The 115,343-nt window shown below is 52.0% G+C and carries 97 protein-coding genes, 2 pseudogenes and 1 other annotated feature (2 of these 100 running past the window's edge); of the genes and pseudogenes, 19 read left to right on the plus strand and 80 right to left on the minus strand.

What is annotated here, in order from left to right; all coding sequences use genetic code 11:
* The 10 genes from PCH05_RS07395 to PCH05_RS07440 all read right to left on the minus strand — a co-directional run.
* Positions 1–907 carry the 5' portion of an NfeD family protein gene (locus tag PCH05_RS07395; RefSeq protein WP_127601726.1) on the minus strand. The gene continues 443 nt to the left of window position 1, outside the view, so only the first 907 of its 1,350 coding nucleotides appear in the window; it begins with the start codon at positions 905–907; the stop codon falls past the left edge of the window.
* A gap of 128 nt (positions 908–1,035) precedes the next feature.
* Entirely contained in the window at positions 1,036–1,479 is a 444-nt protein-coding gene (locus PCH05_RS07400) for a GatB/YqeY domain-containing protein (protein WP_127601727.1), read from the minus strand.
* 16 nt (positions 1,480–1,495) lie between these two features.
* The gene (rpsU, locus tag PCH05_RS07405; RefSeq protein ID WP_036712328.1) at positions 1,496–1,669 is read right to left on the minus strand and encodes a 30S ribosomal protein S21; all 174 of its coding nucleotides are present in this window, start codon (positions 1,667–1,669) and stop codon (positions 1,496–1,498) included.
* 138 nt (positions 1,670–1,807) lie between these two features.
* On the minus strand, positions 1,808–2,167 hold the full coding sequence (locus PCH05_RS07410) for a histidine triad nucleotide-binding protein (protein WP_127601728.1): 360 nt from the start codon (positions 2,165–2,167) through the stop codon (positions 1,808–1,810).
* A 174-nt stretch (positions 2,168–2,341) separates the two neighbouring features.
* Positions 2,342–2,713, minus strand: a complete 372-nt coding sequence (locus PCH05_RS07415) for a hypothetical protein (RefSeq protein WP_127601729.1) — start codon at positions 2,711–2,713, stop codon at positions 2,342–2,344.
* Between the two features lie 267 nt (positions 2,714–2,980).
* Entirely contained in the window at positions 2,981–6,391 is a 3,411-nt protein-coding gene (locus PCH05_RS07420) for an AAA family ATPase (protein WP_127601730.1), read from the minus strand.
* Positions 6,388–7,566, minus strand: a complete 1,179-nt coding sequence (locus PCH05_RS07425) for an exonuclease SbcCD subunit D (protein WP_127601731.1) — start codon at positions 7,564–7,566, stop codon at positions 6,388–6,390. Before PCH05_RS07425 ends, PCH05_RS07420 begins: the two co-directional genes overlap by 4 nt.
* 66 nt (positions 7,567–7,632) lie before the next feature.
* Complete coding sequence (addA, locus tag PCH05_RS07430; protein ID WP_127601935.1) at positions 7,633–11,697, minus strand: helicase-exonuclease AddAB subunit AddA; 4,065 nt, start codon at positions 11,695–11,697, stop codon at positions 7,633–7,635.
* On the minus strand, positions 11,691–15,206 hold the full coding sequence (gene addB / locus PCH05_RS07435) for a helicase-exonuclease AddAB subunit AddB (RefSeq protein WP_127601732.1): 3,516 nt from the start codon (positions 15,204–15,206) through the stop codon (positions 11,691–11,693). Before addB ends, addA begins: the two co-directional genes overlap by 7 nt.
* A gap of 378 nt (positions 15,207–15,584) precedes the next feature.
* Complete coding sequence (locus tag PCH05_RS07440; protein ID WP_127601733.1) at positions 15,585–16,958, minus strand: class I SAM-dependent rRNA methyltransferase; 1,374 nt, start codon at positions 16,956–16,958, stop codon at positions 15,585–15,587.
* Between the two features lie 165 nt (positions 16,959–17,123).
* Between PCH05_RS07440 and PCH05_RS07445 the strand changes: the two genes are divergently transcribed.
* The gene (locus PCH05_RS07445) at positions 17,124–18,092 is read left to right on the plus strand and encodes a Na/Pi cotransporter family protein (protein WP_127601734.1); all 969 of its coding nucleotides are present in this window, start codon (positions 17,124–17,126) and stop codon (positions 18,090–18,092) included.
* 14 nt (positions 18,093–18,106) lie between these two features.
* On the opposite strand, the gene PCH05_RS07450 is transcribed toward PCH05_RS07445, so the two are convergent.
* The 22 genes from PCH05_RS07450 to gpr form a co-directional block, all read right to left on the minus strand.
* Entirely contained in the window at positions 18,107–18,538 is a 432-nt protein-coding gene (locus PCH05_RS07450; protein WP_127601735.1) for an NUDIX hydrolase, read from the minus strand.
* A 191-nt stretch (positions 18,539–18,729) separates the two neighbouring features.
* Positions 18,730–20,070 carry a tRNA (N(6)-L-threonylcarbamoyladenosine(37)-C(2))-methylthiotransferase MtaB gene (gene mtaB / locus PCH05_RS07455; RefSeq protein WP_127601736.1) on the minus strand — a complete coding sequence of 447 codons (1,341 nt, stop codon included), beginning with the start codon at positions 20,068–20,070 and terminating at the stop codon, positions 18,730–18,732.
* A 2-nt stretch (positions 20,071–20,072) separates the two neighbouring features.
* Complete coding sequence (locus PCH05_RS07460) at positions 20,073–20,837, minus strand: 16S rRNA (uracil(1498)-N(3))-methyltransferase (RefSeq protein WP_127601737.1); 765 nt, start codon at positions 20,835–20,837, stop codon at positions 20,073–20,075.
* 95 nt (positions 20,838–20,932) lie between these two features.
* Positions 20,933–21,613: a site-2 protease family protein gene (locus tag PCH05_RS07465; RefSeq protein ID WP_127601738.1), complete on the minus strand. Its 681-nt coding sequence runs from the start codon at positions 21,611–21,613 to the stop codon at positions 20,933–20,935.
* Complete coding sequence (gene prmA / locus PCH05_RS07470) at positions 21,613–22,584, minus strand: 50S ribosomal protein L11 methyltransferase (RefSeq protein ID WP_127601739.1); 972 nt, start codon at positions 22,582–22,584, stop codon at positions 21,613–21,615. The genes PCH05_RS07465 and prmA overlap by 1 nt, the downstream gene beginning before the upstream one ends.
* Before the next feature lie 189 nt (positions 22,585–22,773).
* Entirely contained in the window at positions 22,774–22,974 is a 201-nt protein-coding gene (locus PCH05_RS07475) for a YfhD family protein (protein ID WP_127601740.1), read from the minus strand.
* Between the two features lie 59 nt (positions 22,975–23,033).
* On the minus strand, positions 23,034–23,402 hold the full coding sequence (locus PCH05_RS07480; protein ID WP_127601741.1) for a hypothetical protein: 369 nt from the start codon (positions 23,400–23,402) through the stop codon (positions 23,034–23,036).
* A 210-nt stretch (positions 23,403–23,612) separates the two neighbouring features.
* Positions 23,613–24,734, minus strand: coding sequence for a molecular chaperone DnaJ (gene dnaJ / locus PCH05_RS07485; protein WP_127601742.1), 1,122 nt, complete (start codon positions 24,732–24,734; stop codon positions 23,613–23,615).
* A gap of 112 nt (positions 24,735–24,846) precedes the next feature.
* A complete protein-coding gene (gene dnaK / locus PCH05_RS07490; protein WP_127601743.1) occupies positions 24,847–26,694 on the minus strand; it encodes a molecular chaperone DnaK in 1,848 nt (615 codons plus the stop codon).
* A 61-nt stretch (positions 26,695–26,755) separates the two neighbouring features.
* The gene (grpE, locus tag PCH05_RS07495; protein WP_127601744.1) at positions 26,756–27,361 is read right to left on the minus strand and encodes a nucleotide exchange factor GrpE; all 606 of its coding nucleotides are present in this window, start codon (positions 27,359–27,361) and stop codon (positions 26,756–26,758) included.
* A gap of 69 nt (positions 27,362–27,430) precedes the next feature.
* Positions 27,431–28,981: a TCP-1/cpn60 chaperonin family protein gene (locus PCH05_RS07500; protein ID WP_127601745.1), complete on the minus strand. Its 1,551-nt coding sequence runs from the start codon at positions 28,979–28,981 to the stop codon at positions 27,431–27,433.
* Between the two features lie 16 nt (positions 28,982–28,997).
* Positions 28,998–30,032 (minus strand): heat-inducible transcriptional repressor HrcA, encoded by a 1,035-nt coding sequence (hrcA, locus tag PCH05_RS07505; protein ID WP_127601746.1) that lies wholly within the window; start codon positions 30,030–30,032, stop codon positions 28,998–29,000.
* Positions 30,033–30,199: 167 nt separating this feature from the next.
* Positions 30,200–31,840, minus strand: coding sequence for a DUF4179 domain-containing protein (locus PCH05_RS07510; RefSeq protein ID WP_127601747.1), 1,641 nt, complete (start codon positions 31,838–31,840; stop codon positions 30,200–30,202).
* Positions 31,824–32,342 carry an RNA polymerase sigma factor gene (locus PCH05_RS07515; protein WP_127601936.1) on the minus strand — a complete coding sequence of 173 codons (519 nt, stop codon included), beginning with the start codon at positions 32,340–32,342 and terminating at the stop codon, positions 31,824–31,826. Before PCH05_RS07515 ends, PCH05_RS07510 begins: the two co-directional genes overlap by 17 nt.
* Positions 32,343–32,501: 159 nt before the next feature.
* On the minus strand, positions 32,502–32,690 hold the full coding sequence (locus PCH05_RS27625; RefSeq protein WP_246049398.1) for a hypothetical protein: 189 nt from the start codon (positions 32,688–32,690) through the stop codon (positions 32,502–32,504).
* Positions 32,677–33,525: an NAD-dependent epimerase/dehydratase family protein gene (locus PCH05_RS07520; protein WP_246049399.1), complete on the minus strand. Its 849-nt coding sequence runs from the start codon at positions 33,523–33,525 to the stop codon at positions 32,677–32,679. The genes PCH05_RS27625 and PCH05_RS07520 overlap by 14 nt, the downstream gene beginning before the upstream one ends.
* Before the next feature lie 183 nt (positions 33,526–33,708).
* The gene (locus PCH05_RS07525) at positions 33,709–34,176 is read right to left on the minus strand and encodes an N-acetyltransferase (protein WP_127601748.1); all 468 of its coding nucleotides are present in this window, start codon (positions 34,174–34,176) and stop codon (positions 33,709–33,711) included.
* A gap of 126 nt (positions 34,177–34,302) precedes the next feature.
* The gene (hemW, locus tag PCH05_RS07530) at positions 34,303–35,508 is read right to left on the minus strand and encodes a radical SAM family heme chaperone HemW (RefSeq protein ID WP_127601749.1); all 1,206 of its coding nucleotides are present in this window, start codon (positions 35,506–35,508) and stop codon (positions 34,303–34,305) included.
* Between the two features lie 136 nt (positions 35,509–35,644).
* On the minus strand, positions 35,645–37,462 hold the full coding sequence (gene lepA, locus PCH05_RS07535; protein ID WP_127601750.1) for a translation elongation factor 4: 1,818 nt from the start codon (positions 37,460–37,462) through the stop codon (positions 35,645–35,647).
* 83 nt (positions 37,463–37,545) lie between these two features.
* Positions 37,546–37,929 (minus strand): hypothetical protein, encoded by a 384-nt coding sequence (locus PCH05_RS07540; protein WP_127601751.1) that lies wholly within the window; start codon positions 37,927–37,929, stop codon positions 37,546–37,548.
* Between the two features lie 30 nt (positions 37,930–37,959).
* Positions 37,960–39,318, minus strand: coding sequence for a stage II sporulation protein P (locus PCH05_RS07545; RefSeq protein ID WP_127601752.1), 1,359 nt, complete (start codon positions 39,316–39,318; stop codon positions 37,960–37,962).
* 135 nt (positions 39,319–39,453) lie between these two features.
* Positions 39,454–40,455, minus strand: coding sequence for a GPR endopeptidase (gene gpr / locus PCH05_RS07550; RefSeq protein WP_127601753.1), 1,002 nt, complete (start codon positions 40,453–40,455; stop codon positions 39,454–39,456).
* Positions 40,456–40,616: 161 nt separating this feature from the next.
* On the opposite strand from gpr, the gene rpsT reads away from it, so the two are divergent.
* The 4 genes and pseudogenes from rpsT to PCH05_RS28175 all read left to right on the plus strand — a co-directional run.
* Positions 40,617–40,889, plus strand: coding sequence for a 30S ribosomal protein S20 (gene rpsT / locus PCH05_RS07555; RefSeq protein ID WP_127601754.1), 273 nt, complete (start codon positions 40,617–40,619; stop codon positions 40,887–40,889).
* 106 nt (positions 40,890–40,995) lie between these two features.
* Positions 40,996–42,216 carry an MFS transporter gene (locus PCH05_RS07560; protein WP_127601755.1) on the plus strand — a complete coding sequence of 407 codons (1,221 nt, stop codon included), beginning with the start codon at positions 40,996–40,998 and terminating at the stop codon, positions 42,214–42,216.
* 72 nt (positions 42,217–42,288) lie between these two features.
* Positions 42,289–43,293 carry a hypothetical protein gene (locus PCH05_RS28170; RefSeq protein ID WP_127601756.1) on the plus strand — a complete coding sequence of 335 codons (1,005 nt, stop codon included), beginning with the start codon at positions 42,289–42,291 and terminating at the stop codon, positions 43,291–43,293.
* Positions 43,206–43,988 (plus strand): annotated as a pseudogene (locus PCH05_RS28175) (glycoside hydrolase); the annotation flags it as partial. The gene PCH05_RS28170 and the pseudogene PCH05_RS28175, both read left to right, overlap by 88 nt.
* Before the next feature lie 69 nt (positions 43,989–44,057).
* Here PCH05_RS28175 and PCH05_RS07575 read toward each other — a convergent pair.
* A complete protein-coding gene (locus PCH05_RS07575) occupies positions 44,058–45,449 on the minus strand; it encodes a sensor histidine kinase (RefSeq protein WP_127601758.1) in 1,392 nt (463 codons plus the stop codon).
* Positions 45,442–46,089, minus strand: a pseudogene (locus PCH05_RS07580) (response regulator transcription factor). Before PCH05_RS07580 ends, PCH05_RS07575 begins: the two are co-directional and overlap by 8 nt.
* 86 nt (positions 46,090–46,175) lie before the next feature.
* On the opposite strand from PCH05_RS07580, the gene PCH05_RS07585 reads away from it, so the two are divergent.
* Positions 46,176–47,048, plus strand: a complete 873-nt coding sequence (locus PCH05_RS07585; RefSeq protein ID WP_127601759.1) for a metallophosphoesterase — start codon at positions 46,176–46,178, stop codon at positions 47,046–47,048.
* Between the two features lie 98 nt (positions 47,049–47,146).
* Here the strand turns inward: PCH05_RS07585 and holA are convergent, their stop codons facing one another.
* The 6 genes from holA to PCH05_RS07615 all read right to left on the minus strand — a co-directional run bounded on the left by holA (position 47,147) and on the right by PCH05_RS07615 (position 54,435).
* Positions 47,147–48,166 (minus strand): DNA polymerase III subunit delta, encoded by a 1,020-nt coding sequence (holA, locus tag PCH05_RS07590; RefSeq protein ID WP_127601760.1) that lies wholly within the window; start codon positions 48,164–48,166, stop codon positions 47,147–47,149.
* Between the two features lie 289 nt (positions 48,167–48,455).
* A complete protein-coding gene (locus PCH05_RS07595; RefSeq protein WP_127601761.1) occupies positions 48,456–49,658 on the minus strand; it encodes a zf-HC2 domain-containing protein in 1,203 nt (400 codons plus the stop codon).
* Positions 49,655–50,203, minus strand: a complete 549-nt coding sequence (locus PCH05_RS07600; RefSeq protein WP_127601762.1) for an RNA polymerase sigma factor — start codon at positions 50,201–50,203, stop codon at positions 49,655–49,657. The genes PCH05_RS07595 and PCH05_RS07600 overlap by 4 nt, the downstream gene beginning before the upstream one ends.
* A 293-nt stretch (positions 50,204–50,496) precedes the next feature.
* Entirely contained in the window at positions 50,497–53,139 is a 2,643-nt protein-coding gene (locus PCH05_RS07605) for a ComEC/Rec2 family competence protein (protein WP_127601763.1), read from the minus strand.
* Between the two features lie 147 nt (positions 53,140–53,286).
* The gene (locus tag PCH05_RS07610; RefSeq protein WP_127601764.1) at positions 53,287–53,805 is read right to left on the minus strand and encodes a deoxycytidylate deaminase; all 519 of its coding nucleotides are present in this window, start codon (positions 53,803–53,805) and stop codon (positions 53,287–53,289) included.
* Between the two features lie 54 nt (positions 53,806–53,859).
* Positions 53,860–54,435, minus strand: coding sequence for a ComEA family DNA-binding protein (locus tag PCH05_RS07615; protein WP_127601765.1), 576 nt, complete (start codon positions 54,433–54,435; stop codon positions 53,860–53,862).
* Between the two features lie 176 nt (positions 54,436–54,611).
* On the opposite strand from PCH05_RS07615, the gene comER reads away from it, so the two are divergent.
* Positions 54,612–55,442 carry a late competence protein ComER gene (gene comER, locus PCH05_RS07620; RefSeq protein WP_127601766.1) on the plus strand — a complete coding sequence of 277 codons (831 nt, stop codon included), beginning with the start codon at positions 54,612–54,614 and terminating at the stop codon, positions 55,440–55,442.
* A gap of 90 nt (positions 55,443–55,532) precedes the next feature.
* Here comER and leuS read toward each other — a convergent pair whose 3' ends face one another.
* Together leuS and PCH05_RS07630 are read right to left on the minus strand one after the other, a co-directional pair.
* On the minus strand, positions 55,533–57,980 hold the full coding sequence (gene leuS / locus PCH05_RS07625) for a leucine--tRNA ligase (RefSeq protein WP_127601767.1): 2,448 nt from the start codon (positions 57,978–57,980) through the stop codon (positions 55,533–55,535).
* Positions 57,981–58,088: 108 nt separating this feature from the next.
* Positions 58,089–58,327, minus strand: a binding site (T-box leader).
* A gap of 174 nt (positions 58,328–58,501) precedes the next feature.
* Positions 58,502–60,109, minus strand: coding sequence for a type 2 periplasmic-binding domain-containing protein (locus tag PCH05_RS07630; protein WP_127601768.1), 1,608 nt, complete (start codon positions 60,107–60,109; stop codon positions 58,502–58,504).
* A 424-nt stretch (positions 60,110–60,533) separates the two neighbouring features.
* On the opposite strand from PCH05_RS07630, the gene PCH05_RS07635 reads away from it, so the two are divergent.
* The gene (locus PCH05_RS07635) at positions 60,534–60,692 is read left to right on the plus strand and encodes an asparagine synthase (RefSeq protein ID WP_127601769.1); all 159 of its coding nucleotides are present in this window, start codon (positions 60,534–60,536) and stop codon (positions 60,690–60,692) included.
* Between the two features lie 360 nt (positions 60,693–61,052).
* Here the strand turns inward: PCH05_RS07635 and PCH05_RS07640 are convergent, their stop codons facing one another.
* From PCH05_RS07640 to spoVAC, 16 genes are all read right to left on the minus strand, one after another.
* Positions 61,053–61,781, minus strand: a complete 729-nt coding sequence (locus PCH05_RS07640) for a 3-ketoacyl-ACP reductase (protein ID WP_127601770.1) — start codon at positions 61,779–61,781, stop codon at positions 61,053–61,055.
* A gap of 135 nt (positions 61,782–61,916) precedes the next feature.
* Positions 61,917–62,687, minus strand: coding sequence for a class I SAM-dependent DNA methyltransferase (locus tag PCH05_RS07645; RefSeq protein WP_127601771.1), 771 nt, complete (start codon positions 62,685–62,687; stop codon positions 61,917–61,919).
* Positions 62,688–62,718: 31 nt separating this feature from the next.
* Positions 62,719–63,618: a CvfB family protein gene (locus PCH05_RS07650; protein ID WP_127601772.1), complete on the minus strand. Its 900-nt coding sequence runs from the start codon at positions 63,616–63,618 to the stop codon at positions 62,719–62,721.
* A complete protein-coding gene (gene rsfS / locus PCH05_RS07655; RefSeq protein ID WP_127601773.1) occupies positions 63,615–63,962 on the minus strand; it encodes a ribosome silencing factor in 348 nt (115 codons plus the stop codon). The genes PCH05_RS07650 and rsfS overlap by 4 nt, the downstream gene beginning before the upstream one ends.
* Entirely contained in the window at positions 63,959–64,537 is a 579-nt protein-coding gene (gene yqeK / locus PCH05_RS07660; RefSeq protein ID WP_127601774.1) for a bis(5'-nucleosyl)-tetraphosphatase (symmetrical) YqeK, read from the minus strand. Before yqeK ends, rsfS begins: the two co-directional genes overlap by 4 nt.
* Complete coding sequence (gene nadD, locus PCH05_RS07665; RefSeq protein WP_127601775.1) at positions 64,509–65,111, minus strand: nicotinate-nucleotide adenylyltransferase; 603 nt, start codon at positions 65,109–65,111, stop codon at positions 64,509–64,511. Before nadD ends, yqeK begins: the two co-directional genes overlap by 29 nt.
* Before the next feature lie 17 nt (positions 65,112–65,128).
* Complete coding sequence (yhbY, locus tag PCH05_RS07670) at positions 65,129–65,419, minus strand: ribosome assembly RNA-binding protein YhbY (RefSeq protein WP_127601776.1); 291 nt, start codon at positions 65,417–65,419, stop codon at positions 65,129–65,131.
* A 51-nt stretch (positions 65,420–65,470) separates the two neighbouring features.
* The gene (locus tag PCH05_RS07675; protein WP_127601777.1) at positions 65,471–66,337 is read right to left on the minus strand and encodes a shikimate dehydrogenase; all 867 of its coding nucleotides are present in this window, start codon (positions 66,335–66,337) and stop codon (positions 65,471–65,473) included.
* Between the two features lie 29 nt (positions 66,338–66,366).
* A complete protein-coding gene (gene yqeH, locus PCH05_RS07680; protein WP_127601778.1) occupies positions 66,367–67,494 on the minus strand; it encodes a ribosome biogenesis GTPase YqeH in 1,128 nt (375 codons plus the stop codon).
* The gene (locus PCH05_RS07685; RefSeq protein WP_127601779.1) at positions 67,491–68,018 is read right to left on the minus strand and encodes a YqeG family HAD IIIA-type phosphatase; all 528 of its coding nucleotides are present in this window, start codon (positions 68,016–68,018) and stop codon (positions 67,491–67,493) included. Before PCH05_RS07685 ends, yqeH begins: the two co-directional genes overlap by 4 nt.
* A 96-nt stretch (positions 68,019–68,114) precedes the next feature.
* Positions 68,115–70,349, minus strand: a complete 2,235-nt coding sequence (locus PCH05_RS07690) for a DUF4129 domain-containing transglutaminase family protein (RefSeq protein ID WP_127601780.1) — start codon at positions 70,347–70,349, stop codon at positions 68,115–68,117.
* Complete coding sequence (locus PCH05_RS07695; RefSeq protein ID WP_127601937.1) at positions 70,346–71,584, minus strand: DUF58 domain-containing protein; 1,239 nt, start codon at positions 71,582–71,584, stop codon at positions 70,346–70,348. The genes PCH05_RS07690 and PCH05_RS07695 overlap by 4 nt, the downstream gene beginning before the upstream one ends.
* Before the next feature lie 7 nt (positions 71,585–71,591).
* The gene (locus tag PCH05_RS07700; RefSeq protein WP_127601781.1) at positions 71,592–72,548 is read right to left on the minus strand and encodes an AAA family ATPase; all 957 of its coding nucleotides are present in this window, start codon (positions 72,546–72,548) and stop codon (positions 71,592–71,594) included.
* 246 nt (positions 72,549–72,794) lie between these two features.
* Positions 72,795–73,145: a stage V sporulation protein AE gene (spoVAE, locus tag PCH05_RS07705; protein WP_127601782.1), complete on the minus strand. Its 351-nt coding sequence runs from the start codon at positions 73,143–73,145 to the stop codon at positions 72,795–72,797.
* 2 nt (positions 73,146–73,147) lie between these two features.
* A complete protein-coding gene (gene spoVAD, locus PCH05_RS07710) occupies positions 73,148–74,161 on the minus strand; it encodes a stage V sporulation protein AD (RefSeq protein WP_127601783.1) in 1,014 nt (337 codons plus the stop codon).
* The gene (gene spoVAC / locus PCH05_RS07715; protein WP_371860528.1) at positions 74,158–74,622 is read right to left on the minus strand and encodes a stage V sporulation protein AC; all 465 of its coding nucleotides are present in this window, start codon (positions 74,620–74,622) and stop codon (positions 74,158–74,160) included. Before spoVAC ends, spoVAD begins: the two co-directional genes overlap by 4 nt.
* A gap of 477 nt (positions 74,623–75,099) precedes the next feature.
* On the opposite strand from spoVAC, the gene PCH05_RS07720 reads away from it, so the two are divergent.
* Both PCH05_RS07720 and PCH05_RS07725 read left to right on the plus strand, forming a co-directional pair.
* Entirely contained in the window at positions 75,100–76,173 is a 1,074-nt protein-coding gene (locus PCH05_RS07720) for a M42 family metallopeptidase (protein WP_127601785.1), read from the plus strand.
* A 230-nt stretch (positions 76,174–76,403) separates the two neighbouring features.
* The gene (locus PCH05_RS07725) at positions 76,404–76,763 is read left to right on the plus strand and encodes a LytTR family transcriptional regulator DNA-binding domain-containing protein (RefSeq protein WP_127601786.1); all 360 of its coding nucleotides are present in this window, start codon (positions 76,404–76,406) and stop codon (positions 76,761–76,763) included.
* A 71-nt stretch (positions 76,764–76,834) separates the two neighbouring features.
* Here PCH05_RS07725 and PCH05_RS07730 read toward each other — a convergent pair whose 3' ends face one another.
* From PCH05_RS07730 to PCH05_RS07755, 6 genes are all read right to left on the minus strand, one after another.
* Entirely contained in the window at positions 76,835–77,656 is an 822-nt protein-coding gene (locus tag PCH05_RS07730; RefSeq protein WP_127601787.1) for an SDR family NAD(P)-dependent oxidoreductase, read from the minus strand.
* Positions 77,657–77,788: 132 nt separating this feature from the next.
* Positions 77,789–78,760: an ABC transporter permease gene (locus PCH05_RS07735; RefSeq protein WP_127601788.1), complete on the minus strand. Its 972-nt coding sequence runs from the start codon at positions 78,758–78,760 to the stop codon at positions 77,789–77,791.
* An 80-nt stretch (positions 78,761–78,840) separates the two neighbouring features.
* The gene (locus PCH05_RS07740) at positions 78,841–79,806 is read right to left on the minus strand and encodes an ABC transporter permease (protein WP_127601789.1); all 966 of its coding nucleotides are present in this window, start codon (positions 79,804–79,806) and stop codon (positions 78,841–78,843) included.
* Positions 79,807–80,326: 520 nt separating this feature from the next.
* Positions 80,327–80,869, minus strand: a complete 543-nt coding sequence (sigK, locus tag PCH05_RS07745; RefSeq protein ID WP_127601790.1) for an RNA polymerase sporulation sigma factor SigK — start codon at positions 80,867–80,869, stop codon at positions 80,327–80,329.
* 7 nt (positions 80,870–80,876) lie between these two features.
* Positions 80,877–81,605 (minus strand): ThuA domain-containing protein, encoded by a 729-nt coding sequence (locus tag PCH05_RS07750; protein ID WP_090717006.1) that lies wholly within the window; start codon positions 81,603–81,605, stop codon positions 80,877–80,879.
* Positions 81,606–81,620: 15 nt separating this feature from the next.
* Positions 81,621–82,670: a Gfo/Idh/MocA family protein gene (locus tag PCH05_RS07755; protein ID WP_246049401.1), complete on the minus strand. Its 1,050-nt coding sequence runs from the start codon at positions 82,668–82,670 to the stop codon at positions 81,621–81,623.
* A gap of 129 nt (positions 82,671–82,799) precedes the next feature.
* Here PCH05_RS07755 and PCH05_RS07760 point away from each other — a divergent pair, with 129 nt between their 5' ends.
* A complete protein-coding gene (locus PCH05_RS07760) occupies positions 82,800–83,699 on the plus strand; it encodes an AraC family transcriptional regulator (protein ID WP_127601792.1) in 900 nt (299 codons plus the stop codon).
* 58 nt (positions 83,700–83,757) lie between these two features.
* On the opposite strand, the gene PCH05_RS07765 is transcribed toward PCH05_RS07760, so the two are convergent.
* From PCH05_RS07765 to PCH05_RS07795, 7 genes are all read right to left on the minus strand, one after another.
* Positions 83,758–85,389: a glycoside hydrolase family 13 protein gene (locus PCH05_RS07765; protein ID WP_127601793.1), complete on the minus strand. Its 1,632-nt coding sequence runs from the start codon at positions 85,387–85,389 to the stop codon at positions 83,758–83,760.
* Between the two features lie 129 nt (positions 85,390–85,518).
* Positions 85,519–87,150 carry an ABC transporter substrate-binding protein gene (locus tag PCH05_RS07770; RefSeq protein WP_246049402.1) on the minus strand — a complete coding sequence of 544 codons (1,632 nt, stop codon included), beginning with the start codon at positions 87,148–87,150 and terminating at the stop codon, positions 85,519–85,521.
* 25 nt (positions 87,151–87,175) lie between these two features.
* Positions 87,176–88,054: a carbohydrate ABC transporter permease gene (locus tag PCH05_RS07775; RefSeq protein WP_127601794.1), complete on the minus strand. Its 879-nt coding sequence runs from the start codon at positions 88,052–88,054 to the stop codon at positions 87,176–87,178.
* 12 nt (positions 88,055–88,066) lie between these two features.
* Positions 88,067–88,996 carry an ABC transporter permease gene (locus PCH05_RS07780; protein ID WP_127601795.1) on the minus strand — a complete coding sequence of 310 codons (930 nt, stop codon included), beginning with the start codon at positions 88,994–88,996 and terminating at the stop codon, positions 88,067–88,069.
* A gap of 75 nt (positions 88,997–89,071) precedes the next feature.
* On the minus strand, positions 89,072–90,682 hold the full coding sequence (locus tag PCH05_RS07785; protein ID WP_127601796.1) for a response regulator: 1,611 nt from the start codon (positions 90,680–90,682) through the stop codon (positions 89,072–89,074).
* Between the two features lie 3 nt (positions 90,683–90,685).
* A complete protein-coding gene (locus PCH05_RS07790) occupies positions 90,686–92,437 on the minus strand; it encodes a cache domain-containing sensor histidine kinase (protein WP_127601797.1) in 1,752 nt (583 codons plus the stop codon).
* A gap of 119 nt (positions 92,438–92,556) precedes the next feature.
* Complete coding sequence (locus PCH05_RS07795) at positions 92,557–97,668, minus strand: glycoside hydrolase family 66 protein (protein WP_127601798.1); 5,112 nt, start codon at positions 97,666–97,668, stop codon at positions 92,557–92,559.
* A 409-nt stretch (positions 97,669–98,077) separates the two neighbouring features.
* On the opposite strand from PCH05_RS07795, the gene PCH05_RS07800 reads away from it, so the two are divergent.
* Positions 98,078–99,082: a LacI family DNA-binding transcriptional regulator gene (locus PCH05_RS07800; protein WP_127601799.1), complete on the plus strand. Its 1,005-nt coding sequence runs from the start codon at positions 98,078–98,080 to the stop codon at positions 99,080–99,082.
* Positions 99,083–99,856: 774 nt separating this feature from the next.
* On the opposite strand, the gene sigK (PCH05_RS07805) is transcribed toward PCH05_RS07800, so the two are convergent.
* The 3 genes from sigK (PCH05_RS07805) to PCH05_RS07815 form a co-directional block, all read right to left on the minus strand.
* Positions 99,857–100,558 carry an RNA polymerase sporulation sigma factor SigK gene (gene sigK / locus PCH05_RS07805; protein ID WP_127601800.1) on the minus strand — a complete coding sequence of 234 codons (702 nt, stop codon included), beginning with the start codon at positions 100,556–100,558 and terminating at the stop codon, positions 99,857–99,859.
* 245 nt (positions 100,559–100,803) lie between these two features.
* A complete protein-coding gene (locus PCH05_RS07810) occupies positions 100,804–101,439 on the minus strand; it encodes a VOC family protein (protein ID WP_127601801.1) in 636 nt (211 codons plus the stop codon).
* Positions 101,440–101,495: 56 nt separating this feature from the next.
* Entirely contained in the window at positions 101,496–103,337 is a 1,842-nt protein-coding gene (locus tag PCH05_RS07815; protein ID WP_127601802.1) for an ABC transporter substrate-binding protein, read from the minus strand.
* A 157-nt stretch (positions 103,338–103,494) separates the two neighbouring features.
* Here PCH05_RS07815 and PCH05_RS07820 point away from each other — a divergent pair, with 157 nt between their 5' ends.
* Entirely contained in the window at positions 103,495–104,790 is a 1,296-nt protein-coding gene (locus tag PCH05_RS07820) for an MDR family MFS transporter (protein WP_127601803.1), read from the plus strand.
* Between the two features lie 134 nt (positions 104,791–104,924).
* On the opposite strand, the gene PCH05_RS07825 is transcribed toward PCH05_RS07820, so the two are convergent.
* Positions 104,925–105,995, minus strand: coding sequence for a lactonase family protein (locus tag PCH05_RS07825; RefSeq protein WP_127601804.1), 1,071 nt, complete (start codon positions 105,993–105,995; stop codon positions 104,925–104,927).
* A 162-nt stretch (positions 105,996–106,157) separates the two neighbouring features.
* Between PCH05_RS07825 and PCH05_RS07830 the strand changes: the two genes are divergently transcribed.
* Positions 106,158–106,805 (plus strand): 3'-5' exonuclease, encoded by a 648-nt coding sequence (locus PCH05_RS07830; RefSeq protein WP_127601805.1) that lies wholly within the window; start codon positions 106,158–106,160, stop codon positions 106,803–106,805.
* Positions 106,806–106,904: 99 nt separating this feature from the next.
* On the opposite strand, the gene PCH05_RS07835 is transcribed toward PCH05_RS07830, so the two are convergent.
* Together PCH05_RS07835 and PCH05_RS07840 are read right to left on the minus strand one after the other, a co-directional pair.
* A complete protein-coding gene (locus PCH05_RS07835; protein WP_127601806.1) occupies positions 106,905–108,620 on the minus strand; it encodes a GMC family oxidoreductase in 1,716 nt (571 codons plus the stop codon).
* Between the two features lie 20 nt (positions 108,621–108,640).
* A complete protein-coding gene (locus PCH05_RS07840) occupies positions 108,641–109,438 on the minus strand; it encodes a gluconate 2-dehydrogenase subunit 3 family protein (RefSeq protein ID WP_127601807.1) in 798 nt (265 codons plus the stop codon).
* A 153-nt stretch (positions 109,439–109,591) separates the two neighbouring features.
* On the opposite strand from PCH05_RS07840, the gene PCH05_RS07845 reads away from it, so the two are divergent.
* Positions 109,592–110,314 (plus strand): hypothetical protein, encoded by a 723-nt coding sequence (locus PCH05_RS07845; protein WP_127601808.1) that lies wholly within the window; start codon positions 109,592–109,594, stop codon positions 110,312–110,314.
* A 72-nt stretch (positions 110,315–110,386) separates the two neighbouring features.
* Here PCH05_RS07845 and PCH05_RS07850 read toward each other — a convergent pair whose 3' ends face one another.
* Positions 110,387–110,587 carry a twin-arginine translocase TatA/TatE family subunit gene (locus PCH05_RS07850; RefSeq protein ID WP_127601809.1) on the minus strand — a complete coding sequence of 67 codons (201 nt, stop codon included), beginning with the start codon at positions 110,585–110,587 and terminating at the stop codon, positions 110,387–110,389.
* Positions 110,580–111,338 (minus strand): twin-arginine translocase subunit TatC, encoded by a 759-nt coding sequence (gene tatC, locus PCH05_RS07855; RefSeq protein ID WP_127601810.1) that lies wholly within the window; start codon positions 111,336–111,338, stop codon positions 110,580–110,582. The genes PCH05_RS07850 and tatC overlap by 8 nt, the downstream gene beginning before the upstream one ends.
* Before the next feature lie 245 nt (positions 111,339–111,583).
* On the opposite strand from tatC, the gene PCH05_RS07860 reads away from it, so the two are divergent.
* Both PCH05_RS07860 and PCH05_RS07865 read left to right on the plus strand, forming a co-directional pair.
* Positions 111,584–112,333, plus strand: a complete 750-nt coding sequence (locus PCH05_RS07860) for an SDR family NAD(P)-dependent oxidoreductase (RefSeq protein ID WP_127601811.1) — start codon at positions 111,584–111,586, stop codon at positions 112,331–112,333.
* A 130-nt stretch (positions 112,334–112,463) separates the two neighbouring features.
* Positions 112,464–112,877, plus strand: a complete 414-nt coding sequence (locus PCH05_RS07865; protein ID WP_127601812.1) for a GNAT family N-acetyltransferase — start codon at positions 112,464–112,466, stop codon at positions 112,875–112,877.
* On the opposite strand, the gene PCH05_RS07870 is transcribed toward PCH05_RS07865, so the two are convergent.
* On the minus strand, positions 112,874–113,479 hold the full coding sequence (locus tag PCH05_RS07870; protein ID WP_127601813.1) for a pentapeptide repeat-containing protein: 606 nt from the start codon (positions 113,477–113,479) through the stop codon (positions 112,874–112,876). The two genes, PCH05_RS07865 and PCH05_RS07870, sit on opposite strands and share 4 nt — an antisense overlap.
* Positions 113,480–113,761: 282 nt before the next feature.
* Between PCH05_RS07870 and PCH05_RS07875 the strand changes: the two genes are divergently transcribed.
* Entirely contained in the window at positions 113,762–114,733 is a 972-nt protein-coding gene (locus PCH05_RS07875) for an ABC transporter permease (RefSeq protein ID WP_127601814.1), read from the plus strand.
* A 21-nt stretch (positions 114,734–114,754) separates the two neighbouring features.
* Positions 114,755–115,343, plus strand: partial view of a carbohydrate ABC transporter permease gene (locus tag PCH05_RS07880; protein ID WP_127601815.1) — the 5' portion only. The gene runs 299 nt beyond the window's last position; 589 of the gene's 888 nt are visible here — the first part of the coding sequence; its start codon is at positions 114,755–114,757; its stop codon lies off the right edge, out of view.

Here is a 115,343-nt window from a genome sequence, read left to right on the forward strand (position 1 = left end):
TAAAGAGCAGCCATGTCTCATTGCCTGCGAATCCCGCGACATAATTGCCGAAGAAATACAGCACAAATGCTGTAACGCCGATAATTCCCGGAACGCCAAAGCCCGGTACGATCAGCTCAATCACGATGCCGGCGATGCCGAGAAACAGCAGGATCGTCATCACGATCGGATTCGTCAGGAATGAGGCAACCTTCTCCGCGCCGGTATGCTGCATCATAAACATATTATCCGTTGAATAGCCCATCCAGGCTGCAACCTCTTCCGGTGAAGATGCAATCGTATCGGCATACCCCACCTTGAGCGCCTGCTCGGTGGATAACGCGATAATTTCGCCTTTTTCTTTCTTTTGACCAATTTCCGGCAAATCCACGACGGTGTTGATATCAGCCATGCCTGCCGCAATATCCGCGTTTCTTCCGCTTGATTCTGCAGCAGCCGACATTTCCGCCTTCCATGCAGCCACGAGCTTGGGATCCTCCACGCGCTGTCCCGTGCTGTCCACCATCGCGGCTGCGCCGATCATGCTTCCCGGCGACATGGCGATCTTATCCGCGTTCAGCGCGATATAGCTGCCGGCCGATGCGGCATTGCCGCGTATGTACGCAACCGTTGTTATGTTGCTTTCCCGAATCATTTTGCCGATATTCTGGGCCGTGTTTACCAATCCCCCCGGCGTATCGACTTCCAGAATAATCAGTCCGGCATTCATTTTCCCGGCTTCCTTGAAGCCTCGCTTCATAAATTTCTCAAGACCGGTCTCAATTTTCTGCTCCACCGGTATTACATATACCGGGTCCGTTTTTGTCGCTTCCGCTTGGGCCGTACCGGGTATCGACGCTGTCCAGCCTACCACGAAAAGAAGTATGAAGCCTATTGCAAGCCATTTGGTATATTTGGAAAAACCCATTCCTTTTCCCTCCTTTCCTCATGATTATAATATAATGTCCAGCATATGCTAGTTATTACGCAAGAAAAGGCTTACCGTTTCATAAAATGAAAAAACACCCCTTATAAAGGGGTGTTTCACGTTATGTTTTATTGCAGAAATTGCTGAACCACTTGGTTCACAAGTTTTCCGTCAGAGCGACCTTTGACTTTCGGCATCAGCGCGCTCATCACTTTACCCATGTCGGCTTTCGAAGAAGCACCGGTTTCCTGGATGGTCTGCTGTACAATAACTTTTATTTCTTCTTCGGAAAGCTGTTCGGGAAGATACTGACCGATAATCTCAATTTCTGCTTCGACATTTGCCGCAAGATCGTCACGATCCGCTTTTTTAAATTCTTGGAGGGCATCTTTGCGCTGTTTAATTTCACGACTGAGGATATCAAGCACTTCGTTGTCATCCAAAGTTCTTTTCAAATCTATTTCAAGATTCTTGATCGTTGAACGAACCATTCGAATTGTGGAGAGCTTGAATTTCTCCTTGCTCTTCATCGCTTGTATCATATCTTCGTTCAATCGTTCGCTAAGATTCATGATAGTTCAGATCCTCCTAAAACTTTCTCTTACGAGCAGCCTCGGACTTTTTCTTGCGCTTCACGCTTGGCTTCTCATAATGCTTGCGTTTCTTCACCTCAGCCAATACACCATCCTTTGCGATGGAGCGCTTAAAGCGGCGAAGTGCAGCATCAATAGACTCGTTTTTGCGAACTTTAGTTTCAGACACCAGTTTTCCCTCCCTCCGACCAGACCGTCCAAGAGCAATAACACGGTTCATCAAATTTAATTATAGGTGAAAGAGAAATAGGGTGTCAACCTTGACGCCTATTTTTTCGAAAAGCGCCTGAATTTTCAGGACAATCTGCTATGCATGCGAATCCGAAATGCCTGTCAGTGCGCCAAGTTTGGCACCGCCGATCAGATGATAGTGGATATGGTGTACAGCTTGTCCGCTGTCCGGTCCGCAGTTGTTAATGAGACGGTATCCGGTTTCTGCCACGCCAAGCTCCTTGGCCACCTGCTGGGCTACCTGATGCATTTCCGCGATCAGCGGCAAATCCTGCTCTTCTACTTCATTCATGGAAGCAATATGCTTTTTCGGAATAATCAGCACATGCACGGGAGCTGCAGGCTGAATGTCCTTGAACACCAATATTCTTTCATTTTCATATACCTTTTGGGAAGGTATGCTGCCTTCTGTAATTTTGCAAAAGAGACAGTCCATTATTGTTCGCCTCCGATATGTAATTTGGTTTTCACTTGCTATTATCATACCGGATTTCAGGGGAACCCGTCCAATTTTCGATGCAAAAAAAGAACCTTCTTTAGCAGAAAGTTCTTTTTCCTCCAAGGGATTTATCCCTTCAGAAATGGAATGTTTTACATACAGGCTCGATGATTAATAGAACGGCAGAAGCGACAATGCTGTCAGACCGAAAAGCGGGAGCGCGAGTCTGTTAAACCGGCGGCGTCCATAAGGAAAACCAAAGGGATACCCGAAACCGTATCCGAATGGTACCGGAAAAAACGCTCTGGTATCCTGCACAGGCCCGCGATAGCAGGGATCCCAGCAGCCGCCCTGTTGGTGATACGGACTCACCTGGCCATGATGATAAGGCATATTCTCATGGCCTACGGGAATCGCCATATAGACTTTCTCCTCATCCACATGCTCAATAAAGCCGTCATGGACGCTACCGTCCGACATGGTCGCTCTGACATAACGATACATATGTTTTTTACATACCTCTTTGGCCTCTAACTTCTCCATACCTTGAATCCTCCCCAGTCAGCAAATTACATGATCATCATATTCAGAACTGGGCGAATGGCTACTGGGCCGGAGCAAAAAAAAAGGCAAAAAAAAGAAGCACCCTCCAAAGCTGAAACAGCATGGATGCGCACGGACGTATGTTAAGGAGGTAGGTCCCAGCCATACGTCCGCCGGGGTGCTTCTTGTAAGATGTCGGCTATAACTGTATTATAACAGCGGCTTGCAGCTGTCACTGTGAGCTACATCACGCTATATCTGTTCACGCTACATCTGTTCGACTGTTATTTTCGATCCGCCGCCGGCTTGCTCCGCAGGTATTACCACCAGCTTGCGCGGCAGGCGCGCCCGAAGCTCCGGAACGTGGCTGATGACGCCCACCGACAAATGATCGCTATGCAGCTTTTCCAGTGATGTAATGACCGTTTCGAGCAGCTCTGGATCCAGCGTACCGAATCCTTCGTCCAGGAAAAAGAACTGCAGCGGATACTGTCCCCGGAGCTGGATTTGCGCGGACAGAGCCAGCGCCAGCGAAAGGGACGTCAGGAAGGTTTCGCCCCCTGAGAGCGTAGATACGGGCCTGCGCACGCCGCCGTTGGCATCGTCCCGGATCAGGAAGCCACCTCCGGAGTCCACCTCCAGCGCGTAACGCTGCTTGGTCAAATATCCAAGCCGCTGGGACGCGGACTGGCTGACCTGCATCAGCTGCTCCTCCGCGATATACTCGACGAAAGCATTTCCCCGCAGGCAGGACTGCAGCTTGAACAGCTTCTCCGCTTCGCGCTGACGCACCAATCGAAGCTTCTCCAGCTCCGTCCAACGGGCATGACGCTTCCTGATATCCTCCAGATCGCGTTCGGACCGTGCCTTGGCCTGCAGCGCTTCCTCGTCGGCCAGCCTGGCTTCGGACAGCTCCCGCGTCACGTTCATCCACTCTTCTTCGGTCAGCGAGCAGCCGAGCAGCTGCTCCTCAATATGCCGGATCGCGGACAGCAGATCCCGTTCTCCATCGCGATGCGTCCGAACCCTGGCCGCGAGCTGTTCAGCCTGCTCAGGCGTGATATACGCTTCTTCCACGTCCGCCTCGCCGGCAAAAGTCGAATCCGCAAGCAGCTTCTCCCAGCGCTTGCCCGCCGCCTCCTGATGCGCTGACGCAGAATCCGCAGCCTGGCATGCCATAGCATAGGCCTTGGCGCTTTCATGCTTCTCTTGTTCTGCGGACTGCCGCAGCGCCTTCTGTCTTGCTGCCGTTTCCCGGAGCGTCTTCAGCTCCTTAATGCAGGCCTCCAGCAGGATTTCCGCCCGCTGGTCGCCGATCCAGGCCTGCAGGCGCTGCTGCTTCTCGTTCAGAAGCTCCTGTTTGCCTTGAAGCTGGACTTCCAGCTGAACCAGCTGCTTCTCCGCGTCCGTTAAGCTTCGTTCCATCGCTTGGACGGTACTTTTCTTCTCCTCCAGAAACGGCACGCTCCGGCGGAGTCGTTCTTTGATTTCCTCTGCCTCGCGATCCTTCTGCGACATCTCGGCCCACCGGGTTTCGACCTCGCCTTGCGGAAGCTCCGGCAGTTCCTCGGACCACTTGCCTCTCAGGAGAGTCATTTCTTCATTGATCTGCTCCAGCTTCGTCCGAAGCTGTTCTAATACACCGCTGCCGGCCTCGATCTCTGCCGTCAGCTTAAGCGTCTGCTGCCGCACCGTTTCATACTTCTCCCGAAGCTCTGAGGATTCTCTTTTCAGTATTGACAGCTCTTCCGACAGCTGGTCCCGCGAAGCCTCAAGCGCGTCAATCCGCTGCTCCCAGACCGCTGCCGAGAATGGCGCAGCATCCGCAAGCTCCGCGCTCGCAGCCGCATAATCCATCGCTTCGCCGGCGGCTTTCGGCGCGTCAATGAGCTCGCCATCCCCAAGGGCCGAGCATTCATGAATGATCTGCCGCTGGGCATATTTGAAATCCTGGACCCTTGCCCTGATTTCTTGGAGCTTCCGAAGCGTCTCTTCGTAGATGCCCGTCTCATCCGCTTCAGCATGGGCGGGGACCGGATGATCCAAAGAGCCGCATACCGGACATGGCTGCCCGTCATGAAGCTCCGAAGCGAGTGCGCGCGAAAGGCTCCGAAGCTGATGCTGCTTCAGCACCTCGTTAAGCTCATGATCATCCCGCTCCAGACTCACGAGGGCACGGTCTGCCTGCCCGGCCTGCTTCTCGGCTTGAGCAAGCAATGCTGCGCCTTTATAGGCAAGCTCCTTCTCCTGTTCCTGAAGCAGGCGAAGCTGCCCGCTGCTCAGTTCGTGCTTCCTTTGCACCGAAGAGAGCTTCTCCTGCTGCAATTCCATCTCCGCCTGCGCCTTAGCCCGGCGCTCTTCTCCCGAAACCAGCAATTGGCGCAGCTGCAGTGCCTTCTGAAGCATATCCCGCTCTTTGGAGCTAACTTCAAGCCCGTTCAGCTTCTCCTGCAGCTCCGACTGCTTTTGCGATCCCCGGTTCAATAGTTCCTGCTCCTTGGCAAGAGACTGCTGCAGCTCTTTCAGGTTTACAGACGCCGCTTGATGCTGAACCATCAGCTGCTCGAAAAGGGATTGAGTAGCATCCCGCTCCTTCTGCAGCACAACCGCCTGCTCTAGCTGTTCCTGCCGCTGCAATAGCTTCGGCTCGCTGGAAGCCAAAGCTTCTTGCGCCGCTTCATCGATAGCAGCAGCCTTGACCGCCGCTTCTTCGGCCTGCTGAGCAGAGGTCTGAAGCACGGCTCTCTCCGCGTCCTTCTGCTTCCACTCCTGTCTGCTTTCCCTCCATTGAACGAGGGATGGCAAAATGGCGGACGCGGCTGCAGACTTGTCAAGCCGCTGCTCAAGTCCCCGCATCTCGTCTTCCAGCATGCGCAGCTGGTCCAGCTGGCTCTGCTTCCGATGCTTCTCCAGCTGGCGCTCCCGGATTTTGCCCTTCTCCTCCGCATCCTTCGTCAATGCGTTCAGCTTCGCGCGGATCGCCTCAGCTTGGGCAGCCGCATCTTTCAGCTGCTGCTCCGCCAGCTTCAAAGCATCCTCGCCTGCCTCGCCCAGTCCCTGCTGCTCCGCTTCGATGGCTCGCAGCGTGCCGTCATTCTCCTTGACCCTTCGGCTGAGCTTGATGCCGAGCTGATCACCGTATTTCTCAAGATGAAATAAGCGCTGCAACATCTGCCTGCGCTCGCTGCCCTTCAGAGAGAGAAATTCGGCGAACTTGCCCTGCGGAAGAACGACGGCCCGGGTGAAGTCGTCCATTTTCAGGCCGATCTTATCTTCCACGCATCGCGTCACTTCGGCCAGCTTGTCGGCAACGACGTTCTCGCCTTCATCCGTGATCTCGATGAACCGGCTGACCGTGTTGCTGACAGACAGCTCGCTGGTGCGCTTGAATCTCCGCTCCACGCGGTATCGGTGCTTGCCTTCCTCGGAAGCCAGCTCAAAGCTGAAGGAAACGAACAGGCTGTCCTCCGAATGGTTCATGATCCCTTGCGTCCCGTTGACGGCCCGTTCGACTTTGCCGTACAAAGCGAGGGTCATCGCATCCAGCAAGGTCGATTTGCCGCTGCCCGTAGGCCCGAATATGCCGAACAGCCCCATATCGCATAAATCCTCGAAATCGATCTGCTGCATTTCCCTGTAGCTTTGCAGACCGGATAGTTTAAGCGTAATTGGCTTCATTCCGCTTCCTCCTCCTTAGCCTGTTCCTCTTCCTCGACAAGCTCGAGAAACAGCTGCGTCAGCTCCTCTTCCGGTTCGGCTCCGCCGGTCTGACGCTGATAGAACTTGCGGAACAGCTCCGAGACCGGGAGCCCTGAACGTTCATACTGCAGCTCCGCCTGCTCCATTTCGGGATAAACCGGACGGATATGTACGAAGCCTTCCCGGCTTTTGCGCAGGCGCTGGATCTCGCCGATCGACATGGATTCGGTCAAGGACACCTCCAAATCGATAAAAGCATCCGCATGCCTTCCTTCATCCAGCCAGCGGTAGACCTCCTCCAGGCCGCCTTTTGCTTTCCAGCGGACCAACGGACGGCCGCAAGACAGATGAATTTCTTCCAGCACTGGAGCTCCGCCAGGGGCGATATCCAGCATCATGACCGATTTAGCCTGTCCGGCTTCCGAAAAGCTGTAGGCCAGCGGCGAGCCGCTGTAGCGTATAACACCATCGCCCTTCACGGCCTGCGGACGATGCAGATGTCCAAGCGCCGTATACTGCGCCCCGACCGACAGCGCCGATGGATCAACCGTATAGGCGCCACCGACCTGGATCGGGCGTTCCGAATCGCTTTCCACGCCGCCCAGAACATAAATATGGCTCATCGCCAGATTGACCGTTTCCGGCTTGAACTCCCGCGCGAGCTTGTTCATCAGCATGCCTACACGGGCACTGTATGCCCTGCGCAGCTCTTCTTCCTGGCCTTCTGCGGACAGCAGCTCATTAAGCCGGGATTCCGAGGGATACGGAAGCGCAGCGATTTTGGCGATTTCTCCCGTCCGGGAAGCCCCTACCGTTACCGTTTCAGCTATGGGAAGGCCGATCAGCGTAATTCCCTGCCGCGCAACCAGCGGCGAAACCGAGGATACGCGTTCGGGCTGATCATGGTTGCCGGAGATGACAACGAGCGGCCGCCCATTCTCCGTCAATCTTGCACAAGCCTCGTAAAAGAGCTGTTCCGCTGCCGCAGGCGGATTAACCGAGTCGTAAACATCACCCGCCATCAGCACCAGATCAGCCTGCTGCTCATTCGCGATGCGGACAAGCTCATCCACAAAATCCTCCTGTTCCCTCAGCCTGCCGCGGCCTTCAAGCGTTTTTCCTAAATGCCAATCCCCGGTGTGCAGTATCCTCATGCCGCCTCTCCTTTCCATATGCAAAAATTAGTATTAAAGCATTGCGCCGTCGGCGCATCGATCCGATTACAGACGTACGGCTTGGCCTCCGTCAAAAAAGTACAGCCATTTCTCGCTGATATCCTCGTGAAGGATGTCTTTCAGCGCTTTCGCATACAGCTCCAGCTGGAACCTGTACTGATCCGCAAGAGCCTCCACGCCACCGCGGTGCTCCAGCACCCTGTCCGTTTTATAGTCCACCAGCACGAGCCGTCCATCCTGACGGAACAGGCAATCGACCACGCCCTGGATCAGCACCGTTTCCCCGCCGAGTACCGACATCCCGATCAGATCCAAAGCTTCGCCGGCGAAGCCGGCCTGCTCCGACAACAAGCCGCGATGCGCCTCTTCGGCGGGCATGCCGTAGCTAAAGGGCATCTCGCGGGCGATCCACTCCGCATTCCGCAGCCTCTCACCGACCTCAGTCCGGAAAAATGCTCCCGCTTCCTCCGGCCGGATGACCTCGGCCTGCTCACGCGTCAACAGCTCACGCTCGACCAGCATGCCCAAGGTTTCCTCCACGACCGCGTCATCTACCCCGCCCCGGTCCAGCGGAATGTGCTGCATCAGGGTATGATACGCCGTACCGCGCTCCGTAGGCGTCAAGGATTGCTGCTCCATGAATTTCGGACGCTGCAGGGGCAGAGTAAAGGCGCCACTGCCGGGCCGCCCCGCCAATTCCTGGCGGAGCTGCTTTTCCTCCATCCAGTTTTCGGACGGCTGATCCTGCATCATCAGCAGCTTCTTCATCTCCGATACGGAGGTTTTGGCTGCCAGGCGCGTCGTTGTTTCAAAAGGGTACTGCCAGTTTAGCCGCGAGCCGATCGAGGCTTCGACCAGCGAATTCGCATCCTTCAGCGCATCCACAGGCTTTCGTTTCATCAAGGCTTGAAGACGGCTTTTCCGTTCAGGAGTCGAGTCCTCCTCTTCCTCCCATCCCCCAAGGGAAGCCAGAGAAAGCTCTTCCGCATGCAGAACCGACACGCTCCATACCGACGGGTCTGAGAACAAGACTGATGACACTTCCGGACCGAGGTCCGCCATTTCCCTCAGCTTTGCTGCTCCGGGATGGCGGATCAGCGCCGGTCCGACCCAATCCAGATAGCTCCGTCCCCTGGCAAGAACATAGTCCGGAAGCATATATTCCATCTCCTCTTGGACCTGAGCCCAGGAGGATACCTTTTTCTGAAGATCCTTGACCGTCCCGATCAGGAACAATTTTTCCTTGGGACGCGTCAGTCCCACGTAAAGCACCCGCATCTCCTCCGCCAGCAGCTCCAGCTGCCCTCTGCGCCGGATGGCCAGGTTAGGGAGCGTAGGGAAGCTGACCCGCTTCTCCTCGTCCACAAATTTCGGCCCGAATCCGAGCTCCTTATGCATCAGGAACGAGGCGTTCAAATCCTGTTGATTGAAGCTTTTGGACATCCCCGCCAAAAATACGACCGGGAATTCGAGCCCTTTGCTCTTATGGATCGTCATGATGCGAACCGCGTTGTCCCGGTGCTCTGCGGCAGTGGCTCCGCCAAGATCCCCTCCCCGGTCGCGTAATCGCGAAACGAAGGTCAAGAAGCGGAAAAGCCCTCTCGAGGCCGTCGTCTGTTCGAACTGAACGGCCCTGTCGTACAAAGCTTTCAGGTTGTTCTGGCGGTCAGCGCCTCCCGGAAGTCCGCCGATCCAGTCGAGATAGCCGGTTTCCCTGTACACGCGCCAGATCAGATCGCCAAGGCTCCCTTGACGTGAAGCATCGCGCCAGTGCTGCAGCTGATTCAGGAAACCGGATATTTTATCCTTCAGCTCCGCGGAGATTTCCGCATCTGAAGCTGGCCCCGAATTCGCGGCTAGCTCACGCATGCTCGGGCGAGTGTCCGGCTGCTCCGGAAATAAGACTTCCACAGCCGCCGCCGCTTCCGCACGGGCCTGATCCAGCTCCTTCGTCGCATCGCGCTCTTCATCGCTGCCCTGCTGCAGCGAAGCGGCTAAGGCATCATAGAAGGAACCGCTTTGGACTAAGCGGATCTGCGCCAGCTCCTCCTCCGTCAAACCGACGATCGGAGAGCGCAGCACGCCTGCAAGCGGGATATCCTGCTGCGGATTGTCTATGACCTGGAGCAGGGACAGCATAATTTCCACTTCGGTAGCTTGAAAATAACCCCGGCTTTGCTCTCCGTCCGCGGGAATGCCCAGCTGCTTCAATTCCTCCATGATCAGCGGCCCCCAGATGTAGGCCGAACGAAGAAGGATGACCATATCCCCATACTGAACCGGACGCATCCCTTTCAGCCCTTTGTCATAAACCAGCAGCGGCTTGGGGGAGGTGTCGCCCATCATGCTCCGGATTTTTTTAGCGATGGCTCTGGCTTCCAGCTGCGCTGTTTCCATTTCTTGCATTTCACTTTCCTGCAGGAGACCGTCTCCGTCTCCTTCCTGGGCATCTTCTTCGGCGGACGGACCATGGCCCGCCCGGTCAATCAAAAGAAGCTCCGGCGTGTATGGGTTCAGCCCCGATCCTTCCGACTGCTCCGCTGCGGGGAACGACGCTCCGTACACAAGCTCGGCCCGTTCGTCGTAGCTGATCTCGGCCACCGTTTCATTCATGATCTGGCGGAAAATCACGTTGACCGCATTCACCACTTCCATCCGGCTGCGGAAATTCCGCGCCAGGTCGATGCGGATGCCGTTGCCGCCGCCACGGTCGTATCTGCGATATTTATCCAGGAAAAGCCCCGGCTCCGCGAGACGGAACCGGTAAATGCTCTGCTTCACATCACCTACCATAAAGCGATTGCCCGGCATATCCCGCGAAATCAGATTGACGATCGTTTCCTGGACGCTGTTCGTATCCTGGTACTCGTCCAGCAGCACCTCATCAAATTGCTCCTGATATTCAATCGCAGCATCCGAAGGCATCGGATGCTCCGGTGTCGAATCCGAATGCAACAAAATCCGCAGGCAGTAATGCTCCAAATCACTGAAATCGACCGCTCCGCGCCTGCGCTTTTCCAGTTCATAGCGCTCTCCGAATTGAATGACCAGCCCGGCCAGCTCCTTCATAAGCGGAGCCGCCTCGTTCAGCTCCTTCAAAAAAGACTCGGCGGAGCGCCCGAACAAAGCACCGCGCAGATCGGCCGCCGTTTTTTTCACGGCCTCCCGCAGTTCCTTGACGCGTTCCTGCAGCACCGGATCCGTCTCGTCCTTGCGCACGCTCTTCAGCTTGCCGAAGGATATTCCTTGGAAGACTTCGTACAGCTCTTCCCAGGGCCGATGAGACATCGCTTCCCGAAGCGACTGAATCATCTCCATATCCGCGGTCAGGTTGTCCGCATAGGCAGCAGGACCGCCCGGAGCCAACGCGAGCGCATGTGCCTGTTTCAGAAGCCCTTCTGCTCCTGCCAAGGCAAGGCGGGCATCCTGCAGGATGCTCTGTACCCAGGCGGTCTGTCCGAGAGTTCCAACGTCCTCGACCGCAAAGGCTTCCGCCGTGCTGGTGAGCCATTCATCCGGCCAGGCATGGCTTCGGGAGAAATCGTACAGCTTCTGCACCAGCGCATGCATGGCGTCATCGGTGCGCTCGCCGCTGAACCAGTCCACAAGGCGGATGAAATCACTGCCTTCGGCTTCGAGTCCGTATTTTTCCTCGAACAGCTCTTCCAGGATTTCCTGACGCAGCAGTTCCGCTTCATTTTCGTTAATGATCCGGAAATTCGGATCCAGTGGAATCATCTGATAATAACGCCGTATGACTTCCAGGCAAAAGGAGTGCAGCGTCGTGATCGATGCGCGGCCCAATAGCGAAAGCTGCCTGCGTAAATGGACGTTGTCCGGGTCCTTTTCCAGCTCCTGGTCCAGCGCTTCGCGGATCCGTTCCCGCATTTCCGCCGCAGCCGCCTTGGTGAAGGTCGCAACGAGCAAACGGTCCACGCTGAACCCCTGCTCGGTATCGATGATTTTACGGATGATCCGTTCCACAAGCACGGCCGTTTTGCCGGAGCCGGCAGCGGCGGCGACGAGAATGTGGTCTCCCGTTTCGGAGATCGCCCTCCACTGGTCATCGCTCCATTTGCTGCCTTCGGGTTTCGGTATTAGGCTCAAGATGTTTCTCCTCCTTTGCTCTGGGACAGCAGCTCCCACACCTGCGATTTATCCGGCTTGCCCAGCGTATTGTAATGGTTTCCCTCCACCGCCTCGTCAAACTGGCATACCGGCTTGAAGGGGCAGAACGTGCAGGCCGTCTCCTGCTGAATCCGGTACGGTTCGATCCGCACGTCGCCTTCCGTAATTCGGGTGCCGATCGTCTCGATGCTGTTTCGGACGGAATGCAGCAGATGATCCCACTGCTCCGGACTTGCCACCGAAGCGCTGCTGTAGAAGCTGCCGTCTGATTTGACCGCCACAGGCAGAATAGACGAATGGCCCTTATCCAGCGTCGTATCCATTTTAGAAACAACGTCGCGGTCGGCCATGATCAGCCCTTTCATTTTGAAGCGTTTGAGAAGCTCATCTGCAGCCTGATCCATAGTCATGCCATTCGCAGACTGCAATATCGGGTCATGCACGTGAAAATACAGCGTGCCTGCAGGCAAAGCCTTGCTTCCAAGCCATTCCTCCGAATAGGTCAGAAGCACGTCCAGGTAGGTCAACATCTGAAGTGCCAATCCGTAATATACTTCATGGAGCCTCAGATCCTTTTGTCCGGATTTGTAGTCGATTACCCGCAGCAGCAGCCCGTCTTCTCCCTGTGCCATATCCACGCGGTCGATCCGGCCGACAACCTCCATCACCGATCCGTTCTCCAGCTCGAAGGTCAGGGGCGGCAGGGGTTTGCCCGGACCGAAGTCCAGCTCAAGCCCGACCGGCTCAAAGCTTCCCCGGCGCGCATGTTCTCCCAGGATGACGGATGCTCTTCCGACGATATTTTTGAGCTTGCGGGAAATGTAGCCGTAGCGCTTGGAGCTGAGCAAAATTTCCCCCTGCAGCATCGGCGCCAGACGCTCGACCGTCATTTCCGCCTCCCGCCGGCATTCGTCCGCGGACAAGCTGGCCCAGCTGCGCTGCTGCTCCTTCAGCCTAACGGCCATTTCGCTCAGCGCAGCATGGAAAAGCTGCCCGATATCCGGCGCCTGCAGCCGGTATAACTGGCGCTCCTTGAGCTTCAGGCCGTGGGACGCGAAATGGGAAAATGGACATGCCACGAAGCGCTCCATTCTGGATACGCTTGTGCGCACCTTGCTTCCGTACAACCTGCGGCTCGTATCGGCATTCAGCTTCAGCGTCTCGTTCCGGTAAAACAGGGAACGCAGCAGCATGTCAATCGGCCCCCTCCACTGCGGATCCTGCAAGTACCAATTGTACGTATTCCACCACAGCTCCGGTATTTTCGCGCCCTGTCTCCATCTTCTCAGCTGCACGATCAAATGGCTGAGCGTCTGCCTCGGATGTTCGATGTAAGCCTCATGCTCGGCGTCTGTCCGGTCGCTCCCGGGCTGCCCCGATATCGGCTGTTCCTGAAGTCCCGGAAACATTCTTGTCAGATGGCGCAGCACCTCTGAGGGGAGCAGCTCCTTGCCCTCGTCGTCCGCCGCGGGATAGCTGATCCACACATGGCGGCTCGCGGAAGTAAGCGCGTTGTAAATCAGGAAGCGTTCGTCCAGCAGCTTGCGCGATATACCCGGAGCCAGCTCCATGCCTGAATCCGCCAGCACGGAACGCTCCTGTTCGGTTATGATGCCGTCCTCTTGGTAAACCGCGGGAATGACCCCGTCGTTAACGCCCAGCAAGAATGCATGCTTGACCCCGCTCGTTCGGGTACGGTCCATCGTACCGACAAGCACCTGATCCAGCGAGGGCGGCACCAGGCCCAGCTTCATTTCGCTGAGTCCGGTTTCTAAAATGCCGGCAAACAATTCAAACGTCATTTTCTCCTGTCCCATCATTTCGACGATCTGATCCAGCAGGTTCAGAACCTCTCCCCACAGCTGCCGATGCTCTCTGGCCGCCTGTGGACGCCCGCTCTGCAATGCTTCGCGGTTCCAGTGGTCCAGCTTCTCGGGGATCCCCGCATCCTCCAGCAGCCCGAATACCGCGGTGCTCATATCCCGGGCCGTCTTGGCTTTCTTGATGCGCTTTTCAAATGCTGATAACGGCCCTGTAATGGCATCCCGGCAGCGCTCCATGAGCGTCAGCAGCGCTTCGCCCGTTCTCCCGTGCGCCGAGCCCCCTTCTTCCAAAGACAGGCTCGGAATGCCTTTCCAAGGGCGGCCGTCCGTCCAGCGATAGCCCTGAATGCCGCTGGCAAGCGCATAGTTTTCCAGCCGGTCCATATCCTCGCGCGTCAGCGAACCGTCCAGCGGCAGCAGCAGCTCGCTTTTTACGCAGCGGAATACGTCTTCATGCCGCCAGTAGCGCCGGATCACATCGAGCGCCGCACGGACGAATTCCACCAGCGGATGGTGCAGCTCGCTTCTCTTTTGGTCCAGGAACAGCGGCACGCCATAATCCTGAAACAACGGCATCACAAGATGCTCGTAATCGGCAAGATTACGGACGAACACCGCCATCTCCCGATATCGAACCCCCTCCTCACGCGCCAAACGAAGAATTTCTCTCAGCGTGCCTTCAACTTCGGCGCGCCGGCTGGAAGCGGGATGAATGGAAATTCCGTCTTGGACCGCTTGACCATCCACCGGCTGATAGCGCAATCTCCGGTCATACCCCCGCTCCAGATGCGCAAGCGCGCTGCTCTCCCGGAAGCGCGGCAGCATGTCAGGGTCCAGCACTGTGTTGCCGAAATCCAGACCGAGTTCCTCCGCCATGCCTCTGAGTTTGACATACGTGGTCGCTGTCGGATGAAACAGCTCCAGTTCATGCGGCGTTCGCGATCCTTCATACGGCTTGTCAAGCGTGAGCGAAATGGTCACGGATGCTGCGTGATGCATCAATTGACCGACGACCTGAAGCTCCTGCGGCGTGAAGCCATGGAAACCGTCGATCCAGATTTCGGCGCCCTGCAGATAGGAGGAATCCTTCACAGCCTCGGTCAGCCGGACCAAATGGTCTTCCTCATCGATGTAGAGCGGTGACATTTCCTGCTCAAAATCCCTATACACCGTCCAGAGATCCTCAAGCTTGCTGCGCAGCATCGGTGTGGCCCGGTGTGCTGCCTGCATCTGCTCCAGCACCTGCTTGACGGCAGACGAATCGATGCAGTATCTTTTCATCTCGGTATATACGTCTCCCAGACGGCCGACAAAGCCAAGCTGTTCTCCCGATGCTCCAAACAGCTTCAACTCGTCCTTGCGGCGTTGAATGATTTTGTACAACAGCATCTTTTTGCCTTCGTCGCTGATGGCAACTCGTGCGGCTCCCCCTGTTTCCTGCATGACTCGATAGGCCAGCCGGCGGAAGCTGAGCACCTGCGCCCGTACGCTGCCTTGTATGCCGCCCGTCGTCACCAGACCATGCTCCGCTTGAAACGATCCCTGCTCAGGAACCAGCAGTATCATGGCTTTCCCTTGCGGAGAGGTTTTGAGCTTGGCGGCGATTTGTTCTAGAATAGCCGTCGTTTTTCCGCTCCCTGAGCGTCCGATAAGAAATTGAACCGGCATGCTGCTCCTCCTTCAACCTATGTAATCTATATCATCGCATCATCATTTCAATTGAACACTCTATTAAATATATCATTCAGTATATCATATTAGCGAAAGAATAGAACGTATGTTTGACTTCGCGAACGCTCCGAAACTCTGTTTAACCCTACTATTCTATCACTAAATGTACAGGGCGTGTTTTTCAGGCAATCATTGGTTTACCCGCGTTTGGAAGGAATGTTATATTTTGCATGCTGACCGCAAATATATCGAAAAATGGTATTCTTCCGGTCGTGAGGCAAAGTTTTGCATAACTACGAAGTACGCAAACCCGGGGGACGCCAAAGCAAAAAAAGACATGGGAAGCTCTTCCCATGCCTTTTTCTTATTCTAATGCTAAAACGTTCTGCTTCTCACTTCAAAAATCGCGAATTTCAGGTAATGTCCCTCGTCAACGCCGAGAATTTGCGGATGGTCCTTGCCGGCGGCGCGCCATTCGATCAATCGCAGGATTTTGCCGGCATCGGCCGCCGCCTCCTGGATCGTCGCAAGGAACAGATCCGGGCGCATATGATATGAACAGCTGGCCGTAACCAGATATCCGCCTTCGTTCACCAGCTTCATGCCGTGAAGGTTGATATCCTTATAGCCCCGGCAGGCGCCTTTTACGGCACCTTTGGTCTTGGCAAACGCTGGCGGGTCCAGAATAACCACATCCCAGGTTCTGCCCCCGCCTGCGGTCATTTTCTGCGAAGTGTCCACCTTGTCCGCAGAGCTGGAAGCACGCTTTTGTCTTTCCTCCAGCCCTTTGACTTGGGTACGCAAATATTGAAACGCATCGTCCACCACGAACTCCACCCGGTCGGCGAAGCCGTTCAGCTCCACGTTTTCACGGGCGCTGTCGATCGCATGCTGCGAAATATCGAGGCAGGTTACTTTTTTGGCGCCGTATTGGCAGGCATGAAGGGTAAAGCTGCCCGTATGGGAAAAGCACTCCAGGACGGTCGCACCGTCCCAGTAAGGAAACGTAACGACTTTGCCGCTCTTGTTCACGGGATGCATCACAGCTCGTCCGTCCTCTTCAACCTCCTGCAGCGCGATGCCGCTGCGTTCCCCCCAGCCTGTCATGAGCGGTTCGATTGAAGCTCGGTTCTCCCTCTGATCGAAGAAGTAGCCGGTTTTCTGCCCTTCCTCGATGTCGACGCGAATCAAAAGGCCGTTCTCCCGAACCGTGACGTATCTGGGACATTCTCCGTACACCGGTCCCTTCGTCTGCTCCAGCCCCTCCAGCTCCCGCACCGGAACGTCGCTCCGCTCGTAAATCCCCCTTGGGTTCATGACCTCTACCAGAGCGTCCACGATGTCTTGACGGCGGATATCCATGCCCAGCGTCAGGAGCTGTACCACCAGCACGTCATCGAACCGGTCCACGATCAGTCCGGGAAGGAAATCCGCTTCGCCGTATACGAGACGATACGCGTTCCCTTCCTTCAGGAAACGTTCCCGATGCTTAAGACAGCTCCGGAAGCGTTCCGCGAAAAACGCCCGGTCCATGCGTTCGATTTCGCGGTAAGACACCGCGCGCACCGTAATCTGCGAAGCCGGATTGTAGTATCCGGTCGCCAGATAACGCCCCTGATGGCTTTTCACATGCACCAGATCTCCTGGCTGGGGATCTCCCTCGGTCGTCTCGATTTCGTTGCTATATATCCAGGGATGACCCTGTTCAAGCCGTTTCTTGCGGTTTTTCTGAAGAACTACAGATGCCAACATGTCCACTCCTACTCATTTGCAATTTTTGCTCATATCAAGCGATGGTTCCATCCTGCCGAATCTTCATTCAGGATTCCGTGCACGGGCACCATGTCATGGTTGTCCCGGCGAGTGCATATACGTAATACATGGACAAGAACCCGTCAAAGGAGAGCCTTTCCCATGTTTAACACGATCATTTTCCCTGTCATCTATGGACTCGTTATATTTCTGGCAGGCATGAAGGTGATGGAAGCGGCCCTTGGCAGCTGGGCCGGTCCAATGCTGTCATCCTTCCTTAAAAAAGCAACCTCTTCCCCGCTCAAAGGCATGCTGTTCAGTACAGGCATTACAGCCGTGCTCCAAAGCAGCACGGCCGTCACCGTATTGACGATGGGACTCGTAAATGCAGGACTCCTCACCTATGAGCGTACCCTCGGTATCATCCTGGGCAGCAATATCGGAACCTGCATCACCACGGAGCTGATCGGACTGCAGATCGGACAGATCGCCTTCCCCCTGCTGGGAGCCTCTATCCTTGTATGGGGAATATCGGTGATCGCCGAGGAATACAAGCTCTTCAGCCATGCCAAAGCGAACCCGTTTCGATCCGCCCAGCTGCTGGCCCTGGCTGCCGCCGGATTTGCCATGGTGATGCTCGGCATCCGTGTCATGCAGTCGATCGGCCCGGCTTTGGAGCATGCCGGATTATTCGGCTGGTTTATCGAACGAGCCGCGCATAACGTATGGTGGGGCATTGCCGCCGGCGCGGTGTTGACCGCCTTGATGCACAGTAGCGCCGCGGTCATTGGGCTTGCGATCGCGCTGGCCGCTGCCGGCACGCTCCCCGTTGGCATCGGCATCGGCATCGTCCTCGGCTCCAACGTCGGCACCTGCGTGACCGCGGTCATCGCCGCAATCGGCAGCACGACATCCGGCAAATTCGTCGCCTGGACCCATGTCGTCCTCAATGTCGGAGGCGCGCTCCTGTTTATGCCGTTCCTCCCGCTGCTGCAGTGGATGGCAGCCGCTATATCCGCGGACAGCGGTGCCCAGATCGCTCATGCACAAACGCTGTTCAATATCATTAGCTCGCTTGCCGCACTCCCGCTTTGTTACCTGCCGGTATGGAAAAAAGCGAGTCCACGATAGATTATCGCGCGGCCTCAGACATGAATGCCTAGCAACGCCAGGGCTTTACGGACAATGATATCGTTGTTGTCGTAACCGCCCTGCTCCTGCTTCAGCCATGCCTCGGCCGGATCATACCAGGAGACCCCGCTGATCTCTTCCACCTGGGGACGGAGCAAGCCGCCTTTGGCTTCTACCAAATAATAATGAACCTCTTTATCCACTTCACCGTGGACCGGATTGATATATTTATATTTAATAATATCTACCGGAGCGATAATCTCCCCGACGATTCCCGTTTCCTCTTCAATTTCACGCAGCGCCGTTTCTTCTACGGTTTCACCCGGCTCCATTTTGCCTTTGGCAAGCGATATTTTTCCGTAACGGTCCATAATCAGCTGTACTTCAAGGCGGTCTTCCACCTTGCGATATACAACGCCGCCTGCGGATATCTCTGTTCTGGCCATGATGATTCCTCCTCTTATCTCCAAGTACAACAAGGATTCCACCTCCTCTTTTGCTCATGGAAATGAAATCCTTGTTCGGTCAGAATTCTGCAAAAGCCCCTCCGGCAGGAGCCGGAGGAATTTAGCATGATCTTCAGATTATTAACCGGTTATATGAAAGTGAAGCAGCCGCAGAACCTTTCCGGTGAAGGTTATACCGCAGCGTCAGCAGCACCGTCCAGCACGCGGACAAGTTGTCCCTCGCACTCGTTGGTACCGGCCTTGGTCAATTTCACTCGGCAGAGCTGTCCCTGAAGGTCTTCGGAACCTTCGAATACAAGCTGCAGATAATTGTCGCTGAAGCCGTGCATTTTGCCCGGGCCATGGGTTCCTTTGGAGGTTCCTTCCGGAATGACGTCCAGCACTTGCCCGACGAATTTCTCGGCATAAGCCAGCTGCATCTGTTCGGACAGGCTGATCAGCTCACGCACGCGGGCATGCTTGATCTCTTCATCGACCTGATCCACCATCCGCGAAGCAGGCGTACCGTTCCGCTGGGAATACGGGAAAACGTGCATTTCGGAAAAATTGATCGCCTTCATCAGCTCATAGCCGTTGCGGAACATCTCATCGGTTTCACCCGGGAAGCCGACAATAATGTCCGTCGTAATTCCGACATCCGGCATCGCTTGGCGGATGAGCTGCATTTTGTGGTAGAATTCCTCGGTCGTATATTTGCGGCGCATCCGCTTCAGAACCGTGTCGTCTCCCGCTTGCAGCGGAATATGCAGATGACGGCACATTTTGGAGGAGCGGTTAAGCACGTCCAGCATTTTCTCATCGATTTGGCTGGCTTCGATCGAGCTGATGCGAATTCGTTCGAGCCCGTCCACTTTATCCAAATCCCAGAGCAGGTCGGATAAACGGTAATTCTCGAGATCATCTCCATAGCCGCCGGTATGGATGCCGGTCAGCACGATTTCCTTGTAGCCCGCTTCCACCAGCTGATGTGCCTGGGTAACGATGCTTTTCGGATCACGGCTGCGGGACAAGCCGCGGGACCACGGAATGATGCAGAAGGTGCAGAAGTTATTGCAGCCGTCCTGGATTTTCAGGAATGCGCGGGTGCGGTCCGCAAAATCCGGCACGTCCATTTCCTCGAACACGCGATTTTTCATGATGTTGCGTACGGCGTTAATCGGCTCGCGCTTCTCCCGAATTTCATTTACAAACGGAAGAATTTTATCGCGGTCCTGATTCCCGATGACAAGATCCACGCCGGGAATGTCCATAATTTCTGCCGGAGATGTCTGCGCATAGCAGCCGGTAACCGCGATAATCGCTTCCGGATTGCGGCGCACGGCGCGCCGGATCACTTGCCGGCTTTTCTTGTCTCCTGTGTTCGTTACCGTACATGTATTGATCAAGTACACATCCGCGGTCTGTTCGAAATCCACCTGCTCGTAGCCTTCCTTTTTGAACAGCTGCCAGATCGCTTCGGTATCATAAAAATTAACTTTACAGCCTAGTGTGTAAAATGCAACGGATGGCATTTTCAAACTCCCCCCATTTCTCCGGATTCATAAAGTATGCAGGCAAGGGCAACCATTCCCGCCGTCTCGCAGCGCAAAATCCGTCTGCCGAGCCCGACGCTCGCTGCTCCGGCTTCCTCGGCCTGCCGGCATTCTTCTTCAGTGAATCCGCCTTCCGGACCCACGAGGAGCAGAACGCCCGGCGCATGGTCAGTCGGCAAAGCCTGCATAAACGGTCTCAGCGCGTCGCGCAGCTGCAGACCCTCTTCTTTCTCGTAACAAAAATAAACGGCGTCGTAACGGTCGAACGTGGACAGGAGCTGCTTCCAGCCAAGGGGCTGAGCGACTTCCGGAACGGTATTCCGGTGGCTTTGCTCGGCGGCCTCCTTGGCGATTTTATTCCAGCGTTCCAGCCGTTTGGATTCCTTTTTGGCATCGTATTGAACGATCGTGCGCTCCGAGATGAACGGCACGAAAGATACCGCGCCGATTTCAGTGCACTTCTGGATCACCGTCTCCATCTTGTCGCCTTTGGGCAGACTCTGGGCAACGGTTACTTTAAATGCGGGCTCATGCGTCATTTCGAGCTGCTCCAGGACAGCTGCGGTGACCGCCCCTGCTTCGATGTCCGTAATCTCCACCAGCGCTTCGCGGGATAGCCCGTCGCTGACGATCAGCTTATCCCCGGTTTTGCCGCGCATCACCTTCGAAATATGACGGGCATCCTCGCCTGAAATGACGACCTTATTCTCATTCAATTGCTCAGGCGATACAAAATATCGCTGCATCCTCATCAACTTCCTATTTTAAAAATCACAAGCTACATCATACAACATTTGCCCCGGCCGTGACCAGTAATGTTTATCCTTTATATGTCCCGGGACTATGACAAAATATGCAAAAAGACGCCAATGAAATGATAGAAAAGATCATTTGCCAAAATGTACAGCGGTCTGATCGTGTAATTTTGCAGCGTCGGAATGAACAGGATCAGCAGGAAAATAAACAGCGACCACTGCTCGATCTGCTGCAGCTTGCCCCTCACGCGGTGAGGCACCAGATCCTCCACGATCCGGTATCCGTCCAGAGGCGGCAGCGGGATCAGGTTGAACAGGAACAGGAAGAAGTTCATCATGCCGAACAGCCGGAAGAACATCAAGATGGCCTGCAGCAGCTTTTCGTTCGAAATCGAAGCCAAGACTCCGGTAGACATCAGCACCGAAAAAATAAAGGTACCGATCACCGCAAGGAAAAAGTTGCTCAGCGGCCCGGCTGCGGATACCACCACGCCCATCAGGCGCGGGTTTTTGAAATTGTCCCGGTTGACCGGAACCGGTCTGGCCCAGCCAAAGCCCGCAATCAAGAGCAGAATGATCCCGATCAGGTCAAAGTGCACGGCGGGATTCAGCGTAACCCGTCCCAGCAGCTTCGCTGTCGGATCGCCGAACTTGTTGGCAAAATAGGCGTGCGAAAACTCATGCACCGTAAAAGCAATGATCAGCACGAGCAAATAAAAAGGAAGCTGATCGAGCGGCACGCTGAGTATTTTATTTAAAAAATCCATTATGACCTCTTTCTAGCTACAAATGCGACCCAGTCCTCATCACGGCATATATCCTCTATGTCAAAACCGGAATCCTCAAGTGCCTGCTGTACGATTTCCACTTTATTTTTGTAAATGCCTGACGCGATGTAGACGCCGCCCGGTTCCAAAGCCTGATAAACATCGTCAATGAACATCAAAATGATTTCGGCCAAAATGTTGGCCACGATGATGTTGACCGGAAGCTTGACCCCCAGCTCTTCATCTCCGCTGCCGTTCAGAAGGCCGAGCAGATCGCTTTCCTTCACGGTAATCTGCGATTGCATCTGATTCAAGTCAGCATTTTCGCGGGCGCTGGATACCGCTACGGGGTCCAGGTCGAGCGCCAGCACATGCTTCGCTCCAAGCAGCACCGCGCCGATAGCCAAAATTCCGGAGCCTGTGCCTACGTCAATAATCTCCTCGCCGCCTTTGACGACCTTCTCCAGCGTGCGCAGGCAAAGCGCCGTGGTCGGATGGGTTCCGGTCCCGAAAGCCATGCCCGGATCCAGCTCAATAATCTTCTCCGACTCATGCTCCGGCGTGTAATCTTCCCATGTCGGTTTGATGGTCAACTTGTCGGACACGCGGAGCGGCTTGAAATATTGCTTCCATGCCGTCGCCCATTCATCCTCGTTCACCGTCTTGAATTCATAACGAACTTCGCCCGGATCGATATCATAATCGCGAAGCTCTTCAATTCTATGCTTTACTTCCTTCAGAATATCCTCCACCGGAGCTTCCTCGGAAAAGTATCCTTTAATTTCAGCTTGCCCTTCAGGTATATCGTTTAGCGGCAGCTCGTACCACTGGCCGTAGGACGTGTCGCGTTGCTTGTTCAGCGTCCCGGATTCCTCAATGGATACGCCGCCCGCGCCTGCTTCATGAAGAAAATTGGAAATCATCTCCACGGCTTCCTCTGTCGTATGTATCGTAATTTCATGCCATAACATCGTTTCTCATCTTCCTCCTCAACATCGTGCATAGGTTTTATTGTACTATACATAAGCAGCGGAGTACAAAATTTTAAGTGAATTTGCGTTTCGAAGCGGTTTGACAAGACGAGATGAGGAGGACAGGTTCCAAAAGAAAAAAAACGCGGAGACCCGATGGTCTGCCGCGGTTTAATTTGCTTGTAACGCCTATTCCGTAATATTCCAGGTATCTTCTTCCATCTTGCGAAGCTGGCGATCATCTGCGGCCTCGCTGCGGCGCAGCGCTTCCACATCTTCATGGTCAGCCAAGGCGCCCGAAAACTCCACATCCTCGTTTTTCATGGACATCAGCTTGATCGTCTTTTCCGTCTTGGTCATGATCCGACCCTTTTTGTCGCGACTAGCCATATTTTCAGCATCCTCTCTCGTATTTATTGAAGCCTAGAAGCCTACGCCAAAAAAACCCATTAAACCATGCCGCCAGCATCTTCGACGATTCTCATGGCCCGGTCAAACGAGTCCTCCTCCACGACGACGGTCAGCAAAATATCCCTGCCTGTCGGTCCGCCTTGACCGCCGTCACTCATGCCGCTGGCTGATGGATCCGACGCCGCCAGTATGGCTGAGGTTTCTCCGTTGAACGAAGTGCCGTATGCCGCTGAAGACAAGCTGACCATGTCTCCGGCAAATAAATTCGCGCCGTACATCCGTGTTCCGGGATAGAGGCTGAAGCGGTCAATGGACATGTCGACTACGCGCAGCACCTTCAGTTTTTTCGCCGCGCCTTCCGCCTCTTCCGGGCTTTTAAAGTAAGCCAGAATATTTTTTTCACTCACATGCATTCACCTGCTCGTATCGATAATCTGGTTATCCAGTCAGTTCCTAGGCTCTGCTGCCTGACGTTAGGTTCTGCCCAATCCGGAATGAATATGCGCATCCAGGCTTAAATAGAAACATTTGCTTTACGTCATCCGCGGCAGGCTTGTCTAACGCAAAAAACCGACCCCTACGGGTCGGTTCATGCCATATTCACCAATTCGTTTCACTCAGTCGCCGCGAAAGGCACGCTTCATGCGGTCGAAAAAGGACTGCTCATGCTCATGCGTCTGTTCCCCGTCCATCGAGGCGAACTGACGTAGCAATTCCTTCTGCTCTTCGCTCAGCTTGCTTGGCGTCACGACCACGACCTTCACATGCTGGTCGCCCTGTCCAATGCCCCGCAGGCGTGGAACACCCTTGCCCTTCAGGCGGAAATACGTCCCCGTTTGGGTTCCCGCAGGAATTTTAAGCTTCACTTTCTCCGTCAGTGTCGGGATCTCGATCTCATCGCCGAGAGCCGCCTGTGCAAAGGTCAGCGGAATTTCGCAATAAATATCGTCGCCTTCGCGCTCGAAGAAATCATGCGATTTGACACGGATCACGATATACAAATCGCCTGAAGGACCGCCGCGGAGTCCGCCTTCGCCTTCGCCGGTCATTCGGAGCTGAGCTCCGTCATCCACACCGGCCGGTATTTTGACGTGAATTTTGCGCTGCTTCTTCACCTTGCCGTTGCCGCCACAGGTCGAGCACTTGTCCTTGATAATTTGCCCCGTGCCGTTACAGTTCGAACAGCTGCGGCGGTTCACCATACGGCCAAACGGCGTATTCTGAACCACTTCCTGCTGGCCGGAGCCGTGGCACACGGAGCAGGTCTGCGGCTTCGTGCCGGGCTTGGCGCCGGTGCCGTGACAGGTGTCGCAGTTTTCGGTGCGCGGAATCGTAATATCCGTTTCCTTGCCGAATACCGCTTCCTTGAACTCAATGGTCATCGTATACTGCAGGTCATTTCCCCGCTGCGGTGCATTCGGATCCCGACGGTTGCCGCCGCCTCCGAAAAACATATCGAAAATATCCCCAAAGCCTCCAAAATCGGCTCCCTGGAATCCTCCGCCCATGCCCTGGTTCGGATCGATGTGTCCGTATTGGTCATAAGTGGAGCGTTTCTGGCCGTCGCTGAGCACGTCGTATGCTTCCTTGACTTCCTTGAACTTGGTTTCCGCGTCAGCCGCTTTGTTTACGTCCGGATGATATTGCCGGGCAAGCTTGCGGTATGCTTTTTTAATGTCATCGTCGGAAGCATCCTTGCCTACGCCCAGCACCTCATAGTAATCACGCTTATCAGCCACTCTTCCACCCCCGTTGTATCCTTTAAAGTATGCCGCTCATGGAAAAAAGAAAGCCAAAGCATCGGGATGCCCCGGCTTTGACCTTCCCTTCCTGAACATAACTTTCTATAGGTTAACCTTGATTTTTATCCTCGTCAACAACCTCATAGTCCGCATCGACGACGTTGTCTCTCTTCGCTGCGCCTTCCTGGCCGCCTTGAGCTGCTTCGGCGCCTTGCTGGGCTTGAGCCGCTTGCTCATACAGTTTAACGGACAGCTGTTGAACGATTTCAGTCAGCTCTTCGGTTGCTTTCTGGATTTGTTCCAGATCGTCGGTTTCGAGGGCAGCTTTCACTTTATCTTTTGCTGCATTCGCTTTTTCGACTTCACCCGCATCGACCTTGTCGCCAAGATCTTTAATCGTTTTGTCCGTGGAGTACACGAGCTGATCAGCGTTGTTTTTCGCTTCAACCAGGTCTTTACGCTTGCGGTCTTCCTCGGCATGCGCTTCGGCATCCTTCATCATGCGTTCCACTTCGTCGTCGCTCAGGCCGCTGGAGGAAGTGATTGTGATTTTTTGCGTTTTGTTCGTGCCTTTATCTGTAGCCGATACATTGACGATACCGTTGGCATCGATGTCAAACGTAACTTCGATTTGCGGTACGCCGCGCGGTGCCGGAGGGATGTCTCCCAGCATAAAGCGTCCAAGCGTTTTGTTGCCCGCCGCCATTTGGCGTTCGCCTTGAAGCACGTGGATTTCTACGCTTGGCTGGTTATCAGCGTAAGTCGAGAAGACTTGCGATTTGCTGGTTGGGATCGTCGTGTTGCGCTCGATCATTTTCGTGAATACGCCGCCTGCGGTTTCAATACCGAGGGACAGCGGAGTTACGTCCAGCAGGACTACGTCTTTAACGTCGCCAGTCAATACGCCGGCTTGAACCGCTGCACCTAGGGCAACCACTTCATCCGGGTTAACACCTTTATGAGGCTCTTTACCTGTCAGCTTTTTGATCGCTTCCTGAACGGCTGGAATACGCGTGGAACCGCCGACCAGAACGATTTTATGGATATCGTTCGGAGTCATGCCAGCATCGCTAAGCGCTTGACGAGTTGGTCCGAGTGTACGTTCTACCAGATCAGCAGAAATTTCCTCGAACTTAGCACGAGTCAAGTTAACCTCCAAGTGCTGAGGCACGCCGTCTGCTACAGTGATAAATGGCAGAGAGATTGTCGTTGTCAGGACGCCGGAAAGCTCTTTCTTCGCTTTTTCGGCCGCGTCTTTCAAACGCTGTACTGCTGCTTTATCTTTGCTCAGGTCAATGCCCTGATCCTTTTTAAATTCGCTCACGAGGTAATCGATGATCACTTGGTCGAAGTCGTCGCCGCCGAGGTGGTTGTCACCACTGGTTGCTTTTACTTCGAAGAAGCCGTCGCCCAGTTCAAGAATGGATACGTCGAAGGTACCGCCGCCCAGGTCATATACCAGGATCGTTTGGTCTTCGGACTTTTCCAGGCCGTAAGCCAGAGCTGCCGCCGTTGGCTCGTTGACGATACGAAGAACTTCAAGGCCTGCGATTTTACCTGCATCTTTGGTTGCTTGACGCTGGCTGTCATTGAAATAAGCCGGTACGGTAATAACCGCTTGAGTAACCGGTTGGCCCAGGTATGCTTCAGCATCGGATTTCAGCTTTTGCAGAATCATGGCCGAAATCTCTTGCGGCGTATAGTCTTTTCCTTCGATAGTTTCTTTATGGTTTGTACCCATGTGACGTTTAATGGAATGGATGGTACGGTCCGGGTTGGTGATCGCCTGGCGTTTTGCTGTTTCGCCGACGATGCGCTCGCCGTCTTTTTTGAAGCCTACAACCGAAGGGGTTGTACGCGCGCCTTCCGGGTTAGGAATAACAACAGCCTCGCCGCCTTCCATAACGGCTACGCAGGAGTTGGTGGTTCCAAGGTCAATACCGATAACTTTGCTCATGAAAAATATCCTCCTTCAGAATAATGAATGTGATTGTTTTTATATTGAAACAGCCATCAAATTACATGCTGACTTTAACCATGGCGGGACGAAGCACTCGGTCCTTAAGCATGTAGCCCTTCTGCACTTCCTCAACCACGATGCCTTCCTCATGCTCATCGCTTTCGACCTGCATGATCGCCTGGTGGAATTCCGGATTAAACGGCTGTCCCACGGCTTCCATCGGCTCCAGGCCTTCGGCTTTGAGCACGCCTTCCAGCTGGCGGAAAATCATGCCCACGCCTTTGGCGAAGGAATCATTGTCGGCAATGTCGCCTGCGGCACTGATGGCACGCTCGAAATTATCAATGATCGGAAGCAGCTCGGTAATCAGCTTGGACGACGCATACTTCGCGAAATCCTCCTTCTCCTTCTGCGTCCGCTTGCGGAAGTTATCAAAATCCGCCTGGGTGCGCAGGGAACGCTGCTGATAATCATCGGCCAGCGTTTGCAGGCGCTGAACCTCGCTTTTCAGATGGGACGCGTCCAATACCTCCACATTTCCCTCTTCCGTAGAAGAAGCATCCGTGTCGGCCTGTGCGGCTGTATTTTCATTGTCCGTTTCCGCATGTTCGCGGTTTTCATTCAATTCATTGTCCAACTCTTGAGATGGATCGTTTTGTTTCAAGATGTCTTCACCTCCTTAATATGCTCTATATCTTTTTGTGGCAACCTTACGCCTTGCGTTCGCGCCGAATCAATCCTCAGATCGGTGGGCGCTTCTCATTTTAATTACATTATGAATGCGCAGCACTGCCGCAGCAACCTCGCCGGCTGTCTGCAGGCCGTGGATCTTCACCCATGCCGGATCCACGATGCCCCGGTCCTCGTAATGGATCACGAAGCCGGTATCGCAGTCCACCCCCATGTCGTCGCAGCCCTCCGAGAGCTGTGCGGCACGCGCTTCTTCCATTTTCTCAAGCGGATTATAGCCTGCATTCAAAAGAATTTGCGACATCGGCTTGCGCAGGGCGGCGGCAACGGCAGCGATGCCGAATGCCTCCATCCCTTTCACGGCCTCACGGCTTCGTTCAAGCTCGTAGGAAACGGCCAGCTCGGCCGTGCCTCCGCCGGGCAGGATCCCTCCTGCAATGGCCGCTTGAAGCGCGGAGGCCGCATCCGCGGCGATCCGTGCGGATTCGCCGACCACCTCGGCCGTGCTGGCTCCGACGATAAGCGTCACAAACGGGTCTTCCTTTTGTGCGCCGCTGCTGATCCGGACACGTTCGAGCGTCTCATCGTAACATGCCCGCGGAGTGAAGCCGAGCAGTCGGCGCAGCGGCTCCCGCTCCTTATGTAAGGCCGTCCGCCTGAGCGGCACGGCTCCGGTCATCGCGCTGACGCGGGCCAGATCACTCCGGCTTACCCGTGGAATGACCATCATTCCGTGATCCATGCAAAATTGTTCGGCATCGGGATGAATGCCTTTCTCCAGCAGTACCAGGCCCACGCCCAGCTCCGCCAAGCCCTGCAAATCACGGGCAAAGCGTTCGCGCAGATCCATGTAGCGGGCGAAGCCTGCTTCGGTCGTCAGCACTTCCTCATCCAGGCTTTCCGGCTCGAGCGCATCGTGCAAAATAAGAATGCGGGTATCTTCCAGTACTGGAGCATCATGAGGATACAGAGGCATCTGCCTGAGCAAAAGGCCTTCGAACACCTCATGATTCCCCTTCTCGTGCGCTGTCACCGCATCGGCCAGCAAATAGGACGGATCCTGCAGTTTGCGGATGCCGATAATCGCGGCCGCTTCCATCACCAGGGACACGATTTCTTCCCGTTCTCGGCCGGCGACATACACGGCTTTGGCGAGCAGCGGATCGTTCAAGTCCCGGATATCCTTCGCTCGGCTCCGCAAGGAATCGCAAGCCATCTTGATGCCCTGCTGCATGCCAGCCACCACTTTGGAAGCCGGCACACCGCGCACGATCTGGGAGACTCCTTCCTGGACCAGCGCCCCTGCAAGCACGGTGGCGGTGGTGGTTCCATCCCCCACTTTTTTCTGCTGGGAGCGTGCCACCTGAATCAGCAGCCTCGCTGCCGGGTGGCTGACATCCATTTTATCGAGAATGGTGACCCCGTCGTTCGTAATAATCACTTCTCCGCGGTCGCCAACCAGCATAACATCCAGCCCTTTAGGGCCTAAGGTTCCTTCGACCGCCGAGGTGATGGCACGGACGGCATTGCTGTTGTTAAGCAGCGCCGCGTACCGCTCCTCGCCTTCGCGCACCGGCTGTTGGCCTTGACTCATCCGTCCTCATGCCTCCTTATTTATAATGCTTCGACAGCATTGTAGTGAGGTCTTTGGACAAAATACCGAGCAAATTCATGACCCTCGCATATTCCATCCGGGTAGGTCCGAGAATTCCGATCGTTCCGAGTGCCGTACCGTCCAATGAATAGGTAGCTGTAATCAGGCTGCAGTTGGCAAAGGCCTCATGATCATTTTCGGTACCGATTCGTACTTGAATACCCGATCCATTCTGCGTCGCCGCCATCATCTTCATCAGCGTCGGCGTTTCCTCAAGAAGATCCAGAATATCCTTGACCTTCTCCACATCCTTGAACTCCGGCTGCCTCAGCATATTGGTTGCACCACTCAAGTACACACGCTGATCGGTCTCATCGTCCACGAATATGTTATCCAGAATACCCATGATTTCTTCAAAATTAGTCAAGTGACGCTGCATTTCCTGGCCCAGCTCCCGGTAGAGCCGGGTTTTCAGCTTATAAAGCGGCACATTGACCAGCTTGCTGTTAAGCAGATTTACCACCTTTTCCATTTCTGAAACAGAAATACCGGGCGGTATGGCCACCGTCTTACTCTCAACCTGGCCCGTGCTGGTCACGATAATGGCCACCGCCGTCGTCTCATTCAGCGGCAAAAGCTGGAAATGGCGCAAACACGTATGAAAAACTTCCGGCCCTAGCAGGATGGAAGTGTAGTTGGTCATATGGGAAAGGATCATCGCGGCGTGCTGGATGACCTGTTCCGTCGCGTTCAGCTTCTCCGCGAAGAAGGCACGCAGTGTGCGCAGCTCCGCCGGGAGCGCTTCATGGATCGGTTCCAGATGATCCACATAATACCGGTAACCTTTGTGAGAAGGGATGCGTCCGGCCGACGTATGGGGCTGCTCCAAAAATCCAAGCTCCTCCAAATCAGCCATTTCATTGCGTATGGTCGCAGGACTGTATCCGACATCTCCCCGTTTCGATATGCTGCGCGAGCCGACAGGTTCCGCAGAACGGATATAATCGTCAACAATGGCATTCAATATCAATTTTTGGCGTTCGGTAAGCATGTCTTCCCCTCCCTTTGGTCCATAAATTTCGCAATCGTTAGCACTCGACTTCAATGAGTGCTAAGCACTAATACAAAAATACCAAACTGACCTGAGCATTGTCAAGTCAGTTCGGTATCTGTTCAGATTCCATGTAAAATCACAGCGACGGGTCGGATTTTTCAATATTAACGAAGCATAAATTCCATGTCCCGGCCGGCATCATAGTAGATATAAAATCCCGGATTCAGCTCAACCGTATGCTTCATTGCAAAATCCGGATATCGATCGATATGCTTGCTCTGCGACCCTGGTCCCCTCGGCGTCATCTTCGGAAAGAGCGTCTTCCCGTCTACCTTGAGCGTCGTTTGGCTGATTCCCCTGAAGATATCGGATTCCGAATCGGATTCCACCACCAAATCCTTGCCATCCATATAATAGGTGAAATGAACGATGAAGGACTCCAGCTTGATATCTACCGACTGCTTCAAGGCCGAAGGCTGCTTCAAGGTCATCCAGTTTCGTGTAACATCCCGCATCGTTACGTTGGCATTCTTCAGCAGCAGCTTCATCGGAACCTTGGACCAATCCTTGTACCACTCCGGTGACTCGAAGGCAAACACATGCGTATAGTGGCTCGGATCATCTCCTTTAATGGTATAGGAGCCAGTTATCTCCTGTCCGCCTACCTGCAGACGGACGTCCTTGAACATGACATCGGCTTGCGTGCTGCGTTCCTCCATGGATCTGTCATCCTTAATGGAGATCACGATTTCCAGCGGCGTGATGATTAACTGATCCAGCTGGACTCCTGTTTTTTGTTTGAACTCTTCGACCCCTTGCAGAGATTGCGTATACACAGCTTCGCTTGCTTTCTTGCCGTCCGCTTGGAAATGGAAAGACCAGGCCCCCGGAATCCGAACGGTTTCCTTCATATAATTGAAGCTCGGCTTGGACGCTTCCCAGTCTTTCAAGGTCATATTGCTGAAAAGCTGCTCGATCAGAACCCCATCATCTTCCGGCGGGAGCTGCGTCAGCATTCCGCGGCTGCCGTTATCGAGCGTCAAATGCGGATCGCCCCGCCCCTCGACTTTATGATCGGTTACGGCAACGTTATAACGGACGGCCAGACTGTTCTTAGACTCGGTCACCGACTTTACGCCGATTTCGGGATACAAAGCTTCCCCGGTCGCAATCGTATCCCCGGTGTTTGGCACCTTGTTCAGCCGCTTTTCGACCGGCTTGTAGGTGACGAGGTTGTCGGCCTCAAGCGTCAAGCTTTTTTGGCCCTGCTTCAAAATGTCATTGGCTTCATAAATCCCGAGCAGCTTTCCGCTAGCCTCGTCGTATCGCAAATATCCGTTCACGGGCTCTTCCGCACCCGACTCGTCCTTGATCACCACATGCTCCAGCTCCACGGCGTCCTGGGCTTCAAGCTTCGCATCCGTATCGATCGAAACGAGTATTTTCATTCTCTCTCCATCGGTGACGACCCCCTTCAAGCTCATCGTCACGCCTTTGCTGGTTACATTCATATCGTAGCGCTGGCCGATCCCGTTATTAAGCGCATTGCTTACGGTACGTCCTCCATACAGGCTGCTCCAGTTCAGCGATACTCCCGCAAACACGGGAACGGCGGCAGCCATAAAGCAGGCAAAAACGATGGCAGCTGGAATCCATTTTTTCCTCGCGCCTGCGGATTTCACCGAAGACGCATTCAATCTGCGCGCCGATACCTCCCGCTCAATGTTCTCCCACATCCGGTCATAGTCCGGGTGGGGAGGAGCCTGAAGCTTTTCCTGAACCCGTTCCTTATAAAACCGACTCATTTCGGATCATCTCCTTTTCATGAAATGCAGACATTCGCCCCAGCAGCTTGGTCCCCCGGTTCAATCTCGATTTCACCGTGCCTTCGGGGATGCCGAGCATCTCCGCAATTTCCGGCACCGTCAGATCATTGACATATCGCAGGATGACTGTCATCCGGATTTTATCCGGAAGCTTGCCGTACAGCTGCTGAAACTCCATTCGCACTTCCCGTTGGTCCACAATCTCCTCTACTGAATGGGAAGCACGGGGGCGGGTCAGCAGGTAGGCCCTAAGTTCCTTAGCCCAGCCGTTCTTTCGCCTTCTAAGCACGCTGCTGCACTCATTCGACGCAATTCTAAGCAGCCAGGGCTTCAGCTCACGGACTTGCGACCTGTCGGCCAGCATCGCTTTGACGAACACCTCCTGGCAAAGATCCTCGGCGTCAGCGCGGTTCTGCATCATGTAATAGCAGAGATGATAGACTTGTTCCTTGTAAGCCTCGAAAAGCTCGCGGTCATTCAATGGATTGGCACCTCCCTCATTTGGCGTCTCGATAATATGACCCATAACTTCGGGCAATCGTTCATTTTTTTATGTATAAAAAAACCATTTCCCCTTCAGCCATCATACATGACTCGAACAGGAAATGGTTTATATGGTTTTTTATCGCCTCTTGCTTACTTAGCCCTCAATGCATTTTTTCAGCGTTTCGATCATTTCAGCTCTGACGTCAGCTTCTTTGTATCCCAGAACCGGCATCGTATCCTGCGGGTCAAGATATGCATCTCTGTTCTGCGTTTCGGCTGTGTCTGCGATATGAATGCCATGCTCTTTGCCATGGGCCAAAGTTTCGGCATCAATTTTTTCCATTGCCGGCTTCATCTGCTCCAGCGGCATGACGACCACCTTGGTGTCCGTCTGCCCGAGCAGGTCCGCAATAATCTGATGAAACTCGCTGTGCTTCATGTTGATTCCGCCGATCGCGTAACCCGTCCGATGCTTGCCGTTCTCGATCGCCCCGACGGCAGCTTCCGCAACCTGCTGAACCGGTTACCATTGCGGTTCCGCCGCCCAGTACCGGCACAATCTCTTGACCCTTAACCCGATCCACGAACATGGTCCAAAGCGGCTGGCGTCCAGGCATCATTCCAAATATATAAGGCAGGCGGAGCGTCATGACGTCCATGCCTCCCTCGCCCTCCATATAGGCAACTTCTTCCTGCAGCAGGCGCGTGCGGGGATAAGCGTTATGTTCCTTGAGCTTCAGATCCGTCCAAACCTCGGTAAAATGCGCGAAATACGAACCGAACAGCACGAACTTTTGGACCCCGGCTTGTCTTGCGATACGGGCCAGACGCTGGGTTGGAAGCACGTTTGCTTCATAGAAAAATTTCATCGCAGGCGCATCCGGTACGACGCGTTCATCCGCTCCGGCGGCATATACAAAGGCGTATTTCCCTTTTAACAGCTCCAATACCTCTTCATCGCTCATTTGGTTAATGTCTCCGAGCCTGCAATCAACTTCTTTCGGTAGTAACTCCTCGGCCGGCATTGGAGGCAGCGAGATCGTCGATACCTTGTAATCGCGCCGCAGCAATTCTTTTACGGTGTAATATCCGAGAAAACCCGTTCCGCCAAGCACAAATACCTCTTTCATGAAGCTCATCCCCTCTGGAATCGTCGTTGTCGTTCGGCTGTGTATCATGTTGTTGTTTTCCTAAATTTAGGATAGAATGAATTTGAACCATCGCACGCCGCATATATGATTAATTTGTGAAATTTTTCTCATGGTTAACAATAAATAAAACCACTCCCTTCAAAGCGTACCCGCTCATCAGGAAGTGGCTCGAGATGTTCCGTCGAAGGCCATGCTTGAATCAAGCTCTGGCTAGGGCAGCATTTTCAGTACCGCGATTTCGTCGCAGCAGGCCTGCTTGCTGCAGTTCACGCAATCCGTCCATACCTTTTCAGGGAAGATTTCCTTTTCCACAACGGAAAAACCGTTTTTCAGGAAAAAGGATACCTCGTACGTTAACGCCATAATTTTAGGTATGCCTTGACGAATGGCTTCCTCTGTCAGCTTATTGACCAGCTTGGAGCCGATTCCCATGCCCTTATGTCCGTCCATAATGCCCAGGGAGCGAATCTCGACCAGATCGTTGCCCAGGCGGCAGAGCGATCCGCAGCCGATCACGGAGCCGTCGATTTCCGCGACGACGAATTGGTCCAGCTGCTTCTCCAGCACCTTGCGGGAGCGGGGCAGCATGATTCCTTTCTGCGCATATCCATCTATCATTTGAAAGAGCGGCTCAACATCCTCCGGGACCGCCATTCTGCAAGTGACTACAGCCGGCATCTTACTTCTCCTCCTATGGTAAGGATGATGCAAAACAGGCTATTGCCCGGAGCTTTTTTGCGCATCCTTAATACGTGCTGTTTTATAATATGAATAAATATACAACATCACGCATAGAAGTTCAAGCTATTCTTTCAGCGTCAACGACCCGATAAACGTGCCGAACACGTCATTGCCAAACAGAAGCCCCTGTTCGCTGAGACGGTAGCCTTCGCCCGTTTTTTCCATCAGACCTGCACTCAGCATCTTCTGAAGCGGCTCTGCGAACACCTCTTCGATCGTCAGCCCGAACTGGTCCTCGAAATGCTGATTGGAAACGCCTTTCAGCACGCGCAGTCCAACCATCATGAAATCCTCCATCGCTTCCTCTTTTGGAACGGTAAACGTCTCCAGCCGCGGCAGGCCTTCCTTCGTAGCTTCCGTATAAGGATTCACGCCTTTGATATTCATGTGGCGCTGATGCGAGACGTAACCGTGAGCCCCGGCGCCGAGTCCGTAATAATCTTCATTGAGCCAATAAGCCATGTTATGGCGGCTGTGATAGCCCGGCTTGGCAAAATTGCTGATCTCGTACTGCCCGTATCCGGCCTTCTTCATGCGATCCATCAGCAGCAGATACATTTGCAGCTCGTCATCTTCGCTGGGAAGCGGGAGCTGGTTCTTTTTGTACATCGTATGGAAAAGCGTATTCTCCTCCACCTTCAAGCTGTAAATGGAGTAATGCGGCAGGTCGAGCGCCAGAGCCTTGTCTACGCTCTCCGCCAGCATCTCGACGGTTTGATTCGGCAGGCCGAACATCAGGTCGATCGACATATTCTCAAAGCCGGCTTTCCGGGCATTTTCCAGGCTTTGATAGACGTCATCCGCATCATGGATCCGCCCGATGCCTTGGAGCAGCTCATTCTGGAAGGACTGCACGCCGAAGCTGACGCGGTTGACGCCGCCCTCGCGCATCACCGACAATTTTTCCAGATCCGTGGTACCCGGATTCGCTTCCATGGAAAACTCGATATCCTCGGACCAATCCGGAAAATATGTGCGCACTGTTTTCAGGAAATACGCCATTTCATCCGGCTTTAAAACGGTCGGCGTCCCGCCCCCTACGAATATGCTCTTGATTTCGCCGGGAGGCACCTGTTTGACGGTATGCTCCATTTCGCGCTCCAGGCCCTGCAAATATTCCATTACAGGCTGGTTCTTCAGCACATACGAGTTGAAATCGCAGTAAAAGCACTTGTTGGTGCAAAAGGGAATGTGAAGATATACCGCCTGCGGCTTCCGGTTCCCCTGGGATATCGCGGCTTCCGCGGCATGCGGTTTAATAACTGTCATGGTTCAATTCCCTCCTTAATATGTTAAAAACCCCACACAGAGTGGGGCTGCTGTCGTGTAAAGCTCATTAGCCGGCCTGTGCAGGCCGGACTGCGGAAGGGACACCGTCAAAGGCCCCCCTCCCAAAAAATCCATCCTAATTGTCGTCGATTTTGAGAACGGCCATAAACGCTTCCTGCGGCACCTCGACGCTGCCGACCTGCTTCATGCGCTTTTTGCCTTCCTTCTGCTTCTCGAGCAGCTTCCGCTTACGCGAAATGTCACCGCCGTAACACTTGGCAAGGACGTTTTTCCGCATGGCCTTAACGGTTTCACGCGCAACGACCTTCGTTCCGACGGATGCCTGGATCGGCACCTCGAACATTTGGCGCGGAATGAGCTCGCGCAGCTTTTCGCAAATGATGCGTCCGCGATGGTATGCCCGGTCGCGGTGCACGATGAACGACAAGGCATCCACCTGTTCGCCGTTCAGCAAAATGTCCATCTTTACGAGATTCGATTTGCGGTACCCGGAAATCTCGTAATCGAACGAAGCGTACCCTTTGGTGCCGGATTTCAGCTGGTCGAAGAAATCGTATACGATTTCCGACAGCGGAATCTCGTAGGTGATCGTCACACGGGTCGTATCCATGTATTCCATATTCACGAATTCGCCGCGTTTGTTCTGGCAGAGCTCCATGACGGTACCGACAAAATCATTCGGTACGATGATGCCTGCCTTGACGTAAGGCTCTTCTACCGCTTCAATCTTACCGACCTCCGGATAGTTGGACGGATTATCGATCTGGATCGTTTCGCCGTTCGTCAGCTCGATGCGGTAAATAACGCTTGGTGCGGTCGTAATGAGCGGAATGTTGAATTCGCGTTCGATCCGCTCCTGAATGATCTCCATGTGGAGGAGGCCGAGGAATCCGCAGCGGAAGCCGAAGCCCAGTGCGCTGGACGTTTCCGGCTCGAAGCTCAAGGACGCGTCATTCAGCTGCAGCTTCTCAAGCGCTTCGCGCAAATCGTTGTATTCCGACGTTTCGATCGGATACAGGCCGCAGTAGACCATCGGGTTGATTTTGCGGTAACCCGGCAGCGGCTGCAGTGTCGGATTCTTCGCATCGGTGACGGTATCGCCGACGCGCGTATCGCCGACATGCTTGATGCCTGCCACGATAAAGCCTACATCGCCGACCTTCAGCTCGTCCACGATCGTCATCCGCGGTTTGAAGGCCCCTACCTCAATGACCTCAAAGGTTTTGTCGGTCGCCATCATTTTGATCTTCGATCCGGTTTTGATGCTGCCGTTCACGACACGGACGTAAACGATGACGCCTTTGTAAGGATCATAATGCGAGTCGAAAATGAGCGCCTTCAGCGGTTCTTCCGATTCTCCGGTAGGAGGCGGAACCTGCTTGACGATCTGTTCGAGAATTTCCTTGATGCCGATGCCTGCCTTGGCCGAAGCAAGGACCGCTTCGCTGGCATCCAGACCTATGACGTCTTCAATTTCCTGTTTGACCCGTTCCGGATCGGCACTCGGCAGGTCGATCTTGTTGATGACCGGAATGATCTCCAGGTTATTATCCAGTGCCAGGTACACGTTCGCCAGCGTTTGAGCTTCAATGCCCTGCGCCGCATCCACGACCAGCAGCGCGCCTTCGCATGCCGCAAGGCTTCGCGATACCTCATAGGTAAAGTCAACATGCCCAGGGGTATCAATCAAATTGATTAAATACTCTTGACCGTCGTCCGCCTTGTATGTAAGGTTCACGGCCTGCAGCTTGATTGTGATTCCGCGTTCGCGTTCGAGATCCATTTGATCCAGCACCTGCTCCTGCATCTCCCGGGAAGTCAATGCGCCTGTATACTCCAAGATCCGGTCGGCAAGTGTCGATTTGCCGTGGTCTATATGTGCAATGATACAGAAATTACGAATATTTTTTTGCCTAGCTTGTACGTCTGTCATGCCCTACCCCCAAAACAGCCTGATGTGTCAATCAATTCATTATAGCAGTTGAAATAAAGGCGGGCAATCCCACAGGCAAAGGATTAATCGGTAATGGAATCGAAGAGGGAGACAACCATGCGGATTCCTTTCTGGGACAAGTCTTGCAGCAGACCGGCTGTCTTGTCGGCCAGCACGTCTACCGTCGGCTTGTTCGCATTCGTGGACAGAATCTGCTCCGGCGTCTTGGGACTGAGATCCTGCGCTTCCACCTGTTCCGGCTGCTCCTCAACCTTGAAATGGTTCGAGCTTTGGCGTGGCGCGGGAGTCTGTTTCGTACCGACCGTTTGTACTGTTGACAGATCTGCATAAGCCGGCGTTTTGCCGGTATCCGGCGAACCGCCGGAGCCGGCCAGCTGCATGCCGATCAGTACGCCGATTCCCGCCCAAATTCCCACCATCCATATCCGCTTTCCCCATCTCGACATCGCCGTTTCCTCCTCTAACCTATGTCTTAATCAGCTTTTCGCGCCTGCTTTGGCCGCGGATACCGAGGTGTCCGCATTTGCTTTTTCAGCCTTCTGATCTTTATAGTACAAATCCGCTATAATCTGGCCCAGAAGCTCCGCGGTTCGCTTCAGCTCTTCATTCGTGCTGTCAATGCCGCCGACCTCGATCAGGATGCTGTTGTCCGCCAGGGATTGGTTATATTCACCGTTGCCTTGTGCCGAAGTTTTCCCCCAAATTCCGCGGGATATACCCGGATACGATTTTTCCAGCTGCTCGTGAATGGCGCTTGCGAACGCTTCGTTTTTACGCCAGTTTTTGTTTTCGTGGCCGACGATGAAGAATACCTGTGCATAGCCGGCTCCGCCGATGACCGTTGTCGTCTTGTCATGCCGCTGCGAGTCGCGGTGGATGTCGATCAGATAATCCAGGCCGTTGTTCTGGGAGAGCGCTTCTTTTACCGTCTGGCGGGAGTATTTATATGAAAAGTTATAGTTATAGTCGTTCACTGTCGTCGCGTAATCCTTTTCCGAATGAAGGGTTCCTACGCCCAGCGACTCCAGCTTATCCGCCACATATTTGCCGACCAGCATCACATTTTGCGACGGGGATTTGGAGCTTGGGTTCGAGCTCGCTTTGCTCAGCAGCGGGTTATAGGCCTCCCGTGGATGCGAGTGGTAGATCATGACCACCTTTTTGCCGGTTGCATTGGCCGGAGGGGCTGGTGTTTGGTTCGGATTTTTTTTGCCTTCTCCTGCATTTCCTGCATTTCCCGCATTCCCCGGATTTCCCGGCTCTTTCTTGCCGCCCGGTTCCGGCTCCTTCACCGGGGGATGATCCGTCGTAGAGACAGGCGCTTTCGAGGGTGCCTGCGGCTGATCCGTTTTCGCCGATTGTTCGCCCTTGTCATCTGTTTCCGGCGGAAGGTGGAAGTCTTCCGGCGGGTCAAGATTCTGGTTGCCGGCAGCACTTCTCAGCAGCACCGGATCATTGGCGCTCATGCCCGGCATCTCCTTGGCAAGCAGGCTTTTGGGATCCCGCGGGTTCACGCTCGTCAGCATTTGGAATACAAAAGTGGTCATCTTCTCGCCCGAGAAGGTTGAGCCCCCTTTTTCCTTATCCAGATGAGGGAGCTCCATGCCCAGCATATCCATAAAAAACTTGCTGGAAAGCGATCCGGCGAACCCCTTCATGGAAGAGACGGTTGAAGAATTCAGCTTATGTTCCATCATTCCGCCCAGACCGAGCAGCAAGAAAAAAACAAACGAACTTAGCATCAGCAGCAAAAATGTTCTTCCCATGGACAACATTCGCAGTAGTTTGGCTCTCCATTTGCCGATATTCCATAGTTGAAACCCATTCCTCTTCATCACGTCGTCCTCCTGATCTCATCTCTTGTATACTTCAAAACTATGAGAGTAAGAGAATCGATAGAACCGAAAATGATATATTCGCAAAAAAAAAGAAGCCTTGCTAGATTCGCGAGGCTTCTTTCATTTTTATGATTAATGCGTATATGCGCCGGAGTTGCCTGTATCGACCGCATCATGCAGGGATGCGTTCAGTCCGCTCGCCACGATGTTGGCGATATCCTCGATGAACTCGTCAATTTCCTTGGGCGTTACGATCAGATCATGCCCCAGCGGCTCCAGCACTTCCTTGACGAGCGCGAGCCGCTCATTTTCGGAGATGTCGTCGAGGAGGCCCATAATTTGCTTCGTTTGATCCGTCTCCTGGCCGAAATGCTTTTTCATCATTTCCATGACATTGTTTACAATCGTGGATGCATAACAGACGGTTGGCACGCCGATGGCAATGCAGGGTACCCCAAGCACATCTTTGGTCAGGCCGCGGCGTTTGTTGCCGATGCCGGAACCGGGATGGATGCCGATGTCCGCGATTTGAATCGTTGTATTGACCCGTTCCAGCGATCGCGATGCCAACGCATCGATGGCAATAATCAAATCCGGGTTGGTCCGTTCCACGATACCCTGGACGATTTCGCTGGATTCGATTCCGGTGATTCCGAGCACGCCTGGCGCGATGGCGCTAATCTGACGGTAGCCCGGCGCTACCTGATCCGGCATCAGCTCGAAATACTGGCGGGTGACGAGCACATTCTCCACGACCAGCGGGCCCAGCGAGTCCGGTGTTACGTTCCAGTTGCCGAGCCCCACGATCAATACGGAATCTTTTTTCTGAATGCCGATCAGCGTCAGGAAATCCTCGAACTCCCTTGCAAACGCCTCGGTCACGCGCTCCTGCAGCCCGGTATCACCATTGCGGAGCCCGGGCACCTCCAAAGTAACATAATGCCCTTTCACGCGCCCGATAGCCTGTGACCCCTCATCCGTGAGTACATTCAAACGCGTAATTTTGACGCCGTCCTTGTCGGATACCTCCTCATCCACTCCAGGGATCGAGCCGGGATACTGCTTTGCCGCCATTTCACGGGCGTCCACCGCCAGATCCGTACGCACGGAATACCGCTGTAAATCCAGTTCCATGTGAAAACCATCCTCCTTTGCCTTTTCCTTATAGTGTGCGGGAGGAAGCCAATGATTATGCAAAGCCTATTAAGTATTGCTTTTTATGGTACCCCATGCTAAACTATTTTAAGTTGTGAATCATTTCGAGTTATTCGAATGCCTTACAGGAGGTGAATGCAATGCCAAACATTAAATCCGCCGTAAAACGCGTAAAAACAAATGACAAACGCCGTGCGCTTAACGCTTCCCAAAAATCCGCGCTTCGTACAGCTGTTAAAGCTGCCGACGCTGCGCTGACAGGTACAGAAGTTGAAGCTGCAAAAGCTGCAGTTCAAGCCGCTTCCCAAAAGCTGGACAAGGCTGTGAGCAAAGGTCTCGTACACAAAAATGCTGCGAGCCGCAAAAAATCTCGCTTGGCGAAAAAACTTAACGCTCTGAATGCACAAGCATAGGATGCGCTATCCATACGATGAAAAGAAGAGTCCTGAACAGCTGAAAAGCTGGTCAGGACTTTTTAATTCAGCATATACATAACAGAACCAAGGAGATGACGAGATCGTGGAAATCTGGAAGAAAAACTTATGGGTTTTATGGCTCGGATCGTTTATCGTATCTTCAAGTTTCTCTATGGTGATTCCGTTTCTCCCTATCTTCTTAATCCAAATCGGCGTCACCGAAAACGTTGAAATGTGGTCCGGACTGCTGTTCAGCAGCGCCTTTTTAGCCGGCGCACTCTCTTCCCCGTTCTGGGGCTCCGTCGGCGACAAGTATGGAAGAAAAGCGATGATTGTCCGCGCCGGCTTTGTACTGTGCGTGATTTATCTGCTCACTTCCTTCGTCACGAGCCCGGTGCAGCTGCTTATTTTGCGGATTCTCCAAGGCTTGCTGTCCGGCTTCATTCCCGGTGCGATCGCTATCGTCGGCACCAATACGCCGGAGCATAAAGTCGGCTATGCCCTGTCCACGATGTCCACGGCTACGGCGACCGGGAGCATCATGGGACCGCTTCTCGGCGGCGTGCTGGCCAAATTGTTTGATAACCGCCTGGCCTTCGCAAGCGCGGGTGTGCTCTGTTTTCTGGCGACCATGCTTGTCATTTTCTACGTCAAAGAGGAAAAGTTCGTCCCCGGAAAAGAGCGCGTGTCCGTGTTTAGCACCTTCAAGCTGGCCCTGCACAATAAACTGCTGCTCGTCGTCCTGGTGCTGACGATGTTCACGCAGTTCTCGGTCATGACGATCGAGCCTGTCCTTCCGCTGTATATCGTGCAATTCGGCCACTCTGCATCTGACGCTTCCATCCTGGCCGGCATCATTTTCTCGCTTGTCGGCGTCGCCAGCATCCTGTTTGCTTCGCGCTGGGGTAAGCTTGCCGATAAAATCGGCTTTCAGAAGGTGCTTCTGATCGGCCTTTTTGCTGGCGGCATCGGCTCGCTGCTGCAAATTCCCTTTGACAACATCTGGGCCTTCTCCATCGTCCGGTTTTTGTACGGCTGCTTCTTCTGCGCGGTTTTCCCGGCCCTTAACGGCCTGGTCGTACGGGCGACAACACCGGATTTCCGCGGCAGGGCCTTCAGCTTAAGCCAGACCTCCAACCAGCTGGGCGGTATGCTCGGTCCGCTCGTGGGCGGCGCTATCAGCGGCGTATTCAGCATTCATACCGTATTTCTGCTCACGGGCGTTCTGCTGCTGCTGACGATGGGGCTGGCCTTTTGGTCCGGACGGTTCAGCCATCAACCCGAAACGAATTCATCCTCGGCATCCAAAGCCATTCACCATTAATCCCTTCCCCTCCCTCCTTGACACATTGGCGTCACAATCCCGGTTTATATTGGGGGTCAAGGAGGGAACATCATGAATATAAAAACGATCACCATCATCGGCTGCGCGGTATGCACGCTGCTAACGCCGGGCTGTGCGGATACGCAAAAATCACAAAACGCACCGCCCCACGCACAAGAAAAACAGCAAGAGCAAAACGGACTTACGTCAACCATTATCCCGTCGGCGTATGATTTCGATGTTGACGCCGACCCGGAGACGGAGCAGCTATTCATCATAAGGAACGGAAACCGGACAAGCGCATCGCTTCCGATGCCGAAAGAACCTGTAACCAACCTGGACAAAACCCCTGAATCGATCTCCTGGACGTACCCCCGTAAACAAATAAGCATCCAAATCAAGAAACAAGACCGTTATGCCGAAGTCTCTCTGACCTCCACCGGAGCTAAGCGGTTTGAGTGGCCCAAGGTAGAGGGTGACAGCTATATGCTGCCGATCGGCGAAGGCAAGTATATCCCTGGCGGGGACGGGGTGTGGAAAAGCTTTTTGAAAGATAACGACATGAGCTTTATCGAGTGCTTTTCCATGCGGTTTTTTGTCGTTAATCACAAAATGGGCTCCATCCTGTACATTGCCGATGACATGTTCAACGACACCGTTCATTTTCGCACCGAGCCCGCGATCCAAATGAGCTTTACGCATGAATTTCCAGCGGTCAATCCGAACAAGACGTATCGCTTCCGCATTTATGTTACGGACAACGATCCTGCACGGATCGCAAGCATTTACCGTTCCTATATCCGGGAGAAGGGAGAGTTCACGCCGCTGGCGGAGAAAGCGACCCAAAATCCGAATGTGAGCAAGCTGTTTGGCGAGCCGCATATTTACTTGTGGAGCAGCCAGGCCATAACCGAGGACAACATTCATTGGAACACTCTCGCCAAAAGAATCCGTGACCCGCTCTTCGGCTGGATAGGCGAACTGCTGTTAACTCCTGGTTTATCGACTGCGACGCAACCGGGGAGGTCTACGACGACTATTCCCCGTCGCATCCGACGACGCAGCAGCAGGATCTGAAGGCGCGTCTTGAGCGCATGCAGTACATCCGGGACGATAAGCATATGGTCATCGGCTCCGAAGGCGGCAACGACTTGGTAAGCCAGACCGTCGCTTTCGCCCATGGCATCGAGACGCCGGTCATCGCATGGTCGGACCCGGATATGCGCACGAACAAATCCAGCCCCTATTATGTCGGCGGCTATTGGTCCGCGGGTGGCGGTACCCCGGAACGGTATGCCAAGCCCGTTCCGCTTAAACCCGCTTACGGGCATATTTATACAGACCCCTTCTACTCACTGCCGCTGTATAAGCTGGTCTATAACGATTCGTTGATCACCACGCATCACTGGGAATGGGGAAGCCTGAAAATCAAAGACGAGATCGGCAGCCGGATGCTTTCGGACCTTCTTTACAACGTACCCCCTCTCTATCATATCGATCAGGACAGCTGGAAGAAGGACAAGCAATTGATAACGGACTATCTGAAGGTGTGGAGCCCTTTCCATGAGCAGGCCGTTACCCAGCCGATCACATCCTTTCATATCTATTCCTCCGACCGGCTTGTGCAATCCGCCTCCTACGGCGATCGGCTGCGGATCACGGTTAACTTTTCGGATCAAGACTATACCATCCAGCAGCTGACGGTCCCGGCCAAATCAGCTGTGATCGAGAACGGCGGCAAGTTGACCACCTTCCATGCACCAGACCTGTAAATGTGTGTCTCTGATTCCTCTGCAGGGATGCGCGAATCATGACGTTCATAGCAACAGCCCCCATTCCGGCTACGCAGAATGAGGGCTGTTTTCTTTGAAAAAAATATACATATAGAGGGTATGGTCTGTGGTCACCGCATGGCAGCGGAACCCATGCCGTTCCAGTATCGTCCGGACGATGGCCAGCCCGAGTCCCGTTCCCGATGCGGCCTTATGCCGTGAGCTCTCCTCCACGTAAAAAGGTTCCCAAAGCCGTGAAGCATCCATGATCTCTCCCGAAAAACGGTTGCTCATCACAAGCTGGATCTCTCCGTCCCTTCTCTCGAAGGATACGTTGATCCGCCCGTCCGCCGCATATTTAACCGCATTACCGAGCAGGTTGTGGAATACCATCCGGAGTTTGGCAGGGTCCGCTTCGATCACCGGATTGCCCGGCAGTTCATCGCGGATAGCCAGCTCCAAACGTCTTGATTCTAGCTCGATGCTGAATGTATGGGCACATTCCCGGAATAATTCTTTAATCGCAACGGGCGCAAGTTCAAGCTCGTCCCTCTCGATTTTTGCGAAATCCAGAAACTCGTCAATAAGCTTTGCCATGCTCGCATTCTGACGCAAAATGGTGGCGGCGTAACTTCCGTCATCCAGGCCGTCCTGTATCCCTTCCGCATAGGCCTGAATAAGCGAAACCGGTGTTTTCAGCTCATGCGTCATATCCGCCATGAACCGCCTCAGGTTCAGGTTTCTTCTCGACAAATCGGCATGCGCCGCGCTCAGCTTGTCGCTCATCGCATTGATGCTTTCCGCCAGCTCCCCGATTTCGTCCCGCGTCCCGACCCGCGCTTTTCGGAAGCGCAGCTCCGAGATGTCCTTCGCCACCCGGCCCAGTTCCTTAAGCGGTTGAGTCATGCGAAAAGACAAAAGCCAAACGACTAGCACGATAATCAGTACCGAGCAAAGGGCCAGGATCAAAATAAACCCGTTGATCATCCGGATTGAATCGCTGATGTATGCCATCGAAAGCCCGATAAGGACGATGGAGCGGTCCTTTGGGTTAAAACTTGCGTAGAAGCTGGATTTCAACTTGCCTTGATCGTATATTTTGTTGACCCGGCTACCTGCTTTCACCTTCACCAGCGAATCTTCCGTGATCCAGAACTTGTTCAGCGTGACCTTTTTTTTCGCAAGCTGCTGCAAAAACGATTCATTCAGGTCATTTTCGCTTTTCTGGGCACCATCATAGACGATTGTCACATGGTAGCGCTGCTCAAGCTGCGGAATCCATTCGAGCCAGGTTGCCTCCGGAAGTTCAGAGACTGCGTTCAAAGCTTCGCCAAGCTGTTCTTTCGTCTTGTATATATAGTATTTCGGCATAAACAGATTTGCCAGCAGCACGAACAGGACGAAAATGAGCAGGACCGCAACCGAGATGCTTACAAACAACTTGCGCCCCAGCTTATTCATCGTCCGCCTCCACGCTGTACCCGATTCCCCGATGCGTTCTGATCAGCTCTTCGCCGACCTTTTACCGAAGACGACGGACATGGGTATCCACCGTTCGTTCATCACCGAAGTAATCGAGACCCCACACCAAATCCAGCAGCTGATGCCGCGACAGGATGTGGCCCTTGTGGCGGACAAAACAGCACATCAGCTCAAATTCGGTTTTGGTAACCTGCAAATCGGCGCCATCCTTATATATTTTGCTGCCCGCGAGATCGATTCGAAGCGATTGGTAGCGCAGCCCCTTTTCATCGCCGAGCAGCTTTTTGGCACGGAGCACGAGAATTTTCGGATGAAACGGCTTGCGCACATATTCATCCGCCCCCATGCTGAGCGCCTTCAACTCGTCTTCCTCTTCACTTTTTGCCGTCAGCATCATCACTTTTTTGTCCGAACGCGATTTGATTTCCCGGCAGACATCCATTCCGCTCTGCTTCGGCATCATCCAATCCAGGATGGCAAGGTCGATTTTCTCGCGGTAAAAAACAGCCAAAGCTTCCTCGCCGTCCCCCGCCGTGAATACCTCGTACCCTTCCTTACGGAAATAGGCCGCTAAAATACGCTGCATATCTTGCTCATCGTCCGCAATCAAAATTCGCATCGCAATCTCCTCTTCGTGGACCGCCTTCTGTCACATTCGTGTAACGCAGCCCCGGTATAGTGGGTTTATCGAAAGGGAGGATTCCTATGAAAACCAAACACAAAAAGCCCGCATGCTTCAAATGGTTCCTTGGAATCGCCGTGATGTCGCTTTTGGCCGCTGCTTCCGTCTACTATTATGCAAGATATGCGGAACCAAATCTACTCCAGTTGGAGAACATAGAAATACGCACTCCATCGGTTACGACCGATCTGGACGGAATTCGCATCATTCAAATTAGTGATCTCCACCTGGGGAAGTTCTATACGAAAAGCAAGCTGCTAAGCCTGGTGCAGCGCATCAACGGGCTTAAACCGGACTTGGTCGTGTTTACGGGCGATCTGATCGACAATTATGCAGCGTATCCGAGCCCCGGCAGCATCGCTCCGATTCTATCGCAAATCAAAGCTCCGCTCGGCAAATTTGCCGTATATGGAAATCACGATCAAGGCGGCGGCGCCAAGCATCCATACACCCGGATTATGGCTGACAGCGGCTTCACACTGCTCGTAAACAGGCATCAGACACTGTCCTTCGGCCACAGCCTTCTTGTCGTTGCAGGGCTCGACGATTTTCTGCTCGGCTCGCCCAATATGAAAAAAACCTTCCGAGGCATCGATCAGAGCGCGTTCGTACTATTGCTTGTGCATGAGCCTGACGTCGCCGACCGTTTGAGTGGTTATCCGGTCGATCTGCAGCTATCCGGTCATAGTCATGGCGGCCAGGTGCAGCTGCCGGGGTTTGGTCCGGTTTATACGCCTCCGCTGGCCCGCAAATATACGGAAGGACTGTATACGTTCCATGCAGGCAGCCATAGGCCTGAATATTTGTACGTGAACCGGGGCGTTGGCACAACCCGACTGCCGTTCCGTTTGGACAGCGTTCCCGAATTGACCTTGCTTACCCTGAAGCAGTCTTGAACTTATAGAATGTAGCCCCAGTACGATAAAAGGCCGAACAAATGACGGACGGATGCACACTCCGCAGGTCGGTTGTCCAGCCTTTTGTTCTCTGCTGCTTAAGCTGCCAATCTGAGCAAAAACAGTTCCAATCCCAGCACCTTGTCGATGGCTCCGGTCTTCATTTGATAATCCAACGTACCAAGCCTGCTCAAAATCTGCTTCAGCTGGGCCGCTTGAAATTTCCGTCCCTGCTCGCCCGCAATTTTCACCGCGTAGGGATGCAGCCCGAGCTGGGAGGCGATCTGCTGCTGGGAATAGCTTTGACCGCCCAGATCCTTCACTTGCATAATGATGCGGAACTGCCGGGCAATGAGCGCGGCGATTTTGATCGGCTCTTCCTTCTGCTTGAGCAGCTCGTAGAAAATGCCTAATGCGCGGTCCACTCTTAAGTTTGCGATGTCTTCCACCAAAGCAAACACATTTTGCTCCGTACTCCGCGCAATTAGCTCCTCAACGACATCTACGCCAATCACGCCGCCTCGGCCTGCATACAAGCACAGCTTGTCAATTTCAGCAGACAACGTCTGCAGCTGGGTACCGGCATTGCGGACGATCGTTTCCGCGGCCCCTTCCTGAAGCGTGCACTCGCGTTCCTTTGCCTTTTTGCTTACCCATTTCAGCAAATCCTCACTGCCCAAGGGCATAAAGGAAAGCAGCGTGCCCTTGGTCTTGATTTCTTTCACGATTTTTTTCCGCTCGTCCAGCTTCTCGTGATTCACGATAAATACGAGAACACTGTAATCCGCCGGATTTTTCATATATTCAAGGAGCGCCTCCACCCGATGCTCAAGCTTGGACTGATCCTTGCCTGCCGTGAATACGGAAGCATCCTGCACCATGATCAGCTTGCGCGGTACCATAAACGGCACCATCTCCGCTTCTTCCACGACTGCCTGCAAAGGCGTATCCGAGAGATCGTAATGGACTAACGCAAAGTCCCGCTCTTCCTGGGTAAGCGTCTGTTCCACAAGAAAGGACGCAAACTCGTTCATCTGGTATTTTTCGGTCCCATACAGCAGATAGACCGGTGAGATTTCCCCCTGCTTAATCGCCCTAGTAGCTGCTTTGACGTCCACCTTCAGGCCCCCTTTCCTCTATGTAAGCCGAATCCTGTTATCAGCCTGCTTTACTATATTATCAAAAATCGGCATCGGGTAAAACAGCAAAGGGACCCTCCCGGCGGGATGGTCCCTTTGCTCCCAGCTCATCTATGATAAACACCGGCTGAGCAAAGCTCTAGAAACTTTGCGGCCTGCGGTCATACGACGGGTCTGGTTGAATTCTAACCGTATATTCTATTCCATATCTCTGAAAAGTGTGCATGCAGCAATGCTATTTTATTTATTGGGTTCACCTGGATATCAATCAAGGATTGGAAGCATCGGAGCCGTTCACCTGATAGGTCTTGCTCGTTGTTGTTCCTTGATCATCCTCTGTCTGGTAGGTAAACACCGTGCTATCCGCAGACCATACGCCGGACACCCAGGTTCCGGACAAATTAATGGTCTTCACGGCCGTTTTCTGGCCGTCTTTATCCGAAACGCTGTAGATCACCAGCTTGCTATCATCTAGCGAAGCCGTATACTTCCCGTCCGGGGAAATAAACTGTGTCGGCATTGCCAGCAGCGAGGCCATTCCGTTTCCGGAAAGGCTCTTCTCATTTCCGCTGCTGCCGGCCTCGCCGGAGCTCTTCGGATTGGACGCGGTATCTTGCGAACCGCTTCCGTCCGCCGCAATCTTTTCCTGGGAACGGCCCGGATCCGCCGTTTTCGTTTGATCCGCCGCGGCCGGATTTGAGGATTCCACCGGAGCTCCTGAATCCACGGAAGCACCCGTGGCAGTTTGATCCCCGGCTGAGGCATCAGCGCTGCGATTCGACTTGACGTCGTTCTTGCTTGCCGGCTCCGACTTAGGGGCGGCAGGCTGCTCCTTCGCTGCCTTGTCTGCCGCATCGCTTGGCGCCTTCAGCGCCTCTCCGTTATCTAGCGATGCAATGTCCGCATTGCTTTCCATTTGCGAGCTTCCGCCGGCCGAAACGGCCTCATCCTTCTTCGGCTCGACGTCCTGCTGCTCTCCGCCGCTGCCCTGAACGGTGTTGCTTGCGGAATTCGCCGTGTCGGCAGTCTTCGATTCGGTTGTAAAGGCCGGCTCTTCCGCTGTCGAAAGATGCTTCGGCGAATAGTTATATATAGCCACGCCTAGAATAATGACCGCTGCGACCGCTCCCATCGCCGTACGTCCGGCTACGGAATTGCGGAACTTGCTATTCCGAACGGGGCGAGCGGGCACAGGCACCATTTCGGCCGGAGCTTCCTCGCGTGAGGCGCTCTTTTCCTGACGTGCCTGATCTATAGCGTCAAGCTGGGGCATAATCGCATCGACAAGACTGAATTTTGGCGTCACTTTGGGTAGATCCTCAAGATCTCGGGATAATGATTTCAGCATCCGAAAGGTTTCCGTACATTCAGGACATTGTTTTAAATGCTCATACAATTGAACGGTCTCTTCCTCGCTTAAATCATAATCCAAGTAACGGTGCATCCATTCCACCACCTCTGGACATTTCATCCTGATACACCACCTTTCTGATGCTCTTGGAGCATATTCTGCAGCTGCTGCCTGGCTCTGAACAAGTAGGATTTAACCGTATTGAGAGGCAGGTTCAGGCAATCAGCAATTTCATTGTAAGAAAAATCCTGGAGATACCGCAGGACGATAACGCTCCTGTGGTGATCCGGCAGCTGATCAATGGCCTCCTGAATATCCTGGGCCAAATAAGAAGACATGACGGCCTGCTCCACATTCTGTTTGTCCTGAAAAACGAGCTCATGCTCATCGATCGAAACGGTTGGCTTCGTGCGCCGGAATTTATCGATGCAAATATTGGTCACGATCCGTTGAACCCATGTTTTAAACTGCGCTTTTTCCTCGTAGGAGCCTATCTTGGTGTAAATGCGGATGAGCGCTTCCTGAGAAGCATCCATCGCATCCTGTTCATCATTCAAAATGTAATAGGCTGTGCGGTACACCTGATGCTCAATTTCTCTTAATAGGGTGATTAGAGCGTCGCGATCGCCCGATTGAGCGGCTCTGATGAGTCCCTGCTCTACCACAAAGGATCCCCCTCTCCCTGCAATCTTACAGACGTGTAAGAGCGTCAAATGGTTGCAATTTGTAACCAACATTTTTTATCCGTTATAAGACCCGTAAAATCTTATGTACGTCGTGGCATTTTTCATCTTGGCGGCAATGGTAAACCCCAATTAAGAATACCAAATTCTAGTGGGCCCGTCATCACAAATGTATACGGCGCCAACTCTTCCATTCTACGTGTTTTTTTCAGCCAATACTTTAAGATTTTGTTAACAAATGATCCCGTTTTGAAATATATACCATTCCTTCGAATTCATTGGGTTGCGCTGAGCTTAGAACGCGTCCATGTCTTGTCCGTCCTGACCAGCATCTGTATTTCCCCATCCCTATCCGTTCGGAACAAACGCGCCTTTATTTCCGCAATCCGGTCCACGACCTCCGCATGGGGATGGCCGTACAGATTGCCTACTCCCGCAGAGACAACGGCAGCTTTCGGGCTCCAATAATGGAGCCATTCTTCCCCGCTGGACGACTTGCTTCCATGATGCGCGATTTTGATGGCATCGATGCCGCCAGCCGGCAAAGTCATGCCGGGACCGTCTGCTGACGGCAGAAAAGCTGCAGGCGCTTGAACCCCGCTCATCCCCATGCTTAGTACATCCTCTTCGGCCGCTTTATCCATATCCCCGGTGAACAGGAATCTTCCTCCGTTCATGGTCATAAGGAACGCCACGGAGATATGGTTCTGGTTCTTTTCAACAGGTATGTCGTCAGGCTCGGAAGCTTCTATGGACGGCGACAAAAAAGTAAGCTCCGTACGGTGATCCGGCATCCACTCCATCCCCTGATGAACTGCATACACCGGAATTTTCCGCTCGAGAGCCGTTTCCATCAGCTTGTCAAAGGAAGCCGTTCCAGCCAGCGTACCGTTAAAAAACAACGCTTTGACAGGAATTTGGTTCAGTACGGCTTGAATACCGCCGGCATGATCCTGATCCCCGTGCGTAATGATGACCGCATCCAAGTGATGAATTCCCCGTTGCTTGAGAATCGGAACTAGAACCTTTGCTCCCACCTCAAATGGATTCTTCCGCTTTTTCCATTCATCCTGCGGCTTTCCGAAAGTGACGGTGCCGCCTCCGTCCACGAGAATGTTCCTGCCTTCCGGCGTCGTAATCAGAATGCTGTCGCCCTGCCCGACATCCAGAAATTGAATCAGTCCCGCCCCGTGCAAGGACGTAGGCCTATATTCCCAATATATCAAAAAAATAAAGGCAAGTATAATGGCGGTCATTGCGGACGTGATTTTGCGGCTTGGCCGCGCCTGACCCCATGGGCGTTCTGAGGCTTTGATCTCCTCAAGCCCGATCGTATCGTCCCCGCGTATATAGGTAACTCTGCCTGAACCTCGGAGATCGTACTTACCCGCTCCATATAGTAGCAAATAAAGCAGGATGAAATAAGCGCAGATCCATATAAAGGAAGGAGATTTCCATATCGTAATAAACTGCGGATATCCGTTCATCCAGCGGACGAGCCAGAATGTTCCATTGTTCAGCATCTCCGCCAGCCAGCCCACCGCGCGGCCTGCAGGCAGCCAGATCCAGCCCAGGATCAGAGACACAGCGCCCAGGGGCAGCGTAAAGAAAGTAATAAAAGGCACGAGGACAAAGTTGGCGGCAAAGGAGAGCAATGAAAACTGGTTAAAGTAATAGATGGTAAGCGGAAATGAAACCAGCTGGGCCACAATCGTCACGCCGGAGGCTGCCGCGATGCGCTTGGGGAGAAAACGAAGAAGGGGCTGCATCAAAGGAACATATAGCATCAGCCCTGCCGTAACGAGGAAGGACAGTTGAAAACTGACGCTCAGCATATAATAGGGGTTCCATAACATCATGAGCAGCGCCGCCGCGGCTAAAATATTCATGCCGTCCTTCAGCCATCCTTTCCTCGCGGCGTACAGCCCAATCATGCCCATGATGCCCGCCCGCACAACCGAAGGACTCACGCCGGACAAAAGCACGTATAAAGGAATCATGATGATGACGATCAGCAGCGACGTCTCGCGCGAAACTTTGAAAAAGGACAGTACAAACAGCAGGCTGGCAACGTAGACCGCGACATGCATGCCTGATATGGCGAGAATATGGGTCAATCCGAGCTGCGAAAACTGCGTATACGTATCGGGATCGATATCGTCCTGCATGCCGATCAGCAGTCCTTTCATGTATCCCGCATGCGGTTCATGAAATATTCGGGCAATCCGGTCTCCGAGCTCGGCGCGAACCTGATCATTCCAGCGAAAGATCGTCAGCGTGCTCCAAATGGAGGTGCTGGAGGTTTGCACATTCTGAGCACCTTTAATCTTAACGAGCCAGTGAATATGCTGGGTGCGCAAATAGGAAGCATAGTCGAAGGCTCCGAAATTCCTTGCCTGCGCCGGGGCTTCCACGGTGCCGTTCAGCTTGATGCGGTCCCCCCGCTTCCAGTTCCCGGCTATTTGTTGCTGGTCTTCGCTCTGGAGCTTCACCTGAACCATGACGCGTTCATCCAGTTTAGCCGTTCCTGACTCCGAGCCTCCGCTCTTCAGGTACTCCACGGTTTGTAATTTCACCTGAAAATCTGCCCGATCCCCATCCACATCGACAGCAGAGACGATAACACCTTCCGCCCTCAGCATCATCCCGTCGATATCTTCGATTACCGTCGCCATGGCTTCAGGCAGCTGCGTCACATTGCGGGCATCGTTCCACACCCAGTAGAATCCCGATAAAATCAGTGCAGCTCCAGCAATCAGCACGCTCCGCAACAGATTTCTGCGCAGAAGAACGATCGCGGCGAGAAGCAGCAGCAAACCGAATTCCACCAGCAGAAATTGCATGACCGAGCAGACATGAGCAATGCTGCTTCCTGCCATCCAACCAAGCGTGCAAATGATCAGCGGTCTTTCTCTCATCGTCTACCTCCCATGAAAAGATCTCCATTTTTACAGCAGCTTTCTTTTCCCGAAAATAATCGATCTCAAAATAAACAGGACCTCCCCGACTGCGCGATTGCCTGCAGCTTGAGAGGTCCTTCCCCGATTTTTGATTAAATATTGGTTTTAGTTCGAAACAGTCATGACCGTTTCCTGCGGAGGCTCGTAGGAGGATAGTCCGCGAAAAACAATGCCTTTCTGCTTCATCATTTCCGTCACCTTGTCCGAGTCCTTCGGATAGGAGCGGTGATACACAATTTCGGTAACGCCGCTGTTGGCCAGCATATTAGCGCAGGTCCAGCACGGCTCGTCCGTCACATAAACCGAGCTGCCTTCACGGTCGATCCGGTCAGTAAAGAGCAGCAGATTCTGCTCGGCGTGAATGGTTCGTACGCAGCGCTGCTTCTTCACCATCTCCTGCTTACCGCCATGCTCCACAATCTCCAGCTCCTCCGCAATCATGCAGCCGGCCTCGGAACAGTCCGGAACCCCCATAGGTGCGCCGTTATAGGCTGTACCCAGCAGCTTCTTCCCCTGAACCAGCACTGCGCCCACATGCCTGCGCGGACATCGGGAACGGGTCGAAACCATGTAGGCAATATCCATAAAGTAAGTATCCCAGTCTTTCCGCGTTTCATCGGTCACGTTTATCACCTGTTCTTCGTAGAATAATTGTAAACATTGTAGCACATCTCCGGGCTAAAGCTCTACGTAGGGCTTCATTTTCTCCAGCATTTTGGGGCCGATTCCCTTCACTTTGTCTAAATCCGTCACTTTTTTAAAGGGTCCGTGCTGATTCCGGTAATCGATAATCGCCTGCGCCTTCTTTGCGCCAATTCCCGGAATGTTCATGAGCTCGGAAGCCGGTGCTGAATTGACATTGATTTTACGGACCGATGATGTTTCGGAAGCCGGAGCGCCGGCTGCCTGACCCGCTGCTGCTGCATCTGTCGGCAAGCCGCCGGAATTTACTTGCGGCTCCAGAACCGCGGTTTCCTTGGAAGGCGTCGGCGGTAGTGCCGTGTTATCGGCTTTTACAGCTTCAGGAGCAGTCTGGGCTTGCTGGCCTTTTGCGATATTTTCTGCTGATGCTTGTACGGGCGGGCTTGCCTGGAGCGTCGGAGGGCTTGGACTTGGTTCCAACGTATTCGCAAGCTCTGCATTCAGCGGCTTCCAGTCCTGTATTCCGCTTCCCTGCTTCATCCCCGACAATAAAATCACTGCGCTGCCCAATACTGCGCAGCATATGCAGATCCCGGCGGTCATTCGTTTCATCCTTTACACCTCACTCAGATCAAATGGATTTCAAAGACCCTTTCTCTTTTCTGAAAAATAAAATAGTCCGCTAATGGCGCTCCTGCCGAAAAATCGTCATGAGCAGCAGGTTCATACGCATACATTAAGAAGATGGATTGCGCCGTTACCGCAAAGCACGAAAGGAGGGAACCTATATGAAGGTAGGATTCATCGGAACCGGCAGTATGGGAAGCATGTTGCTCGATGCCTTCATTACTTCCGGTGCGCTTATGCCTCAGCAAATCTTCGCCAGTAACCGAACATTAGAAAAGGTGAATTTGCTGGCACAGCGTCATCCCGGACTGAACGTATGCAGCAGCAATGCGGAAACCGTGAAGAATAGCGATGTCATATTCCTATGCGTTAAACCGCTTCAGTATAAAGCCTTAATCCATGAAATCGGAAAAGAAGTGCTGTACGGCCAGATTGTGGTGTCCATTACAAGTCCGGTTCAAATTCATCATCTCGAAAGCGCGCTGCCGTGTAAAATCGCCAAAATCATTCCCAGCATTACGCATCTGACCCTGAGCGGAGCTTCCTTGTGCATGTACGGCAGCCGAATTACGGAAAAAGACAGGCTGCTGTTGGAAAATCTTCTGGGGGCGATCAGCCATCCCCTTGAAATCGAGGAGTCCCATGTACGGATTACCTCAGACTTCTCCAGCTGCGGCCCCGCGTTCATCAGCTTTTTCCTGGATCAGTGGATTGAAGCCGCAGTGGAAATGACCGGGATCGGACGTCAGGAGCTGACGGCCTTGGCCGGCGAAATGCTGCTCGGAACCGGAAAGCTTCTGACGGAGGGCGGATTCAAGCCGCATGAGCTGCAGGAAAGAGTCGCCGTCCCCGGCGGAATTACGGCCGAAGCGCTTGCCCATTTAAGCTTAAGCCTGGATGGCGTCTTTCATCAGCTGATCACGACGACGCATACCAAATACCAGGAGGATCTGAGCAAATGCGACGAGCTTTTTGATGATACGAAGCCGTAGCAATGCCTTAAATGCCTTACTTTACAAAGAAATCCCCGTACAAAATAAATTGTACGGGGATTGAATGCTTTTCGATCCTACCTCTATTATTTAGTTGGCTACAATGTTCACCAGCTTGCCAGGCACCGCAACGACTTTGCGCACCGTTTTACCGGCAATCGCCTGCTGTACGCCTTCCTGGGACAAGCTGTATTCCTGCATCGCTTCCTGTGTCATGTCCTTGGCAATCTTCGCGCGCTGCACGATTTTACCGTTCACCTGGATCACGATCTCGACCTCGGCATCCACCGTCCACGCTTCTTCAAAAGCAGGCCAGGAAGCGTACGTGATGCTCTCCTGATGTCCAAGACGCTCCCACAGCTCTTCGGCGATATGCGGAGCGAAAGGAGACAGCAGCTGCGTAAAGTCCTCGATCGCTTGACGCGGAATCGAATCGGCCTTATACGCATCGTTGATGAAAATCATCAGCTGGCTGATCGCCGTATTGAAGCGCAGATGTTCCATATCTTCCGATACTTTCTTGATCGTTTTATGCCATACGCGTTTGAACTCGTCGCTGCCCTCGTTATCCGTGATTTTCGGATTCAGGCTGCCGTCTTCGTTCACGACCAGACGCCATACGCGGGACAGGAAGCGGTGAGCGCCCTCCACACCATTCTCGTTCCAAGGCTTCGTCGCTTCCAGCGGCCCCATGAACATTTCATAAATGCGGAGCGTATCGGCACCATAGTTCTCGACAATTTCGTCCGGATTGATGACATTGCCGCGGGATTTACTCATCTTCTCGTTGTTCGTGCCGAGGATCATGCCCTGGTTCACCAGCTTCTGGAACGGCTCTTTCGTGCTGACCACGCCCAGATCGTACAGGACCTTATGCCAGAAACGGGCATACAGCAGGTGAAGCACTGCGTGCTCAGCACCGCCAATGTACAAATCTACAGGCAACCATGTCTCCTGCTTCTCTTTGGAGCACAATTCGTCCGGATTATGCGGATCGATGTATCGCAGGTAATACCAGCAGCTGCCAGCCCATTGCGGCATCGTATTGGTCTCGCGGCGGGCCTTCATGCCCGTCTCGGGATCGACCGTCTCCACCCAGTCGGTGACGTTCGCAAGCGGAGATTCCCCCGTACCTGACGGCTTGATTTGATCCACATCCGGCAGCAGCAGCGGAAGCTGATCTTCCGGAACGGTCTTCATTGTGCCGTCTTCCAGATGCAGAATCGGAATCGGCTCGCCCCAATAGCGCTGGCGGCTAAACAGCCAATCGCGAAGGCGGTAGGTTGTTTTGCCTTGTCCCTTGCCGCTTTCATCGAGCCATGCGATCATTTTGGCGATCGCTTCTTCGGTACCCATGCCGTCCAGGAAGCCTGAGTTAACATGCTCGCCTTCTCCGGTGTATGCCTCTTCCTGAACATTTCCGCCTTTAACGACTTCAATGATTTCCAGGCCGAACTGCTTCGCGAATTCCCAGTCACGCGTGTCATGGCCAGGTACTGCCATAATCGCACCGGTTCCATATCCGGCGAGCACATAATCCGCAATCCAGATCGGCAGCTTTGCTCCATTAACCGGATTTACGGCATATGCGCCTGTAAATACGCCCGTTTTGTCCTTGGCCAGATCGGTACGCTCCAGGTCACTCTTGCGGGCCGCTTGATCTTGGTAAGCTTTGACTGCTTCTTGTTGTTCCGGAGTCGTAATCTCTTTTACCAGATCATGTTCTGGAGCAAGTACGCAGTAGCTGGCGCCAAACAGGGTGTCAGGCCGGGTCGTAAACACTGTCAGATGACCTTCGTGACCTACAATATCAAAGTTGACTTCAGCCCCTTTGGATTTGCCAATCCAGTTGCGCTGCATATCCTTCAGGCTTTCACTCCAGTCGAGATCATCCAGGTCCTCGAGCAGCCGGTCCGCGTATTCAGTGATTTTCAGAATCCATTGGCGCATCGGCTTGCGGACAACCGGATGTCCGCCGCGCTCGCTCTTGCCGTCGATGACTTCCTCGTTGGCGAGTACGGTACCCAGTGCCTCACACCAGTTCACCGGCACTTCGGCTACATAAGCGAGGCCGCGTTTGTACAGCTGGATGAAAATCCACTGCGTCCATTTATAATATTCCGGATCCGTCGTGCTGATCTCACGTTCCCAGTCATACGAGAAACCGAGCGATTTGATCTGACGCCGGAACGTGTTGATGTTCTTGAGCGTAATTTCACGCGGGTGCTCCCCTTTATCCATCGCATGCTGCTCAGCAGGCAGACCGAACGCGTCCCAGCCCATCGGATGAAGCACGTTGTAGCCGCGCATTCTTTTATAGCGGGAAACGATGTCTGTAGCGGTATAACCTTCCGGATGCCCTACGTGCAGGCCTGCTCCGGATGGATACGGGAACATATCAAGCGCATAAAACTTCGGCTTGCCCGCCTCTTCGCCCGTTTTGAACGTGTGATGCTCATCCCAATACTTTTGCCACTTCGGTTCGATGACCTGGGGATGATACCCTTGTCCCTGAACCGGATGTTGATTTTCACTCATGCTTTACCCAGCCTCCTGTGCAGTCCCATGCCGCCCTTCAAACCCCGGCGACCCTGCTTTAGCAATCTTTGTACAAACAAAAAACCTCTTCATCCATAGCGTATCATCGCTAGGGACGAGAGGTTTGATTCCCGTGGTACCACCCTAGTTAGCGGAAAGTATGCTTTATCCCCGCTCACTTTGCACCCTATAACGCGGGTGAACCGATGATCCTTCGCGCAAATGTCCGCAGCGCTTCACATCATTACTCCGAGGCGAGTTCATCCCAAATCGTCAACCGGCTTGCACCCACCGCCGGCTCTCTGAATGACATCCCTGAAACTAATACCCCTCATCATCGCTTTCATTTGAAATTTCATAAGAAACATTGAACCATATTATATATAAAAATCGGCTCTTCGTCAATGTAGTTCACGTCATGCACAGGCGCGCCTTCCCTTACCACCCCATGACGGAAAAGGCATTTTTCACATCCAAGATCCGGGCCCGGAAACTTACCCCAAAATCAGCGATCTCCTTGATTATTCGCTCCCTTGCTGATCCCAGCGGTCATAAGCCGCCTGATAGATCTCGACGATGCGGTCGCTGCCCATCTTTTTTACCTGGGCTTTGTATTTATCCCAGCCTGACAGAGGTTCCTGGCCCGTAACAAATTTCGCTTCCATCTGTTCGACATAATTATTCAGATCGGAGAGCAGCGATGTGACTTCGGTTTGCTCCGCTTCCGTCAGGAACACATTCGGATACGGCACCTTGGCGTAAGGGATGATTTTCTCCTGGTTTTCTTTGTCGACCCATTCGTCAATGTCGCTTCTCAAGCCCTTCGACACTTCCGGCAGACTGACGCCAGGCGTCGTAATCCCGTAGTTCGGGGTAATTTTTCCGCGGTAATTCTCACGGTCGCCCCCGTCCGGAACGGGCAGCCATTCCTTCACATGATTTTCTTTGTCCTTATACTTCCAAAGCAGATTTTCCGGCCCCTGGTTGAACAAAGTGGAACCTTCATAGTCGTATTGGTAATCGACCCAACGCATCGTCGCTTCCGGGGCCGAATTCGTGCCCGAGATCGCGAAAGTGCCGTTCTTGGAAATGCCTGAAGACTTTGCGGCAACAGGGGAATCCGGGAAGCCTGTTTTCAGCGGCGACATGACAGGATTATCGGTATTCGGTTCCCCGCCCAGCATAAAATACGGCAGCCAGTCGTTAAACAGAGCCACCTGATTGTTTTTCCCCTTGGCCTTTTTCTGTTCATCGGTTTGGGAGAAGGTTTCGTGATCGAGCAAATTATCCGCCCACAGCCGGTTCAGGAAGGATAGATATTCTTTATAACCTTCCTCCTGCGGCGTATAGTGTACTTTCCCCTGCTTGTCGGCATAATACACCTCATCATAAATGCCCCAGAATCCGAGCATCTGCACGCGAATATCCTTCAGCTTGGTCGATGTCAGCGGAATTTCATCCGCCTTGCCATTGCCGTTCGGATCCTCCGTTTTTACCCGTTTCAGATAGTCATACAGCTCATCGGGCGTTTCCGGAAGCTTGTTTACTCCCAGCTTTTTGAGAAAACTTCCGTTGTAGTACAGGGGACTCTTATACCACACTGCTCCTTTATCAACATAAGGCAAGGCATAAATATGTCCGTCCGGGGTCGTAATGGACTTTCTGACCTCCGGGTTCTCATCCAGAAGTTTTTTGATATGAGGCGCATACTCGTCAATCAGCTTCTCCAGCGGGACGAGCGTGCCCTGGCTGCCATAGGTTACCTGCTCGGCCGGGGTCAGGCTGGCTGCATAGAATATATCCGGCAGATCGCCGCTCGCAAAGATCAGATTTTTCTTCGTGTCGAAACTGTCCACGGGAACCGTCTGAAAGGTCAGCTTGATGTTCGACAGTTTCTCCATATCTTTGAACACCTGCATCGTATCCCATTTCGCACTGCCTACATCAGGCGCAAACACGGATAATGTTATCGGCTGGTCAACGATCGGGAAGCCTTCTTTATGAACTTTTTCCGCCGTTTTGGGCGCTTGACCGCCCTCCCCGGCATTTTTGGAACCGCATGCCGCCATGAGCGAGGCGGACAGGGACAGGCACAGGAATATTGCCCACGGTTTTAAGTATTTTCTCATCAAATTTCCTCCTTATGATCGTTGTGATTCGGCTTGGATGTTGAAACTTCCCTCCCTTTGAAGTGAGTTGAAACCTGAAATCTACGCCTACCGCAGGAGCTCTGTTGTCTAAAGCTTAAATGGTTCAGCTGCCGAGCCCAGATAAATGATAGCGTTTACAAAAAAGTGTAGTGACACGCTGCCTTAACGTAAATATGTTATTTTTGATATGTTAAATAGGAGTGCAGAATGACCCGTGATACCTGCAATCCATGCCATGGAGCACGATGTCGAGGACATAAATAGTATGTCAAATATGCTTTTGGATAGAATCCATATCCGCTTCAGGAACAAGCAAAAGCATGAACCGCATGCATAAATTCCCGGAACAAAAACAAAAATAACCTTGTCTGTCCAAACTTATTGAACCAGGAGGAGTGTTCGTATGCGTGAAGGATTGATTCCTGCCGTTCTTGGAACTGTAGTCTCAGCTTCTGGCGCCGCGCTGCTCGGCAGCAAGTATAAGCTTGCCGCCACGGGAATTCTTGGTTTCGGTCTGGCTCATATCGTGCTCGGGACGATCGATCTGATCGAGCACCGGTAATCGTTTGGAGGACCATCCGCAAGCGTTTTGCGCTTCGGGCAAAAAGAAGAACCTTGGACATCCCCTGTCCAAGGTTCTTTTACCTGCGCAGACTGCTTCATTCACATCGATAGCCTGCCTTGCAGCGGCCCTTGCCCTGCCTGGAGTATACATAACCAGGACCTCAGCTTTTCATAAGCTTTCCGGGCAGTCCCGCAAACTATGTTTTTCTCACGCCCCCTATCGCGGGGGCTTTTGCGTTGTCGGTTCATAAGGTATTTTTTAGAAATTACGAAATCGAGCGATATGCAAAAAAGCCTGCCTCTAGGCAGATCGGGTTCCGATCCGAAAGAGACAGGCTTCCAAGCCATTCACCTATTTTTACTGCGGATTGGTCGTCCAGATACCCGCGGATTTCACGAACACACGAGCCGGAAGCTTCAAAGAAGCGAGCGCCAGCTCAGCTACATCCTCCGGCTGCATCATCCGGTCTTCGTCCCCGATGTTCAGGTTATTGTCGCGGGCCAAATCCGTATTGACCGTGCTAGGCGTCAAGGCCATAACCCGGATGTTCTTTTTGCGAACCTCTTGCAGAAGCGATTCCGTCAGACCCATAATGCCGAATTTAGATGCGCAATAAGCCGAACCTGTCGCGAATCCTTTTTCACCGGCGGTTGAAGAAATATTGATGATATTGCCGCTGTTTTGCTCCATCATGGTCGGCAGGACGGCACGGGATACATAATAAGTACCCATCAGATTGACTTGAATGATGCGTTCCCACAGTTCAGGATCCATTTCGGCGACCGTGCCGAAGGAGGCCATCCCGGCGTTGTTGATCAAAATATCAATGCTGCCCAGCTGGCCCTTGAGCGCTGCGACCGCCTCTTCCACTTCCTTGCGCGAAGACACGTCAGCTGTTGCCGTGAATACGGATACTCCATATTCCTTGGTTAAAGAGTCACGCAGAGCATCCAAATCGGATGCGGTTCTGGCAATCAACCCGAGCTGTACGCCTTCTTTGGCAAGTGCGGTGGCAATAGCCAGACCGATGCCTTTGCCGGCTCCGGTTACGATCGCCGTTTTATTTTTCAAGTCGGTAAATTTCATATTCAATCATCCTTTCGTTTATCGGTTCCGTTATTATTACCCGGGAATATAAAAGCCAAAAACCCCGGAAAACAGAGTCCCGAGGCACTGGGTCTTCCCATTACGTATACGATTTATACGATAACGGGAGCCCCTTTATTTTACAGCAACATAGAAAAGCCGCTGAGCATCATCCCCGGCTTCCACCCATTCAAAATCGGCATAACATTTCACATCGCGGAAGCCCGCCTTGACCAGCTCCGTATTCATCCATTCCGGATCATAGGCGCGTTGAACATGGGTTTCTTCGAACCGGCGATACAGATCGCTCTGCTCCTCCTTCGCGAAAATACTGAGATGATGCTCGATTTCACAGCGGGGAGCATCCAGCTCGCAGGTCCATATGTAGGATACCGATCTATCGTCCCATACGAAAGGCTGCTCCTCGTCGTAACGAATCATGGTATTCGGGTGATGTACGTCAAACAGAAAAATGCCGCCCGGCTTCAATCCTTTGTAGGTTTGCGCAAACGCAGAGATGACGTCCCGCTCTTCCAGCAAATAGCTGAAGCAATCGCAAAATGAAATGACGGCATCCACCTGCTCCGGTATTTCCCACTCCCGCATATCCTGCTGAAGCCAGCGGATCGAACCTTCGCGATACAGTCTGCTTCCCTGCGGCGTGCTCTCCATTTTCCGTCTAGCCACAGACAACATGTCCGCAGACAGGTCAATCCCCGTGACTTCGAAGCCTGAATTGACCAGAGGAATCGTAATGCTGCCTGTTCCGCAGCCGAGCTCGACGACGCTTTTTGGCATGCTGCCATGCTTTTCCCAAGCCTCACGGGCGAACCGGAGCCAATCCGGATAAGGCATGTCCTCCATCAATTCATCGTAGACATATGCAAATTTTCGGTATGAAGACATGATGACACCGCGCTTTCTGTTCACATTCGACTTACTCGCCCTGCTCGTCCGAGCGGGTCTTCACAAGATACGTCCAGTTTTCCTTTTGGGTTACAAGACCTTCCTTCATCAATTTGCCCAAAGCCCGCTTGAAGGCCGACTTACTGATGCCGAAGCGCTGCTTGACAATATCCGGCGGGGTCGCATCCGAATACGGCATTCCCCCGGTCGGACGCTCCTTCAGAAAGGTAAGAATCCGCTCGGAATCAAGATCCCGGCCGACTTCCTTGCGCTGAGCCATGGACAGGTTCACACGGCCGTCTTCACGAATATGACTGACACGCACTTCCACTTCCTCGCCAAGTCGCAGCAAATGAAGACGCTCCGAAGAATGGATCATGCCGATCACGCCAAGTCCGACCACGCCGCCGTCCACAATGACGAAGGTTCCCATCTGCAGCGGTCTGTATACCGTCGCCTTAAACCATTGATTCAGCCATGCCGAGGGCGCGCTGAAGGCATGGCGCGACAGCTCCTGCTCTCCTGCGAGCTTAGCCCGGAGACGTCCCTGCTTGTCATGCTCCATGATGACAAACACTGAATCCCCGACCTGGGGACGGAGTTCTTTCAGTTCAGGCAGCTCCCGTACCGGCAGCAGCAGCTGACGTCCAAGCCCCATCTCCAGGAAACATCCGAGCCGCGGATGAACGTCGGCCACAACCAGCTTGGCCATCTCGCCCAGCGTTAAATAAGGCTTCTTCATCGTCGCCGCAAGCCGGTCTTCGGTATCGTAGAATATGAAAACCTCGACCTCATCGCCGGGCTTCACTTCACGCGTCAATTCCGAGTAATGCAGCAGCAAATCCTGACCGTCTGCATCCAGGAAGTATCCGTAAGGAGATACCTCCCGCATGATTTCATAAGTCTGAATCGTTCCCGCTACCAGCGTCATACCGTCTCCACAACCTTGGCGTCAGACCACAAACGCTCGATATTGTAATAATCACGTTCGTCCCGGTGGAAGACATGGACGATCACGTCGCCGAGATCCATCAATACCCAGCGTGCGGAGTTCATCCCTTCAATACCGCGAACCTCCGAGCCGGCTTCCTGCACGCGCTTGCGGATTTCCGTCGCGATGGACTGCACCTGTACGTCGGAATTGCCGTGACAGATTACAAAATAGTCCGCGATCAAGGAAACGCCTTGCAAGTCGAGCGCCACGACGTTCATTGCTTTTTTATCTTCAGCAGCTTCTACTGCCAGGTTTAACAATTGTTCTGATGTAAGGGTCATGAATTCGCCTCCAGCTGTTTAATTAGGTCATTACGTGCAAACACCGTCAGCGGATAAATAATCTGACGACGCGATACAAGCAGGGTAATCGTGGAATCAAACCCTGCGACGAGTCCCGCTTCAAGGCTATGGTTGGCCAGTTCGCGGATATTATTCACGCCGGGAAAATCTCTTCCAGGCTCTATATAATCCGCGAGGCAAACCACCTTGTCCATAAGCGTCATGCCGATTCTCCCGGAAGTATGATACTTGATCGCATCGAGTATTTCCGGATCTTCAACTCCATAATCGCGTTTCGCGACAAAGGCTCCCACCTCGGCGTGCCAAAGCGGTTTATCATAAAATAAAAGGTCTTTTGACAAATCATTCTCGCGGATGACCGCTTCCATCTGCTTGACTGGCCAGTATTTGGCGACATCATGCAGGATTGCGGCTTTCTCCGCTTTGACAGGATCGGCGCCGTAACGCTCCGCAAGCTTGACGGCCGTTTCCATGACGCCCTGCGTATGCTGCCAGCGCATGGCCGGCATCTGCTGCGAAACGGATTTAATCAGTTCTTCTCGGCTGAATTCCATACAATCCTCTCCTTCTGATATAGTCATAGACACTGTCCGTTACCATATAGCGGATCGAATGACCTGTGGCCAGCCTTTCCCTGATTTCCGTAGAGGAAATATCGACCTGAGGCATGTCGGCCAAAAGCACCTTCCCCCCCAAATAAGAAGGCAGCGCATCCAGATCAAGGGTTGAACCCGGCCGGCCGACGCCGATAAAACTCATGAGCCCGACAAGCTCTTCAATGCCTTCCCATTTGGAAAGGTAGTTGACCATATCTGCACCAATAATAAAATGAAAATCTATGCCTTCAAAAGAGCTGCGGATCTCCTTCACCGTGTCGATCGTGTAGGAGACGCCTCCCCTTCTGATTTCGATATCAAGTGTGCGGAAACAGGGATGATCCGAAATCGCTTCGGCCACCATGCCAAGACGATCCTCCCCGGATGCACCGGCCTGTTCCTTATGGGGCGGGATATGGCTTGGCATGAACCAGACCTGGTCGAGACCGAACGAATCCCTTGCCGCTTCTGCAGCCAGCAAATGGCCGATATGAATCGGGTCAAAGGTACCGCCCATGATGCCTACCTTCATGGTTGAAACCCTCCCGCTTATGGCAATTCGATTTTTTTGTTGTCTTTGGATTCTTTGTACAGAATAATCGTGCTTCCGATTACTTGAACCAGCTCGGCCTCGGTTTTTTCAGCAAGCTCTTCGGCAATTTCGTGTTTATCCTCCAAGCAATTATTCAATACGCTGATCTTCATCAGCTCTCTCTTCTCAATCGCTTCATTGATATGTTTGATCAGCTGCTCATTGGTTCCGCCCTTTCCTACTTGAAAAATCGGGTCCAAATGATGGGCTAGCGATCGAAGATAGCGCTTTTGCTTACCTGTTAGCATGGTTAATCATAACTCCTTAATATTCAACTGAATTCATTTTACCCCTCAGGGCTAAATAGCCATGCTGTTCAGCACGGCGGTTCTCATTGCCGCCACGGGAGCCGGTAAACCGGTCCAGTATTCCAGGGCATACGCGCCCTGATTCACAAACATACCGAGTCCGCCATGCACCTTGCAGCCTTTGGCCTCGCTGCCTTCCAGCAGTTTCGTTTGCAGCGGGTTATAGATCAAGTCACTGACTACAGCCTGTTCGGGTATCAAGTCTACATCCACGGGCGAATGGGACATATTCGGATGCATGCCGACCGATGTCGTATTGATCAGAATATCGATTTCTCCGAGCTCTGAGGCAAGCTGCTGCATGGATATTCCCCGGATGTCGGTCAGATCCTTCCATTCATCGGCCATGGCCTGCGCCTTATCTGCTGTACGATTGGCGATCGTAATACGGTCCGGGCTTTCCAAGGACAAGGCATACACGATGCCCCGGGCCGCACCGCCCGCTCCGAGAACCATGATTCTTTTCCCCTTCAAATCCGGAACAGCCTCTTCCTTGAGCGAACGCACATATCCGATTCCATCCGTGTTATAGCCGGTCAACACGCCGTCGTCGTTGACGATGGTATTCACCGCTCCGATCCGCAGCGCCGTTTCATCCAGATGGTCCAGGTAAGGGATGACCTCCAGCTTGTGCGGAATGGTCACATTGATTCCTCTAAAGCCAAGGGCTTTGATGCCGGAAATGGCTTCACCTACCTGCTCCGGCTTGACATGCATAGGCACATACGAGCCCGGCAGACCCAAGGCTGCCAAAGCAGCCTGATGCATGACAGGCGATTTGGAATGAGCTATCGGATCCCCGATGACGCCAAGCAGCAGCGAGCCCGTTCCGGCGAGCAGATTGGATTTCGTAATCATATTTTCAACCTCCCTCTCCCATTTTCGAATCAAATCAGGGAAGGTCTGGATAGTACTTTAACACCTTTAGGCGCATGGATGGCCGTTAAAGCCCCCAGATCGCCATTCACCTTAATCCAGCCCAAACCGGAAATGAACAGATCCAGCTTACCGCCTTTCGGAATGCGGATTTCATGCCTGGTCCAATCCGGCAGCTCTCCGAGGCTGTCCTTATCCGGAGGAGCAAGCAGTTCACCGGCATGCTCCTGGTACAAAGCGTCAGCCTTTTCCAGCTTGGTCCGATGAATATGAAGCCGGCTGCTTATAAAGCAAGTAAACGATTGGCGTTCGCCCTGAATAAAATCAAAGCGTGCCATACCGCCAAAAAACAAGCTTTGTCCTTCATTCAGCTGATATACCATCGGTTTCAGCGGATTTTCCGGCATGATAGCCCCTAAATCCTTACGATTCACAAGCTCGCTGTAACGCCAAGGATATACGATTCCCGGCGTGTCGATAATGTGGCGTCCGTCATCCAGCGGAATGCTGACCATGTCCAGAGTCGTACCCGGATAGCGGGATACCGTCAACTCCTGATCCAAATCGCTGTAATCGCGGATCAAGCGGTTAATGAGCGTGGATTTGCCTACATTCGTGGCGCCAACCACATAAACGTCGCGATCGCCGCGGTAATCGGAAACCGCCTCCAGCAAACGGTCGAAGCCCTGATTTTTTTTGGCGCTGCACAGAATGATTTCCTCCGTTTTAAGACCCTGCTCCTTGCACTGCTTTTGCACCCAGTTGATGATTTTGTTCCAATTCGTCACTTTCGGCAGCAGGTCGATCTTGTTTACGGCAAGAATCACGGGATTGTTCCCCACAAAGCGCTGCAGCCCTGAAATCAGGCTGCCCTCGAAGTCGAACAGGTCGACAATATGAATGACGAGCGCATTCTTTCCGCCGATTTGGCTCAGAAGACGCAGGAACTCGTCCTGATCCACGGCCACGGAAGAAGCCTCGTTATAGTTTTTAATACGGAAGCAGCGTTGGCAAATAACCGGTTCCCTGCCAAGCGACTTTTCCGGAATATATCCCGGCAAATCGGGATTTAACGCCTGCAGCTCGATGCCGCACCCGCTGCATTTTTTGGCACTTGATCCGCCCATCGGGTCTTTCATTGATGTTTTTCCTCCTCAAGCCATAGTCCTTTTTTACGCAAACGTGTCAGTGCGATTTTTTCCAAACGGCGGTTGATCCTTGTCGTCCAGCCTTCGTCCGCAATGGAAATCGGAAGCACCAGCACCGTAAAAAGGCCCATGCGGTTGCCGCCGTACACATCGGTCATCATCTGATCGCCGACCACGATGGTTTCCTTGCCGCTGAGGCCCATCATGCCTATCGCCTTGCGGAAAGGCGCATTCCGGGGCTTTCGCGCCTGATGCACGAACTGGATATCGAGCGGCGTGGCAAAGGAGGCCACCCGGTCCATGCGATTATTCGATACGATTACCAGCTTGAACCCAAGCTCTTTCACCCGCTTGAACCATTCGATCAGCTCCGGCGTTGCCAAAGGCGTCTTGGCTCCGACCAGGGTGTTGTCGAGATCCGTGATGATCCCGCGGTAACCCTTGGCGTACAGGGCTTCCAGGTCGATATCAAATACCGTATTCACCCTTAATTTAGGGATTAACATTTCGAACAAATTGTTGTCACCTCAGTTTCATAGGACAAACTATACCATAATCTACGTGGTTAGTAAAAAGAAAACGCCCGTGAGGGCGTTAAGCGTAATTCACGGTTATGCTGCGAAATCCTCCGCCTTTTTCAAAGCAGCTTTTAGCTCCCGGCTGTGCGCATAAACGCTTCGCCATTCGGCTTCCGATATGGTGGAAGGACTGTATCTGGCTTTCTCGAACAGCATCAGAAGCGGTGCCAGGGACGGTGACAATGCAGGCATCTCTTTCTCCCACCGTCTCACGGATTCCCGGAGCGTTTCATTCGAGCTGCGTTGTATCCCCTTCCGCTTCATCCGGCTCACCCAGCGCTCGGTCATGACAATAACCTTTTGGTCTGGGGACAGCCTCTGCCCTTTCCGAATGCCGACCAGCAAAAATCTTACGCGAATCCGCAGCAGCCAAAGCGTATACGCTGCGAAAAAGACGACGATCACCGCCGTAATCCAGACTACGGCCGTGCCATTCAGTCCGGTACGATCTGCGTTCGCCTTCGTCGCGGCCGTTTCGGTCTGCTTCTGCGGGTTGTCTTCCTCTTCCGGCAGCGGAGCCGTCACCGGCTTGCTGTCTTCCTGATGGGTCAGGAGAGGCATGTTGAATCCCGGCGTGGCTTCAACGGGTATCCAGCCATATGGCCCGAAATAAACCTCCGCCCAAGAATGGGCGTCCGCATTGGTGACCGTATACGTCCCGTTATCCGTTGCTTGCCGTCCAAGCCTTTGCATCACATCATCCATGTCTGTCTGCTGCTGTCCGGGAGCGTAGCCTTTGACCCATCGCGCCGGAATGCCCAGCGAACGGGCCATCATGACCATCGAGGTGGAGAAGTAATCGCAATAACCCTCCTTGATTTCAAACAGGAAGCTGTCGACGAAGTCCTTGCTCACTTTTTTGGACAGATCAGGCTGGTTCGTATATTTAAAGTTGTTTGTTAAATAGTTTTGCAGCAATCCCACTTTTTCATACGGGGTATCCGCCGCAGATGTCACCTGCTCGGCAAGCTTGCGCGTTCTCTCGGGGAAGCCCTTAGGAATCTGAAGATAGGCGTCATCCTGCTTCCCGCTTGCGTACAAGTCTTTGAACGATTTCCCCCGGATCTCGTCTTCGGGAATAACGGGCAATTCCGAAACGACGGTATACGTTTTAGGATATTGAGGTTTTTTGGCGTCGGTATCCCAGTGAAGGGCGGCCTGGCCGCTTTCCCAATAAGCCTTGCCCGCTTCCGGGTTGTCCATCTGTTTGATTTCGGACACCTGATAAGCGCCGAAGAGGACCGGATAGACATTGTCGCTCAGCATCGTTACGGTTTGCTCCAGCCTTTCCGTTTCGGAAGGGGTTCCGTTGCCGCTGCTGCGGAGCGGTGAGCCGATATTCACGTCATCCAGCTCGCTGCCTCCCCGCTGCTCCGACCAGCCGCTGCCCGAATAGATGAGCCTCGTCTCGCCGCGCCAGTAGCTGCGCTTGTCAGACTTTACCGACATCACCGGGGTATAATCAAAATTAAAGCCGCCACCCAGGTTGTTGTCGTTGCGGCTGTATCCCGAGGTGCTGGTCCCTTGGGTGGAAACGACCTCGCCACTCACATCGTCAACAGCGGTTTCGCTGCCCGTTGAGCTGCCTACCCAAGCGGTGTATGGGTCTTGCAGCGTCGGGGGTACGGTCGGCATGCTGACGCCAGCAATAAACATGACCGAGAACAGAACGGCGGCATGGATGAAAATTTTAAACGGAACCTTGCGTAAATGCCTCCAGCCGCCGGGAAATCTCGCCTGAAAGCGGCGAAAATGCTCGCTTACCAGCCAGCACATCGCGGCAAACACGGTCCAGGCCACCTGCGGCCAAAGATTGCTTGCCGTAAATGAGTCCAGAATACAGAACGCGATGACGTTAATTCCCGAGAACACCAGGATTCGCCGCTTAGTATTCACCAGAATGGCGCTCAGCAGCAGTAAAATCCAGGCTCCCCCAGCGATCCAGATATATGGCGACATATTCGCGGTAAACTGCTCAATCCGGTTTGCCATCGTGCCCGAGGGCATGTACACCCAGTAGGCAACCAATTCGCGATGAATGATATACATGATAGCTATTGCTTCAAGTACAAGCTTATAAGCCCTTTTGACCGGAAGCAGCACCTCCGCGAAGATAACGACAGCCATGCTGATCTTCACGATCGCTTCCGTTTCGTCGTACCATGTGTAATTCATGAAGGAGATCCACTGTGCTCCCATGATCCATATCCATAAAAGAGACAGGGAGTAAAACAGCGAATTTTTCAATCCTAATGACCAAGCTTTCATGCTCTACCTCCCCCCAGCGCCGCGGGAAGCTCGCTCAGATCCGTAACCGCGCAGCCAAAGGTTCCCTTGGCTTGAAGCATGGACACCCAGCCTTGTTTGCTGTTCTTGTCCGATTCCGAAGCGGAAACCTGAATATAGGCGGGCGTAAAGCCACGGGTATCGGCCCAGCGGAGCAGTTCCAGCACTTGGTTGCCGCTCTGCGGACTGATCAGCACGAACATCGATCCGAAGGGAATTAGGCGGCCGCTCTTTTCCAGCTTTTGCAGCAGGTTGCCGTACCCGTCCGCTTTGAGATCCACCAGATGGTGCATCATCCGCTGGCGGTCACTGTAGGTTTCGCTGGGCGCAAACATCTTGAACTGGTCAGCGGTCGTGGCCAGCCCCATGCAGAGCCGTTCACGCGAAGCGTAATTGATGAGCGAGGCGGCCGTAGATACAGCCAGCTCAAACTGGTTGTCCGTCTGGTAGTTTGCCGAAATCGCATCCAGCACGACCATAATTTTGGGTACGGAATCGTATTCGAACTCCTTGGATTTCCACGAGCCCGTTCTGGCTGTCGCATTCCAGTGAATGCGTGAAATGCGGTCCCCATAGACATAATCGCGCACGCCGTTAATCTGCGTGGTCTCCCGCCGGGAGGAAGCAGCTCTCTGCGGGCCTGCGAGCCGGGAATTTTTGTTCAGCATCTTCCACCCAGGGATGAATACGGTACGTGGAAGCACGCGGAATTGGCCTGGAATATGAATGCTCCCCTTATGCTCGATGAGTCCGAAAATATCCTCCGTAATGCATTCCGTCTCCGTAAAAAAATAACTTCCCCTCGCCAAAGGCGGCGTTTGGAACATCAGCTGCCCGCTGCCGCGGAAATCCGGAATCACGCTTTCTTCAAATGACCACGTTTCACCGTTATGCCGCTTCATGACTTCACGGATGATGACGTAAGGCATCGGCAAGAACCCCGGCACCCCGAAGTTCAAGCTTACCTTGACCTGGTCACCCGCATGCAGCGCTTCCCCCTGCTCCGTGGAGAGGCTCCGGTGTCCATGGACACGCCGGATGCCGCCCAGGCCTCCGGCGATTAAATAAACGACAAGGACGCTGATCATCGCCAAGAGCATAAGCGATGTTTTCCCGCCCTGAAAGAGCACGAACAGCAGGCTGGCAGCCCACACGGCAAGCACGATCCAGAAGCGAAGATTCCGCGCGATGGATCTGATTGTCTTCGGCAGCGCCATCATGTGTTCATCGCTCCAGGGCTACAGGCACATGCACCTGCTGCAAAATATTTTTAACGACCGATTCCGCGCTCACCTGATCCAGGCGGGATTCCGGACGCAAAATAATGCGGTGGGAAAGCACATAGGGTGCGAGAACCTTAACATCATCGGGGAGGACAAAATCGCGCTGCTGGATAAATGCGTATGCCTTGCTGGCCATCATTAATGAAAGGGAAGCACGCGGACTGGCACCGAGAAGTACCGACGGATGCTGCCGGGTCATGCGGACGATTTTGAGCAAATAATCCGTCACGGCATCCCCCATAAACACTTGTCTGATTTCCTTCTGCATCTCCGCGATCTGGTCCATATGCGTTACAGGAGTTAATTTGTTGACGGGTTGACCCTCCGAGTGCTGCTGCAGCAGGCTTCTCTCCGTATCTGCATCCGGGTAGCCCAAGCTGATTTTCATCATGAAACGGTCGAGCTGAGCCTCAGGCAGCATGTAAGTGCCTTCAAAATCAATCGGGTTTTGCGTGGCGCAAAGCATGAACGGCTTCGGAAGCTCATACGTCTCTCCATCGACCGTTACATTCCGCTCCTCCATCACTTCGAGAAGAGCCGATTGCGTTTTCGTAGTCGCACGATTGATCTCATCGGCAAGCAAAATGTTGGTCATGACCGGACCCGGACGGAAAAAGAACCGCTCTTCACGGGGATGGAATACGGAGACGCCTGTAATGTCGCTCGGCAAAATATCGGGATTGCACTGCACGCGCCGGTAGTCACCGCTCATGGACTTGGCCAGAGCCTTGATCATCTGCGTCTTGCCTGTACCCGGAACGTCTTCAATCAGAATATGCCCTTCTGCCAGGAGAGCAGTAAGCAAAAGCTGGATTTCAAAAGCTTTGCCTAAGATGCAGGATTCTAGGTTGGATCGTACGGCTGCAATGGTTTGCAAGGATTCACTGCTTACGGGCATATATTCATGCCTCCTTATATCATGCTATTGGATAAAATAACTGCGGAATTACTTGCGGATCGGAATCTGTTAAATCTTGAGATAAGAAGCATATATCTTACATTGTACATGATCTGTTCACAAAAAGTATATTGTGCAGGGTTCCTAAATTACTCGTATACCCCAACATACCCTATGACAAACGCAGCAAAACACCCTGCTCCATTGAGAAGCAGGGTGCTGATTTTTGCATCTCCAAATGCCTTGTTAACCGCGCGGGCGGACAAGCAAAGCGGCCAAAAACGAGAAGATGATCGCGGCCGATATCCCGGCGCTTGTGACTTCAAAGATGCCGGTCACAATCCCGATCCAGCCGTCTCGCTGCAGCTCGGATAGGGCGCCATGCACGAGAGAGCTGCCAAAGCTCGTAATGGGTACCGATGCCCCAGCTCCCGCAAATTTGACCAGAGGGTCATAAAGCCCAAATCCGTCCGCGACTGCCCCCACAACCACGAGCGTACTCATCGTATGGGCGGGAGTCAGCTTGAACAAATCCATCATTAATTGTCCGATGACGCAAATTAATCCGCCGATAACAAATGCCCACAAAAACTGCATATCTAATCCTCCATTTCCAGTGCTACCGCATGTGCAATACACGGGATGCTTTCACCCTGCTGATAGGACAGGGGAGAAAGCAGAGCCCCGGTTGCCACAATGAGCACTTTTCTAATTTCCTTGTTGTTCAGCCGCTTGAGCAGATGGCCGTATGTAACGACGGCCGAACAGCCGCAGCCGCTCCCCCCTGATTTCACGTAGGCCTGTTTTTGCATATCGTAAACCAGCAGGCCGCAATCATTGAACTCCGTCTCATGCATCGGAACCTCCGCTTTCTGCAGCAGCTCCTTGGCGATCGGTAAGCCTACCGAAGCGAGATCTCCTGTGACGATCAGATCATAATGTTCCGGCGTGAGGCCGGTATCGCGAAAATGCGCCTCGATCGTATCCGCAGCAGCCGGCGCCATCGCGGCACCCATGTTGAAAGGATCCTTGATCCCGAGATCCATCACCCTGCCTATCGTCGCCCTCGCCACAACCGGGCCTGTTCCCCCTGTGCCAACAATGCCGCAGCCGGAGCCTGTTACCGTGTACTGCGCGGTTGGCGGTTTTTGCGAGCCGTATTCCGTCGGATAGCGAAACTGCTTCTCCGCGGTGCAGTTATGGCTGGCCGTCCCGGCAAGCACGCGCTCTGCAGCGCCGGTATCTACAAGCAGCGCCGCGAGTGCCAGGCTTTCCATGGACGTAGAGCAAGCACCGAAAACGCCCAAATAAGGCGCCCCTAGCTTCTTGGCGGCAAACGTGCTGCTGATAATTTGATTAAGCAGATCGCCGCCTATGATGAACTGGATCTGGTCTTTAGTCAGCTCCGCCTTGACAATGGCCAGCTGGGAGGCTTGCTCCAGCAGCTTGCGCTCCGCCTTTTCCCAGGTCTTTTCGTTGATCTCGAGGTTGTCGTAGATGTAATCATAATCACCGGATAGCGGACCCTGCCCTTCCTCGGGGCCAACGACCGTGGCACCCGCCAGAAGTCTGGGCTTGGACGTGAATTCCCAGGTCTGGCCGGTCAGCTTCATGGATGATGCACTCCCTGCAGCCCCAAAATGGCATACACAAGCCCGACAAAGAAAGCTGCAACCGTGCCGAAAACAATCACTGAACCGGCAAGCTTGAACATATTCGCACCGACGCCCAGGACATAGCCTTCCGATTTATGCTCCAGTGCCGCAGAACACATCGAGTTCGCAAAGCCCGTTACGGGCACCGCTGTCCCGGCTCCGGCGATTTGCGCGATTTTATCGTAAACGCCTATAGAGGTCAGGATGACGGAAATGATAATCAATACCGCCACCGTCGGACTTGCCGCTTCCTTGACCGACATGTCGAACCAGGCCATAAAGCCTTGTTGTATAGCCTGTCCCAAAAGACAAATGCCCCCGCCGATCAAAAAGGCGAACGCGCAGTTTTTCAGCGTGCTCCGTTTGGGCTCGTGCTTTTGCGCGATGCTTTTGTAATCCTGGTTGCTTAAGGTATCCAGACTGAATTTTGCTCCTTTATTTTTTGTGCTCGCAGGCAATATCAGCACCTCCTCTTCGTCATTCCTTTTCATTATTTGTCATACGAAGGATAGTTATGTATTCAGAAGGCGCTCTGTAATCGACGCAGCAAACAGCCGCCAGTATCAGCCGTGGCGGCTGTCTTGGAATGGACGGGCTGCGAAAGACGAGCAGCGGCCATCCATTCAGAAAAGGCACATCAAAACAATGACAAGCAAAATCAACAGCACGCACACCAAGATGATTTCTCGATTGAGAGGCATGAACTCCATGGTGATGCTCCCTTCTGCACCTGATCAGGGCGTTCATCTATACCTATCGTATTCGGAAAATATAGGTTGGTGCTTCACTCGGCCAACATGGACATTCCGCTTTGGGGGGTTCATACTATAGGTTGTTGTGATTTACATGTATTACATACGAAGTGTGAATGAAAAAGCAAAGGAGAAATAGAAGACATGGATCAAAAAACGATGGACCTATTCCGCAGGCTGACCGAATTCCCTGCAGCTTCCGGCTTTGAAAAAGAGCTTCGCGCTTATGTGAAAGAAATGATCACTCCATATACGGACGAATTCGTCCAAGACCGTCTGGGCAGCCTTTTCGGCGTGCTCCGTGGCGATGAGCAGGGACCGAAAGTGATGGTTGCGGGACATTTTGACGAAGTGGGCTTCATGGTCACGGGCATATCCGAAACCGGCATGATTCGTTTTCAACCCCTTGGCGGCTGGTGGAGTCAGGCCGTGCTGGCACAGCGCCTGAAAATCATGACACCAAACGGACCGGTCATCGGCGTGGTCGGCTCCATTCCGACCCATCTTCTCGATGAATCGCAGCGCAATAAGCCGGTGGATATCAAAGCCATGTACATAGACGTAGGCGCGGATAACCGCGAGGACGCCGAATCTTTCGGCATTCGTCCGGGTCAGCAAATCGTGCCGATTTGCGATTTCACGCCACTGGCGAATCCGAAGAAAATCATGGCAAAGGCATGGGACAACCGCTATGGGGTCGGTCTTGCCGTCGAGCTGCTGGAAGCCGTTCACAAAGAAAAGCTGCCGAATACGCTTTACTGCGGAGCGACCGTGCAGGAAGAGCTTGGTCTTCGCGGCGCCCGTACCGCAGCCCATATGATCCAGCCCGATATCTTCTTCGCACTGGATTGCAGCGCAGCCAATGACATGACAGGGGACAAAAGCTCCTTCGGTCATATCGGTCAAGGCGTACTGCTCCGCATTTTCGATCCTTCGATGCTGACGCATCGCGGTCTCGTTGAATACGTGCAGGATACAGCCGAAACCCATAAGATCAAATACCAATATTTCGTTTCCCAAGGCGGCACGGACGCAGGCCAGGTTCATTTAAGCGGAATCGGCGTACCGTCGACCGTCATCGGAATCTGCTCCCGGTATATCCATACCTCGTCTTCGATCATCCATACCGATGATTATGATGCAGCCAAGGAGCTTTTGATCAAGCTTGTAAAAGGCCTGGACCGGACCACACTGAACACGATTTTGGAAAACGCCTAAGCATAGATGAAAAATAAGCCTGCGCTCTCCTTCGATAAAGGGGAAGCCGCAGGCTTTTTTATGCTTATCATACGTATCCGCATTTCATCAAAAATACATCGTCTCGGGCTTTTTTGTCCAAGCCTACAAAAAAATTAATAAATTTCACAAAAATAGTTTATATCCTGCTGCGAAATGTGATAAAATGAAAGCGCTAACAGCAATCATCTTCTAAAGGGGGCTTTTGAAAGATGAACCAAACCGATAAGGTGATGAACGAGTATCAAAATTTCGATCCGGTCACCGATGCTTTTTTCTTCAAGACGGGAAGTCAAGAGCAGGTTATTTTTCACGGCAGGAATTACATTATAAAAAAGAGATTATCCGCCGCGGAACAAGCTACGATGAAATCCCTTCCCAATTTTGTGCGAGCAGCTTCCAATCTGTATGTTAATGTGAACAAAATTACAAATATCGATGGAAATACTCTTCATTTTCGCGATGAATTCGCCTATCCCCGCACGATCACGGTGTCCAAGCGAACCCTGGAACAGATTAAGCGCCTCCTCCCCCGCACACCCGGTTTTTTCTCTCCGGAGCAATTGATCTGAAGCTTGGGACCTGTTAAAAAGCGGCAGCTGCCCGGTAATTCGGACTTCTGCCGCTTTTTTATGGCCCTTGATCAGTTCACCCTGAATGGCCGAACCTTCCGGTATCCCCACGAGGTTTCGCCATCCTCCGGCATTCCCGGCAGGATCAACCCTCCGTCGATTCGAATCGTAATGCCTGTAATATAGGAAGCGTGTTCGGATACAAGCCACAGCGCAGCTTGTCCGATATCCTCCGGCATGCCGATCCTTCCCAGGGGAATCGTACTGCCTACATGGTCGTGAAACGGTTCCCGTTCCTTTACGAGAATCCCGCCGGGAGCAATGCAGTTTACCCTGATACCATAAGGGGATAAATCCAGTGCCACGGATTCCGTCGCTCTTTTCAGCGCGGCTTTGAGGCCGCCGTACACCGCATCTCCCGGATACGCCCGTTCTGCATGCGTGGAAACGATATTGATAATGTTCCCTCCGCGTCCCGCTTCGATCATATGCTTGGAAGCCTCGCGCATCAGCAGCATCGGGGCACGGAAATTCAGCTGCATCGTAAAATCCAAATGCTCCAGCGGCAGCTCCGTAATCGAAGCATACATGCCGATTCCCGCATTATTGATGAGCACATCGATATGCCCCATCGTACGAATCGCCTCAGCTACCGTTCTCTCCGCTTCCGCGGCATCTCTTAAATCTCCTTCGCGGACGATGCATATTCTTCCGGATGCCCGGGCGATTTCCTCGGCGGTACGCTCCGCCATCTCGTCATCCTGATAATGCGTAATCATGATTCCATAACTTTCCTTGGCCAGCGCCAAGGCGATGCCGCGCCCGATGCCGCGGCTGCCTCCCGTCACGAGGGCTGTCTTCTGATGGACGGCTTCTTGCGTTTCTTCTGACATATCCTGCCTCCTTTTTATGCTTGATATATCCGAATGCAGGTTTTCACCTCTTTCATTACAGACAAACGTTAGCGTTTTCAAAGGATGCTATATACTGATAGAACCTTATTTAGAATAAAATGTCAATCAGCATTATTTCACCGATACTTTTCGCCCATAGACCCGCACCCGCGGATCTACGATGGTATACACAATGTCCGTAAGCCAATTGATCAGAACGATAAACGTGGAGACGATCAAAATAATGGCTACAAGCACAGCATAATCCCTTTGTAAAGCAGAACCTACCATCAACCGCCCCAACCCGTTCCAATTAAACACATTTTCAACGATAGCCGATCCGGCGACGAGGGACGGGATATCCAGTGCCATCAGCGTGATGATCGGGATCAGTGCGTTTTTGAGGGCATGCCGGTAAACGACTCTCCTCTCGGAGGCTCCTTTGGCCCTGGCGGTCATCAGATAGTCCGAGTCCAGCACCTCAAGCATGCCGTCTTTGATAAACTTCAAATAGTAAGCAAGCATCCCTAGCGCCACCGTCGTCGCAGGCAGGATTAAATGCAGAATCAGATCGCCGATTTGACCTTCCTTGGAAGGCGTATGCATACTGCTCGGGGGCAGCCAGAACAACCGCATCGCGAATAATTGCTGCAGCCAATAACCGAGCACGAATGCCGGAACGCTAAAACCGATGAATCCGAGAAAAAAAGCCACTCTGTCTGAAATTCCGTACGGTTTTCTACTGTTATGTATTCCCCATGGAATGGCTATCATTAAAGTGATGATCCAAGCTGTGCCTAATAGAATAATGCTGTTCTTTGCAAACTTCCAAATAAACAGATTGATGGCGGTCATGTTGTTGTACCCATATCCGAGATCTCCGTGCAAAAGCCCCTTCAGCCATTTGAAATACTGCATGTAGATCGGCAGATCCATGCCATAAGCATGCTTCAGTTCTTCCACCCTTTTATATTCCTCTTCGCTCATCCCCAAGGTCGCCCATGGATTGCCCGGCATCAGATGCATGAGAATAAAAGCAACCGAAGCAACGATAAACAGCACGAATGCGGATTGAAGTGTTCGTCCCAAAATGAATTTCCACATCGCCCATTCCCCCTCCAATAAATCCGATTATGTAACAAATACAAAAAACGCCTGCTTCAATAATATGAGATGGATGCCTTTTATCGGACCTCTGCCTTGCCTTTTAAACGAACGCGAGGATCTACCAGTGAATACAGTAAATCGGCAATCCAGTTCGACACAATAACAAACCCCGCTACAATCATGATGACCGCAAGCAATACCGGCAAGTTGCGTGACCTGGCGGAATCCACCATGAGATAACCTAACCCTCTCCAGTTAAACACGAACTCAACGATTGCTGAACCGCTTACAATCGCCGGTAAATCCAAACCAACCAGTGTAATCAAAGGGATCATCGCGTTTTTAAGCGCATGCTTGTATATGACTCTCCGCTCCGAAGCCCCTTTTGCCCTGGCGGTCATCAGATAGTCGGCATGCAGTACTTCCATCATGCCGTTCCGGACAAACTTCAAATAATACGCAAGCATGCCCATGGAGACGGTAATCACGGGCAGGATCATATGCTTGGCCAAATCCCACAAGTCCCCTTCCTTGGACATTTCATGCATGCTGCTGGGAGGCAGCCAGGAAAGTTCCAGGGCGATGAAGTACTGAAGCCACCTTCCAATAATGAACGCCGGCAGACAAAAACATAACACTCCCAAGACCGCTGCAACCCGATCCGAGATGCCATACGGTTTTCGGCTGTTGTAGATTCCCCACGGCAATGCAATCATCAACGTGAACAGCCAAGCTGTTCCGAATAAAATGAGGCTGTTCTCGACATATTGCCAGATATAGCTGTCGATCGGCCGATAATTATAATCTATTCCTAAATATCCACCTGAAAGTCCTTTGAGCCACTGGAAATATTGCAGGTATACCGGCATATCCAGCCCAAGAAGATGCTTCTGTTCTTGAATCCATACGTACTGCTGCGGTGAGAGCCCAACCGTCGACCACATATCTCCCGGCATGAGATGTGAAAGACAAAAACAGATAAACGTGACAATAAGCATGACGACCACCGATTGAAGGGTTCGGCGCAATAAGAATACCCACATGGTTTGATCCCCTTTTTTTAAATTGATGCAGGGGCATGTCCGATTGTTTTTATGTATAGACTACCATACTGCTTTTAAACAAACTATTTATTTTCTGTTTCGACCAACCGGACATGCGGAACCTGCTAGAAATGATCATGCTCAGCTTGCATTGAAGGCTTAATAAATGGTTTTAAAGGGAAATTATATCAATAATTAGTCATTTTATCATCTGAATTTTTGGGTTTCTAATCTTTATTTTCCATATGATGGGGCCGTGATCGCTCGCAAGCACCTTCTAAACAAAAACACTGCAATCTCTCTTGTATTCCAATTATTTGTATAACATCGGACTATCGGACCAAATCATTGCGGAGACGATTCAGAACAGTTTAAACTTGCTAAAAAGCCTGGATTAAAAACAAAAAATCTGCCCCAGACGATGCAAAAGGCAGATTTTTTACATGTACATAAACGGCGCTTTCGCTTACCCATGAATTTTTCCTGTGGTATATGTTGCCCGAAAATAGAAAAGATTCGCTCAACCCTTCGACTTATAAAACTCATGGTACAGCTTCATCAGCGCCCGCTTCTCGATGCGTGACACGTAGCTGCGGGAGATTCCCAGCTCCTTGGCGATTTCCCGCTGCGTTCGCTCCTCACCCCCGAATTCCAGGCCGAAGCGGCCCTTAATGACTTCCTGCTCCCGTTCATCCAATATGTCCAGATTGCGGTATATTTTGCTTTTCTCGATTTTGAGCTGCACCATATCCGCTACATCATCAGCCTCGCTGCCGAGGATATCAATTAACGTGATTTCATTGCCTTCTTTGTCAGTACCGATCGGATCATGCAGGGAGACGTCCTTGCGCGTTTTCTTCAAGGAACGCAAATGCATGAGGATTTCATTTTCGATACATCGGGCCGCGAACGTGGCAAGCTTCGTCCCCTTGTTCGGCCGGTAGCTCTCAATTGCCTTAATCAGTCCAATGGTGCCGATGGAGATCAGGTCCTCCATGTCTTCGCCTGTGTTATCGAATTTTTTGAGGTTGTGGATACGATGCGATGTCAAGAAAATAATCATTTTTGTTTTAAGGAATCAGCTCAAGCGGGGCTACGCGCCCGTATGAGACTTTGGCAAGGCTGCTTTTGGCTGCCCACCGGACGCTGTTACTGATAACTTGAAGAACCTCTGGCTGATGGTAGACCGGAAAAGTCTCATGCCCGGGTCTAAAGTAAAAAATGTTGCCCTGTCCGCGCTTGTAGCAGCAGCCGCTGCGGAACACTTCTCCGCCTTCGAACCAGGAAATAAAGATAAGCTCATCCGGTGCGGGAATCTCAAAACGCTCGCCATACATTTCTTCCTTTGGAATCTCAATATACTCTCCAAGTCCCTTGGCGATTGGATGGCCCGGTTCAATTACCCAGATCCGCTCCTTCTCGCCGTCATCACGCCACTTTAAGGCGCCTGTATTGGTACCCATTAAAGCATGGAATATTTTCGAATTATGTCCAGAGTGAAGAACGATTAATCCCATCCCGTTTAATACCTTTTTCCGCACCCTTTGCACAATTTCATCACTTACTTCCTCATGCGCCAAATGCCCCCACCATAGAAGTACGTCCGTTTGCTCCAGCACTTCACTGGTCAATCCATGCTCCGGTTCATCCAGAACTGCAGTACGCACCTCCATATCTTCTTGTGTGTTCAGATAGTTGGCCAGCACCGTATGAATACCTTCCGGGTATACAGCTTTAACCTCTTCATTATGTCTTTCGTGACGATACTCGTTCCAGACTGTAACTTTGATTGTAGACATGATATTTCCCCCTTGTTATATGAAAATCCACCGTTGTTCTTTTATTGAGACTAGGATTGAATCGATCGTATGCTGGTTTACATAGCCGTCTTCCATTGTGGCGTCGTATCCGTCACCTTGTCCACTTACCAGATTAATAAAGGCTGTCATTTGATCCACCTGAAATACTGCAGGAATCTCTATTTTCCTGAATATCTCATCACCATCTTCAGCTAATTTAACGTATAGAGCATCCTCTTCCTCCAGGTTATACAGCACTGCTCCCCGTTCCCCGAAGATTTCTAACTGCTGAAAGTTTCCGCGGCCGAATGCAAATCTGGAGATGGACATTGTGGACGAGACACCTCCCTCAACCCTGGCAAGCACATGACAGAAATCATCAACATCCACTTCACCCTTACCTTCACCGTCAAGCAAAGGCCGCTCCTTGGTAATCGTTCCGGCATCTGCCATTACCCGTTCTACATTGCCTACAAGAAAACGCTGAAGATCGAGCAAATGCGAACCCAGATCTCCAAGTGCGCCCGAGCCGGACAGCTCCTTGCGGAACCTCCAGACCAGCGGAATCTGCTTATTCAGCCCCCAGCCTTGCAAATACTGGCCGTAAACATGTTTAATTTCGCCTAGCTTCCCTTGATCGATCAGCCATTTTGCATATCTTACCGCTGGCTTGTACCGGTAACTGAAACAGATCATATGCGGTAAGTCCGTCTCAGTCAGCAGGTCACGCAGTGTGGCAGCTTCCCGTGCATCCAGCGTCACCGGCTTCTCCAGAGCAAACGGCTTTTGCTGCTTGATGGCCTCACAGGCAATTTCATAATGGTTGTAGTTGGGCGTACCGATACTCACAGCCTCAAGCTCCGGGTCTGCCAGCATTTCTGTATAATTCAAGTACCTTCTTGATTCCGGGATCTTATATTGCTCCCCCCGGCTTGCCAGCACTTCCTCATCACAATCACAAATCGACCACAAGACCGCTTCATCATTCGCCAGAAGACCGGAAATATGCATGTCTGATATACCACCAAGACCAATTACCCCAACTTTCCGTTTTGCCAATTGCACCACCCTGCCTCTTCTCATATCGTTTGTAACACAATTAAAGTATACTTTGTGCTAGAATAAACGAACATGGCGGAAAGATACCCTTTTTGTATAAAAACTACTTTTGACTGGCCTTAAGGGGGCGTAAATATGTTTGCTGTCAATACCGAAATGCTGCCGAGAATCAAACTGATGGGATTCGTTTCCTACAAGCAGCCCTGGATTCATTTTAAAAGAACTACAAACGAGTATGTCCTCTATTTCATCAAAAGCGGAGAGCTCCATCTTACGGAGAAAGGAACTCACTATATTCTGAAAAAAGGAGATATCCTTTTACTGGAGCCCAATATAGAGCATGAGGGAACAAAAAAACATGTCTGTGATTACTACTTTATTCATTTTGAGCATCCGGATATAAGCTTCGCTCAGGCGGAGGATTTACTAACGATGGCCAGGCGCTTCATTCTGGAAGAGGAAACGAAGCAAACCGAAGGAGGCGATTTCATTTGCCGATTTCCCAAGCATTATAATTTGTCTAAAAACGTTCTGTCTCTCTCCTTACAAGCGATGAATGAAATGCTAATGTTATATAGAAGAAAATATTTCAACCGCGGACTAACTGCCCTGAAATTTACCGAATGGCTTATCGAGGTGTCACACGAGCATTTCATTACCGCACTTCAAGATTATGAGGACAGCAATACCAAGCCCTTGATTAAAGTTCATGCCCTTCTGGACTATATTCACGAGCATTATACAGACAAAATTACCGGGCAGGGGATCGCGCTGGAATTTGACTGTAATTACGACTATCTGAACCGCGTCTTCACCAGGCTGACAGGTCAGAGCATCATGCGCTATGTCAACCGCGTAAGGATTAATCATGCGAAAGAGCTTATTGAAGCGACGCATCTGCCGTTTGGTGAAATCGGCTATTTAACCGGTTTGGATGACCCTTTCCATTTCAGCAAAGTGTTTAAAAAGGTTGTCGGAGTTACACCATCCCAGTATTACAAAGAGATACGGGGACAGGTAAAAGAACCCCATTAAAGAACAAAACCGGGGCAGCATCAGGTGTACCCGATGCTGCCCCGGCTGGGGTTAAAGCCTACAAAAGTTTAACGGCGAAGGCCTCGTACGGACGCAATTGTAAATGTTCGAAGTCTACGTCTTCTCTGGAATAGTTCCCAATAATAAATTCCCCTGCCTGTCCGATCCCCGGCAATTCCAGTGCCACGGACTCCCTGCTGAAATTGGCAGTTACCAGCCAGGTCTGACCTTCGTAACGGCGGTAATACATGAACACTTGATCCGGCACACCCGTCACCAGTTCAAAACCACCCCATACAACGATCGGATTGTTCTTTCGCAGTTCGATTAACTTCCGGTAGCAGTGGAACACTGAATCCGGATCCTCCAGATTCGCCTTCATGTTAATTTCTGTATAATTCGGATTTACATGCAGCCATGGCTCTCCGGTTGTGAATCCCCCGTTAGGGGTAGCATCCCATTGAATCGGTGTCCGGGCATTATCTCTTCCCTTGGCATTAATGGAATGAATAATCTCTTCCTCGGCATATCCGCCTGCAAGCCGTTCATGATACATATTGATGCTCTCTATATCCTGCACTTCGCTGATCTCTTGCACCGGATAATTGGTCATTCCAAGCTCTTCACCTTGATAAATGTAAGGTGTGCCCTTCATTAAGTGCAGCAGAATGGCAAACATCTTCGCGCTCTGCACACGGTACTGCCCGTCATCCCCCCACCGGGATACAATTCTCGGCAAGTCATGATTGTTCCAGAACAGGCTGTTCCAGCCTTCGTTCCCCAGCTCTGTCTGCCATTTCGCCAGCACCTGTTTTAATTCACTTACAGCAAGCGGCTTCAAATCCCATTTTTCTCTGCCCTCCTGCTGATCCAGACCGATATGTTCAAACTGGAATACCATGGAAAGCTCGTTCCGGTCCGGATTGGAATACAGCTTAGCCGCTTCCGGTGTCGCCCCCCAAGTCTCCCCCACGGTCAGAACATCATGCTTGCCAAACGTCTCCCGGTTCATTTCCTGAAGATATTCATGCAGCTTCGGCCCATTTCCTGTAATCTCCTGATCCGGTATTTTGCCGACCAGATCAATCACATCCATACGGAATCCTCCGACCCCTTTATCCAGCCAGAAATTCATCATATCCCATACCTCTTGCCGGACTTTGGGGTTCTCCCAGTTCAAGTCCGGCTGTCTGCGGCTGAACAAGTGCAGATAGTACTGGCCGCTCGTTTCATCAAGCTCCCAGGCCGAACCGCTGAATGTCGAACGCAGGGAATTGGGAACTCCGCCGTTCACCGGATCACGCCAGATATAGTAGTCCCGGTAAGGATTGTCTTTTCCCTTGCGGGCTTCAATGAACCATGGATGCTCATCCGAAGTATGATTGACCACCAGATCCATAATAATCCGGATGTTGCGGTGCCCTGCTTGTTCGATTAATTCATCCATATCCTCCATTGTTCCGAATTCGCTCATAATATCCTGATAATCACTGATGTCATAGCCGTTATCATCATTTGGCGACTTATAAACGGGACTAAGCCAGATCGCGGTAATACCAAGCTGCTCGAGATAGTCTAATCTGTTGATAATTCCCCGGAGATCGCCGATCCCATCCCCGTCGCTATCCTGAAAACTCCTTGGGTAGATCTGGTAGATAACCGCTGTCTGCCACCATTTCGTATTACTCAATGCAATCACTCCTATATGTTCTATTTATCTATAACTATAAACCAAAAATGAAAAGAGACATAACCGAAGGATTATGCCCCTTTGTCAGACAGATTCGTTTAACAAATAAATTCAGTAATGGAGCACCGCCTATTTCTTGCCGTTTTCTTTAAGCCAGGCATCAAGCTGTTTTTGTGCTTCTGCAATCACCTTGTCGGCTCCCGCTGCCTTTTGTTTCTCCAGCATTTTAGGGACAACCTCTTCCGGATCCAATTGACCGGACTTCAGCCCGTCCACAAAGGTTTTATTGGCATTATCAATTGAAATCAGTTCATTTTTAACCGGCTCCGGATCAAAGACAAATCCGAAAATCCGGGAAGGGTTCGAAGAAATTTGTTGATTGAATTTTTCATAGTTCTGGTATTTATTCGGGTCTTCTCCTACACGGGTGTAGTTAAGCATCTGATTGCCGATTTGCCACATAATATCATGATAATAGCCGACGCTGTCTGTTGTTTGACCTTCCGGCAGAGCAATCTGGCCATCTTGCAGCACATAATGCTTCCCTTCAATTCCGAAGTTAAAGAGGGTCAGCAATTCCTTGTCTTTATAAAAGAGGTTAAGCAGCATCATTGCACGTTCAGGATCTTCTGAGCTCTTCGAAATCGCATACATGGTTGCTGTCATCTTTCCGGTCTGCAGACGGTCAATATTAAGAGGAATCTGCAGCATTTCACGCCCTGCCTTGATCGAACCATTCGGTGAGATCGCAGCTTTACCAATCTCCATATCAGCCAGAATGTCCATATCACCTACAAAAGCGAACCCTTTACCCGCCTGCATTTTCTTCCAGGCATCTAAACCGGGGGTCAGTGCATCCTTGTTAATATACCCCGCCTTGTACCATTTGTTGGTCAGCTTCGCAAGCTCCATATAGCGGGGCGTGGTGAATGAATTGATGACTGTATAATCATCAGCCGCTGTCCCTACGGTGTTAATTGCAGCGATACTTACAATAGAGTCCAGATTCGCGGATGAATAGTAAGCTTCGAGCGGAAAGCTTGGTGCCACCAAAGGCGTGATCCCCGGTTCTTTCTCTTTTATGGTTTGGAGCATAGGCTCCAGATCCTCGACTTTACCGGACTTCAGTGCAGTCAGATCAAAGCTGTATTTGTCCACAAGCTCTTTGTTCAAGTAAACCCCTTGCGTGCCGCCCAGCTCCTGATGGGTATGAATACCGTACAGCTTGCCGTCGCGTTTGGCCGGCTCGTGGTAATCCTTCTCTACAGCTTCGATATCAGGACCGTACTTGGCCAGCAAATCATCAAGCGGCAGCAGTCCCCCTTTGGTAACCTGTTGCTGGAAGCCAAGCCAATCCGCCGTAAACAGCAGGTCCATTTTATCACCGGAAGCCATCATCAGATTCGTTTTATCGCTCCAAGCCCCCCAATCAATGGGATTCAGCTTGACCGTCATATTCAATTCCGGATAAGTCTGCTTCAGATAATCATTCATCGCATCCTGAACCAGCTGATTGTCTTTTTGAGGCGCATCGGGGAATACCATCACAACCTCGTAAGGCTTAAGCCCCGTGCTGGCTGCCCCCTCCGGCTCAGCTGAACCCGCTGGTGAATTTGCTGTGTTATTTCCGCCGCAACCGGCTGCTACGACTGAAGTCAGCATCAGTGCTGCCAGCACAGCAGAACTCTTTTTTAACCAATTCATAAATAGTAGACCTCCCTGGAATTCTTCTATTTTTCCCTTTGAAACCTTTGTCAGCATATACTAATCCGGCATAATGCCGGGATCAGCCTTTCACAGCGCCTACGGTAAGACCCTTTACAAAGTACTTTTGCAGGAACGGGAACACCAGCACCAGCGGACCGATCGCAATCATTGCCATGGCCATGCGGATAGATTCAAGCGGTGTCGTAACCTGGGCGGTGGAGCTATAGGCCTTATTGGCGATCGTCTGCAGGAACGAAGCGTTCATTAAGGTCTTGGTCAACAAATACTGCAGAGAGAACAGCTTCTCATTCTGGATGAAGACCAAACTTGTAAACCAGTCATTCCAGTAGGATACGGTGGTGAACAGCCCGATTGTCGCCATAACAGGCAGGGACAGCGGCAGAATAATGCTGAAGTAGGTCCGGAATTCTCCTGCACCGTCAATCTGCGACGAATCAATCAGGGAAGGCGGAATACTGTTTGTAAAGAAGGTCCGCATGATGATAACGTTGAAGCCGCCTATCAAGCCCGGAATGATTAAAGCCATTAAAGTATCCTGAACATGTAAAAAGCGGGTGTATACAAGATACCAGGGCAGCAAGCCACCCGAGAACAGCATCGTAATCAAAATGTAGAAGCTCAAAGCCCCCCTGAGCGGAAACTCTTTTCTTGATAACGCATAGGCCATTGCCGAAGTCACGAACAAGCTGACAACCACACCGGTGATCGTTACCACAGCAGACACACCATAAGCCCGCAATATTTTCTCGGCATCTTCAATTAAATACTGATAAGCGACAAGACTGAATTTACCCGGCCAGAAGCTGTAGCCATGAACCGTTACCCAGTCTTCGTCGGCGAGCGATATCATAAGCACAAGCCAGAACGGGATCAGGCACGCCAGGCTAAACAAGGTCAGAACAATAATGATGACGGGATTGGTTCTTTTGGAATTCATATTGATCTCCTTTTAGAATAGGGCATTTTCTTTGCTGACTTTACGGACAATCAGGTTGACAGTCACGACTAGCGTGAAGCCGACAACGGATTGCAGCAGCCCTGCCGAGGAGGCAAGTCCCGTATCGCCGGTGACCAGTAACGCATTGTATACATAGGTATCGATAACTTCCGTTGTCTCTTTGATCATACCGGATGCCATTGTCGCCTGATAAAACAGGCCGAAATCAGCATTAAAAATCCGGCCAATCGCCAGCAAAGTCATGATGATTATGATCGGAGCAATCAACGGGATTGTAATTTTCGTCATTTGCTTCCAGCGGCTTGCCCCGTCAATGACAGCAGCTTCATAATATTCGGAGTCAATTCCGACAATCGCTGCCAAGTAAACCACTGCCGAATACCCTACACCCTTCCAGGTGTTGACAATAGTCAAAATGTAAGGCCAATGCTGTGCTTCCGCATACCAGTTATTAGGCTCGAGCCCGAAGGGCTCCAGGATGAATTTATTGACGAAGCCCAGTTCCGGATTTAAAAAACCGTAGACAATATAGCCAACAATGACCATGGATATAAAATTGGGCAGGATCACAGTACTCTGAAAGAACTTGGAGGCGAATTTATTTTTGACCTCGTTAAGAAGAAGGGCCAGCAGTACAGCCAATAATGTATTGATTACTAAAAAGCTGATGTTATACAGCAACGTATTTCTGATGATCAGCCACGCGTCGTTGGAAGCAAACAGAAACTTGAAATTATCTAGTCCGATCCACTTGCTCCCCCAGATCCCGTCCGTATAATTCAGATCCTTAAAGGCTAGAAAAATCCCAAACATGGGTAGATAATTATTGATTAACATCAGCAGCACACCAGGCAGTGCCAGAACAATCAAGGCCCTGTACTTCCAAAAGCCTTTCCGTTTCAATCCTTTTTCCGAAGCCATAATTCCACACCTTCTTATTGGGTTATGTCTTCATTATAAGAAGTTGACTGCAGCTGCTCTGCCGTTTTTATAACCTCAGTCTATTCGTTTTGTGACTTTACGATATTCCTGGGGATTGACATCAAACTGCTTGCGGAACATCTTGGTAAAATGCGAAAAATTACTGTATCCTACCTGTTGTGCTATCGCGCTGACCGGCAGATCCGTAGTGTCCAGCAGCTCGCGGGTACGGTTCATCTTAACTGAAATCAGGAAATCAATGAGACTTTGGCCTGTTTCTTTTTTGAATAGCCTGGAGAGATAAGCCGGATTCAACCCCACATAATCAGCGACAATATCCCTGGAGATTTCTTCTTCCACATTGTGCTGAATGTAGCGGATGGACCGCTCAATCACGCCCCCTTTTTCCTGCCGTTCGAACTCTGCTTCCATAACGGCAGATACCATTCCTTCTGCCCAATGCCTGTATTGAGACAGTCCCCGGATGCGGGCGCTTGTCCAATCTGTAAACTTGGCTATACTGCCTGCATTAATTCCTCTGACTTGCAGGAAGTGGTATATAATCTGCAACGTATCCTGATGCAATGCGTCCAAATGTCTTCCCTGAAAGCATGGATCAGCCTGCAATTTTTCAGCCAGGTTATGGATAAATTGCACAGCAGACTCACGTTTTCCGGTTAGCATATAAGCAACTAAATCATCAAGTTCTATACCTTCCGACTCCGGGGACAGCGGCACTTGGTCCTGAGGGATGTATATGAGCACCGATTGTGTCCGGGAAATGTTGTCACGCTCCATTGTCTTTAAGCTCTCGCACATTCCCGGCAGCTGTTGAAGGGATTTGAACGAGCCGACATAGCAGGTTACTATGCTGTAGAACATATCCTGGCATGCCTTAATAAAATGCTGTCCGGTAGCTTTTAGCTGCTGAATACCAGGCTTCCCGGCTTCCCCGCCTTTGGCATACAGCAGAATGAACAAAACCCCGTTTTTATCAGTAACGGCCTCGCCTTGGTACTGCTCTGTGAAGAATTCTGCCGCCGCTTTTTTGACGGCATATTCCATAATCTCCTGATCTCGCGGGCTTAAGGGTTTATTCCAATTTTCAATACTGATCAGGATGGGCAACACCAGATCAGCAGGCTCTAACCCCACGCCGGCGCCTGCCAGCTCCCGTTCGAAAAAATCTCCAAAAGACAGAATGCTGCGGGACAACAAATCCTGCCAGAAACGCTCCACCCGCTTCGGCTTCTCTTGCTGCCACAGATTAAGATACTTATGGTACATTTTATTGTAAGACTCGTACTCTTCTTTCTCACGGACAGCTGCAATCATCCCCGATACGGCAGACAACAGTTCAGCTGTATCAACAGGCTTGAGCAGATAATCGAAGCTCCCGAGGTTAACTGCTCTTTTGGCATAGGAAAATTCGGAATGACAGGTCAGAAAGATGGTTTCCGTCCAGGGCGAATGTTCTTTTACCCAGCCAACCAGCGAAAGCCCGTCTTCATCGGGCATTTCAATATCGCATATCAGCAGATCAATCTTTTTTTCATTTATTATTTCTCTGGCTCTGTCTGCTCTATTAGCTGTCACAACCTCTTCAATTCCAGCCTCGTTCCAGTTACAGCAGTAAAGAAGGCCCTCTACAGCAAATTGTTCATCATCCACAATCAATAATCGCATAGCTTATCGTTCTCCTTCTGTATATTCAATGGGCAGGATCAGGCGCACCCGGAATCCGGACGGCTCATTCCCGCTGAAGTGAATGCCGGCACGCCCCTGATATCGCATGGCCAGCCTCTGTTTCACATTCCAGATCCCGATATGACCTTCCTCAGTTCCCGGCGTGTAATCAGGAGCATTTAACTCCTGCAGTTTCTGGGGACTGCTGCCTTTTCCGTTGTCCGAAATCTCAACAATCATGGTATCATTCACTTCTTCAGAACGGACTGCCGAAATATCCAGACAGAACGTCTCGGTTTTTAAACTTATGCCATGGAGCATGGCGTTTTCTACAAAGGGCTGTATGATCAAGGACGGTATAACAGCGCTTTTAAGATCTTCGGCTACCGTAATCCGGAAATCGAAAGACTGTTGATAGCGCATCTTTTGAATTTCAAGATAATTGCGGAGATGCTCCATTTCCTGTCCTAAAGTTATGCTGTCCTCCTTCACCTGAAGCATAAAACGGAAATACTGCACCAGATGCCGCACCGTCTTTTTCACCAGTTCGTATCGCTGCAGGTCGGCAAGCTGAAATACAATATTGAGGGTATTCAAAAAAAAGTGTGGATTAATTTGCATCTGCAGATGCTTCATCTCTGCTTTTTGCACATGTAACCGTTCCTCATATACATCAATTTTTAAATCTTGTATTTCAACAACCATAGAATTAAATGCCTGATTTAGTGCTTGAAACTCTAACAGGTTGGAAGACGGAAGCTGGGTCTCCATAGAGCCTTTTCTTATCCGGTGGATCCCCCCCAGTAAATCCAGAATCGGACGGATAACCATGCGGCGGAAATAATACAAGTAGACCAGTAAAATGATCAAAATAAAAAAGGGAAGCACATTAATAACCATCTGGAAAATATTCAAGCCTTGAAGCAGCTCTGAAGCGGGGATGACCACGGAAAGATTGATTCCCAGAGCCGCTGACTGGCTGGACACAACGAATAATTTGACGCCTGCATGTGAGAAAGAAAACGAAGCATTCCGGCTCAGCTCCTCACGCGGCAGCTTGAAATCGTAATCCATTGTTTCCGAAGGGCTGGTTAAGATATTCCCGTCATTATCCACGATAAGCACATCTCCGCCGGATTGCAGGTTCAGATTGCCCAGCGGCGAACGTAAGGAGTCGATTCGGATAAGTGCGCCAATATAGGCGGGACTGCCCAGATCATTGCCTGCTATCCGGTTTAAATAGTAATCTCCCGCGATCTTGACGAGGGTCCATTTATACTGGAGCGATTCTAATTGCTCTCTGTTATGGACCGTATCTGTAATCGATGTCCGGACTTCATCCATATAAGCCTCTGTTGTTCCCAGTACATTGGATAATGTCAGTGTATCGTTGACGCTGGAGTATAAATAGAACATGTCCACGCTGTGATAATAGGCCTGATAGGCTTGATTTCGTTGCATAAGTCCCATGCGGGCGAAAAAATATTCGGAATCGCTCAGCCCCGGGGAAGTGAGCTCAAGAAAGTTCTCATCATGATCAACAATATCCACCAGATTAATCGTAATATCCCCGAGACTGCTCTCCATCATTTGCAGATTGGAGCTCACCAGGTTCTGATAAGATCTGGATACCTGATCCAGAACATTTTGCTTGGCATAGTATCCCCCTGCAAAAAGTACAGTGAGCAGAGGAACCGTTATAGCGGCAAATAATTGAACAAGCCTTACACCCAGCGAATTTTTTCTGTTTTTCATAATGCATCCTTTCTGTGACCTGACGTAAAATAACCCCACAAAGTGGGGCTTTTAAATGGAAGCTGACTCAAAGGGCCACCTCGGTGACCCTAGAACGGCATGAGTAAACTACTGTTGCTCTATTCTAACAAATACGCTATGGCTTGTGCCGCTTCTGCCCGGGTAGCATTAGCTGCAGGTAAAAAGGTCCCATTGGCATAACCTTTCATCAATCCGGCAGATTGTACAATCTGAACCGCCGCTTGTGCCCAGGCTGAAATCTCTTTGCTGTCCCGGAAGGCTAATGTTGATTCCTCTGACCGGTCGGTGCCGCCAGCCTTTATAAATGCGCCTGCCAGCATCACTGCCATCTCCTGGCGGGTTATCGGTACATTAGGCGCAAATCGTTCCCCGCTTCTGCCGGTAATCAAGCCTGCCTGATATGCAGCAGCAATATCCTCCGCAAACCAGCTGTCTGCAGCAACATCCGTAAACGGAACGGGACGGTCAGCCTTCAATTGAAGCGCTCTGACCAATAAGTCTGCAAACTGTGCGCGTGTGATCTTCGCCGAAGGAACGAAGGTATGCTCTGTTACTCCACTTATCACATGCTTTGCCGTTAAGGTATGAATGGCCTTGAACGCCCAATGCTCCGCTGGCACATCAGTAAATGATTTGTCGTAAGCAAAGACGGTATACCGGCTGAAGTGATACAGCTCCGCGCTGATTTGCTGTGCCGCTGAATCTGCTCTGCTGCTGACATACTCCCACTTTTGGAGCGGTTCCAGGAAAGAGTAGATCCCCAGCAAATCATTAAGTTCCCCTTGTCCAGTAAGTCCGTCAAACTTTAAGGTGAGCTGAACTGGACTTCTGAAAGAATCAAGTCTGGATATGCCTTCGTTTGCCGTCGTCACTCCGAATTCAAATTCATACACCGGTCCAGCGGAAATCCAGGGCTTCCCGTCCGGAAGAAAAGCATCCTTTGGCTCGAGCTTGTTAAATGTAATCTGAATGTTCGACTCAGCTGTCAGTTTCCCTTTGTTCGCTTCAAGAAGCTGAAGAACATGGTCCTGCATGAAATGCAGGGTGAACCTATTCCCTTGAAGTAGCAGGTTATCTCCTTGTAATCCCTCTATAGCAGAAACCGGAATGAGCATCCGATTGTACTTCTCCTCATTGACCGCAATTGTGATATTCCCATCGGCCGCCACGTTTAGGTCCTCAGCCTGCAGGACAAGGGCCTCCCTTTCTGCTGCTGCCGGAGTTGGCGTAGCCGTATTCGAGGCAGTGCTTCCCGTTGATCCCGGCACAGCAGTGGCTGCCGGTGTTGGAGCAGCGGTTACAGACGGTGCCTCGGTTGGAAGACCGGGTTCTTCACTGCTGAAGATAGGTTGTACTGTTACTGTTACCGGGTCTTTGTCGATATAAATCATTGTCCAATACTGCAGAGAAGGCAGTTTAATCAGCAGCTTCTCACCATCCCAGGAATACTCCAGCTCTTGTGACAGGCCGTGCCCGGCGTCAGGCGTAGCGGCATAGACCTTCAGTTTCGGTGCTTCTTTCTGCGTAATCCCGATATCGTATGATACTTCCAAGGAGTGGAGGACCGCCGGCTCATTGGCTGCATTTCTCCAGTTACTGTCATTGTTAAACAAATTGATCAGATGCAGCACGTCATACCGTTCAAAGCCTGGATTCGTGTCATTTTTTCGGACGGTTGCCCAAATTGTATTCTCCGTTCCGTCTTTGCTTATAGCCAGCTTGCCGCCATCAGCCTCTACGGAAACCATTGCCAAAGAATCGGCTGTGCTGCCGAATAGCAGGTTTTCATAGGCTGCATTAAATTTATAATATTCCTGCATGGAATCCTTGGTGGAGGCCAGCATTTTTTTGCTGCGGTTTGGATAATATTCATGGGCCAGCATGTTCGGGCCTTCCGATTGCTGCTCAGCCGTCCCCAGCTCAATATGAGTAGCACCCATCGATGCCAGCCCGGCATCCATCAGCCGTACAGACGGCTCGTTGAAATAACCCGCCGTTACCCCGCTCAGCTGGATCGTTCCGGCGATATCGTCCGCTTCCATACGAAGGGTAACGGTATGAATGCCCGCTTCCATGTGTGGAATAATCACATAGCCGTCCCCGCTGTATTTCTCACTGCTCTCTGTGCTGTCCAATCCGATCTTCAGCTCCTTGCCATGTTCATCCTTAGCGCGCACACCGTCAATATAAACTGAACGGGTCGTTAAACCGCCCGGATTGGAATATGTGAAGATCAGACTTTGCTCCCCCGATTGAGGGATGTTCACCGGATAGGTTACCTGCTGGCCTACTTCGCCAAAATTCAGCACGGTATCCTTATAGAGTGAGAACGGTGATTCCGTGTTTGTACTTTCAGCTTCATAGCTGCGGGTTACAGCTTCCGGGTCACCGGATAAGGTAATGTTCAGCTTATCCAGCCTGATCCCGCTGTCCTGGCCTTCCGGCATTTTAATAACAATGGTGTTTTCACCTTCTGCCAGCGGGATGCCTTTAACTGCCGCTTCTTCCCAGCGGGAGCCGGTGGTTGGCGCAAAGCTTACTGGAGTTCCCGCGTCATTGTTAACATATACGCTGCGGCTGACGGTCACTGCTCCCTGGGCATCATTTTGATAAATCCAGCCGAGATCATAGAGGCCTGACTGCATTGTATTTACTGTAAACGCCAAGCGGTCATTGACATTATTGAAATCGGAGGCATACCCGGTTATAGGAACTACTCCTCCTGCCACTTCAGCTCCGCCGGTACTGTATTCGTACCCTCCGGCCATAATCCCGCCAACATTGGTATATTGTCCGCTGGATTCCATCTTCAGCGTAACCTTCTGGTATCCCTTCTGGAGCGGGACTGACACTTCAAGGGGCTGCATGGTACCGCTCCAGCCGCCGGCTGTTTTGGGGAACGTGATATTCTGTGCCTGCGGAGCCGGCTCCCCGTCCACCAGTACCGACATTACAGGATCATTCTCTCCATGATACAGGACCGTAATCTTGTCCAGCGGACGGTCTGCATATACATTATAGGTGACCGTCTGCCCGGTCTGTCCGAAATTATCCGTCTTGCTCTCACTGTAATTCATGCTGTTGGTTTGCGGGATATCCGCATACAGCGTGTAGTATTTCTGTGTGCCGACAGTCATATATTGGAGCTTGATACCCAGATCATTTGTAGAGGATTTCAGGGTTATCGTGTTATCGCCTTCCTTCAGATGAACAGTCTGCAGATTGTTCATCACGGAGAATTTATCCCATGTTCCCACACCGGCAAATGTAACCTCTCCCTGAGGCACATCATTAACAAGCAGCTCACGTTTCACCGCCTGCCAATCCGAAGCAAAGCTGAATCCAAGCGGATAATCTCCTTCAGCAGGAACGTTCACCTGGAACTTCACGTAATCGCCTGCGGTATCAAAATAATACACATTGCTGTACTGATCCACAATTACAGTATCCAGCTTGGCATCTACCGCCTCGTAGCGTTCGTTAATCCCTTGGCCCTGCACCTCCAGGCTCGCGAGATTAAGCCACTGGTTATTGGTGTTCAGCGTGAGTTTAACTGAATTTTCACCCTTCTTCAGCGGTGCTGCCACTGTAGCTTGCGCAGTCGGGTTCCCCCAACCCGTATTGGCTTCAAAGGGGATGGCTGCCGCAGCAATTTCATCGTTAACAATCAGCTTGCCTTCCGGAGCACCGGAGCCATTGCCCTGCCCGTAATTGAGAACAAGCGTATACAGACCGTCTGCGGGTGCATTTACTGTAAACGTCACCGCATCCGTATCTTTGCGTCCAAAGTTGCCTACCCAACCGTAAGCTTTGGTGATCCGGGACTGGTAATCCAGCGTTACCGGAACATCCAGCGCTTCCGTCCCCCGGGTCGGCAGACCTGTAGCCTCCTTATAGTTCATATAGCCGGCAATAACCATTGCTTTGCCGCCGTCTTTCTCCCGGGTATCTTCCACAACCTTCTGGATATCGCGGTAATGGTTGCGGTCCTGCCAAATCTCACTGTAGTCGAAATCGGTTTTCGTATCCGGATTAGGAACAGCGCTATATTCGGCATTGCCTCCCACCATATTGAATGTAACCTTGCTCTTATCGGGATTATTTGCAAGCAAAGAGTCCTTAACCGAGTTAATCAACTGGCCATAATCGAGAGAATAGTAACGTTTGTTGCCGTTATAGTCATACAGAAAATTGTTGTCATTTGCTCCCCATTGGTCCAGGTGGATGCCGTCGAACCCAAAGGTGTTAATAGAACGGTCAAATTGTCTGGTGATATAATCCTGCCAGAATTTGTTGCCCGGGTCTTGCAGGAACAGAGAGGTTGTCTTCCCGTTCACATCAAAGGTATAGCCGTTTTGGTCTTTTTGCAGATCATTTAGGTCAAGCTGAGCACTGTTATAAAGTCCCCACTCCGGGCTGACGCCAAAATCTTCATAGTTCTCACGCGCCGCATAATTCATCTGATAGGCCATAGCTGCAGAGCCGTATTTCTGGGCGGCCTCTACCTGCTGCTTAACGCTCAAGGGATACAGCGAACGGCCCAACAGATCCAGGTAGTGCGTATCTGCATTAATATCTTCATCGATAAAGTTTCCATCCGCATCTGTCAGCGGCTGTCCATTCTCATCGGTCTTGGAATACACCGAAACATCATGACGCCACATCCAGTCATAGAACTGGTAGGCATTAATGTAGTAGTCCTGAGACAATTCTCTGAGCTTGGAGTCACTCTCTTCCGCCGTTTCCTGCGGGAAATCCGCTACATATCCGTATCTTGGGAAATGCGTCCAATCACTTGAAACATCGATGGCTGCAGTTGCATAATCCGTTGGTACAGCTCCCTCGATCCAAGCTTTTGCCGTATACCCACGGAAATCCTCAGCCGGAGGTGTCCAGCCCACTGTAAGCTTGTTGCTTCCTTCCCGCAAAACCGTCAGAGCTTTGCTGCCTTCGGCAACCAGCGTATTCAGCTGATAAATCTGCAAGTGCAGTTTGCCGCTCCAATCGGCAGATTGATCCAGGGTCAAGATCAGTTCTGCAGCCTCACCCGGAGCGAAGCGGGCCTTTGAAGGCACCATCTTTAGTATTTTTGGATTGACCTCACCTGCCGGCTCCGCCTGAGCCGTTCCACTGCGGGCATAACCTGTTGTAAACGTCTGAACCAGTAACAGCACTAAACAGAGAAATAGAAATGCTTGTTTCCTGACCATAAGACCGCTCCTTCATACTCATAATTTTGTAGAAAACAATACTGCCAAGACTGGATACGGATGTTGGCTTTTAAAGAGGTACAGCTTTTAAAGTGCTACAGGTTTCAGAAAGGATATCAGGCAAACGTAAACGTTTACTCAAATAGGTAAAAAACATCTTTACTGAGATATCCCCTGCCCTGTCCGAAAAAGATTTATTGCCGATTCGAAGCATTTCATCACTCTCCGCTTGAAATTCGCAATACGTAAACGCTTACTATAAAGTATCCCGTTTATTTTTTCTTGTCAATGCTTACTTTTCTAACGCAAGGCTGTTATTGACAAAATAAAGGTTAGGACTTATATTCTTGGTAAACGTTTACTTTGCTCCGATTGTTTATTTAACGCTAACCGATAGGCAGGAGATTACATGAATCCCACGATTAAAGACGTTGCCCAGAAGGCGAATGTTTCCATCGCCACGGTCTCGCGAGTGCTGCATAACCTGGGCGGCTATTCAGATAAAACGAAGCAAAAGGTGGACCAGACCATTAAAGAGCTTAAGTATCAGCCGAATGCAATCGCCCGCGGACTGATTAACAAGCGTACCCAAACCATCGGCGTGTTATTTCCTGATGTGTCGAGTGCCTTCTCTTCCGATCTCTTGCATGGAATCGACGAGTTCGTTCATAACCACAATTACAGTGTAGTGGTCTGTAACACCGATCAGGACGGCAAACGCACACTAAAGTATCTGCAGCTTCTGCGCGAGAAGCAGGTTGACGGGATTCTTTTCTCCAGTGAAGTACTCAAGAAAGAGTACTATGACCTGTTGGAAGACATGAGAGTGCCGGTGGTGTTGATCTCTTCCCAGACCGATTTCCCCAATGTTCCCTATGTTAAAATTGATGATTTTCAGGCTGCCTATGATGCAGTGGATTATCTGGTCGCCAAAGGCCACCGCAGAATTGCCATGATCAGCGGAACCAAGGGCGATCCCATCGCCGGGACGCCAAGAATCGAAGGATACCGTAAAGCGCTGGAAGCTCACGGAATTGCTTTTAACAGCAGGTATTTATTCTATGGAGACTTCATGTATGAAAGCGGCAGCAGAGCCATGAAGACCATCTTAAAAAAAGCACCGGAGGTTACCGCAGTATTTGCAGCCAGTGACGAGATGGCAATCGGTGCTCTTTCCACCGCTGCACAGCATGGCCTGAACGTACCCGAGGACATCTCCATCATGGGATACGACGATCTCCGGTTAGCCCGGATGGTTAACCCGCCACTAACTACAGTGAGGCAGCCGCTCAATGATATTGGGATGATCGCTTCCGGGAAGCTGATTGATATGATTGAATCAGGGGAAATCGCCCAGAGTCAAATCTGTGCTCATTCCATTGTGGAAAGACAAACAGTCAGAACTATTACCTGAGTTCTGAATGAATAAAGGCAGCATCTGATAGCTATACATGAATCGGCTTATCCTGGGATGAGCCGATTCTTATATACATTTTGTTATCACCACTACCTTGTAGCCTACACACTCACCGCTAGACCTTATCAAACTTATGATAAAGCTTCTTCAGCGCTCCCTCTCTATCCTTGACACATAACTCCTCGAGATCTCCAATTCCTTTGTCTACCGCCGTATCCGCTCTTCCCGCCGGTGTCGAGATTGCGGTATCTCTTACTCTTTTTAATCTTCAAATCCAAAATCCACTCTTAAATATTCATGTCAGTTATTCTAACTTAGAAAATCCATATTATCACAGTAAGTAATAAAAACCCTCTTTTTCTATACAAAAAGCCGGAAGTATATTAATTTTTATATCTTCATAGATGTTCAAAAAATTATCTTCATCTCTCCGTGAGATTCGGAAGCCCAGCCTGAGTGGATTTTTTGAGGCTGCGGATTCTATGAAGTGTTGCCTTTAATGCTTCCACCATCTCCCCTCCTTTAATCCTGTTCATTCATTTTCTCTATCTTACCCGTACTATCTACTCTAACGATTTTGCAAGGTCCTGTGTAAAATTCATCAATATAGAAATACTTCATTTCTGTTTATAGCTCGGATATACCACAGCAAAGCACAATTTATATCAACTTAAAAGCATGGTGTATAGAATCTAATCATTGAGTTTTCTAAAATAAATAACCTGTAAGACTGAGACCTTTAATGTCTCATTCCTACAGGCAATTTATGAGTTAACGCTTCGCCTTATAAAACTCATGATACAGCTTCATTAGCGCCCTTTTCTCAATCCGCGACACGTAGCTGCGACTTATGCCCAAGTCCTTCGCAATCTCCCGCTGCGTCCGCTCCTCCCCGCCTGTGTCCAGGCCGAAGCGGCCGACGACGACCTCCTTCTCCCGTTCATCGAGAATATCAAGGTTCCGGTATATCTTGCTCTTTTCTATCTTCAGATCCACTTCCTTAATCACATCGTCGGTTTCCGACCCGAGGATATCTATCAACGTGATCTCGTTCCCTTCCTTGTCTGTCCCAATCGGATCATGGAGAGACACGTCTTTACGGGTCTTTTTCAGCGAACGGAGGTGCATCAATATCTCGTTTTCGATACAACGGGCAGCGAAGGTAGCCAGCTTCGTGCCTTTATTCGGCTGAAAGCTTTCAATCGCTTTGATTAGACCGATCGTGCCGATGGAGATCAGATCTTCGAGATCCTCGCCCGTGTTGTCGAATTTCTTGACGATATGCGCAACCAATCGCAGGTTATGCTCGATCAGCATGTTGCGGGCATGGGCATCGCCCTCAGCCATCAGCTGAAGGTACTTGCTCTCTTCTTTCTCCGTGAGGGGCTGGGGAAAAGCGTTGTTTTTGACATACGAAACCAACAGCGTCAGTTCTTTGATAAAAAGGGCTATAAAGCTGAATAATCCAGGCAAAGATGCCACCTCCTGCTGAATGACTACACCGCTACTTCTTTACAATGTGAACTCCATGCTCGCATATGCGGTCTTGTTCATTCTATGTAGGCAAAGGCCCAACTGTGCCTGTACGGGTAATTTTTAGCCTATGCTTCAGTAAGTCCCGCCGCTTGTCTGATTCATTCGAAATGGTCTCCATGACGACTTATCCACATAAAAGAAGCGCATCCTCGCTTCAAGCGAAAATGCGCCCGTATTTAAACCTAAGCTCCAAACTCCCGTATGCCATGGCCCTCGACTCGCAGCATGACCGGAAAAATTTTTGCGTCCTGCCGTGCAAAAAACCAGCGCCGGTCCTTTTTCACCACGATCAGCAGACCCTGCTCATCCCCGACCGGCACAAAATCCTCGCTTCCTTCTCTCCACTTGGTAAATCCTTGGCCGAGCAACTCGTCCACGAAGGAAAGCACGTCCTCTTGAACGATGCCGACTTCGCTCACGCAAAGCAGGCTGCTCGCGCCGAAAGGCTCATCCGAAGCGTTATCCAGGCTATGCCTTGCGATCAGTTCCACGATATTGCCTGCCGGATCCTCGAAATACACCGCGTGGGCATTCCAGGATACGAAGTCCGCTTCATCCTCGCCTTCTTCCCGGTTCAGCCTGACTTTATCCGACAGCCAAGCCTTGGCTTCCCGAAACTGGTTCTCCGGAATGTTGAAGGCAACATGATAGAAAGGCTGTCCTTCCGTCGCCCCTTCGAAGGTAAGTCGTGTCTTGCCGATCTTGAGCGAAAAGAAATCTTCTCCCGCATCGATAACGGGCACACCCAGCGTCTCTTCGTAAAATCGTTTCAAAGGCTGCAATTCCGCTGTTTTCAGTCGAACATCCAAAAAGCGCATCTCTTTTACCTCCTTATCGGTGCTCGTCGTTTCTTACATGGATATTACCACTTTTCTCAGGAGGGTTGAATCCAGATTTTATGAAAATCGAGCCACCCGTATTCATTCATGCTCACGCCGCGGATCGATTTATGAAAAGCGGTGCTGCTCTTCTTATGGGCCAGAAACAAGATCAGATGGTCCTGCCTGATCCGTTTCTCCAGCCCCCGCAGCATCTCGCTGCGCCGATGTCTGTCCGGCTCGCGGCATACGGCTGCTGCAGTCTTTTTTACATGTTCGGCCATATCCTCGTCATATGCGGTCAGGAAATAGTTTTTTTGCAAATAGACCTCCAGCTCCCCGACCTCATCCGTTTCCAGCGTCGCGCCGAACAACCTTCCGTCGTATGCCGGCTGCCCGTTTTGGCCGAAATGAACCAGGTCCTCCATCGTAATGCGGACATGAATGCCGAAGGGTTTCAGATGCTCCGCAATCCAGACAGCGTCCTCCTGATGGAACATGTTGACCGATAAATGGAAGGTTTCTCCGTTGTAACTGCTGGCCATAAGCAGATCCCGTATTTCTTGCTCGGACAGGCAGGTCTGTTCCGTTTCCGCCTTATTCCGTTCATCTTCCGGATGGTTTGGCCGAGGGCGAAATCCCCGGGCCGGATACATCCGGTCCTCTCCCAGCTCGGCAATCAGCTGCTGACGGTCAATGATCTGGTGAAGAGCTTGGCGGAACAGCGGGTCATGCTGCGGCCCCTGTTTCCACTGATTAAAAACAAGCAGACTGCTGCAGGCAAACATTGATTCCTCCCTGCACCAATCGCTCCCCTCTTCATATCTCCGCGGATCCAGGCGCGTAAGGCCCGCATCCCCCTGCGAAGACATGACCGATGCCCAGTCCGGTTCCTTCAGCCGTCCGGTTTCCGTATCGGGAAAAATCAGCACCTCCACCCGGTCCAAATGGGGTCTCCCTTGAAAATGAGCATCAAACGCCTCGAGCACACAGATCCCTTCATTCAGCTGTGCCAGCCGGAAAGGGCCGGTTCCCGAGGGCTTCGACCAAAACTCCGCCCGATCTCCTGACGCCAGCTCAACCGGAAGGATACTTGTCGGTACCGTACACAGAAACCGCAAAAGCAAATGATTCGGCTGTCTCAGCCGGATATTCACCGTCTTATGATCGGCGGCCTCCATGGACTCGATGTCCTGAAGCATCCATGCGGCTTCAAACGAATCCGGCTGAAGACGAATCCGGTTCAAGGAGAACAGGACATCTTCCGCATTCAGTTCACGGCCATGATGGAACATCACGCCCTTTTTCAAATGGAAAGTCCAGAACAAACCATCCAGGCTGTTCTCCCAGGAGTGGGCGATGCAGGGCATGACCTGTCGGTTATCCCTATCATACTTGACCAAGGTATTAAACAGCTGGCCTGCCAGATGAAAGTCGAACGCATAGTAGACACGACCGGGGTCCAGCGTGTAAATTTTGCGGTACACCGGCAGCCGCAGCGTATCCTGCAGCCGATCGGACACGGCCTTCGTGCTGAAGCCCATACCTTCGGACAACCAGTCCATGAACCTGTTTCTGACCGACTCCGTGCCATACCGGTTCATCAGGTCCACGGACTCCTGCACCTGCCCCTGCTCCATGCGCTGCTTGACCTCCCTGAGAAGGACATCCTCCAGCCCTTGAAGCAAGGTCAACTCCGAACGGTTGCCCCTTCCTTGCCCGGCTTTCCATTCGATCCAGCCCGTATCGCTGAGATGATGGACAATCTGTTTCACATACCTTGGCGTACAGTGCCACACTTCGGTCAGCTGCGAAATCGTTACCGGAAAAGACTTGCCCGCTTGCGCCCCGTGGAAATAACTGTTCAGCTCCAAATAACGCAATGATGCCGCCTGCATCCTTAACTCCCCCCCCTTTAAAGCATCCATCTTCGAAAAAGGTGAACTCATTTTGATTGATTGTACACTTTTATTCATCTTTATGGTAGCTATAATGAAATCCATACCCAGAGCCTTTATCCATCATACTGCAAGCATGAAAGGAGAGAATCGGATCATGAATGCCATCCCGAAACGATTGACCCAAACATGGACCGGTTTTCATCCGGTCGCTTGGGGCGTCGGAACCTTCCTGTCACGAACCGGTTATTTTATGACCATACCGTTCCTGGGCATCTATCTCGGAAAAGTCCACGGGATCGATCCGGCAACCATCGGAGCGATTCTTGCCGTCAGCTTGTTCGTCGGAACCTGGAGCAGCTTTGCGGGAGGAGCTCTGTCCGATCGCTTCGGGCGTTACCCTGTCATGATTTGGTCCATGGCCGTATGGGGTCTCGTCTATGTCGGCTTTGCCTTTGCCGATTCCCCGTGGCAGTTTTTCCTGCTCAGTGCGCTGAACGGACTCTTCCGCAACATTTTCGAACCTGCCGCCAGGGCGCTTCTGGCCGATGTCACATCCGAGAAACAGCGCGCCGACGTATTTAATGCCAGATATTTTGCGATCAACCTTGGCGGGGCCATCGGCCCGTTGATCGGACTGAAGCTCGGAATCGGCGGAACGTCATCCTTGCTGCCGTTTCTCCTCAGCGCCACGATCTATGGACTATACGCCCTTCTGCTGATCGGTTTCAGTATGAAATTCAAGCAAACGCGTGCGGATTCCCGGCCCCACATCAAGGCCGAATCCTTGTCCGCGCGCCAGATGGTCAAAGTCGTCTTTAGCGACAAGGTCTTCCTTTATTTTTTGCTGGGCAACCTCTTCGTGGCAGGCGCGTATTCTCATCTGGATACGACTTTATCCCAATATATCGGCCATGACCGGGTCGATGCCTACTCGCTGCTGTTCGTCGTCAATACCGTATCGGTCCTGCTGCTGCAGTATCCGCTCGGACGGCTGATGAAACGCTACTCCTCCATGACCGCGCTGAAGGTCGGGTGCTTGCTCTTCGGACTTGGTTTATTCGGTCTCGGCACGTCGGAGCACATCATTCTGCTCATATTATCGATGATTATATTTACGAGCGGAGAAATTCTTTGCTTCGTGATCGGGGACGTGCTGATTGGCGAAATCGCGCCGGAGCATTTGCGGGGAGCCTACTTCGGAGCCAGCGGCCTCGCGTTCATCGGTCAGAGCGCCAGTGCCTGGCTCGGCGGCATGCTCCTGAAGAGTCTGGGATTTTCCCAAGGACCGCTGATCTTTGGCATCCTGATGGTGCTCGCTTTTGCTGCCTTTCCGTTCTTTCACAAGGGCCAGCTGCTCCGAAACCGGCGCGCTGGCGATCGGGAGCCGGCAGCAAATCCGCTTAAGTCCATGGATTCCGATGCGCTTGAGAATTCCAGCTCTACCTGTTGAACAGCAATTGCATATGAAGTACCAAAAAACGGCGCTGGCGTCTCACAGGGATATATCACCTGCTAGACGCCAGCGCCGTTTTGCATGGGGTTTACAGAGCAGACACCCTACCCCTATATCAAATATGCATAAGTTTAAAAACGATCGGCCCACACACAGACCGGCTTCGAAACTTCGTACGATTTGCCGGTATAGCTCAGCATGCCGCTCTCCGCATCTCTCGTAAATACCGCCAGATTGTTCGTATCACGGTTAACGACGAGTACGTATTGACCACCCGGAACAATGGAGAAATGGCGTGGATGCTTGCCTTCCGCCGATGCATACTGTATGGCTTCCAGCTTGCCGCTCTCCGGGTTCACCGCGTACACAACGAGGCTGTCATGCCCGCGGTTGGACCCGTACAGGAACCGGCCGTCTTCGGACATCGTGATTTCCGCGCAGCCGTTCTCGACCTGCGTGCCTGCCGGCAGCGTCGATACGGTCTCGATTTCCGTCAGGGCACCCTGCTCGGCATCGTATTGGAAAGCCGTCACCGTCGATTGCAGCTCATTGATGACATAAGCGAATCGGCCGTTTGGATGAAATACGAGATGCCGCGGACCCGCGCCTTCCTTGACCTTAGCCTCTCCCTGTAGAACAAGCTTGTCCTCCGCTTCATTGATCCGGTATGTAAAAATCGTATCCAGCCCCAGATCGCATACGAACAGGAAGCGCTGATCCGGACTATAAAAAGAAGAATGGACGTGGGATTTGCGCTCCGGCGTTTGGCCCTGATGCTCCTGGATATCCAGCACCTTGCCCACCGTTCCGTCGCTATTCAGCTCTACGAGACTAACGGAACCCTTGTGATAGCTTGCCAGCGTCAAATAACGGTCATCCCCGCGGCGCTGAATATGGCAGGACGGTCCGTTAAGGGCATCCGCCCGGCTTGTCTCCGCAAGCTTTCCTTCTGCCGGCAGTATGTCAAAAGAAACAGCATCGCTGCGTTTGCTTCCGTCCTCCGAAGCCGTTTCGCTGATTGCGTACAAACGGCGCTGCGGCGTATCCACATTCAGGAAGGTGGGATTTTTAAGGCCCGAAACCTGGTCCAGACGGGCCAGCTCCCCTGATTTTTCGTCAAATTCATATACGTACACGCCGTCCGCGGATGCTTCGGCATACGAGCCCACGAACACGAGCATGCGTTTTTGTTCCACTGTCATGGTTATCGCTCCTTCGCTTAACATTTACGTTTCATTGTATCATTCCAGGCCCGCATCCCGCAAAAGAAATGGAAGATTGTATTTCCGCGGCTCCTGCTTTAGTATGGTAGATACCTTTAAAATAAGTCGCTTCGGCGATTCGATCAGTAAGGAGTTTTACATATGGATTTTGTTGCAATAGACTTTGAAACCGCAAACGCCAACCGCTCCAGCGCCTGCTCACTCGGACTCGTCGAGGTTCGCGGCGGCGAGATTGTCGCGGAGCAGTCCTGGCTTATCGACCCGGGCCAGCCCTTCGATTACCGGAATGTGCAGATCCACGGCATCACCGAATCCATGGTACAGGGCATGCCTGCTTTCCATGAGCTGTGGCCGACCCTGCAGCCGCTCCTTGAGGGCAAGCATGTCGTCGCTCACAACGCCTCGTTCGATATGAGCGTCCTCCGTTACTGCCTGGACCGGGTTTCGATGGATTATCCCAGCTTCCAATATTACTGCACGTATCTGCTCAGCAAAAAAATGCTGAACTGGATGCCCAACCATAAACTGAACGCCCTCGCCGACTGGTACGGCATTCCCCTTCGGCACCATGATGCGCTCGATGACGCCAGAGCCTGCGCGCATGTGCTCCTGAATTTGATCCGCCAGGAGGAACACGCTTCCGCTGAGCAGTTGTCCCTTGCGCAGGGATGCAAAATCGGAACGATGTATCCGGGCGGCTATAAGCCGTTCTCGGCCCCCGCGAAGAAAAAAGAGAAATCCGCCAAAGGACGCCGCACGTACTTCTCCAACCATTCCTTTCACGGTTGAACCAGGCGGGCACTCCATGCCGCAACAATAAAAGACCGCAAAGGGCGTTGTCCTTTGCGGTCTCTCTTTTTGTCCCGTCGCTATCCCAAACTTCCCGGCTTAGACCAGACTGCCTGGCTTTTGGTGGTATTTCAGGATCCCTTCGGCTGCACGGTAGGCCAGAGCCCCCACGGTGCCAGTCGGGTTGTAGCCGCTGTTATGCGGGAAAGCCGAAGCCCCGATAACGAACAGATTGTCGGTATCCCACATTTGCAGATAGTTGTTGACCGCCGACGTGTCCGGACTGTCTCCCATGATGACGCCGCCCGTATTGTGAGTCGATTGGTAGGTCGTAATTTCATACGGCGCCAGCTCGGTGTTCGCAACGACTTTGTCTGCTCCCATCTGCTTCAGAATATCGCCGCATTTGCCTCCCATGAATTTGACGAGCTCCCGGTCCTGATCCTCGAAATCGAAGGTAATCCGCATGAGCGGATCGCCGAATTCATCCTTATAAGTCGGATCCAGATCGAGGAAATGGTGGCGGAATGGCATGCAGGAGCCTTGAGCGCCCACGTTAATATGGCGGTTGGCATACTTGACCGAGGCGGCCTTGTAATCCTTGCCCCATTTTGCCGTTCCCGGCGGCACCGTATTGTTCTGGATCGGACGCGCTCCGGTCTGGCTGTACGAGATGTTAGCCCCGTGGATAAACTTCAGGTCCTTATGATCGAAGTTGTCACCGTTAAAATCATCGATGCACATGCCAAGCGAGCCCGCTCCGGCGAAAATGTTAAACTCCTTGTCTTCGAAAAATCCCACGCCGGCCCCTTTGAGCACCTGGTAGGCATAGTTTTTGCCGATAACGCCCGTGCCCGTCTTCGGATCATAGGGTTTGCCGATGCCTGACAACAGCAGCAGACGGGCATTGTTGAAGACGTAGCTTGTCATCACGACGATGTCTGCAGGCTGCTCGTATTCTTCGCCTGTCGTCGTATCAATGTACAGAACGCCGGTTGCTTTGCCGCCTTTATGTAAAACCCGTCTGACATTGGAATGCGTGCGCAGCTCGAATTTGCCCGTATTTTTGGCCACCGGGATAACCGTGACGACCGGATCGGCCTTGGCGCCGTATTCGCAGCCGAAGCGTTCGCAGTATCCGCAATATTGGCAGGCTGCCCGTGCGATGCCGTCCGGATTCGTGTACTGCTCCGACAGGTTGGCTGACGGCATATGGTACGGATGATAATTGAGCCCTTTGCATGAATCCGAGAACATTTTCATGCCCGGGGTGTCCTTCATGGGAGGCGTCGGATATTTTTCCGAGCGTTTACCGCCAAGCGGATTCACATCCCCCGAGATGCCGGTCAGTTTCTCGAATTTGTTGAAATAAGGCTCCAGCTTATCATACGTAATGCCCCAGTCCTGAATGGTCATGCCGTCCGGGATTTTACTTTTTCCATAGCGTTCAATCGTTTTGGATTTGATCTCAAAATCATACGGCAAAAACCGGAAGGTCTGGCCGTTCCAGTGCACTCCGGAACCTCCCAGCCCATCGCCGAGCAAAAAGGATCCGTAGGAACGCATCGGCAGCGCCCTGATTTTTTCGTTGCCGCGGAACGTGATCGTTTCTTTGGATAGATCCTGAAACATTTCATACCGCAGGGCGTAGCGAAGCTCGTCGTGAACCATGTAATAGTCTTCCGTTTTACGTTCCTTGCCGCGTTCAAGCCCGACGACAGACAATCCGTTTTTGGTCAGTTCCGAAGCGATGATACCGCCGCCCCAGCCAACGCCGACAATCACGACATCTGTTTTTGGAAGTTTGGTTGCCATCTATCTCACCTCTGGTTTCATTAGGAATGTGGTAAATGCTCTCTCAAGCTGACAGGCGCCATTTTCTCGAATTTATCCTGTTCGATGATTTTGGTGTAGGACATCTGGTTGCCCGGGAAGTTTTTGAGCTTCCAGCCCCCCATATTGCCGTTGCCTCCGTACAGCGGATCTGCGTATGCCCCCTCCATCGTGCTTCCAAAAAGCGTCTTGAAAAAGCCGCTGGCGGAGATGGTCGTTAACTTGACTTCATCCGTTTCGAAGTCTTTCAGCACTTCATCCTGCTGCTCCGGCGTCAGATCCTTGAATTTTTTCTGGAATTTCTTATTGCTGTAATTCTGCATTTCCTGCAGGCCGATATCGAAGATTTCCCTGCGCTTCAGACGGCCTTGGTACCCTTGGGTGGTTTCTCCTTTATAAAACGGCCCTTGCATATACTCCCTTCCGTTGACGCCCCATTCGCCGGCAAGCTGGTGATCGATAAAATAGGCAACCCCAAGCTCCTTGGCCCCCGGACCGTTGTCATCCGCCGGAAAAAGGCGCTCGGTGGCCGCTTCCGTGATCAGAAACTGCTCCTGGGTAAAATACATCAGCGCCTGATTGAAGTTAACCGTTTCATTGGCCGGCGTTTTGTTCTCGGTCGTCCCGTTGTTGTTGGTATTGTTCGTCGTCGATTTATTTGGAGACCGCAGCAAGCTGCCGACGACGCCGCCGACAATCAGACCGCCTACGGCATATCCGGAATTTTTCAGAAAGTTTCGTCTGGACGGATCGGGTTCTTTACGCTCTTTCAGATCCTGCTCTTCCGTTTCATTAGCCATCAAATTCTACCTCCTACAAAATGTGAATACGTTCCAATGCAAATTGGATTTAACATCGTTTTTTTGTTATTTTGTCGAAATATCCCACAAATAATACATTCTCCAAAAGATAATCCTAACCGTAAGCTCAACATATCCAGGGAGGGATTTTAAATGAAAGGTTCATGGGCGAAAATTGCCGTTCCCGCCGTTTGCGTCGCCATTGCTTTAAGCGGCTGCAACACCAATGTGAAGCAAAAGGCGCAAACCAAGCCGGTCCGAATCCAGTCGAGCGATACGCAGCATCCAATGCATCATGAAGACGGGCATCCCCATGTCAACAGCATTAAGGTCATTCCAAGATTCAACGGCGAAAAAGTACGCACGACCAACCAAAATGGCACGACGTACAGCGGAATGGGTTCGGGTATTTACAGCCGCATCGGCACATCGAGTCTGCACGATACTCCGGAATCCATCACCCTCGAGAACCGTCTCGAAGCAGCCGGTCTTACCGGCGTCAAGGTGTTGACGCTTGGTGATTCGGTCTATATCGGGGATCCCGAGAAGCATATGCATACCCGAAACTCCAAGCCGCAGCCGCATAAGGTGCTGAGTCCCCAGGAAGGGGCCTCCGGCAAAGGCTATATGAGCCCTAAAGGAACCGGATACTCCATCGGCAACCGCGATATTACGGAAACGAACGCAAGCTTGGTCCGTCAGGAAGTCGAAGGAGTTTACGGCAAGAAAGTGAAGATCTACACGGTCCATCACCCCTCTGCCATCAAGGCGATTGAAAGAGTCAAAACCGCGATGCGCGCAGGAACGCCGATGAAGAAGTTAAGCGGAGACATGCAGACCATCAAGAAGAATGCCAAGCTTCACGGGGACAAATGAAAAAGGAAATGACACATGAACACCTCCTCCGGTGCATAACGCGCCGCAAGGAGGTGTTTTGAATGGGTTCATTTAATTTTTTTCAGCCAGCTTCTCCGGCTCAATGGCGGTCTCATTCGTAATTTCCTCAACGACGCCTTTCGTAGAGGAGCGGAATTCGCGCAGCGTATCCCCGACCGCTCTTCCGAGCTGCGGCAGCTTCGATGGACCGAACACGACCAGCGCAATCATCAGGATGATCATCAGTCCGGGTAACCCGATATTGTTAAACATGGCTTTCGCCTCCCTTCGGTTCGATGAGTGGATGGTCCAGCTCTCTTCGATGCAAATACCATCTGGAAACGAGAATACTGAGCTCAAATAACAAAATCAGCGGAATGGTGACGGAGAGATGGGACACAAAGTCTGGCGGCGAGATCATGGAACCGACAATGGCCAGCGCCAGATAAACATATTTCCTCGCCTTTTTCAGCAGGGCCGGCCGCAGTATGCCCAGCCTGGTCAAAAACAGGACAACAGCCGGCATTTCAAAGGCTAATGCAAGCGGGAGTACGACGCTGAACATCAGGGAGAAATACCGGTCCATCCCATACGTCTCAACCGCTCCGACGGTTTGGTTCATTTTGGAAAGAAAAGAAACCATCATCGGAAACGCGACATAAAAGCTAAAGGCCACCCCGATGGTGAACAGGACGAACGCCATGGGCACAAACCAGAAGGTTTTCTTGGCCTCCTCATCGGTCAAGCCTGGCCGTACGAATGCCCACACATGATAAAGCGCAAGCGGAAGGGTAAAAAAGACAGCCACCAGGAACCCGCATTTCATGTAAATGAACATGCCGTCGGTCAGCGAGAAGACATTCCAAGCGATATCTGCGGCAGCCGGCCGATTTTTGATATACATCAGCACTGTCGGCGACATGTATAAGCCCCCAGCCAACGTCACGATAAAAAAGAGCATCACCCAAATCAGGCGTTTTCGCAGCTCCGTCAGATGGGTGACCAGCTCATCACTGTTAATCAATCAACCGCCTCCTCTTTTACCGCCTTTAGGGTAGACCCGCCAGGCTCCAGTGCACCGGCGATAATGTTTATTGTATCCAGATTTTGCAGAATTATAGCTGATTATGTCGCAAAAGCTTGTGACATAGGATGAGCTTGATGTCCAGCGTTTCTATCCGTTTTTCACAACTTTTTCACATTTGATTGTTCTTATGTAAAGGGATACAATAAACACGTAAGTAACTTAGATATTGGAGGTCTAAACATATGAAATTTAAAGAAAAAACGTTTCTCGTAACCGGCGGCGCAGGCGGAATCGGCAAAGGTATCGTTACCGCTCTGGCTAAAGAGGGCGCACGCGTTGTCTTCTTTGATATTAATGAAGAGAAGGGCAAAGCGACCGAGGAGGAAATCAGCAAAATTTCGGAGTGCATGTTCATTAAAGTGAACCTGATGGAAAAAGACGACGTCGTTGCGGGCTTTCAAAAGGTCATCGACAAGTACACAACCATTCATGGTCTCGTAAACTGCGCACAAGCGTCCAGAAACCTTCCTTTCATGGAAACGACGGAAAAAGAATTTGAGCTTGCTTTCGGAACGGGCTTCTGGCCAACCTTCCATCTGATGAAGCTCAGCTACCCGCACCTGAAAGAAACCCAGGGCTCTATCGTGAACTTCGCTTCGGGCGCAGGTCTGAAGGGGATGTTGACGCAAACCTCCTACGCTGCAGCCAAAGAAGCCATCCGCGGCATTTCCCGCGTGGCAGCAAACGAATGGGGTCCGGACAACATTAACATCAACATTGTCTGCCCGATCGCCGCTTCGGAAGGGGTCGCAGAATGGAGACAGCATAACGCTGAAGCTTACGACCATATGGTAAGCGCCATCCCGCTTCGCCGCCTGGGCGATCCGGAACAGGATATCGGCCGCGTGGTCTCCTTCCTGCTGAGCGAGGACGCGAAGTTCATGACCGGACAGACCGTTATGGTGGACGGCGGAAGCGTCATGCTGCGCTAGAACCCGGTTTGAACTCCGGCCCGATGGCCGGGCCACAAAAACAAAGCATCCCGGCAATTCAATTGCCGGGATGCTTTGTTATGTATTAAGATATTTAGACATCACACATCCTTGGAAAGGAATAACGACGATGAAACAGGATGTAACCATTTCCCACGAACCTCCCGCCGCAGAGGAGTACGTGAACCTGCGCCTAAAGGCAGGCTTAAGCGGCAAAGACGTCGAAGCCTCACGCCGCGGGCTGCCGAATTCCCTCTTTGCCGTTACCTTGCGGCTCGAAGGTGAATTGATCGGCATGGGCAGAGTCATCGGCGACGGCGGCTGCATGTTCCATGTCGTCGACATTGCCGTTTCGCCGAAACATCAAGGCCAAGGACTCGGCAAGAGAATCATGGCCGAAATTACGGCCTATTTGGACCAAGCCGCGTCCAAGGGTGCCTATGTCAGCCTGATGGCCGACGTTCCCGCTGACCGGCTGTATCAGCAGTTTGGCTTTGAATACGGTGCGCCGGCGTCAGTCGGCATGTACAAAAAATACAACTAATCGACCTTGGCCCCATAGGAGCGGGCCACGTTCACAGCCTGCTCCAAATCAATCCGCACCCCGGTAAGGTCGAAGGCCCGGTAATCGATCCGGTCCATCTTAGCTCCCCTCAAATCCGCTCCTTTAAGCACTGTCTTCGTCAGCTTGGCCCCCGTGAGATCCGCTTCGCGCAAATCCGCCTTCTGGAGATTGCTTTGACTCAGATCGGCTTCGATCAAGCGAATTCCCTTCAGCATCTGCTTGGTCAAATTCACCTGCCGCAGATTCGTGTACGACCAATCCCCGCCTTGAATCGTGATCCCGTCCATCAAGGCACCCGCGAAGTCGCTGCCGATCATTTTGCAGTCCTCGAACTTCGACACAAACAGATTCGCCCCGGCAAACCGGCAGTTCGTAAATGCCGACCGGGTATGCAGGGAAGCGTTGAACGTCGTCCCTCCAAAATCACAGTCAATAAACTGGCAGCCGCTGGTCCAGATTTCATCCATCGAGGCTCCCCGGAAAATACACCGGTTAAAGGTGCAGCCCTTCAGTTCCCCATTTTTCAAATCCGCTTGGCTGAAATCCACGCGTTCGTATTCCTCGTCTATGTATTGAAACATGACATCCCCACTCCTCTTCATCGACTGTCCCCAGATTAAACTTCCTTCTTCTGATCCTAACAAACATACGTTCTTTCATCAATGACGCACCCGGCAATCTTTTTTGGCAAGACCCGAAAAACGCAACCCGAAAAACGAAATTTAGCACCTGTTTCTTCCTTTCATCCCAGCCTACAATGGAAAGTACATAATGAAAGCACATACACAAGGATTTTGCCAAAAATGCCAAACAGACAGATGACAAAGCGGCGTTGCAAAATCCCAAACAGGAGGATGGATCCCATGAGTGCCAAACATGGCGCAGAGCTCACGCAGCCCGGGTACAACGTTAGGGCAACCGGCAAGCAAAGGACATTGCTGCGAAGGCTGCTGAGCCAGAAATATTTACAGGTGATGGCGCTGCTCGGCGTCGCCTGGATGATCATTTTCAACTACATTCCTTTGTACGGCAGTATTATCGCATTCAAACAGTATGTCATCACGCACTCCATCGCGGAAGCCCCTTGGGTCGGGCTTGACAACTTCAAGGCTTTTTTCGAAGATGAAGATTTGCCAAGGGTCATATGGAACACACTCGGCATCAGCCTGATCAAGCTGGTCATCGGATTTCCGCTGCCGATCCTCTTCGCCTTGTTCCTGAACGAGCTGCGATCGATCCGGCTGAAAAAAGCGGTACAGACCATTTCGTACCTCCCCCATTTCCTTTCCTGGGTCATTCTCGGCGGAATTCTCGCCACCTGGCTCGCGGATGTGGGGATCATCAACCATATTCTTATGGCGCTCCATCTCATTAAGGAACCGATCAGCTACCTGGCTGAGCCCAAGTACTTCTGGGGCATTATCGTCACCTCCGACATCTGGAAGGAGCTCGGCTGGTCCGCGATTATATATCTGGCCGCGATCGCCGGCGTATCGCCCGATCTTCACGAAGCCGCAACCATCGACGGGGCCGGACGCTTCCAGCGTATGTGGCACGTCACCCTGCCGGGCATTAGAAGCACGATCACGATTTTATTCATTCTGGCCGTCAGCGGCATCCTGAACTCGAACTTTGATCAAATCCTCGTGCTGCGCAACTCGCTGAACGAAAGCGCCAGCAGCGTTATCGACATTTACGTTTACCAGACAGGTATCGTGAACAACCGGTTCTCGTATTCGACGGCCGTAGGCTTGATTAAGTCTATTATTGCGCTCGTGCTGCTTCTGATTGCCAATTCCGTGTCCAAGAAGCTCAACGACACGTCCCTATTCTGACGAAAGGTGGTCTGCTGACCTATGCTTAACTTGAAACGAAGAACCGCCGGGGACGCGATGTTCGACGCATTTAATGTACTGATCATGCTCGCCATCTGCTTCATCACCCTTTACCCGATATGGTTCGTTCTCGTGAACTCTTTCAACGAAGGACAAGACGCCATGCGGGGAGGCATCTACTGGTGGCCGCGGATTTTCAGCCTAGAAAGCTACCAGGCGGTGTTCCGCAGCAGCGGCATCATGACAGCGATGGGCGTAACGATCGCCAAAACCCTGCTGGGCACCATCGTCCATGTCTTTTTTACCGCGATGGTCGCCTATGCATTTTCCCGCAGAGAGCTTGTCGGCCAAAAGCTGTACATATTGATCGGCACGATCACCATGCTGTTCCCCAGCACACTTATTCCCTACTACTTGCTGATCCGTGACCTGCATCTGCTCGACAACTTTCTGGTATATATCATTCCGGCGATGTTCAGCTTTTTCGACCTGATCATTCTCATGACCTTCTTCAGGGAAATTCCCGATGGCCTGGAGGAAGCCGCGAAAATCGACGGAGCCAATGATCTCTCCATTTTCGTACGCGTCATTATTCCTGTCTCCATGCCCG

This window comes from Paenibacillus chibensis (genome assembly GCF_004001045.1).
Lineage (GTDB): Bacteria > Bacillota > Bacilli > Paenibacillales > Paenibacillaceae > Paenibacillus_AQ > Paenibacillus_AQ chibensis.

Excerpts from the sequence above, each read along its gene's own strand:
- PCH05_RS07875 (WP_127601814.1), top strand. The coding sequence starts at position 113,762 with ATGAGTGCCAAACATGGCGCAGAGCTCACGCAGCCCGGGTACAACGTT.
- PCH05_RS07695 (WP_127601937.1), bottom strand. The coding sequence starts at position 71,584 with ATGGCGCTGCCGAAGACAATCAGATCCATCGCGCGGAATCTTCGCTTC.
- PCH05_RS07860 (WP_127601811.1), top strand. The coding sequence starts at position 111,584 with ATGAAATTTAAAGAAAAAACGTTTCTCGTAACCGGCGGCGCAGGCGGA.
- spoVAD (WP_127601783.1), bottom strand. The coding sequence starts at position 74,161 with ATGAAGCTGACCGGCCAGACCTGGGAATTCACGTCCAAGCCCAGACTT.
- PCH05_RS07525 (WP_127601748.1), bottom strand. The coding sequence starts at position 34,176 with ATGCCGGCTGTAGTCACTTGCAGAATGGCGGTCCCGGAGGATGTTGAG.
- PCH05_RS07445 (WP_127601734.1), top strand. The coding sequence starts at position 17,124 with ATGTTTAACACGATCATTTTCCCTGTCATCTATGGACTCGTTATATTT.
- PCH05_RS07835 (WP_127601806.1), bottom strand. The coding sequence starts at position 108,620 with ATGGCAACCAAACTTCCAAAAACAGATGTCGTGATTGTCGGCGTTGGC.
- hemW (WP_127601749.1), bottom strand. The coding sequence starts at position 35,508 with ATGACAGTTATTAAACCGCATGCCGCGGAAGCCGCGATATCCCAGGGG.
- PCH05_RS07815 (WP_127601802.1), bottom strand. The coding sequence starts at position 103,337 with ATGCAGGCGGCATCATTGCGTTATTTGGAGCTGAACAGTTATTTCCAC.
- PCH05_RS07850 (WP_127601809.1), bottom strand. The coding sequence starts at position 110,587 with ATGTTTAACAATATCGGGTTACCCGGACTGATGATCATCCTGATGATT.
- PCH05_RS07720 (WP_127601785.1), top strand. The coding sequence starts at position 75,100 with ATGGATCAAAAAACGATGGACCTATTCCGCAGGCTGACCGAATTCCCT.
- PCH05_RS07630 (WP_127601768.1), bottom strand. The coding sequence starts at position 60,109 with ATGAGAAAATACTTAAAACCGTGGGCAATATTCCTGTGCCTGTCCCTG.
- spoVAE (WP_127601782.1), bottom strand. The coding sequence starts at position 73,145 with ATGCAGTTTTTGTGGGCATTTGTTATCGGCGGATTAATTTGCGTCATC.
- dnaK (WP_127601743.1), bottom strand. The coding sequence starts at position 26,694 with ATGAGCAAAGTTATCGGTATTGACCTTGGAACCACCAACTCCTGCGTA.
- PCH05_RS07400 (WP_127601727.1), bottom strand. The coding sequence starts at position 1,479 with ATGAATCTTAGCGAACGATTGAACGAAGATATGATACAAGCGATGAAG.
- gpr (WP_127601753.1), bottom strand. The coding sequence starts at position 40,455 with ATGGAACTGGATTTACAGCGGTATTCCGTGCGTACGGATCTGGCGGTG.
- hrcA (WP_127601746.1), bottom strand. The coding sequence starts at position 30,032 with ATGCTTACCGAACGCCAAAAATTGATATTGAATGCCATTGTTGACGAT.
- yqeK (WP_127601774.1), bottom strand. The coding sequence starts at position 64,537 with ATGGAATTCAGCCGAGAAGAACTGATTAAATCCGTTTCGCAGCAGATG.
- PCH05_RS07640 (WP_127601770.1), bottom strand. The coding sequence starts at position 61,781 with ATGAAATTTACCGACTTGAAAAATAAAACGGCGATCGTAACCGGAGCC.
- yqeH (WP_127601778.1), bottom strand. The coding sequence starts at position 67,494 with ATGAAAGACCCGATGGGCGGATCAAGTGCCAAAAAATGCAGCGGGTGC.
- PCH05_RS07510 (WP_127601747.1), bottom strand. The coding sequence starts at position 31,840 with ATGAGTCGGTTTTATAAGGAACGGGTTCAGGAAAAGCTTCAGGCTCCT.
- PCH05_RS07735 (WP_127601788.1), bottom strand. The coding sequence starts at position 78,760 with ATGTGGAAATTCATTTTGGGACGAACACTTCAATCCGCATTCGTGCTG.
- PCH05_RS07845 (WP_127601808.1), top strand. The coding sequence starts at position 109,592 with ATGAAAGGTTCATGGGCGAAAATTGCCGTTCCCGCCGTTTGCGTCGCC.
- PCH05_RS07475 (WP_127601740.1), bottom strand. The coding sequence starts at position 22,974 with ATGGCTAGTCGCGACAAAAAGGGTCGGATCATGACCAAGACGGAAAAG.
- PCH05_RS07520 (WP_246049399.1), bottom strand. The coding sequence starts at position 33,525 with ATGATACACAGCCGAACGACAACGACGATTCCAGAGGGGATGAGCTTC.
- leuS (WP_127601767.1), bottom strand. The coding sequence starts at position 57,980 with ATGAGTGAAAATCAACATCCGGTTCAGGGACAAGGGTATCATCCCCAG.
- PCH05_RS07460 (WP_127601737.1), bottom strand. The coding sequence starts at position 20,837 with ATGCAGCGATATTTTGTATCGCCTGAGCAATTGAATGAGAATAAGGTC.
- rsfS (WP_127601773.1), bottom strand. The coding sequence starts at position 63,962 with ATGACCCTTACATCAGAACAATTGTTAAACCTGGCAGTAGAAGCTGCT.
- PCH05_RS07830 (WP_127601805.1), top strand. The coding sequence starts at position 106,158 with ATGGATTTTGTTGCAATAGACTTTGAAACCGCAAACGCCAACCGCTCC.
- PCH05_RS07645 (WP_127601771.1), bottom strand. The coding sequence starts at position 62,687 with ATGTCTTCATACCGAAAATTTGCATATGTCTACGATGAATTGATGGAG.
- PCH05_RS28170 (WP_127601756.1), top strand. The coding sequence starts at position 42,289 with ATGAATATAAAAACGATCACCATCATCGGCTGCGCGGTATGCACGCTG.
- PCH05_RS07780 (WP_127601795.1), bottom strand. The coding sequence starts at position 88,996 with ATGGCTTCGGAAAAAGGATTGAAACGGAAAGGCTTTTGGAAGTACAGG.
- PCH05_RS07650 (WP_127601772.1), bottom strand. The coding sequence starts at position 63,618 with ATGACGCTGGTAGCGGGAACGATTCAGACTTATGAAATCATGCGGGAG.
- PCH05_RS27625 (WP_246049398.1), bottom strand. The coding sequence starts at position 32,690 with ATGGAAAAAATTGATGCCGAAACTTTGGCCCATGGCAAAGAGCATGGC.
- PCH05_RS07725 (WP_127601786.1), top strand. The coding sequence starts at position 76,404 with ATGAACCAAACCGATAAGGTGATGAACGAGTATCAAAATTTCGATCCG.
- PCH05_RS07840 (WP_127601807.1), bottom strand. The coding sequence starts at position 109,438 with ATGGCTAATGAAACGGAAGAGCAGGATCTGAAAGAGCGTAAAGAACCC.
- PCH05_RS07575 (WP_127601758.1), bottom strand. The coding sequence starts at position 45,449 with ATGAATAAGCTGGGGCGCAAGTTGTTTGTAAGCATCTCGGTTGCGGTC.
- PCH05_RS07450 (WP_127601735.1), bottom strand. The coding sequence starts at position 18,538 with ATGGCCAGAACAGAGATATCCGCAGGCGGCGTTGTATATCGCAAGGTG.
- PCH05_RS07825 (WP_127601804.1), bottom strand. The coding sequence starts at position 105,995 with ATGACAGTGGAACAAAAACGCATGCTCGTGTTCGTGGGCTCGTATGCC.
- PCH05_RS07500 (WP_127601745.1), bottom strand. The coding sequence starts at position 28,981 with ATGAGTCAAGGCCAACAGCCGGTGCGCGAAGGCGAGGAGCGGTACGCG.
- PCH05_RS07545 (WP_127601752.1), bottom strand. The coding sequence starts at position 39,318 with ATGAAGAGGAATGGGTTTCAACTATGGAATATCGGCAAATGGAGAGCC.
- PCH05_RS07730 (WP_127601787.1), bottom strand. The coding sequence starts at position 77,656 with ATGTCAGAAGAAACGCAAGAAGCCGTCCATCAGAAGACAGCCCTCGTG.
- PCH05_RS07415 (WP_127601729.1), bottom strand. The coding sequence starts at position 2,713 with ATGGAGAAGTTAGAGGCCAAAGAGGTATGTAAAAAACATATGTATCGT.
- comER (WP_127601766.1), top strand. The coding sequence starts at position 54,612 with ATGAAGGTAGGATTCATCGGAACCGGCAGTATGGGAAGCATGTTGCTC.
- PCH05_RS07420 (WP_127601730.1), bottom strand. The coding sequence starts at position 6,391 with ATGAAGCCAATTACGCTTAAACTATCCGGTCTGCAAAGCTACAGGGAA.
- sigK (WP_127601790.1), bottom strand. The coding sequence starts at position 80,869 with ATGATTATTTTCTTGACATCGCATCGTATCCACAACCTCAAAAAATTC.
- PCH05_RS07775 (WP_127601794.1), bottom strand. The coding sequence starts at position 88,054 with ATGAATTCCAAAAGAACCAATCCCGTCATCATTATTGTTCTGACCTTG.
- nadD (WP_127601775.1), bottom strand. The coding sequence starts at position 65,111 with ATGAAGGTAGGCATCATGGGCGGTACCTTTGACCCGATTCATATCGGC.
- PCH05_RS07820 (WP_127601803.1), top strand. The coding sequence starts at position 103,495 with ATGAATGCCATCCCGAAACGATTGACCCAAACATGGACCGGTTTTCAT.
- PCH05_RS07790 (WP_127601797.1), bottom strand. The coding sequence starts at position 92,437 with ATGAAAAACAGAAAAAATTCGCTGGGTGTAAGGCTTGTTCAATTATTT.
- PCH05_RS07605 (WP_127601763.1), bottom strand. The coding sequence starts at position 53,139 with ATGAGAGAAAGACCGCTGATCATTTGCACGCTTGGTTGGATGGCAGGA.
- PCH05_RS07770 (WP_246049402.1), bottom strand. The coding sequence starts at position 87,150 with ATGCTGACAAAGGTTTCAAAGGGAAAAATAGAAGAATTCCAGGGAGGT.
- PCH05_RS07615 (WP_127601765.1), bottom strand. The coding sequence starts at position 54,435 with ATGAAACGAATGACCGCCGGGATCTGCATATGCTGCGCAGTATTGGGC.
- PCH05_RS07410 (WP_127601728.1), bottom strand. The coding sequence starts at position 2,167 with ATGGACTGTCTCTTTTGCAAAATTACAGAAGGCAGCATACCTTCCCAA.
- mtaB (WP_127601736.1), bottom strand. The coding sequence starts at position 20,070 with ATGCCATCCGTTGCATTTTACACACTAGGCTGTAAAGTTAATTTTTAT.
- PCH05_RS07540 (WP_127601751.1), bottom strand. The coding sequence starts at position 37,929 with ATGTCGAGATGGGGAAAGCGGATATGGATGGTGGGAATTTGGGCGGGA.
- PCH05_RS07800 (WP_127601799.1), top strand. The coding sequence starts at position 98,078 with ATGAATCCCACGATTAAAGACGTTGCCCAGAAGGCGAATGTTTCCATC.
- prmA (WP_127601739.1), bottom strand. The coding sequence starts at position 22,584 with ATGTTATGGCATGAAATTACGATACATACGACAGAGGAAGCCGTGGAG.
- PCH05_RS07690 (WP_127601780.1), bottom strand. The coding sequence starts at position 70,349 with ATGAAAGCTTGGTCATTAGGATTGAAAAATTCGCTGTTTTACTCCCTG.
- addB (WP_127601732.1), bottom strand. The coding sequence starts at position 15,206 with ATGCCGGTTCAATTTCTTATCGGACGCTCAGGGAGCGGAAAAACGACG.
- PCH05_RS07635 (WP_127601769.1), top strand. The coding sequence starts at position 60,534 with ATGCGTGAAGGATTGATTCCTGCCGTTCTTGGAACTGTAGTCTCAGCT.
- PCH05_RS07465 (WP_127601738.1), bottom strand. The coding sequence starts at position 21,613 with ATGGATTTTTTAAATAAAATACTCAGCGTGCCGCTCGATCAGCTTCCT.
- PCH05_RS07675 (WP_127601777.1), bottom strand. The coding sequence starts at position 66,337 with ATGATTACGAAATCCAATCTGCTCGCCGGAACGGGCTCGCTGCTGCTT.
- rpsT (WP_127601754.1), top strand. The coding sequence starts at position 40,617 with ATGCCAAACATTAAATCCGCCGTAAAACGCGTAAAAACAAATGACAAA.
- PCH05_RS07795 (WP_127601798.1), bottom strand. The coding sequence starts at position 97,668 with ATGGTCAGGAAACAAGCATTTCTATTTCTCTGTTTAGTGCTGTTACTG.
- PCH05_RS07865 (WP_127601812.1), top strand. The coding sequence starts at position 112,464 with ATGAAACAGGATGTAACCATTTCCCACGAACCTCCCGCCGCAGAGGAG.
- PCH05_RS07760 (WP_127601792.1), top strand. The coding sequence starts at position 82,800 with ATGTTTGCTGTCAATACCGAAATGCTGCCGAGAATCAAACTGATGGGA.
- PCH05_RS07700 (WP_127601781.1), bottom strand. The coding sequence starts at position 72,548 with ATGCCCGTAAGCAGTGAATCCTTGCAAACCATTGCAGCCGTACGATCC.
- PCH05_RS07785 (WP_127601796.1), bottom strand. The coding sequence starts at position 90,682 with ATGCGATTATTGATTGTGGATGATGAACAATTTGCTGTAGAGGGCCTT.
- PCH05_RS07750 (WP_090717006.1), bottom strand. The coding sequence starts at position 81,605 with ATGTCTACAATCAAAGTTACAGTCTGGAACGAGTATCGTCACGAAAGA.
- PCH05_RS07425 (WP_127601731.1), bottom strand. The coding sequence starts at position 7,566 with ATGAGGATACTGCACACCGGGGATTGGCATTTAGGAAAAACGCTTGAA.
- PCH05_RS07585 (WP_127601759.1), top strand. The coding sequence starts at position 46,176 with ATGAAAACCAAACACAAAAAGCCCGCATGCTTCAAATGGTTCCTTGGA.
- lepA (WP_127601750.1), bottom strand. The coding sequence starts at position 37,462 with ATGACAGACGTACAAGCTAGGCAAAAAAATATTCGTAATTTCTGTATC.
- PCH05_RS07810 (WP_127601801.1), bottom strand. The coding sequence starts at position 101,439 with ATGCGCTTTTTGGATGTTCGACTGAAAACAGCGGAATTGCAGCCTTTG.
- PCH05_RS07595 (WP_127601761.1), bottom strand. The coding sequence starts at position 49,658 with ATGAAATGTCCAGAGGTGGTGGAATGGATGCACCGTTACTTGGATTAT.
- yhbY (WP_127601776.1), bottom strand. The coding sequence starts at position 65,419 with ATGCTAACAGGTAAGCAAAAGCGCTATCTTCGATCGCTAGCCCATCAT.
- PCH05_RS07740 (WP_127601789.1), bottom strand. The coding sequence starts at position 79,806 with ATGTGGGTATTCTTATTGCGCCGAACCCTTCAATCGGTGGTCGTCATG.
- PCH05_RS07870 (WP_127601813.1), bottom strand. The coding sequence starts at position 113,479 with ATGTTTCAATACATAGACGAGGAATACGAACGCGTGGATTTCAGCCAA.